Genomic DNA, 114,317 nt, shown 5'->3' on the forward strand with positions numbered 1-114,317 from the left:
GTAAGCCTGCGGCGCGGGCGGCCCCATCAATCCGCGCGACGGTATCTGCGGACCGGTCTTTTCGTCGTCGTCATCGCGAGGGCCGATCAGTTCGCCCTTCGGCGCCGCAGTCGCCGACGCGAGAACCTCGGGCGTCATTTCCACCGGAACAGCGGGCGATGCCTCGACCGGAATCGCGTCCTCCTCCGGCATGGCTGTCTGCGCGGTGACGGGACGCGAAGGGGTGGCCGCGGCCGCCAGTTTCGGCAGGGGCGCTGCGAGGGAGGGCGGCTTTCCGTCAGCCGTGTCCGGCACGGCCGGGGCGAACGCCATCGGAGCGCCGCCTCCGCTCGCTGGAATACCCTGCGGATCGGCACCCATCCCTATCATCGCCACGGCCGCTATTCCGGCAGCCAGCGCTCCGATGCCGCCGCCAGCCGCCAACCGCCGCCAGACAGGGTGGCGTGGCCGCTGGGACGGAACCGACGCCGCCACCTGCGCCGCCACCGGCCGCGCCGTCACGCCAGTGGCTGCCGCCCGCGGCGCGGCAGCCTGAGGCAGCAGCGGCACTTCCCGCACGATCCGCGCGATCAGGTCAGCGGGAACAGCCGGCGCGGATAGCTGGTCCAGCGCGCGGTCCAGCGCCGCTTCGCGCGCGGCGGGCGCGATCGGGATCACCCGCCTCATGCCCGCAGTTCCATGCCATAGGCCACGACCGGTTCGCGCGCGCGCAGATCGGCAACGCCCACGTCGCGCGCTTCCAGCAGTTCACGCAAGTGACGCCGAGCCCTGAACAGAAGCGATTCCATGGCCTTTATGTTAAGTTCCAGAACTTCGGCGGCAAGCGCGTTTGTGAAGCCCTCGTAATAGCACAGCACAAGCGCGGCCCGATACCGTTCGGGCAGGTCCGCCAGGGCCCCTGCAACCGCCGCCCGCGCCTGATCCGCCTCGATCGTGGCGTCGGCCAGCGGCATGGGATCGGCGCGTTCGGGCAGATCGGGCGTGATCACCACGCGAAAACGGCGCTTCCGGTCGAAGCACAGGTTCATCGCGACGCGATGGAGCCAGCCCACCAGCCCCGCCCCGCTCGATTGCCACCGCGGGGCCTGCTGCCACAGACGCGCGAAGCATTCCTGCACCACGTCTTCGGCTTCGTGCCCATCGCCCAGCATACGCATCGCCACGCGGTAAAGCGCGGGGGTATGCCGTTCGACCAGCACGGAAAACGCGGCGATCACGCCACGTCCCACCTCACCCATCAACGACAGGTCATCGAACGCCGACCACAGCATGGGAGCGTCGGGCGCAAGCGAGGCATGGTCGGTCGCGAATGCCCCGTCCGCTCCGGAATCGCCTAGGAAAGTCACACCGACTGTCGCCTCCACGCGCCGTTCCGTCATCGGGAACTCACGGCCCGGCTCTTGCTGGCTGTCCAACCCTGAACGGCGAATTTACCGACGTTGCGCAACGAAATATTTCATCGCCCCCGGCGCGAAGGGTTTGAGAGGCTGGGCCGTTTTAATCACCGGAACCACCGTGGCCCCTTACCCTCGAAGTTCGATGTCGCGTTGTTTCCGCCCTGTCGAGAACACCGCCGGCATCAGTCGAGCTTGCGGGTCGCACCACAAAACCGGGCCTGCGATTCGATCGCAGGCCCCATTTCACGGATCACGTCCCCCCATGCATCGTCACCGCACGCCCCGTTTCTTCGCTGCCGTTTCGCTCGGTTCGCTGACCTTCGCGCTCGGCGCACAGGTTGCCCTGGCCGACACCACGGTCGGCGGCAACAGCACCACCCCCGTTCTCACCTCGACAGGCGGCAATGTAACAGTCGCCAGCGGCGGCACGATCACGCTGGTCAACGGCAGCGCCGTGACGGTCGATTCCTCCAACACCGCTACCGTCGCTTCAGGTGGCACGATCGCCATGGGCGCGGGCAACGGCGCGACCGGGATCACCGTCAACCCCGGCACCACCACCACGATATCGAACGCCGGGGCGATCAACGTCACCGAGAATTACACCGCCCCCTTCATCACCAACAACGGCGTCAACATCGCCGATGGCCCCATCGCCGCCGCATCGAACCGGTACGGCATCCACGTGCTATCGGGCGGCACGGTGACCGGATCGGTCACCAACTCCGGCACGATCTCCGTCGAGGGACTCAATTCCGCCGGCATCGCGCTCGATTCGACGCTCAACGGCAATCTCGGCAATACCGGCACGATCTCGGTAAAGGGCGATAACAGCGCCGGCATCCGCACTTCCGCGGTAACCGGCAATGTCACCGTGGGCGGAACCGTCACGGCGATCGGCCAGGGCGCGCAAGCGCTGGTCACCAGCGGCGATATCGGCGGCACGCTGAAGATCAACGGCACCCTGGGGCAAGCCACCACCTACACCGCCGACGACGGCACCTCGCAGGTTCTTTCTCGCACCGCGCTGCAAAGCGGGGCAGCCGCGGTGGAAGTGGACGGAAACGTCGCGGGCGGGGTCCTGATCGCGGCTCCCAATTCCAGCACGTCGACCGAGACCACCGGTTCGATCCAGTCCTATGGTAGCAGCCCCGGGCTCCAGATCGGCGGCGCGAACAACATCGCGATCGGCACCGTGGCCAGCAACGATGGCACCTATTCGGTGGCGGTGGACGGCAGCGTGACCGCCAATGCCTATTACAGCTCGACCAACGCCTATGGCATCGTGATCGGGGGCAAGGGCGGCAACGTGAACCTGGCCGGCGGCATCGGCATCAACGGCAACGTCACCGCGACGACCAACGATGCCAACGCCACCGCCATTCTCATCAACCAGGGCTCCACGGTTCCCACGCTTTACGTCAGCGGCACGGTCAAGGCCGCCAGCACATCGCTGGGCATCAGCGCCTACGCGGTCCGCGACCTGTCGGGCACGCTGACGACGGTGAACAACACCGGCTTCATCACCTCCAACCAGGGCAGCCAGTCCGGGGCGATCGATCTTTCCGCCAACACCAGCGGCGTCACCGTCAAGCAGTACCTCAACGCGACCGATGCGGCCTCGCAAAAGACCGACAAGGCCGCGGCGGGCTACAACGTCGATACCGCCACGGTCTATGCGGCGATCACCGGCAACATCTACACCGGCAGCGGCAACGACACGCTGGACGTCGAAACCGGCAAGATCACCGGCAACACGTTCCTTGGCGCCGGCAACGACACCGTGATCATGGCCGACGATTCGAAGTATATCGGCAATATCGATTTCGGCACGGGCACCGCCACGATGACGATGGGCGGCAATTCGCGCTTCACCGGCACGCTGATCTTCAACGACCAGCCGGCCACGCTGACGCTCAACGACAGCTCGATCTGGCGGGGCACCGTCACGGGCGGTTCGCAGGCAACGGTCAACGTCAACTCGGGCCTGTTCGCCGCCAACGCGACCGGCAACATCGCGGTCAACTCGCTCAACGTGGGCGCGAACGGCACGCTGGGCGTCTATGTCGATGGCACCACCGGCACGAGTTCAACCTTCGTCACCAATACCGCGACGTTCGCCAGCGGATCTAAGATCACCGCCTCGCTCACGTCCATCGCCAAGGCGGAAGGCACGTATACGGTGCTGACGTCCAACGGCCTTACGGGCGCTTCGAACCTGAGCGCCAGCAATCTGGCCCTGCCGGTCCTCTACGCCGGCACGCTGGCCACGCAGGGCAACAACCTGCAACTCACCATCGCCCGCAAGACCGCCGCGCAACTGGGGCTGACCGCCGCGCAAGGCGCCATCTACAACCCGATCATCGCGCAGGCCCAGGCGCTGACGGCCGCCGGCGGCACCCCTTCCGCTCTCGAAACCGACCTGCTGCAGGTGGCCGACACGCCCACGCTGCAAGCGCAGTTCAACCAGTTGATGCCCGATTATGCCGGGGGCGTGTTCGATTTCGTGACACGCGGCTCCCGCCTTGCCGCGCAGCACGTGCAGGACGATTCATCGCTGTTCACGATCAGCAACGTGGGCGGCTGGTTCGAGCCGATCTATTTCCACGGCGGCAAGCAGACGACCGGCACCGCGGGCTTCTCCGACCACGGCTTCGGCCTTTCCGGCGGGCTTGAACGCGTGACGGGCATCGGCAACGTCGGCCTTTCGCTTACCTGGATCAGCGGCAAGGTGAACACCAGCAGCTACCAGTCGGTGAAGACCAGCAACCTCGAGGTCGGCGCCTTCTGGCGCATGGCCAAGGGGCCGTTCTATGCCTTCGCCCGCGTGGGGGGGAGCCGCCTTTCGGCAACCTCCGCGCGCACGTTCACGGGGGCCGTCAGCGGCACCAGCTTCAATTATACCGCTGCGGGCAAGTGGAAGGGCTGGATGATCACCGGATCGGGCGGCGCGTCCTATGGCTTCGACGTGGGCGGCAACTTCCAGCTGCGCCCCAAGGCGATCGTCGAATACTATCGCCTGCACGAAAACGCCTATGACGAGACCGGCAGCGCGCCGATCATCCTGGAGGTGGCCGGCCGCAACAGCAGCGCGCTGACCGGCACGACCACGCTGGTCGCCAGCTGGAGCAGCGGCCCCAGCTCCTATGAAGGCCGCCCGTTCACCGTCGAAGTCGAAGGCGGCCGGCGCAACCAGCTTTCGGGCCATCTCGGCACCACGCTGGCCAACTTCACCGACGGCAACCAGTTCGCGCTGACGCCGGACAGCCTGAAGTCGGCCTGGCTGGGCAAGGTCAGCATCCTGCAGGGCGGCCTGGACTACACCTGGCGCCTGACCGGCGGGGCTGAACGGGCGCAGGGCGTGGTCGACTATTCGATCCGCGCTTCGCTCAGCATCGCGCTCTGACGCGGGCGTAGAGCCATCGGGCAGGGGTCTGGGGCCACGTGCTCCAGGCCCCTGCCCTTTTGCGTCGGCAACGCTTCAGCCCGCCGCGAAGAGATGGCGATACTGGTGCGGCTGGCAGCGAAGATACTGGTCCGCCGCATGGACCGAGGCGCCAAGATGGGCCGCCGCGTGCCAGGGCCAGCGCGGGTCGTAGAGGATGGTGCGCGCCAGCGCGACGAGGTCCGCATCGCCCGAAGCGACGATCTGTTCAGCCTGCTCGAACCCGGTGATGAGCCCGACCGCGATCACAGGAATGGAGACCGCCTGCTTGACCGCGCGCGCCAGCGGCACCTGATATCCGGGAGCCACGGGAATGGCCTGACGCGGATCGAGGCCGCCGCTGGAGACGTGGATCGCGGCCGCGCCCCGGCGCTCCAGTTCGCGCGCGAAGGCGACGGTCTGCTCCGCATCCCAGCCGCCGTCCACCCAGTCGGTGCCGGATACGCGGACCGTCACCGGGCGCTCCGCCGGAAAGGCGGCGCGCACCGCGTCGAACACTTCCAGCGGAAACCGCATCCGGTTCTCCAGGCTGCCGCCATAGGCATCGTCCCGCCGGTTCGAAAGCGGCGACAGGAACTCGTGCAGCAGATAGCCGTGCGCGCCGTGAATCTGCACGGCATCGATACCGATCCGCGCCGCGCGCCGCGCCGCTTCGGCAAAGGCATCGCGGATGCGGTCCATCCCGGCGCGGTCGAGCGCCAGCGGCGGGTTCTCTCCGGCGGCGAACGGAACGGCGGAAGGCGCCTCGGTCTGCCAGCCGTTGTCCGCGTCCGGCGCGATCTGGCCCTTGCCCAGCCACGGCTTGTCGGTCGAAGCCTTGCGCCCGGCATGCCCCAGCTGGATGGCGATGGGCATCGGCGAATAGCGGCGCAGGCTTTCCACCACACGGGCCATCGCCGCCTCGGTCCGGTCATCCCACAGGCCAACGTCGGCATAGCTGATCCGCCCTTCCGGCAGCACCGCGGTCGCCTCGATCGTCAGCACGCCCGCGCCCGATTGGGCAAGATTGCCGAGGTGCATGAGGTGCCAGTCGGTCATCTCGCCATCGACGGCAGAATACTGGCACATCGGCGCGATCACGATGCGGTTGGAAAGCGAAAGCCCGCCGATATCAAGCGGTTCGAACAACGTGGGGTGCGCCATGCGCCTGTCTCCTGTTCCGGGCAGCATGGCCCGATCGCGCGAAGATAGGAAGCTGCTCCGGGATTGCACCCGCTGCCTGCGCGCAATTCCGCTTGCCGGCGCAAAAGGTTTACTCTCCCGCTGGATCGGCCCCGCGCCCACCCCGTTCAATCGACCGGAACAACGTCCACGGCAACAGTCATGTTCTGGCTTCCGCCGCCCAGAAACACGCCGTCGATCGGGGCGACGTCGGCATAGTCGCGCCCCATCGCGGTGAAGATGTGATCGGTGCCCGCGAAGATCGCGTTGGTGGGATCGAAGCCGACCCAGCCCAATTCGTCCCCGCACCACAGGTTGACCCAGGCGTGCATGGCGTCGGCGCCAACCAGCCTCGGTTTGCCGGGCGGCGGCAGCGTGCGGAGATAACCGCTGACATAGGCCGCGGGAATGCCGTGCGCGCGCGCCGCCACGATCATGATGTGGGCGAAGTCCTGGCAGACGCCGCGGCGCAGGCGGAACGCCACGTCGGGCGGCGTATCCGCTACCGTGGCGCTGCCATCGTACTTGAACTCGCCATGGATCGCTTCCATCAGCGCCCGCCCGGCGGCCAGCGTGGGCGTTCCGGGGGTGAAGAACCGGGTTGCCCAGCCCGCGATCTCGGGCGAAATCTGCGCCACCGTGGAACCGTAGAGATAACCGGCGGGGCTGGTGGACGACAGATCGCGCCGCACCAGCGTGCGTTCGCGCACTTGCGCCACGGTGGGGCTGACCGCCATGTCGAGCGAAAAGCACGGCGGCGCCACTTCCACGCGGAACCGGGCCTCGATCGACAGCTTCTTCAGCGGCGCATCGATCGATAGGCGCGCGCGGTTGACCACCCAAGGCCCGCTTTCCTGCTGGATCGCGGACGGCGCCGGATCGATGTTCAGCGCATAATCGCGCAGGATCTGTCCCGGCCACGACGCCGGCTTCAGGCGCAGGTTGAAGCGCGCCAGACGCACGCCGCCCGCGTATTGCACGGTGGTGAGATGCCGGACATCGTAGATCATCGCCAGACCATCATACCAGCAGATTGCTGCGCACCACGGGTTCGGACCGTTCGAACTGCAGGAAGTATCGCGCGGAAATCGCTTCGGACAGAGTCAGCAGGCGCCGTTCCGTCTCGCCCAGCAGGCTGTCATCGACGGCATCGATCGTCAGGCTGAGGAACGGCGCAAGCGCGGCGCGCGTTTCGCGCAAGGGCGCTTCGGGCAGGTTGTCCTCGCCAAGCGCCGGCAAGGCAGTGACATGCGCGGCCAGCGTCTGCAACTGGAACACCAGCGACCGCGGATTTTCCGCATCGAGCAGCAACAGGTCCAGCACCGGATCGCGCAACGGCACGCTGAGATAGCGCGACCGGTAGGTGATCTGGCTGTCGCACAGGTCCAGCAGCGCGCCCAGCGCATCGGCTTCCGGCAGCACGCCCAGCTGGCGCGTCATCCGGCAGACCGCGAGCGCGCGTTCCAGCCGCCGGCCGATGTCGAGGAAGCGCCAGGCCGGCCCGCGCACCATGTCCTCCGCGCCCAGCCCGGCGAGCGCGCCGAACCGTTCCACCAGTTCCCGCGCCACGCGCAACAGGGCGCCGGGGCGGTGCGAATCCAGCTTGGGCATCGGCCGGCTGGCGATGCGCCAGAAATCGGGCGCGAACCGGTCGCGCAACGACAGGCCGACGCTGCGGATATTCCCCAGCAGCGTGCTGACGCTGCCCGGCAGCCCGCCGTCGCCCAGCGCGATGCGGCAGGCCTCGTGCGCGGACAGCTTCTGGTCCTTCGCCCGGATCGCGCCCCACAGGAACAGCAGCTCCACGAGCTTTTCGCGCACGGCGGGGTTGATGCCCCCGCCCGCATCGACCTCGATCGAACTGCCCAGGATCGAACGGACGATCCGCACCGTCATTTCCGCGCGCTCACAATAGCGGCCGAACCAGAACAGGTTGTCGGCCGCCTGGCTGGCGAGGATGCCGCCGCCACGCCGGATCGCCGGGGCATCACCCAGGGTGGTCGAGCCATAGTCCGGCACCGCCGCCGCATCGACCACGCAGACGTCGGCCGAGAGATCGCCTTCGCCCATGAGCGAGGTGAGCAGCCCGCCCGATGAGGCCAGCCGCGCGAATCCGCCGGGCATGACGGTCCATTCGCCATCCGGCCCGCGCGCCACGAACGCGCGCAGCGTGAACGGGCGCGGCTCGAACCGATCCCCCACCAGCGCAGGCGTGGTGGAAAGGTGGACGATTTCCTGCCCGCAGTAGTCCATCGGACGCCGCTGCATCGCATCGAACAGCAGGTCGCGTGCGGAAGGGGAAAGGCTTGCCCCGGCCACGCCGCGCACGTCCTCCAGTCCCTCGACCGGCTGGCCGAACGCCGGCGTGATGACGAACTCGTCGAACCGGGCGCGCACGATATCGGCTTCCACCGGTTGCCCGCACCACCAGGTCGCGATGTTCGGCAGCAGCGGTTCCTCGCCCAGAAGGGTGCGGCACAGGCGCGGCATGAACGCGGCGAAGGCCGGCGCCTCCAGCAATTCCACGCCCGGCCAGTTGGTCATTTCCAGCCCGCCCGAAGCCCAGGCATCGAACATGTCGGGCACGCCGATGGTGGACCGCGCATCGAAGCTCAGCGGATCGAGCGCGTTGGTGTCGATCCAGCGCCACACCGCGTCGATCCGCTTCGGCCCGGCGATCGTGCGGATGTAGAGCCGGTCGTCGATCACCGTCAGATCGCGCCCTTCCACCAGCGGAAAGCCCAGATAGCGCGCGAGATGGGCCTGTTCCGGATAGCTCTGGTTGAACCGGCCGGGCGTGAGCAGCGCGATGCGCGGGCTTTCGCGTTGGCAATCGCGGGCAATTCCCGCGCGCAGATCGCCGAAGAAGCGCGCGACACGCCGGGCGTTGATGTCCGACAGCAGCGTGCCGGTGCCGCGTGACAGGGCCAGGCGGTTCTCCAGCGCATAGCCGATGCCGTTGGCCAGCCGCAGCCGATCCCCCAGCACGCGCCACTGGCCGCGCGGCCCCCGCGCCAGATCGACCGCGTAGACATGGAGGTAATGATCCGCGCGCGGCTTCAGCCCGACCATGTTGCGCGCGAAATAACGGCTGCCAGCGATCACGGCGGCGGGCAGGAAACCATCGTCCACCAGCCGCTGTGGGCCGTAAATGTCCGCCACAAGCTGTTCGAGCAGCCGCGCGCGCTGGATCAGCCCGCGTTCCACGTCCGCCCATTCCTGCGCGCCGATCAGCAGCGGCATCGGCGTCAGCGGCCATTCGCGCTCGTCGTCATCGCCGGCGATGCGGAAGCTCATGCCCATGTCCTGGATCTGGCGCGCGACCAGTTCCTGCACCGAAAGGCCCGATTCCGCCGCCAGCGAGGACAGGCCGTTGGCCATGGCCACCCACTTTTCCGCGACATCGCCCGAGGCATGGCGAAACAGGTCGCCCGCATCGACGTCGACCGGATAGTCCTGCAACCGGTTGGTGGCCGGGGCGGGCGGCGCTGCGTTCTCGACCAGCGCCATCAGATCAGATGCGCGGGACGCCTGAGATCGAGCGACATCGGAAACTCCCCTGCTGCTTCCTCGGCCGGAATGGCCTGACTGCCCGGCGAATGGCCGTGATCCTGGAAGCGCGCCTTGCGCCGGGCTTCCGCCTCATAACCGTTGACCGGCACGGTATCATAGTTGCGCCCGCCCGGATGCGCCACATGATAGACGCATCCCCCCAGCGAACGGCCGTTCCACGTATCGAGGATGTCGAACGTCAGCGGCGCGTGGGCCGGCATCATCGGGTGCAGGCAGTTGGCGGGGAACCACGCCTTGTAGCGCACCCCGGCCACGGCCTCGCCCGGAACGCCGGTCGGCTGCAAGGGCAGCCGCCGCCCGTTGCAGGCGATCACGTGGCGGCCCGGCACCAGCCCGCTGGCGCGGATCTGCAAGCGTTCGGTGGAGCTGTCGACATAGCGCACCGTGCCGCCGATCGCGCCGGTTTCGCCCAGCACGTTCCACGGCTCCAGCGCGTGCGCCACTTCAAGCTGCACGCCGCCGCCCTCGACCGCGCCGTGCACCGGGAAGCGGAACTGGCGCTGCGCCTCGAACCACACCGGATCGAAATCGTACCCGGCACCGCGCAGATCGGCCAGCACGTCGAGGAAATCGGCCCAGACGTAGTGCGGCAGCATGAAGCGGTCATGCAACTGCGTGCCCCAGCGCACCAGCGGCCCGTCCTGCGGCTGCTTCCAGAACCACGCGGCCAGCGCCCGCAACAGCAATTGCTGCGCCAGGCTCATGCGGGCGTCGGGCGGCATCTCGAACCCGCGGAACTCGACCAGGCCCAGCCGGCCGGTGGGGCCATCGGGCGAAAACAGCTTGTCGATGCAGATTTCGGTGCGGTGGGTATTGCCCGTCACGTCGACCAGCAGGTTGCGGAACAGGCGGTCTACCACCCAGGCGGGCGGTGGCGGCTGGTCCGGCCCGTGATTCGGGTTGGGCACCTGCGCCAGCGCGATCTCCAGTTCATAGAGCGCATCGTGCCGCGCTTCGTCGATGCGCGGGGCCTGGCAGGTCGGGCCGATGAACATGCCCGAAAACAGGTAGCTGAGCGCGGGATGGCGCTGCCAGTAGAGCACGAAGCTCTTGAGCAGGTCCGGCCGGCGGATGAACGGCGAATCGAGCAGGGTCGGCCCGCCCAGCACGATGTGGTTGCCGCCGCCGGTGCCGACGGAGCGGCCATCGACCATGAACTTGTCCGCCGTCAGCCCCACCTCGCGCGCGCATTCGTACAGCGTCTCGGTGATGTCCACCGCTTCGCGCCACGATTTTGCCGGCTGGATGTTCACTTCGATCACGCCGGGATCGGGGGTAATCTTCAGCACCGTCAGGCGCGGATCGGGTGGCGGGGGATAGCCCTCGATCCGGATCGGCACGCGCGTTTCCTCGGCGACCTGCTCCACCGCCGCGATCAGGTCGAGATAGTCGTCCAGCGATTCCACGGGCGGCAGGAACACGGACAAGTAGCCGTCCTTCGGCTCCACCGTCAGCGCGGTGCGGACCGCGCCTTCGATCGCAACCTGTTCGATCCGGCGCTGCGCCGTCCCCGCCGGACCTTCCACGGCGATGCTGGCCTGTTCGACGGCGGCTTCTGGCGGTGTCGCCGCGTCGCGCACCTGGTGCCCGCGCTCCGCCACTTGCGCGCGGAAATCGGCGAGCGGTTCGCGCGGCTCGGCGGTGTCGCGCGGGTGGATATAGGGATAGTCGGACGGCGGCACGAACGGCAGCGATCCCAGCGGCAGGCGATAGCCCAGCGCGCTATCGCCCGGCACCGCATAGAGCGCGCCGCGCCGCACTTTCCAGCGTTCGCTCTGCCAGCGCGTCACCCGCGATGGCGCGGCATGCCAGCGCTGCACCGGCAGGACATAGCCCACGGGCTTGGTCAGTCCGCGCTGGAACGTGCGCATGAAGCGCTGCCGGGCTTCCGGATCGTCCAGCTGCGGATCGGTGGGGCTGGTGTTGGCGGGTAGCTCCGCCTCTTTCACGATCCATTCGACCGCGTCTTCATAGACCGGCTGGACGAACTCCTCCTCCACCCCCAGATTGCGCGCGGCTGTGGTCAGGAACACCTGAGCCATCGCGGCATCGGGTTGCGGCGCCCCGGCCTCGGCCTCCGCAGTAGCCGGATGCTCCTGCGGCGGTCTTTCCCCGGCGATCAGCGACGGATCGCGCCAGATCGGCACGCCATCGGCGCGCCAGTAGATCGCATAGCCCCAGCGCGGCAGGCTTTCGCCAGGATACCACTTGCCTTGCCCGTGGTGGAGCAGCGATCCCGGCGCGAACCGTTCGCGCAGCAGGCGGATCAGCCGGTCGGCATAGGCGGCCTTGGTCGGGCCGACCGCCGCGCTGTTCCATTCGGGCGCCTCGAAATCGTCGTCGGCGATGAAGGTCGGCTCGCCGCCGATCGTGAGCCGCACGTCGCCAGCCGCCAGATCGGCATCCACCTTGTCGCCCAGCGCGAGCAGGGCATCCCAGCGCGCGTCGGTGAAGGGCTTGGTGATCCGCACCGCTTCCTGGATGCGCGAGACTTCCATTTCGAACCGGAAGTCCGAATGAACCGGCTCCATCACCACGCCTTCGATCGGCGCGGCGGAGCGGTAGTGCGGCGTGGCGCAGAGCGGGATGTGGCCTTCGCCGGCGAAGAGGCCCCAGGTGGCGTCCAGCCCGATCCAGCCCGCGCCGGGAACATAGACTTCCGCCCAGGCGTGCAGGTCGCAGATGTCCTGCGACACGCCCTTCGGCCCGTCGACCGCGACCACATCGGGCGTCAGCTGGATCGAATAGCCCGAGACGAACCGCGCGGCGAAACCCAGCGTGCGCAGCAATTGCACCAGCAACCACGCCGAATCGCGGCACGATCCGGTGCCGATCTCCAGCGTTTCCTCGGGCGCCTGCACGCCCGGCTCCATGCGGATCACATAGCCGACGGTCTGGTTGACCGCCTGGTTGATTTCCACGAGGAAATCGATCGTGCGGCCCTGATGGCCCCGGAACCGATCGGCCAGCGCCGCGAACAACGCGCCTTGCGGCTCGGTCTCGAAATAGGCGGCAAGGTCCGACGCCAGCGCCGGAGCATAGGCGAACGGATATTCCTCGGCGTATTCCTCGACGAAGAAGTCGAACGGGTTGATCACCGCCAGTTCGGCCAGCAGGTCCACCTCGATCTGGAAATGGTCCACCGGCTCGGGAAACACGATCCGCGCCTGCCAGTTGCCCAGCGGGTCCTGCTGCCAGTTCAGGAAGTGGTTGGGCGGGCTGATCTTCAGCGAATAGTTGGGCACCGCCGTGCGGCTGTGCGGAGCCGGTCGCAGGCGGATGACCTGCGGCCCCAGCATGACCGGCTTGTTGTAGGAATAGCGCGTGAGGTGATGGAGACCCGCCTTGATCATGGTTGGGGACAGTGCGCCAAACAATGCTGCACCGCAACACGTAATGCCGCCGTCACGGGCAAAAATCGGGGCTTGTCGGTTTTGCGAACGTAGGAGCGCAGAAGGCCCACCCCGCTGCGACTAACGCCGCCTGCGGCGACGCAAGTCTCGCTCCCCTCCCGCTTGCGGGAGGGGCTATCCCTTCTTCTCCCCTCCCGCTTGCGGGAGGGGCTGGGGGTGGGAAACCTGCCCCCTCAGGCCGAGACGGCGCGCGCTTCCGCCGTGCGCGCCGCGAACCACGGTCGCATCCGCTCGATCGCGTCGATCACCCGGTCGGTCGATACCGCGAAGCTGATGCGGATAAACCGGTGCCCCTCCACCGGATCGAAATCGATACCCGGCGCGGTGGCGACGCCGGTTTCCTCCAGCAGGCGGATGCAGAAGGCCAGGCTGTCGTCGGTCAGGTGGCCGATATCGGCATAGATGTAGAACGCGCCATCGGGCGGGGCGATGCGGCCCAGCCCCATGCCCGGCAGCGCCGCCAGCAACAGATCGCGGTTGCGCGCATAAGTGGCGACATGGCCTTCGAGTTCGTCGCGACAATCGAACGCGATCAGCCCGGCGTGCTGCGCCAGCACCGGCGGCGTCAGGAACAGGTTGCCCATCCGCGCCCGCGCCTGGTCCACCAGCGCGGCGGGCACCACCACCCAGCCCAGCCGCCAGCCGGCCATGCTGAAATACTTGGAGAAGCTGTTGACCACGATCGCCTGGCGGTCTTCGGCCAGCATCGACACCGCCGGCGCGCCATAGGTGATGCCGTGGTAGATCTCGTCCGAGATCACGCGGATGCCCTTGCGGCGGCAGACCTCGGCGATCGCGGCCAGTTCGGCGGGTTCGATCACCGTGCCGGTGGGATTGGCGGGGCTGGCCAGGATCAGCCCGTCGGGGACCGGGTCCAGCGCGTCGAGCGCGGCGGCGGTCACCTGGTAGCGCTCCGCCTCGCCACAGGGCAGTTCCACCGGTTCCATGTGCAGCGCGCGCAGGTTGTTGCGATAGGCGACATAGCCGGGCCGCGCGATGGCGACGCGCGCGCCGGGATCGAACAGCAGCGACAGCGCCAGCACCAGCCCCGGCGATGCCCCGCAGGTCAACACGATCTGTTCGGGATCGATCACCGCGCCGCAGGTTTCCTGATAGTGCCGGGCGATCCGCGCTTTCAGCTTCGGGCTTTCCCAGTAGCCCATGGGATCGGTATCGAGCACATGGTGCGCGGCGGCGATCGCTTCGGCGGGCGCGCCGGTGGAAGGCTGGCCGAACTCCATGTGGATGATCGAACGCCCCTCCGTGCCCAGGCGATGGGCGATGCGGCTGACGGCAATGGCGTGAAATGGCTCTAGGCGGGCGGTCATGCCCTGCCGACTAGCACGGCCCCCCGCATCACAGAAGGCCGGACCGCAAAAGACTCTGGGCGCGCGCCAGGTCTTCGGGCCGGTCCACGTCCAGTTCCGCCCCCGGTGGCAGCGGCAGGCAAGGCGCGTCCGCCAGCAGCGCGCCCGCGCCCCGGTCCCCGGACAGGGCCTCCAGCGCGCCGAAGTGCCTCGCGCCGAACAGAGCCGGCGGCATGCGTTGCCCCCCCGCGCCGCTGGCGATGCGGTCCCCGTCGAACGCCGAAACCAGCGCCGCGGCATGGGCGGCCGGCACCAGCGGCATATCCGCCAGCGCAATCAGCACACCGCGTGCGCCCGCTGCCCGCGCCGCCGCCACGCCGATCGCCAGCGAGCGGGATTGCGGCGCGTGGGGAGAATCGAGCGGCAGGGTCGTCCAGCCGAGCGGAGCAAGGGCGGGCGTATCCTCGCGCACGACGGCAAAATGCTGGGCGAAGGGCAAGCCGGCCAACATGGCGGCCGCATGGAAGGCTACAGGCCGTCCCTCCAGATCCGCGTCCAGCTTGGCTCCACCGAACCGCGTGCCCCGTCCTGCCGCCAGCAGGATGACCGCGATGCCCGCAAAATCCGGATCAGCCACGCAGCGTGGCGGTCGGGTCGGCGGCGGCTGGTTGCGCCCTGGCGGTCGTCCATTCGACACCGCCGGCGCAGGCCTGATAATCCTGCACCACCTCGCCCAGGATCGACAGCGCCAGAGTGGCCGGATCGCGCGTGGACGGAATCAGGCCGATCGAGCCGCGCAAGGCATCGATCCGCGATTCCGGCACGCCTGCCGCGCGCAGCATGTCCACCCGCGCGCGGTGTGTCCGCCGGCTGCCGATCGCGCCGTGGTAGAAGGCCGGCGCGGCCAGCGCGCGCGGCAGCAGAGCCTCTTCCCAATCGTGGTCGTGGAACAGAAAGACGATCGCCGTCCACGCATCGCTTTCGAAAGCGACTTCCGCCGTGCGCGACGCCATCGGATGGACCGCCATCGCCCCGGCGGCTTCCCGCATCAACGGATCGCGTTCGGGCGCATGCGCGATGACCTCGATGCCGAACGCCATGGCCAGCCGGGCGAGCGCAGCAAGGTCTTCGCCCTGCCCCACCGCCACCAGCCGCAGTGGCGGCACGTAGTGCTGCACAAACGCGTCCGCACTCCATCCTGCCGGGGCATCGGCCACGGCAGGCGCGGCCCCCGCGACGCCGAGCGCGAGCGCCATCGGTTCGCGTCGGGCCAGCGCCCCCAGCACGGCCACGATCGATCGCGAATCGCGGCAGGGCGTGAACAACAGGTCGATGCCCCCGCCGCAAGGCAGGCGGATATCGATATAGGGCGATCCGGAACCATAGCGGATGACCCGCCCCTCGCCGCGCGCCAGCACGTCCAGCGCCTCGGCGATCACCGCGGCCTCGATGCAACCGCCCGAGAACGAACCGGCGTGGCGGCCATCGGCCAGCACCGCCATCTGCGTGCCGATCGCGCGCGAAGACGTGCCCTCGATGCCCGCCAGCGTCACCAGCACGCCATCGATTCCGTCGGCCGCGCCGCGCACCAGCAGGCGCAGGATGTCGATGGGGGTGGGCGCGATCATCGGCGCCGCTTACCACATTCCCGAGCCTGGGTCACTTGGTCTCGCCCGGATAGAGCAGGCCGAGCGAGGCCGGCGCGCGGCACTTGCGGATCGCGTCGGCGGCATGGCGGGCGCGTTCGGCGGTCAGCGAGGCCGAATCCATCACCAGCGGCCGTTCGCGCGTCACTTCCGCGCCCGTGAACGGCCTGGTCCCCGGCGGCACGCTGCCCGCGCCGATCACGAAGACCACGTAGTTCATCATGTCCGCCAGTTCCGCGTTATCCTTGATCCGGCTGTGCGCGATATTGGGCAGGCGCAGCAGATAGGCGCGCGATTGCGGCGTGCACATGAACCAGCCGACGCGGCCGAACAGTTCGGGCAGCGGCGCGGGCGCGGATTTGCCCTGCACCCCATGGCAGCCGGCGCAGTGCTCGACATAGTCCGACCGCGCCAGTTCCGGATCGACCATCACCTCCGCCGGCGTGAGCTGGGCCGGCGTCGCGCGCACGTCCGCGCGCCCGACGGCACAGGCCAGCGCCAACAGCGCCAGGCAGAAAACGGGCCAGGAACGAAACGCCATGCCGCCAATATCCCTCTGCGCGGTCCGTTCGCGCAATCGCCCGGTCAGGCCGGGCCGACAAGCACAGCGGTGGAGCAGTGGTATTCCATGCTGCTCGTGCCGAAGCACCAGATCACGTCGTTGTTGAGCTGCGGCACGTAGAGCTGCGTCTCGCGGTCGGTATTGTTGCAATCGCACTGCATGCAGTACGCCTTGCCGCAGCAATCGCGATAGGCGATCAGGTAGGACTTGCCGTCATCGGGATTGACGCAGGTGCCCACCCACGAAACCGGCGAAGGTTCCGCGCCGGGCGGGCAGGTGTGGATGCCGCCGCCGCAGCAGGTGCAGAGCGAACCGTCGATCGCGCAATAGCGCCAGTAATCGCACTTGGTGTTGTCCTTGCTCTGCGCCACGCGGGCGAAAGCGGTCTTGCCTTCGCCCGACCGGTCAGGCTTGGCCGCCTCGGCCCGGCTGACCGGCAGCAGCGGAAACACCGGGGCGGCCACCAGCGCCGCGCCCAGCCGTGCCAGGATGCCACGGCGCGAGGTGCCGCCCGCGAAACGGCGAAGCAGCGTTTCGCCCATGGCGTCCGCATCGAACTTCTTCATGACCATGCCCCCTTGAAATTGTCCGCGCGGGCAAGCCGCGCCACAGCCATCACGCCACTTCCGCCTTCAGGCTTCCGATATAGTCCTGCACCGAACGGACGCCCATCTCGTGCGCGATCACCAGGCTCTCCAGGTGTTCGCGGCTGTTGACCAGCCCCTTGGACAGCACCGTGCCATCGGCGTCGAGCAGCACCGCGTAAGGCAGCTTGCCCACCTCGAACGCCTGCCCCACGTCCGGCCCGTTGATGAACTGGTACGATCCCAGGCCGTGCTGTTCGATCATCCCGCGCTGCACCGCCGGATCGTCGTCCCCCACGAAGATCAGCTGCACGCGCTCGTCGCGCGCGAACGACTTGGCCATCGGAATCAGCCCCTTGCACAGCGGGCAGGCGGCCGACACGAACATCAGCAGGCGCAGCGCCGATCCGGGCGCGGCGCCACCGACGGTCACCGCCGCGCCTTCGAGCGTCCGCGCCGGAATGGCGGCCGATCGCGCGCCCACCGAAGGTCCGCCCGCCGTGGTCAAGGCCCCGGCCGGCGCCACGCGCATGTGCAGCACGCCCACCTGCCGCGCCAGCGCCAGCACGGCGACGACGAGCGCGAGGACCACGCCCCACGAAATGACCTGCGAAACGATAAGCGCCGTCAGCATGGGCTCACCTCCGTTTGATTCCAGCGTTGACTCTGGCCGCGACGGGCGAGACAGCCAGCGCGGCGATGGCGTTGAACAGCAGATAGAGAACGAACAGGCTGAGGCCGCCCGCCAGGGCGGTGGCCAGCTCGAAGCCGGTGGACGGCAGCGCGGCGGGCAGGCGCAAGGCCGCCAGTGCCATCAGCACGATATTGCGCGCCACCAGCGGCCAGCCCAGCGTCTGGCGCAATTGCGACCGCCCGCAGCCGCAGTCGATCGAGCGCCGCCCGCGCCCGATGTTCACCGCCATCGCCGCTGCGAACAGCCCGAGCAGGAGCAGCGCCGGCACCACGGCCAGGCGCGGCCCGCCCGCCAGCAACGCCACCCCCAGCGCCAGTTCCGCCCACGGCAGCACCGCCGCCACGGGTGCGACCAGCACATCGGGCAGCAGCCGGTAATTGGCGATCACACCGGGCAGCACATCGCGATGGAGCAGCTTCGACAGGCCCGCATGCACGAAGACCAGACCAGTGCCGAACGCGCCGGCCAGCCCCGCGACGCGCAGGCCCGATACCGCAAGATCGGCGGCGACAGCGCTCACCGCGCGTCCGTAACCGTGATCACGCCGCTGCCGGCACGGTCGAGCTTGAGCGTTTCGTCCCAGGTCTTCAGGTCAATCACATGGACCGTGCCACCCTCGCCGCCGGAATACATCAGCTTGGGCGCAGCCTCCTGCGTCACCTCGATCGTGGTAGCCGGATCGGTGATCGGCACGCGCTTCACCACTTTCTTCGCCGCGAGATCGACGTCCCAGATTTCGGTGCCGCCGGCCTTGTGCGTCCAGTATTCGCCCGGGTGCATCAGCACGAAGAGGTGGCCGGACGCGCGGTGGAGCGCCATCGGCTGCCCCCCGCCGGGATACCAGTTGACGTCGAGCGGCTTGGTGTCGCCCGCGCGCAGCCCGGCCGCCACCTGGATCGAGAAGGGCTCGGAAACCGTCGGCGCCGCCGCCATCTTCGCGGTATAGATCTTGCCGGTGTAGGACAGGAAAACCGCTTGCTGCTTCGTCTTGTCGTAGATCAGGTTGTCGAAGATCGGATCGTCGGTCGCCGAAAAGAACGGAGCCGAATGGGTGATCGCGGGCTTCGCGGCACCCGCCGTGACCGTTGCCAGCGAACCATCGGCGCAGAGCGCGGAGAAGCCGGCGCCGGGATTGGGGATAAGGCTAGCGCAACCCGGCAGCTCGATCGCGCGCAGGAACTTGCGCTTTTCCAGATCGACCACGCTGACCGACGACGCGGGGCTGAAGTTATAGACGAAACCCAGCTTGCCGTCGTCGCTCAGGATGAAGTCCTGCTTGCGGCCGCCGATCAGCAGCCGGCCGGGAATCGGGATTTCGGCCTGCAGCTTGAGATTGGTCGAATCATAGACCGTGACCATGTCCTGCCGCGTGCCGCGATTGCCCTTGCTCCAGATCGTTTCGGCCACGTAGTAGAACTTGCCCGCCGGATCGATCGCCATGTCCGCCAGAAGCGCCGTCTGCACCAAACCCAGCATCTTGCCGTTGCCGGTGTCGTAGATCGCGGTGCCGGGGAACACGAAACCCCGGTTCACGAAAATCCAGCCCGGCTTGGGCGGCGTGATCGCGGCGACGTCCGACTCTTCGGGCTCCGTGGGATTGGCGGTGTCGGCCAAGGCCTGCGGCGCGTCGATCACCGACAGCGCGAGGCAGGCGGCAAGCGTCGGGATGGCGGAAAGCATGCGGCTGGCAATGGATTTCATCTGACCTTGACCCCCTTCGGTTGCGACGGCCGATGCGGCGCCTTCACCATGCGCCTTGCCCCCGCAAGATAGCATGGCGCTGCGTCGTCGGATGAAGGTTTGACGCCCGTCCAGTTTTAGTCAAGCGCCTATAGGGGCTGGCGCGCCACCCTTTTGAGGACTCGCGCCGGTCGCACCCGCAAATCCGGCGCGGACCGCCCAGCCGACCGAGACCAGCCCTCCCGTCAGGGCCAGCGCCACGCCGATCAGCAACCCCTCGCGCCCGAACAGCGCCATCATCGCCGTTCCCAGCAACGGCCCGGCGATCAGCCCAAGACTGTGCGTGCAGGCCACGAACACGCGAAAGCGCGAATCCCGGCTCGACGCCGTCGCCAGCCCGGAGCAGCGGATGATGATCGCGGTGGAACCGATGTTGAGCAGCACGATCGACGCGACATAGGCGCCGTCCGCCCCCGGCACCGTCAGCACCACCGGCGAAGCGAGCGCTAGCCCGGACAGCAGGGCGGTGACCGGCAGCGGCACCAGCAGCCGTTCGCGCATCACCGCCACCGCGGTCAGCGCGCCGACGACGGAGCCGATCGCCACGGCCTGCCCGATCGTGCGATCGGCGATACCCGCGCGCGTGGCCAGCGCGGCCGAGAAGCTCCACACCAGCATCGTCGAACAGATGAACCAGAAGGTTGCCGCGGCCAGCGCCCAGCCGGCGACCGGCACCGCGCTCCTTCCCGCGGCGATGCCGGACGGGCTATCGATCATCGATGCCGACCGCACGAACGGCACCAGCACCACCAGCGCGAGTGCCGGCACCAGCGCCATCGCCATCAGCGCGGTTTTTGCGCCGGCCGCCAGCATCAGCTCGGGCAAGGCCAGCGAAACCAGCGTCGAGAGAATGAGCTGGGTCAGATAGACCGCGCCATAGGCCTTGCTGGGGCGGTGCGCGGCATAGGCCGCCATGGTGGTGGCATAGACCACCCCCATCGCCAGGCCATAGCCGGCGCGGCACGCGAGAACGGTCGCCAGGCTGCCGGCCAGCGCCGTCGCCACGCTGCACAGGAATGCCAACACGGCCGCCGCCACAACGCTTCCTCGGGGCAGGACCGGCCCCAGCCACCAGACCGTCAGCGCGCCCAGCGCGGAGCCGGCCTGGGTAAAGCCCACGACCAGCCCGTGCGCCTCCAGCGGCACGGGCCGCGCATCGCTCAACACCGTCAGGTAGATCGGATCGATTCCGGGTTGCAGGCATCCCAGCGCGGCCGCCATCGAGGCCGCCCCGACACCCCTCCCGATGATCGCCCTGTTCCGCATCCGGCACACTCACAGCCCTGGGGTCAGGACCCTTCTGTGCCGCGTGCTGCTTCGCGCGCCTTACCGAAGGCCGGAAATCTGTTCCGGCGTTATCGTTCTGGCGAGATCGACCAGCGCGCGGGCGGCTATGGTCCGAAACGCCATCATCTTCGCGGCCCACGGTTTTTCATATCCGAGGAATGGCGTAGTGCCTTCCATCGACGCGCTGATATAAAGCGCCACCGTGTGCACCTGATCGGGCGACAGCCGGGGATTGAGCAGCGCTACGTATTCCCCGATGAAATCGTGGACCCCCTGGTAAAAGGCCCGGACTCGATCCGCGATGAATTCGTTCTGGTTGGCCAACGCCCACAGTTCGGTGAACAGCCGCGTGGTGCGCTTGCCGGCGATATCATCCAGGCAAATCTCGATCAGCAGCCGCAGCCTTTCCTCCGCCGGCAGGTCGGGCTGGCGGACGCGGTTCTCCAGCAGCTTGTCATAGCTTTCCAGCAACTCGTCGAGCAGGATCTGGATCAGCATTTCCTTGCGCGGGAAATGGTAGCTGACGTTGCCCACCTTCATCCCGCATTCGGCGGCGATACGGCGGATCGTGAACGCGCCCGCGCCTTCGTCGATCAGCACGGTCAACGCGGCCTTGAGAATGGCGTCGACCGTCTCGGTCCCGCGCGTATAGGTTCCCGGCCGCGTGGCTATCATGTGGGCGACATCGCTTGCCATTGCACCCGGCCTAACACTCCTGAACGTGGGTCGCCAGCCCGACTGCCCCGCCCAACCCTTTTTATCCCGCGCGCGCAACGGTGCTTGACGGATACTTGATGCCTGTCCAATATTTAAGGCGTTTTCAAGCCAATTTCTTGAAACCGGACAACAAAGGTTTCCATCCCGCCAGCGTTCCGCGTTACGGAACATCTGTTTGGCAATGGTGCATCCCGTGCGCCCGGCTTAACAGGTGCGCGGGATGAGAATATCCGCGCGATCAAGCATGAAGGACTGCCGATGGCCATTTCGCTGACCGTCAACCGCAAGAAGCGCGTCGTCGACGCCGAAGCCGACAAGCCGCTGCTGTGGGTCTTGCGGGAAGACCTGAACCTGCCCGGCACCAAGTTCGGCTGCGGTGCGGGCCTGTGCGGCGCCTGCACGGTGCTGTTGGACGGCAACGCGGTGCGATCGTGCCAGACGCCGATCGCCGATGCGGCGGGCAAGCAGATCACCACGATCGAGGACGTGGCCTCGCTGCCGGTGGGCAAGAAGGTGGTCGATGCGTGGGTCGACCTCGATGTCCCGCAATGCGGCTATTGCCAGGCCGGACAGATCATGTCGGCCACGGCGCTGCTGACGCAGACGCCCAGGCCCACGGCCGAGGACATCGAAGGCGGCATGAGCGGCAACATCTGCCGTTGCGCCACCTACCTGCGCATCCAGAAGGCGATCCGCAAGGCGGCGGGAGTGGCGGCATGAGCATCGTGAAGGATCGAGAAGCCGCCGGCGCGGCACTGAGCCGCCGGTCGTTGAACCGCCGCTCGTTCCTCGCCGCGTCGCTCGCGGGCGGGGCGGTGCTGACCTTCGACGCCCGGATCGCGCTGGCGCAGGCGACTGGCGCCGCGGGCGAACCCGTCCTGCTCACCGCGTTCATCCGCATCAACGCGGACAACAGCGTGACCATCGGCGCCAAGAATCCCGAGATCGGCCAGGGCGTGAAGACCATGCTGCCGATGCTGATCGCCGAGGAACTCGACGTGGCGTGGAACCAGGTCCGCATCGAGCAGACCGACGCCGACGACAAGCGCTATGGCCTTCAGGTCGCCGGCGGCAGCACCGCGACGCCGAACAACTGGCTTCCCATGCGCCAGGCCGGCGCCGCCGCGCGCGCCATGCTGGTGGCGGCGGCGGCCAAGCAGTGGGGCGTCGCCCCGGCGTCGCTTTCGACCGAAGCCGGCAAGGTGATCGACAAGGCCGGCGGGCGCAGCGTGCCCTATGCCGCGCTGGCGCGCGAGGCGGCCGGCATGCCCGTGCCCGATCTCGCCACGGTGCCGCTCAAGCCGGCGGATGCATTCCATATCATCGGCCAGCCGATGCAGGGCGTGGACACGCCCAAGATCGTCAAGGGCACGCCGCTGTTCGGGATCGATACGCACCTGCCCGGCATGCTCCACGCCGCGCTGGTCAAGTGCCCGGCGTTCGGCGGCACCATCGCCCGGATCGACGATGCGGCCGTGCGCGGGATTCCGGGCGTCGTCGCCGTGGTGCCGGTCAACAGCGGCCTTGTCCCGCCGGGGCAGCAGGATGCCGTCGCGATCGTCGCCGACAGCTGGTGGAAAGCCAGCAAGGCGCGCGAAAAGCTGGTGGTGGCGTGGGACGATGCCGCGCAGAAGCAATTCTCGACCGCCGGCTATGCGAAGCAGGCCGCCGATGCGCTGGGCGCCGCGCCGCAGGCCGATCTGTTCAAGGCTGGCGACGCCGACAAGGCCCTGGCCGGCGCGGCAAAGACCGTGACCGCCGACTATTCCTATCCCTTCCTGGCCCACGCCACGCTGGAACCCCAGAACTGCACCGCGCTGTGGACGGCGGACGGCAAGCTGGAACTGTGGGCGCCGACGCAGAACCCGGGCGCCGGGCGCAAGGAAGTGGCCGCCATGCTCGGCATCGCGCCCGAAGCGATGACCATCCACATGACGCGCATCGGCGGCGGTTTCGGCCGCCGGCTGATGAGCGACTACATGGTGCTGGCGGCGCAGGTGGCGAAGGGCGTGCCCGGCCGGCCGGTCAAGCTGCTGTGGGACCGCACGGACGACCTGCGGCACGATTACTATCGTCCCGCCGGCTGGCACCGCTTCACCGCCGGCCTCGATGCCAAGGGCGCGCTGATCGCGTTCAAGGACCACTTCATCACCTTCGGCGCGGACGGGAAGCCGATCCGCGCGGCGGAAATGAGCTCGACCGAATTTCCCGCTCCGGTCGTGCCTGATGCCCATCTGGGCGCGACCTATCTCAAGACCAACCTGCCGACGGGCTGGCTGCGCGCGCCGACCTCCAATGCCATGGCCTTCGTGTACCAGGGTTTTCTCGACGAGGTGGCCGAGGCCGCTGGCATCGACCTGCCCGAGCTGATGCGCCGCACGCTGGGCGAACCGCGCGAACTGCCGACCGAGCGCAAGGGGCTGGTGTTCCACACCGGCCGCGCCCGCAGTGTGATCGACGCGGTGTGCAAGGCCGCAAACTGGACCGGGCGCACAGGCCCCGCCAAGGGCGCGGGCGATGCGGTCAAGGGGCGCGGCTTCGGCTTCTATTTCAGCCATCGCGGCTATTTCGCGGAAGTCGTCGACGTCACCGTTTCGGGCGGAACGTCGGTGAAGGTCGACAAGATCTGGATGGCGGGCGACATCGGCAGCCAGGTCATCAACCCGCTCAATGCCGAGCACCAGTCGCAGGGTGCGGCGATCGACGGTATCGCGCAGGCGCTGGTGTGGCAGCCGGTGGTGCAGGAGGCGGGCGCGATCACGGCCGACAACTTCGGCGATTTCCCGCTGCTGCGCATCGATGCCGTGCCGCGCGATGTAGCGATCACCTGGGTGAAGAGCGATTTCCCGCCCACCGGACTGGGCGAACCGGCCCTGCCGCCGGTCATTCCGGCGATTGCCAACGCCATCCGCGCCGCCACCGGCAAACGGCTGCGATCCCTGCCGTTGCAGCTGACCTGATCGCGGCCCGAACGCCGCCCGTCAGGACAGTTTCCAACATCCAAAAGGCGTGTGATTCCAACCGGATCACACGCCTTTTTTCGCATCTGCAAAAAAGATGGGCGGCGCTGCAACAAAGGCGTTGACCAATCTTGGACAAGCGTCAAGCTTGCTCTCGTGACCCGCGCTCGAATCGCGCCGCTTCCGGTCCAATCAGGGGGATTTCGCGAGCATGGCCTACCCGGATACCGAGTCCCGTCCACACGACGCGCAGGATGCCGCCGCCAGCCCATCCTGGCGGGCCGCGCTGGCGACGCGCCTGTCGCTGCGCCCGCTGCTGCTGGCGGGCCTGTGCACCGCCACCGCCGTTGTCGCGCAGGCCGGGGGCATGACCGGCGGCATGGCTGGCGGGGCGGACAAGCCCGAAAGCGAGGAAGGCATCCCGGTCACCGATAGCCTGACCAAGGAAAAGTGCGGCGCCTGCCACACCGCCGACGCGAAGGGCAATCTTTCGCGCATTTCCTGGCTGCGCACCACGCCGGAAGGCTGGGCGCAGGCGATCAAGCGCATGGTCAAGCTGAACGGCTTGCAGATCACGCCCGAGGAATCGCGGCAGGTGGTCCGCTATCTTTCTAGCAGCCACGGGCTTGCCCCGGAGGAAGCAAGGCCGGTGATGTACCTCGTGGAGCATCGCATCCAGGACGAGACCAACATCCCCAGCGAATCCCTGCGCGGAGCCTGCGCCACGTGCCACGCCTTTGCCCAGCCGCTTTCCTGGCGACGGTCGGGCAGCGAATGGAAGCTGCTGCAGGATTTCCACGTCGCGCTCTATTCGCAGGCCGACGTCCAGTATCGCCGCCCCGCCACGGACGAACCCGGCGCGGTCTTCGGCCAGCCCACGCCGATCGTGAGCAAGCCCGGCGCCACGCCGGTCACGCAGGGCCAGATCGCGCTGGACTATACGCGCAAGGTCGCCCCGCTGCACACGCCCGAATGGACGCAGTGGAAGTCCCGGATGCAGGATCCGCGCCTGGCCGGCAAATGGCTGGTCAGCGCCTCCGCCCCGGGCAAGGGCCGGTTCATCGGCACGATGACCATCGGTGCCACGGCCGACAGCGACGAATTCAAGACCGGCATCGCGCTGCGATCGCTGACCGACGGATCGACGCTGAGCCGGACCGGCAACGGCATCGTCTATGCCGGCTACAGCTGGCGCGGCCGCTCCGCGCCATCCGCGCAGCCTTCCGCGCCCGATGCGCTCGACAATCCGACGCGCGAGACCATGTGGTTCTCGCCCGATCGCAAGAACGCCGAAGGTCGCTGGTTCTGGGGGGAATATCAGGAATTCGGTTTCGACGTGAAGCTGGTTCGCGCAGACGGCAGCCCGACGATCGGCGCTGTCTGGCCCAACGCGATCAAGGCCGGCACCAGGGGGGTGGACGTCCACATTTTCGGCGATAGCCTGCCGGCTGCGCCGACTGCGAAGGATATCGACCTTGGCGCCGGGCTAGCGGTGACCAGGGTCGTCACCGCGAGCCCCACCGAAATCGTCGTATCGGTCGATGCCGCCCCCGGCGCTGTCGCCGGCGTGCATGATGTTTCGGTGGGGAGCGCGGTGCTCGCTTCGGCCCTGCCGGTCTATCGCAAGGTCGATTACCTGAAGGTCACGCCCGACACCAACCTGTCGCGGCTGGGCGGCGCGCACTTCGCCAAGGGATACGCCCAGTTCGATGCCGTGGGCTTCGACAACGGCCCCGATGGCAAGCCCAACACCGCCGACGACGTGAACATCGGCCCCGTCGCCGCCGACTGGAGCATCCAGGAGTTCCAGTCGGTCTGGTACGATGACGACAAGGCCTATGTCGGTTCGATCAGCCAGAAGGCGCTGTTCACGCCGAACGTGGACGGACCGAACCCACAGCGCAGCGGCAATCGCAACAACTATGGCGAGGTCTGGGTGGTCGCCACGGCCAAGGCCGAAAAGGACGCCCAGGGCAAGCCGCTGACGGCCAAGTCCTACCTCGTCGTCACCGTTCCCGCCTACAAGCGCTGGGATCAGCCGGAGGTTTCGCAATGACGACCATGCTGGCCCACCGCTACCGGCGCGGCGAACTTCACGAATTCCGCTCGTCCGACACGGACTTCATGTACCTGGTTTCGGCGGGCGCGATCTTCGCGCTCGACGAAGGCACCCGCGCCGTGCTCGATCTGCTCGACGAGGGCGAGATGAGCCACGCGGAACTGGCCACGGCGCTGGCCGGCGCGGGCCATTCCCCGGCGGACGCGGAGGACCTGATCCGCGAATTGCGGCAGGTCCGCGCGATCCATTCGGAACAGGTCACCACCGCGCCCGCGCCGTCCGCCCCGCCGGCGGACTATCCCCTGCAGGCGCTGGTGCTCAACGTCACCAACCAGTGCAACCTGGCCTGCACCTATTGCTACGAATTCGGCGCGGACAAGATCGCCACGCCCGCCGGCAAGCCGAAGTACATGGCGCTGGAAACCGCGAAGTCCTCGGTCGATTTCCTGCTGGCCGGATCGGGCAACCGCGAAGCGGTGCACATCACCTTCTTCGGCGGCGAAACGCTGATGAACTTCCGCCTGCTGCGCGATGTGGTGGGCTATGCCAACGAGCAGGCGGCGGCGCAGGGGCGCAAGATCACCTTCAGCCTGACCACCAACGCCACGCTGCTGACCGACGAGATCATCGATTTCCTGTCGGACAACGCGATCGGCGTCACCGTCAGCATGGACGGCCCGGCGGAAATGCAGGACGCCCGCCGCGTCTACAAGAGCGGCAAGGGCAGCTATGCGGTGATCGAGCCGCGCCTGCGCAAGCTGATCGCCCGTCACAAGACCCGCGCGATCACAGCGCGCGTCACCCTGACGGCGGGGGTCACCGACGTGATCCGCATCTACCGCCATCTCAAGGACGACATCGGCTTCCACGAAGTGGGCTTCGCGCCGGTGACGACCGCGGGCGAGGAGCGCGAATATTCGCTCAACGGCGATGACATGACCGGCGTCCTCGCCGGTTTCCATGCCCTCGCCGACGAATGGCTGGACTATGCGCTGCAAGGGCGGATGCACGGCTTCACCAACGTCAGCGAAACGATCGGCGAACTGATCCAGGGCACCAACAAGTCGCACCCGTGCGGCGCGGGCCTCGGCCTGCTGGGGGTGAGCCCCTCGGGCGACCTTTCGCCCTGCCACCGCTTCACCGATGCCGATACGCACACCCTGGGCCACATCTCCACCGGGATCGACCAGGGCAAGCGCGAGGACTTCCTTGCGCGCGGGCACGTCCAGGCCAAGTACGAATGCCAATCGTGCTGGGCGCGCCCGCTCTGCGCCGGCGGCTGCCATCACGAGGCCTTCGTCCGCTATGGCGATACCGGCCACGCCAACCTGCATTATTGCGACTGGATCCGCCAATGGACCGACACGTGCCTGAAGATCTACGGCACGCTGGCCGTGCGCAACCCCGGCTTCCTCGAACGCTTCGCTGAACGAAAGGGCTTGTCATGAAGCATCTCAAGCCGATCAATAAGAAGGCCCAGAAGATCGAAGAGACCATCACTTCGGTTGATGAAGACGTCGTCGCGCTGCAGCAGCAGCCGCGCCCACACGTACCGATGGGGTGCACCCTGTCGTTCTCGCCGGGGTGGGAAGTCGATGCCGGGGGCGGCACGGCGGGCCTGTGCCAGCCGGTCGAGCGCGACATCTACGATTGCTATGTCACCTGCTTCTGGCCGGTGCAGGTGCCCGACCACGTCAATTATTCGCCGGACTGGGCGAGCAATTGCGCGGCGGCAACGAAGGACTGGCGCAATCTCGATCTCGTCTTCCCGTGAGCGGGCGCGCCCGCGCCTGCCACGCCGAACCCTGACCATCCGGGGCGGACCTGCCGCGTTCCTGCGGCGCGCCCCTTCGAGGAAGAGAAGCACGATGAAGCAGCTTCGTTCCCTGCCCCGCCTGAAAGCCCTGATAGCGAAAGCACGGGTGGCGCCGGCACTCGTTACGGCGCTGGCCGCCGCGGCGCCCGCCCATGCCGGCACGATGATGATCGGCACGTATCCGGACAAGCTGTTCACGATCGACGACACCAACGGCGCGATCACAGACCGTATCCAGCTGCAGGCGGGCCTGCCCACCTCGCTGCGCCTGTCCAACGACAAGGCGAAGATCTACGTCACGACGATCACCACCAGCGGGATCGTGGTGCTGGACAGCGCCACGCGGCGCATCCTCAACCAGTTCAGCCTGAACACGCCCACCACCAAATACCGCTTCATGGGCGGCGTTCCCGATCCGACGGGCCGCTGGTACTACACCCAGCTCATCCGCTTCGACAAGGAACCGGACCGCTACAAGGTTAGCAAGCCGCTCTACGCGGTGATCGATCTTCAGCAGAAGAAGGTCGCGCGGACCGTGGAAATCGATCCGCAGGACGATACGCTCGGCGGCTTCCGCCCCACCTTCGCGCTCTCGCCCGACGGCAAGACGCTGTACAAGTTCGGCGACAAGGTGCTGGTGATCGATACGGCGACCCTGAAGGTCAGCGACCGGCTGGACCTTGCCAAGCCGGAAACCACCGGCATGGAGAACGTGGCGTTCGGCGGCGGCGTGGAAGCGTTGCAGAATCCCAACGAGTTTGTCTCGCTGTTCAACGCTTCCGACCCCTATGTCCACGCCAAGATGTTCGGCATCGGGCGCTTCAACCTGACCAACCGCACGTTCGATTTCACCCCGATCGGCCCGGTGCCCACCGGCATGGCCGGGCTGGAAGTGACGCCCGACGGGAAGGATGGCTATACCGTCGTCACCAACGGCACGCTGGGCAACAAGCGCTGCGAATTCTGGCACTTCGACATGGCCACCAACAAGGTGATGGAGAAGGCGGAATTCCACTGCCGTTCGCGCTTCTCGTTCGGCATCTCGGCCGACGGGCAGAAGCTGTACATCCACGGCGCCAGCTATGACATCGAGGTGTACGACGCCAAGACGCTCAAGTACGAACGCACCTGGGATCTCGGTGCCGATGCCACCATGGCCGGCCTGCTCCACCTGAAATAGCGGGACGACGATGACAGGACGCCCATGACCGGACCACAGCCAGCGGTGCGATTGCGGGGCGGCGGCGTTTCCGTCGCGACCTGCGCCCACCTGCTGGCGCAAGACGGGTTTTGCCTGGCGGGGGCGGCGGTCGAACCGCGCGCCCCCGTTCCCGTGATCATGCTGAGCGATCCGGCGCTGGCGCTGCTGCGCGATATCTTCGGCCAGCCGGGCCTGTTCGCCGCCCTGCCCCGCATCGAACGACGCGTGGTTTCGTGGGGCGGCAGCGTGTCCGCGCCGCTGCCCCATGGCGCGGCGGTGGTGTCCGGCGCCCAGATCGAGGCCGAACTGGGCCTGCCGGCGCTGCCCGCCGACATGCTCCAGGAGGCACCCGCGCCGTTCACCATCCACGGCGCGCCGCCGTTTCCCGAACCCGCGCTGCACCGTTTCGGCACGCGCGAGGCCGTGGCTGTGCCGGTCACGCTGCGCGCGGGGGCCGATCGCGCGACCTGCCATGTCGAAGCCACGCCGGAAGGGTGGCTGTTCCTGATTCCGCAAGGGGCAGACGCCGCCTGGCTGCTGGGCGTGGGCAACGCGCCGGAAGCCTTGCTGGCGCAAAGCCGCCTGGTCGCGCCGCTGGTCGACACGCTGGGGCCGGCAGGCGCCCGGTTCGAAACCGCGCCGCGCCTGCTCGACCGGCTCGCCGGGCCGGACTGGATCGCCTGCGGCACGGCCGCCATCGCGTTCGATCCGATCTGCGGCGACGGCACCGCGCAGGCCGCGCGCGAGGCCATCCTGGCAGCGGCGGTGCTGGCCGCGATCCGCGACGGCGGTGACCGCGAGGCGCTGCTCGCGCACTACCGGGCGATGCTGATCGCCTCGATGCGACGGCACCTGCAGGTCAGCCTGCCGTTCTACCGCTCAGGGGGCGACACGCCCTGGTGGCGCGAACAGGCGGAGGCGCTGGCGCAGGGCCATGCCTGGTGCACCGGCCAGCTGGCGCGCGTGCCCGAACCGCGCTTCGTGCTGCGTGGCAACCGCCTGTTCGCGCGGGAGGCAGCCGCCTGAACCCGCCCCCCGCCCCGATGCCAGCCGCCCCGATGCCAGCGGCACCACCGCCGCCCGTGGCCGACTGGGGCACCTATCGCCGGCTGCTGCCCTATGTGCGCCCCTATCTGCGGCCGTTGCTGGGCGTGCTGCTGGTCAGCCTGCTTTCGACCGGGGTGGGCCTGGCGCAGCCCTATCTTTCCAAGCTGATGATCGACGAGGCGCTGCTGCGCCGGAACATGGACGCGCTGCTGGCCGTGTCGGGCGCGATGATCGTGGTCACGCTGGCGGGCTTCGCGCTGAACATCCTCGCCAGCTATCGCTACGTCGGGCTGTCGGCGGCGATGCTCTACGACATCCGCGTGGCGCTGCTCCGCCACCTGCAAACGCTCAGCCCGCGCTTCTACGGCGGCTTCCGGCTGGGCGACCTGATGTCGCGCATCAACAGCGATGTCAGCGATGTGCAGCGGGCGGCGGGCGACACGCTGCTTTCGGTGCTGAGCAACGTGCTGTTCTTCATCGGCTGCGTGGCGATGATGGTGTGGCTGGACTGGCGGCTGTTCCTGGTCGGCACGGTGCTGGTTCCGGTAGCGGTCATGGTCTTCCTCCACTTCCAGAAGAAGGTCACCGCGCTTACGCGCGAAATGCGCGAACGCGGGGCGGATCTCGGCAGCCTGCTGGTCGATACCGTCATGGGCATGCGCGTGGTCGCCGCACTCGGCGCGGAAGCGCACGAGGTCGACCGCTTCGGCGCCCGCAACAGCGCCTTCGTGCGCGCCATGCTGAAGATGCAGGTCGCCTCGTTCATGACCGGCGCGCTACCCGGCACGCTGCTGACCGCCTCGACCTCGGTGGTGATCCTCTATGGCGGCACGCGGATCATCCACGGTGAGATGACGATCGGCGCGCTCGTCGCCTTCATGGCCTATCATATGCGGCTGTTCGGGCCGATCCAGGCGCTACTGGGGCTGTCTTCGGGCCTGGCCTCCACCCGCGTCTCGCTGGCGCGGATCTTCGAGCTGTTCGATACCCCGGCGGAAGTGACCGAGCAGACCGATGCGCGCCCGCTCGGCCCCGTGCGGCAAGGCATCCGGTTCGAGCGCGTCTCATTCCGCCACGATCGTGAACCGGTGCTGGCGGGCGTGGACCTGTTCATTCCCGCCGGCAGCTTCTGCGCGATCCTGGGCGAAAGCGGCGCGGGCAAATCGACCATGGCCGACCTGATGGTCCGCTTCCTCGATCCGCAACAGGGCCGCATCCTGGTGGACGGGCACGACCTGCGGCAGACGTGCCTGGCCGATCTGCGGCGCGAGGTGCTGCTGGTCGATCAGGCGCCGTACCTGTTCAACGACACCATCGCCGGCAACATCGCCTTCGCCATGGACGGCGTGCCCCGCGCGCGTATTGCCCAAGCCGCTGCGGCCGCCGGGCTGGAGCCGTTGCTGCGCCGCCTGCCGCAGGGGCTGGATACCCGCACCGGCGAGCGTGGCCTGGCGCTGTCGGCCGGCGAGCGCCAGCGCATCGCGCTGGCCCGCGCGCTGCTGCGCGAGCCATCGGTGCTGATCCTAGACGAACCGACCGCCGCGCTGGACGAGGGCACCGAGCAGCGCGTGGCCGACGGGCTGCGCGCGGCGCTGCCGCAGGCGACGATCGTGGTCATCACGCACAAGCCTGCGCTGGCCCGGCGCGCGGACCTGATCGTCACGCTGAACCATGGCCACGCCACCGTGGCCTCCAACGAGCCGGCTTTTGCCTGAAAGCCCTGCCCCGCCCGCTGGAAGCGGACGCAGCGTGCGCGTCGCCGTAATCGACAGCGGCGTCCACCCCGATCATCCGCATATCGACGGCGCGAGGCTGCTGCCGGGCGCGGCCATCGCTTCGGACGGCACCCTGTCAGAAGAAGCCGACGCCACGCTGGACCGGCTCGGCCACGGCACGGCCGTGACCGCCGCCATCCAGGAAAAGGCGCCGGACGCGCTGATCCTGCCGGTGCGCGTGTTCCACGACGCGCTGAAGACCAGCGCCCGCGCGCTGGCGCTGGCGATCGGCTGGAGCATCGAACAGGGCGCGGACGTGATCAACCTCAGCCTCGGCACGACCAATGCCGCGCATCGCGAAGGATTCGCGGCCGTGGCGGCCCGCGCGGCAGAGGCCGGCGCGCTGATCGTTGCCGCGCGCGAGGCCGATGGTACCCCCTGCTGGCCGGGCGCGCTCGATGCGGACAACGTGCTGGGCGTGGGGCTGGACTGGGACTGTCCGCGCGAGACATGGCGCGTGCAGGACGGCGTGCTGTTCGCTTCGGGCTATCCGCGCCCGATCCCCGGCGTTCCACCCCGGCGCAATCTTTACGGCATCAGCTTCGCCACCGCGCAGGCGAGCGGCTTCGCGGCGCGGACGGGCGCCGGCTTGCCGCCCGATGGCAATCGCGCCGAACGGTTGCGCGCGCTGCTGTTGTCCGGAGCGGAACTTCCCGCCTGACCAGCGCATCGCGCCACCTGCCCCACATCGCACGCCCATGAAAAATCCCCCCGCGACCGAAGTCGCGGAGGGATCATCCTGCGCTGCTATGCTGCGATCAGTATTTCACGCCGGCGCGCAAACCGAAGAACTGCGGCCGGATCGTGAAGTTACGCGACGATCCGGAGCAGAACGTGATCGAACAGAAGGTGTTCGTCGTCAACGTGCCGCGCTTGTCGAACGCGTTCTGGATGAACACGTCGAAGCTCCAGTTGTTGATCTTGAGACCACCGGAGAAATCGAAGCTGACGAACCCCGGAGTGCTGCAGGATTTTCCGGCAGCGGTCCGCGAAGCGGCAAGCGCCAAGGTGCCGCAGGTCAGAAGGTTGTTCTGCTCGACGTTCAGGTCCTGCGTCGCCGAGGTCTGATACAACGCCGCGCCCTGCAGATAGACCGCATAGTCACCGACTGTGGTGTCATAGCGGATCGAGGTCGTCCCCTTGAACTGCGGCTGACGCGGCAGCCGGGTACCGTCTGCGGCAGCGACCGCGGAGGTCGAGGTGCCGTTCACGACGACCCTCGAACCGGTCGGACAAGAGGCCAGCTGCACGATCGACAACGCGGCACGGTCCGCCACGAAGTTGCAGAAGTTACCGGTCAGCTTGCCGTCGTTGTAAGCACCCGAGGTCGAGATGGTCACCTTGCCGAGCTTGAGATCGGCATCGTATTCCACGCCCTTGACCTGGGCCGTGCCGGCGTTGCCGGTGTAACCCGCGCCCTGCGCGCCGGCGACAACCACGCCGTACTGGATATTATCCCAGTTTTCGAGGTAGATGGAGGCATTGAAGCGGAAGATGTTGTTCCACGTCGTCTTGATGCCCAGTTCGAAGTTGGTGAGCGTTTCCGACTTGAACGCCGGCGCGGCAACCGTCACCTGCGGCAGCCCGCCCGAAGCGCGGATGCGCAGCGGCCGGTTGTAGCCGCCCGGCCGGAAGCCGGTGGAATAGTTGAAATAGATCATCTTGGTTGGCGTGACCTGCCAGTCGAGCGCCACCTTGTGCGTTTCTCCCTGCTCCTTGTACCGGCCGTAGCCGTCCGCCGCGAGCGGGTTCTGGTTGGAACAGGCGAGCCGCTCGGCCGGCAGGGGCACGGTACAACCCACACCGAGCGCCGAAGCGGTAACGCCGGAGAAGCCCTTGATCTTGTAGTCGGTCCAGAAGTAGCGGATGCCGCCGGTCAGCTTCAGGTTCTCGAAGATCTTGTAGTGACCCTCGGCGAAGATCGCCTCGTCGTGGTAGCTCTGGTTGTTCTCGGTGATGTAGAAGCCATCGCCCTTCACCGCGGCGGACGGGCTGACGACCATCGTGCCGCCGGCCGCGGTCGGGATGCCGAAGCCCGCCAGAGACGTGGTATTGCCGCTGCCGGAGCTGTACGCGCCAGCCTTGGTATAGCCCGCGATCTGGTCAAGGCCGTGGATCGCGTAGTAGTTGTTGTTTTCCTGCTGTTGCGACTGGTAGAAACCGCCGATCGTCAGATCAAAGGGCCAGCTCTTCGGCGTCGAGATGCGCAGTTCCTGCGTGAACTTGTTACGGTTGTTATCCTGGTGATAGTACTGCGTCGGGTTGATCAGCGTCGAACACTTGAGCGTCAAGCCCGATCCGGTACAGCCCGCCTTGTCGAAGAACTGCAGATAGTTTTCATATCCGCCGCCGAAACCGTCATAAGTCACGGTGTAGTAGGTGTAATCGTTACGCAGCTTGGTGTTGCGGCGGAAGATGCCCGTCGCCGAGACGACGTCGAAGTCGCCGATGTGGCCGTGGATGCTCAACTGGGCCTGCACCCATTTGTCGTCCTGCCGCGTGAGATCGTAATCGTGGACCTGCAAATCGCCGACGCGCGGATCGTAACCGAAATAGCCGTAGGCGATCTGCCTTTGCGCCGTGACCTGCGGATTGACTTCCCAGCCGGGCGCCGGTTCCCACAGCAGCGACAGGCGGCCGCCATATTCGTAGATCGGATTATAGTCCTTCTTGGCGATCGCGGCGTTGTTGAGCGTGTAGCTGGTGAGCGAATTATTGTCCCCCAGTTCCAGCGTCGAAGACCGCCCGTCGTTGAACTTTCCATTGTTAGGCGTGTTGTCGACATAGCCGCCATCGCGCCGGTAGTAGGCCATCGCGCGCACCGCCACCGTTTCGGTGACGGGCAGGTTGACGTAGCCCTGGATCTGGCCGCCAAAGGCACCCTTGCCGTATTTGTTGACTTCGGATTCCGCGCCGAACTCGAACTTGCCCAGCTTGGGCTTGTTGGTGATGATGCGGATCGTGCCGGCCAGCGATCCCGCACCATACAAGGTACCCTGCGGACCGGACAGCGCCTCGACGCGTTCCAGATCGTAGGCATGGATATCGGGCGAGCCGGTGCCCGTGATCGGAATATCGTCAATGTAATAGCCGGCCGATGCGTAGTTGCCGCCGGCGGGGACGATCCCGCGGAAATAGATGGTCTGACGGCCAGGCCCAAGGCCCGCGAACGAGACCGACGGCAGCAGCGTGGCGAAGTCGCTCAGGCCCTTGACCTGCCGCTGCCCCAGCGTGTCGGCGCTGAGCGCCTGCATGGAGATCGGCACCTTCTGGATGCTCTGCGCGCTGCGCGTGGCGGTCACGATGATTTCGCCAAGGCCCTCGCCAGCCGCGGGCGCGGCATCCGCCGGCTGTTCGGCGGGGGCGGCCTGATCTTCCGCGAAGGCGGTGCCCGGCAGCGCCAGTCCGGTCAGGAATGTCGACGCGCCCAGCATTCCCATGATCTTGAGCGAGCGCGACTTGCATGCAGTTTTCATAAGCCCCCCTTTTGACGTTCGCGCCTTTCATCCTCTCCCAAGGATCGTGCGGCCCGGTTCCCGGGTCTCGCCACCAGTGCCTGCCGCCTTGCCGAGCGGAAATTGTGCAATCGCGAACAACCAAGGGCTCGCACACGCACAACCCCTCCGCCCCCGCGAAGCAGATGCCTCGCGGATCGCCGCCACGGCGTGGCGACGGCAGGTTCAAAATCTCAAATGCCCCGGACTTTCGCGCCCCAAACCGAAGTTAGTACGCCTGTCCGAAATCGATAGTGCCAGCGATTGGACAGGTGTCAACTTCCTTGTTGCAAAAGCACGGAGGTGCATATTGACTCGACAAATATCCTTTCCGTCGGCACAAATTTCGCAGTTGCAAACACGGGATCGACACATGGCGGGCAGCATGACGGCCAGTCGCGAAGAGACGGCGAACGAGGCGCTGGAGCGTGCCGTACGGCTGCTCGACGCCGAACCGGAAGCAGCGCTGACGCTGGCCGACGCGGTGCTGAAGAATGCGCCGGGGTTGCCGCCGGCGGAAATGATCGCGTGCCAGGCCCTGCGCCGGCTGGGTAACGCCGGGGCGGCCCTGCCGCGACTCGCCGCGCTGGCCCGCAGGCACCCCGGGGCGCCCCCGGTGCTGTGGGAATGGGCACAGGCGGCCAGCGAAGCGGGGGATGTCCATCAGGCAATCGCCGCGCTCGAAAGTCTCACCCGGCAGCAGCCCGGCGTGGCGAGCGGCTGGTTCCTGCTGGCGGGGGAATTGCGCAAGGACGGCCGCCACGAAGACGGCTGGCGCGCCGACCTTTCCGGCATTCACGCCGCTTCGCGCGATCCCGAACTGGTCCAGGCGGCGATGGCGATGAACGAAGGGCAGCTCGAGGACGCCGCAGCCACCCTGAAGGCACGACTGGAACGGTTGCCCGACGATCCCGTGGGCACCCGCCTGCTGGGCGAGGTTGCCTGGCGGCGCGCGGACATGGCCGAAGCGATGACGCTCGTCCGGCGCGCGCTGGACCTTGCCCCCGGCTTCGATCTGGCCCGCGATTTCCTGATCCGCCTGCTGCTGCAGACCAACCGCCTGCCCGAAGCGCTCGAGCACGCCGAAGTGCTGGCACGCTCGCCGGTGAACAATCCGGGGCACGACCTGATCATGGCCTCCGTGCTGGTGCGGTTGGGCGATCAGGAGCGGGCACGGGTACTTTACGAAAAGCTGCTGGCGCAGAAGGCGGACCAGCCGCAGGTCTGGCAAAACCTGGGCCATGTGCTGAAAACGCTGGGCGAACAGCCCGAAGCGGTGCACGCCTACCGCCAGGCGGTGGCGCACCTGCCAACGATGGGCGAGGCATGGTGGAGCCTTGCCAACCTCAAGACCGTCAAGTTCGGCACGGACGACATCACGGCGATGGAGCAGGCGCTGGCCACCCTGGAGCCGGAGGCGGCGGACCGGCAGGAAGACGTGTTCCACCTGCACTTCTCGCTGGGGAAGGCCTACGAGGACGCGAAGGACTATCCCGCCTCGTTCCGCCACTATGACCGGGGCAACCACCTGCGCCGCACGATGGTGCGGCATGACGCGGACCAGTTTTCAGCGGAAGTGGCCGCGACGCGCGAGACGTTTACCAGCGCCTTCATCGCCGCGATGGGCGAAGGCGGCTGTCCCGCGCCCGATCCGATCTTCGTTGTCGGCCTGCCGCGCTCCGGCTCGACGCTGGTGGAGCAGATCCTTTCCAGCCACAGCCAGGTGGAAGGGACGATGGAACTGGCGGAAATGATGATCATCGCCAGCCGCCTGCAAGCGCGTGTGGACGAAGGCGAGTTTCCTGATTTCCGCGCGATGGTCTCCTCGCTGACGCCGGCGGACCGGCTGCGGCTGGGCGAGGAATATATCGAGCGCACCCGCGTCCACCGCCAGACCGACAAGCCGCTGTTCATCGACAAGATGCCCAACAACTGGCAGCATATCGGCCTGATCCGGCTAATCCTTCCCAACGCCAAGATCGTCGATGCGCGCCGCCATCCGATGGCCTGCTGCTTTTCCGGCTGGAAGCAGCATTTCGCGCGCGGGCAGACGTTCACGTATGATCTTGGCGACATCGGCCGGTACTATGCCGATTACGTCGCGCTGATGGCCGCGTTCGACCGCCAGGCGCCCGGCGCGGTGCACCGCGTGATCTACGAGAGGATGGTGGCCGATACCGAGGCCGAAGTCCGCCGCCTGCTCGGCCACCTGGGGCTGCCGTTCGAGGAGGCCTGCCTCTCGTTCTGGGAAACCCGGCGGGCGGTGCGCACGGCGAGTTCCGAACAGGTGCGCCAGCCGATCTTCACCGACGCGGTAGAGCACTGGGCTAACTACGCGGAATGGCTGGACCCGCTGCGCGCCGCGCTCGGACCGGTAATCGACGCCTATCCGGACGCTCCTGCCAGCTAACCCACGGGCATGTTGTCGATCAGCCGCGCCTTGCCGATCCGCGCGGCCACCAGCAGACGGGCGGGCCGTCCGGTCAGGGCCGCCACCTCCTCCAGCGTCGCCGCATCGCGCAGGTCGGCGTAATCGATCGAGGCGAAGCCGAAAGCGAGAATTTCGGCACGCAGCATCGCGAGCGTACCGGCCACCCCGGCGCCGCCTTCGATCGCGGCGATCGCCTTGCGCATCGCCTGCGAAAGGCCCGCCGCCTGAGCCCGTTCCGTGGGCGTGAGATACTGGTTGCGGCTGCTCATGGCGAGGCCATCGTCCTCGCGCACCGTGGGCACGCCGATGATCGCGTCGGCACAGGGCTGCGTCAGATCGAGATCGCGCGCCATGCGGCGGATGATGGCCAGCTGCTGCCAGTCCTTCTCGCCGAACAGCGCGATATCCGGCCGCACCTGGTTGAACAGCTTGCACACCACCGTCGCCACGCCATCGAAATGCCCCGGCCGCGCCGCGCCGCACAGCACCGCGTCCAGCCCGGAAACCGAGACATTGGTGGCATAGCCATCGGGATAGACCTGATCGACCGTCGGCGCCCACAGCAGGGCCACGCCTTCGGCCTCCAGCAGCGCCGCATCCTGGGCCATGCGGCGCGGATAGGCATCGAGATCCTCGTTCGGGCCGAACTGGCGCGGATTGACGAAGATCGAAACGGCCACATGGTCGGCGCGGCGCCGCGCCTCGCGCACCAGCGTCAGGTGCCCCTCGTGCAATGCCCCCATGGTGGGGACGATCGCGAGGGTTTTTCCCCCGTTTTTGAGCAGGTCCACCGCTTCGCGCAGGGTATCGAGCCTAGAGATGGTTTGCACCGGGCCTGCCTCTCCTTTAATTCACGACAAGGGACGAAGCGGGGTTCCTACCCCCCGTCCCCCTCCGGCGGCAAGCACTGCCGGACCTGTCGGCAACACAAGCAGCGAGTTCATTCCTTGTCCATCGGAGCACCGCCACCCGCACCGCAGCAGCCCGCAGGTCCGCACCGGATCGTCTTTGCCAACGAAAAGGGCGGCACCGGCAAGTCCACCACCGCCGTGCACGTGGCGGTCGCGCTCGCCTATCAGGGCGCGCGCGTGGCGGCGATCGACCTCGATGCGCGGCAGCGCACGCTGCACCGCTATCTGGAAAATCGCGCGGAAACGCAGAAGCGCCGGCAGATCGATCTGCCGACGGCGACGTTCGCGGTCTATGGCGGTGACAATGTTGACGAGCTTGAAGCGCTGACCGAACAGCTTTCCGCCGGGCACGATTTCATCGTGTTCGATACCCCGGGGCGTGACGATCCGCTGGCCCGCCACGTCGCCACCCGTGCCGATACGCTGGTCACGCCGCTGAACGACAGCTTCGTGGACTTCGACCTGATCGGGCAGGTGGACGCGGAAACCTTCAAGGTCCGCCGCCTTTCGTTCTACGCCGAACTGATCTGGGAAGCCCGCAAGAAGCGCGCGATGACCACGATTCGCGAAGCGCGGCGCGAGATGGACTGGGTTGTCGTGCGCAACCGCACCCAGCATATCGAGGCGCGCAACCAGCGCCGCATCGATCAGGCGCTGGTCGAACTGTCCAAGCGCGTCGGCTTCCGCATCGCCAGCGGCCTGTCCGAACGCGTGATCTATCGCGAACTGTTCCCGTCGGGCCTGACACTGCTCGACAAGGGTCATCTCGGCGAACTCGGCACCAGCCACCTTGTGGCGCGGCAGGAGCTGCGCTCGCTGGTCGCGGGCCTCAACCTGCCGATGCCCACCGGCGCGCTCGGCGCTCATGCGGGGACGCTGGAAAGCGCCGCATGATCAAGCTGATCTGGCTTGCGGTCCTGGCCAGTGTCGCCGTGCGATTGCTTGCCGGGCGCTGGCCATGGGAACTGTGGCGCGACAGCGAGCGCGCCGGCGCCGAAAGCCGTGCGCGCACGCTGCTGGGCGTGCCCCCGCAAGCCTCGCGGGATGACATCGTGGAGGCTCATCGCCGCCGGATCGCGCAGGTCCATCCGGATCGTGGCGGCTCGTCGGAAGCGGTCCACGAAGCCAATGCCGCACGCGATCTCCTGCTCGGGCGGCTGGCGGAGCGGCGGTGACATCGCCCGGGCGGCGGCCGCATCGACGGGGCGGCGGATCGTGACGCACCGTTTTCATCCCTCCATCCTGCGCGAATACGACATCCGCGGCGTGGTCGGGCAAACGCTGGGCGAAGCCGACGCCCGCGCGATCGGGCAGACGTTCGGAACCCGGGCCCGGGCGCAAGCCGAAGTGCCGCGCATCGTGGTGGGCCGCGATGGCCGGCTGAGTTCGCCCGCGCTGGAGCAGGCGCTGGTTGAAGGGTTGCTCTCCGCCGGCGTCGATGTCGTGCGGATCGGGCTGTGCCCCACCCCGATGCTCTACTTCGCCGAAGCGACGCTGGACGGCGTTACCGGCGGCATCCAGGTCACGGGCAGCCACAATCCGGCCGACCAGAACGGCTTCAAGTTCGTGCTGCGGGGCCGCCCGTTCTTTGGCGAAGCCATCGCGGAACTCGCTTCCATGGCGCAGGCGGGGAACCATGCCACGGGCACGGGGCAGGTCACCGACGCCGCGGTGATCGACAGCTACGTCGCCACGCTGCTCGCGGCCCTCGACGGGATCGAAACCGCCGTGCTCGGCGGGTTGCGGATCGGCTGGGATGCCGGCAACGGCGCCGCCGGCCCGGTGGTCGACAGGCTGGTGGAGCGGATGCCCGGCTTTCATGTCCGCCTGCATACCGCGGTGGACGGCCGCTTCCCCAACCACCATCCCGACCCGACGGTGGAAGCCAATCTAGACGACCTGCGCGATACCGTGGCCGCGCACGCGTTGCAGTTCGGCGTCGCGTTCGACGGGGACGGCGACCGGATCGGCGTGGTCGACAGTGTGGGCCGCGTGATCTGGGGCGATCAGCTGATGATGATTTTCGCCGAGGACGTGCTGCAAGCGCGCCCCGGCGCCGCGATCGTGGCCGACGTGAAAGCCAGCAACCATCTGTTCGCGCGCATCCGCGCGCTGGGCGGACAGGCCCATATGTGGAAGACCGGCCACAGCCTGATCAAATCCCGCATGGCCGAAATCGGCGCGCCGCTGGGCGGCGAGATGACGGGGCATATCTGCTTTGCCGATAGCTACTTCGGCTTCGACGACGCGCTCTATGCCGCGATCCGGCTGATCGTCGCCACCGTGCGGCTGGGCCGGTCGGTCACGGCGCTCCGCGGCGCGATGCCCGAATCGGTCAACACGCCCGAACTGCGCTTTCCCGTGGCGGAGGAGCGCAAGTTCGCGGTGATAGCGGACGTGATGGAGCGCCTGCGCCAGAGCGGCGCCGCGGTCGAGACCATCGACGGGGCGCGCGTGACCACGCCCGACGGCTGGTGGCTGCTGCGCGCATCCAACACGCAGGCCGCGCTGACCGCGCGCGCCGAAAGCGACGATGCGGATGGCCTGGCGCGGTTGCTGGACGCGATTGACGCGCAACTTGCCGCATCGGGCGTCGCGCGCGAAGCGGGGCTCCCTTGATCGAAACACGTCCGGAAAGGGGCGCCTCCGCGGGCGGAAGCGCCCCACCGGGGCCAACACCAGGATGGAGGCTCGGCTCCGGCAATACCGCGCAGACCCGTATTGTTCCAATTCAGGACACTATAGAGCTTTCCCGCGCGCAGGTCAGTCCCGAAATTTCAGCGGGCTACGCCTTTTTGGCCCGTTCCGGACAAATTGTGCGATATTTCAACGATGAATAGAGGCGCAATTCCCCCCGAAATCAGCGCTTGGTTCGCCACGCGAAACTGGCGCGTCCGGCGGCACCAGTGCGACATGCTCTCCGCCGACGACTCGCGGCGGCACGCCCTGCTCGTGGCCGATACTGGCGCGGGCAAGACCCTGGCGGGTTTCCTTCCGACGCTCGCGGCATTCGCGCCATCGCGGCTGGGTGGAATGCCTCCTCCCGACGGCCTCCACACGCTCTACGTTTCGCCGCTCAAGGCGTTGGCGCACGACGTTCAGCGCAATCTCATGGCGCCGGTGGAAGCGATCGGCCTGCCGATCCGCATTGAAACGCGCAGCGGCGATACCCCATCGGACCGCAAGGCCCGTCAGCGCGCCCGTCCGCCGCACGTGCTGCTGACCACGCCCGAATCGCTATCGCTGCTGCTGAGCTATCCCGAAGCGCAGACGATGTTCGCCGACCTGCAGCGCATCGTCATCGACGAGGTCCATGCCTTCGCCTCGGGCAAGCGGGGCGATCTGCTGGCGCTGGCGATGACCAGGTTGCAGGCGATCGCCCCGCAACTGCGCCGCAGCGCGCTGTCGGCAACCGTGGCCGATCCGGACGCCTACCGGCGGTGGCTGGCGCCAGGTGGAGATGCGGCGGCGGTTACGCTAGTCGAGGGGGAGCCCGGCGCGCCGCCGGAAGTCGATATCCTGCTGCCGGTGGAACAGCGCGTCCCCTGGGGCGGGCACGCCGCCGCGTGGGCGGTGCCACAGCTTATGGACGCGATCCGCGCCAACCGGACGACGCTGGTCTTCACCAACACGCGGTTCCTGGCCGAATTCATCTTCGAAAAGCTGTGGGACGCGAACGAGGATCACCTGCCGATCGGCATTCACCACGGCTCGCTGTCGAAAGAGGCGCGGCGCAAGGTGGAAGGCGCGATGGCACGGGGGGAACTGCGCGCGCTGGTCGCCACCGCCAGCCTCGATCTTGGCGTCGACTGGGGCGATGTCGATCTCGTCGTGCAAATGGGCGCCCCCAAGGGGTCGTCGCGGCTGATGCAGCGGATCGGGCGCGCCAACCATCGGCTCGACCAACCGAGCCGCGCGCTGCTGGCGCCCGGCAACCGCTTCGAATTCCTGGAAGCCACGGCGGCGCAGGACGCGGTTCGCGAAGGCCAGCGCGATGGCGAGGAGTTCCGCGCGGGCGGCCTCGACGTGCTGGCGCAGCATGTCATGGCCTGCGCCTGCGCCGGGCCGTTCGACGAGGCCGCGCTGCTGGCCGAAGTGCGCTCGTCCGATGCCTATGCCTGGATCGACGATGCGATCTGGAAGCGCGTGCTCGCGTTCGTGGCCACCGGCGGCTACGCCTTGCGCGCCTACGACCGGTTCCGGAGAATCGTGCCCGGGAACGACGGAACGTGGCGCCTCGCGCATCCCGAACACGCCGCGCGGTTCCGCATCAACGCCGGGATCATCATCGATTCCGAAATGCTGGAGGTTCGATTCCGCAACGGGCGTTCGCTGGGGCGGGTGGAGGAAGGCTTCGGCGCCGCGCTCAGCCCCGGCGACACGTTTCGCTTTGCCGGGATGGACCTGGAAGTGGAAAGCGTGCGCGATCTGGATCTGATCGTGCGCGCGGCAAAGGCATCGGGCCGCATCCCCAGCTACATGGGCGCTCGGATGCCGCTCACCACCCACCTTTCGGACCGGGTGCGCGCGATGATCGTCGATCGGGCAGGATGGGCGCGCTTCCCGGATGACGTCCGCGAATGGCTGGAAATGCAGGACTGGCGCAGCCGCCTGCCCGGCCCGGGCGACCTGCTGGTCGAAAGCTTCCCCCACGCCGGCCGCCACTACACCACCTATTACACGTTCGAAGGCTGGAACGCGAACCAGTCGCTGGGCATGCTGATCACGCGGCGCATGGAGGACCAGGGGCTCGGACCGATGGGCTTCGTCGCCAACGACTATTCGCTGGCAGTCTGGGGCCTGCGGCCAGTGGACGATCCGGCCAGCCTGCTTTCGCCCGACATCCTCTCGCACGAGTTCGTCGAATGGGTGCAGAATTCCTACATGCTGCGGCGCGCGTTCCGCGAAGTGGCGGTGATTTCAGGGCTGGTCGAGCGACAGCAGCCCGGTCAAGGGCGATCGGGGCGCAAGAGCGGCCGGCAGGTCACCTTCTCGACCGATCTGATCTACGACGTGCTGTGCAAGTACGAGCCGGACCACGTGCTGATCCAGGCCGCCTGGGCCGACGCACGGGCGCGGCTGACCGACGTGGGCCGGCTTGCCGATCTGCTGGAACGCGCCTCCGGGCAGCTCGTCCACGTTCGGCTGGATCGGGTCAGCCCGATGGCGGTGCCGGTGATGGTGATGATCGGCCGCGAGAGCCTGCCCGCCGGCGCGGCCGACGACGAATTGCTGATCGAAGCCGAAACGCTGGCCGCCGCCGCGATGCGTCCGGCTTGATACGCCGCGAACGTAGAGATTTCCCACCCCCACCCCCTCCCGCAAGCGGGAGGGGAGCGAGACGTGAGCTGCCGCAGGCGGCGCTGGTCGCAGCGGGGTGGGCCAGCCAAGCTTCACGCGTTCAAACTGCGCAACCCCCAAAAGCAAAGGGGGACGGATTGCTCCGTCCCCCCTCGTTCGTTCCCGCAAGGGGCGCGATGCTTATTCGCCGGCCTTCTGGAAGGTGGCGAAGTTCTCGTTGCCGACGAAGCCGAACTTCGTGACCTTCGAATCCGTGATGATCTTCAGGATCCGGTTCGCGGTCTCGTAGCTGGCGTATTCTTCCGGCTGGAACTGCAGTTCCGGTTCCGGATTCATCGCCTTGGTGGCCGACAGCAGCGAAACGAGCTGGCCTTCCGTCGTCGGCGCGCCGTTCCAGAGGATCTGGCCGGCGGTCGTGAGAACAAGCTTGTTCTTGACCGGATCGACCTTCTGGTCCGGGTTCGGCGGGCTTGCCTGCGGGAGGTTGATGTTGACCGCGTGGGTGGCCACGGGGATGGTGATGATGAACATGATGAGGAGAACGAGCATGACGTCGATCAACGGCGTCGTGTTCATTTCCATCATCGGCGAGCCATCATCCTTGCCGCCGCTCATTGCCATAAGGAGTTACTCCTGTTCGCTCTCTGGCCTGGTGTAACCGTTCGGTGACGAACGTCAGCCGTTCGGATCGACCGGGGTCGAGATGAAGCCGACCTTGGGGTAGCCCGCAGCCTGCACGTTGTAGATCGCACCGGCGATGCACTTCCACGGAACGTTGACGTCGCCGCGAATGTGCACTTCGGGGATCTTTTCCGGGTCCATGTTGGCGGCGCCGCCTTCACGCTTCACGATCGCGTCGAGACGATCGAAAGCCTGCTTGTACAGCTCCTGGTTGTCCACCGGCGTGATATTGTTGAAATAGACGCGGCACTGGCCGTTACGCGTCGAACCCTCGTAGCCAGGCTCCTTGGGGCTGCGCCCCGAGGCATCCGTGGAAACGACCGAGAGCATCAGGTTTTCGACCTTGTTCTGCGATTCCTCGGAGACAAGGATCGGAACCTTCAGCTTTTCGACCGTCTGGATCGCGACTGGCACCGCGATGAGGAAGATGATCAGCAGCACGAGCATCACGTCCACGAGCGGCGTGGTGTTGATGTCCGACATCGGGCGCTCTTCGCCGCCGCCACCTACAGACATTGCCATTGGTTACATCCTATCCGATTTGAGCCACGGGAGGGCCGGAGGTTCGGTTCGCGGTTCCCCGCCAACCTGGGCCTCCGGCAAGACCCGTGTTCCGGACAGGACCGGCGGCGAACCGCCGGTCCCGGCTTTCGATTACTTCTTGACCGGAGCCGCGGCGGCCGGAGCAGCCGGCTTGGCAGCGGGAGCGGCCGGAAGAGCCGGCTTCACCACGCCCTTCGAGGCGAGGTTCGCGAGAACGTCGGTGCTGAAGCCGGTCAGCAGTTCGGCAACGCGCTTGTTGCGGCTCTGCAGGTAGTTGTAGGCAAGCACGGCCGGAACGGCGACGAGCAGACCCAGCGCGGTCATGATCAGAGCTTCACCGACCGGACCCGCGACCTTGTCGATCGAGGCCGAACCGGCGAGACCGATCGCGATCAGGGCGCGATAGATGCCGACGACGGTACCGAACAGACCGATGAACGGCGCGGTAGCACCCACGGTCGCGAGGAACGGCAGGCCGCCAGCGAGCTTGGCGTTGATCGTGGCTTCCGAACGGGCGAGCGAACCGTGCAGCCAGTCGTGGGCTTCGGTGGCGTCCATCTTCGAAACCTGTTCGTCGGCGGCGATACCGTCGTCGACGACCTGGCGCCAGGCCGAGTTCTTCTCGAGCTTGGTGGCGCCTTCCTTCAGCGAGGCGGCGCGCCAGAAACCGGCGATGCTCTTGTACTGGCCCAGGATCTTCTGCTGTTCGAAGAACTTGGTGAACAGGATGAAGAACGAACCGAACGACATGATGCCGAGGATCACGACGGTGGCGTAGGAAATGAAACCGCCGGCCTGAAGGGCTTCGACGAAGCCGAACTTGTTCTGCGGCGCGGCATCGGTGGCCGCAGCGGCGAGAGTCTGGATAAACATTCGGGTCTTCCTCTCAAAATCAAGTCAAAGTGCGAAAAGCTGATGATCGCGGAGAACGCTATTTCAAAACATCCCCGGGGTCTGCCGGATCAATCCTTCGGGATGACCCAGCGGATCGAGCTTGCGTAGCTACCCGTGGTCGGATTGCCCTCGCCATCGGTGGCCGGAGTGAAGCGCGCGCGACGACGGACGTTCGCGCAGGTCGCATCGTCCAGATCAGGGCTGCCGCTCGACTTGGTGATCTGACAATCGACCACCTTGCCGTCGGTACCGATGGAGACACGGAAGCCCGTAACGCCTTCGCGTTCTTCACGCAGCGCACGCGAAGGATAGTCGTTCGACGTCGCCCAGTTTGCCGGGCTGCCCTTCGGCGAAGCGCCCTTGGGCTGGAACCGGGGAGGCGGCGGCGGCGGCGGCGCGGCGGGAGCCGGCGGCAGCACGACAGGCGCAGGCGCAACGACCGGCGGCGGCGTGGTAACGGCCTGAACCTGCGGAGCCGGCGCGTTAAAGCTGATCGGCGGCGGCGGAGCCACGATCGGCGGCGGCGGCGTATCCTGCTTCGGCGGCGGAGGCGGCGGTTCCTCCGGCGGCTTGTCTTCCTCGATCTTGACCGCCGAGGTCACCTCTTTCACCTTCTTGAACGCCGAGTACGCCAGCCCGCTCACCAGCGCATAGCCAACGACGACATGAAGGATCGCGACGATGATGAGCGCGGTGATCTTGTTACCGCTCATCTGTTGGTCAGCGTATGCCATTCAGCTCCAATACTCCATGATCGTCCACTCCGGTCCCGAACCGACGCACCCCCCGGTGCACCGATTCCGGCCAAAGCAGAGCCTTCGGACAGAATCACCGTTCCATCCGACTGGCCAAACCAATAGAATTCAATCCACCCTGCCGGCAACCCGGTTACCGCCGACATCGGGCGCAAGGAGCCCGGCGGCGGCATCTCGGACTTGTGTTTTCAGCATTGCCCGAACGGGGCGAGCTTTAACTCCGAAGGCAAAGGCGCGCAAATGCTTTTCCGGTTAAGGTTCGATTCACGGTTGCACTGTCTGAAAATCCGGAAAAAACCGACGTACCCGATCACAGCGGAAGGACCGCCCATGCCCCCTATCCCGTTCCGCGTCCCAGCGCTCGCCGCGGCCCTCGCGCTGGCCGGCCTGACCAGCCCTGCCGGGTCGCAAACCCCGGCTCAACCCGCGATTCGCACCGCCTTTCCGGTCACGGCAACGTATGCGGACCTCGCCGATCTGGCGGTGCCGGCGCGCATCGTCGCGCGCGCGGAGGTGACGAAGATGGCGCCTCTTAAACCCGAACAGGCGCCCGACGTGGCGCCCGGCCACATCCGCGTCTATCTCGAAGCCCGCACCACCGCCGTCCTGATTGGGTCCGATCTGGGCGAATCGCTGCGGTTTCTGGCCGACGTGCCGCTCGATGCGCTGGGGAAAGCGCCCAAGCTCCGGAAAACGCAGGTTCTGCTCTTCGCGCAGGCAGTGCCGGGCCGGCCCGGCGAGCTACGGCTTGTCGCGCCCGATGCGATCATCCCGGCCACGCCCGAGGTCGAGGCCACCACCCGGTCGATCCTGACCGCGCTCGTCGCGCCCGACGCCCCGCCGACGATCACCCGCCTGCGCGAGGCGCTGCACGTATCCGGCAATCTCGTGGGCGAAGGCGAAACGCAGCTTTTCCTCGCCACGGCGAACGGCGCGCCGGTTTCCATCTCGATCCTGCGCCGCCCGGGTGAACCGACGCGCTGGGGCGTCAGCTTCACCGAAATTGTGGACCAGGCCGCGCGCGCGCCGGCGAAGGATACCCTGGCCTGGTATCGGCTCGCCTGCTTCCTGCCCCCTGCCCTGCCGCCACAGGCCAACCTTTCCGGATCGCCGGCAGACCGGCGCGCGGCCGCAGAGGACTATGCGCTGGTGCTGACGGACCTTGGCCCCTGCACGCGCAGCCGCCAACCCGCCGGTTAAGGCCCGGGTGAGGGCTTGCCGGCACCGTCGGCGCGGCTACAAGGCGGCCATGCCTTACGATCGCGACACGCCGTTCCGCCACACCTTCCGCGTCCGCTATGCCGAGTGCGATCCGCAGGGCGTCGTCTTCAATTCGCGCTATCTTGAATACGCGGATGTCCTGATCAGCGAATTCTGGCGGGCGCTGGGCGTCAAGAGCGTCGGCGAAGGGTCGTTCGAAGTGCATGTGGCGCGCGCGATCGTCGATTACCGCGCGCCGATCCGCCCCGACGAGTTGATCGAAGGGCGCATCTGGCCCGGGCGTTTCGGCAACAGCAGCATGGTCACGCATATCGAACTGCACGGCGCCGGCGATGACGCCAGCCTGCGTTCGGCGATCGAGCTCGTGCAGGTCCACGTCGATCTCGAAACCGGCCAGTCGCAGCGCATTCCGGACGTAGTCCGCGCCCTGTTCGGCGTTGCGGAATTTGTCCACCCCGCCTAGGGCGCGAGCCGAAACCTGACGATGGGGATACCATGAGCGAACCCTTGCGCATCGCGCTTGCCGGACTGGGCACTGTCGGCGGCGGGGTGATCCGGCTGATCGAGACCAATGCGGAGATCATCGCGCGCCGCGCCGGGCGCCCCATCGTGATCACCGCCGTCAGCGCGCGCAACCGTGGCAAGGACCGGGGCGTCGATCTTTCCGGTTACCACTGGGAAGACGACATGGTTATCCTGGGCGAACGACCCGATGTGGACGTGGTGGTCGAACTGGTCGGCGGCGCGGATGGCCCGGCGCTGGCGCTGGCGCGCACCACGTTCGAAGCGGGCAAGGCGCTGGTCACCGCGAACAAGGCGATGATCGCGCACCACGGCATCGAACTGGCGACACGCGCCGAAGCCGCGAAAGCCGCGCTGAAGTTCGAGGCGGCCGTCGCCGGCGGCATCCCGGTGATCAAGGGCTTGAAGGAAGGCGCCGCCGCCAACGCGATCCAGCGCGTCTATGGCATTCTCAACGGCACCTGCAACTACATCCTCTCGACCATGGAGGACACCGGGCGCGACTTTGCCGACGTGCTCGCCGAAGCGCAGGCCAAGGGCTATGCCGAAGCCGATCCCACGTTTGATATCGATGGCATCGACGCCGCGCACAAGCTGTCCATCCTGGCCAGCGTCGCGTTCGGTACCGCGACCGATTTCCAGTCGGTCATCGCCACCGGCATCCGTCGGGTGCTGGCCGCCGACATCGCGCAGGCCGACGCGCTGGGGTACTACATCCGCCTGATCGGCATGGCCGAAACAGACGTGGATGCCCATGGCAACCGCCGCCTGTTCCAGCGCGTGCACCCCCACCTTGTCCACCGCGATCATCCGCTGGCCCATGTCGATGGCGCGACCAATGCGGTCGTGGTCGAAGGCAACTTTGCCGGGCCACTGCTGTTCCAGGGCGCGGGCGCGGGCGATGGCCCGACGGCCAGCGCCGTCGTCGCCGATCTGATCGACATCGCGCGCGGAGACATCGGCGCGCCGTTCTCGATTCCCGTGGCCGAACTGGACCCCGCCACGCCGGCCGCCAGCGGCCATCGTAGCGGCCGCGCCTATCTGCGCTTCACCGTGGCCGACCGGCCCGGCGTGCTCGCGGAAATCACCGCGGCGATGCGCGATGCCGGCGTCTCCATCGAGAGCATGATCCAGAAGGGGCGCGGCGTGGCCGGCGATGCGCCGGGCGCCGGGCAGGTCCTCGTCGCGATGGTCACCCACGAAGGGCCGGAAAGCGGGATTGCCGAAGCGCTGCGCCTGCTCGAAGGTTCGCCCAGCCTGGCCGAAGCCCCGCTGGTCATGCACATTCTCGGCGAATAACCGCCTCAGGCCAGCACTTTCAGGGCGCCGGGATCTCGCCGTTGGCGATCTTCTCGGCGTCGGACCCCTTCGGCGGTTCGGGCAACGCCGTGATGTCGAAGTAATAGACCGGCGCGGGCACCTTGCCGACGCGGATGCACCCGCGCGAGCAATCCGGCAATCCGCTGACGTTGGGCGCGCGCGGCAGGCCATCGTTGGTGGAACGCGCGGTGTCGGTCTGGTCGCGGTTGGGCAGGCGCTCCTTCTCGTTGCGCTCGGCATCGCCGCACACAACGATCTGGCCCGGAATGCGCGAGCGGGGGCGACACTCGGGACGGCGCAGATCAACCTGCTCCTTCTGCGTATCGATCGCCTGTTGAACCCGCCTGTCGGCTTCGGAAGCAACGTTCTGCGCAAGAACCGGCGAAGAAAAAGCAATCGGCAGTGCCAATATGGGCAGGAACAGCAAAGCTATTCTCGACAAGACCTGTCCCTCGCGTCTAGGGCCATCGCATTCGCCTGCGCAGCCTGAATCAGGAGTTAACGTGAGCAGCCAATCTACCGCAAAGCCCGCCCCCTCCAAGGTACTAGATCGCGTTCTCGTCCTGGAAATGGTCCGCGTGACCGAAGCCGCCGCGATCGGCGCCGCCAAACTGATCGGCCGGGGCGATGAAAAGGCTGCCGACGCCGCCGCCGTGGAAGCGATGCGCATCGCGTTCAACGAACTCTACATGGACGGCACCGTCGTGATCGGCGAGGGCGAGCGCGACGAGGCACCGATGCTCTATATCGGCGAAAAGGTTGGCGCCGCGCCCGACAAGGGGCCGAAGATCGACATCGCGCTCGATCCGCTGGAAGGCACGACGATCACCGCCAAGGCCGGCCCCAATGCGCTGGCCGTGCTGGCCGCCGCCGAGGAAGGCGGCCTGCTCAACGCGCCCGACGTTTACATGGAAAAGCTGGCCGTGGGGCCGGGCTATGCCGAAGGCATCATCGATCTGGCCAAGAGCGTGAGCGAAAACGTGAAGGCGGTGGCCGACGCCAAGGGCGTGGCGCCGTGCGACATCACGGTCTGCGTGCTCGATCGCCCGCGCCATGCCGATATCATCGCCGAACTGCGCGGTCTGGGCTGCGGCATCCACCTGATTCCCGATGGGGACGTGGCCGGGGTGATCGCGGTGACCAACGAGGACACCGGCATCGACCTCTACATGGGCACCGGCGGCGCGCCTGAAGGCGTGCTGGCGGCAGCCGCGCTGCGCTGCGTCGGCGGCCAGTTCAAGGGCCGCCTGCTGTTCCGCAACGAGGACGAGAAGGCCCGCGCCCGCAAGTGGGGCATCGAGGATCTGAACAAGATCTACGATCTCAAGGAACTGGCCAAGGGCGATTGCATCTTCGCGGCAACCGGCGTGACCGACGGATCGTTGCTGAAGGGCGTGAAGGTCCGCAAGGACGGCGTGATGACCACCGACAGCGTGGTGATGCGCGCCGCGTCGGGCACCGTGCGCTGGGTGCGCGGCGAGCACCGCAACAAGCACTGATCGCCGCTTTCATCGGTTCTTGCACCCTTTGTCCGTCTGGGCCACCGTGACGGGCAAAGGGAGAGGACCTGCATGAACGGCGCGATGGAATTCGAGGCGGCGCTCGCCGCCGCAAACCTGCCCGGCGCGGTGGCGCTGGTCACCGACAGCACTGGAACCCGGTACCTGCGCGCCTTCGGCATGGCCGACGCGGTGGCCGGCGTGCCGATGCGGGAAGACACGCTCTTCCAGATCGCCTCGATGACCAAGGCGCTCACCTCCACCGCCGCGCTGCAACTGGTCGAACGCGGCCAGCTAGACCTCGATGCGCCGATCGGCGCGATCCTGCCCGATCTGGCCGATCTGCCCGTGCTGGAAGGGTTCGATGAGGCCGGCCAGCCCATGCTGCGCGCGGCTCGCACACCGGTCACGCTGCGCCACCTGCTGCTCCACACCGCCGGCTGCGGCTATACCTTCATGGACGAAACCCTGCTGCGTTGCGCCAAGGCCGGCCCGAAGACCGCGCCCGGCAGTCGCGAAAGCCTGCGCCTGCCGCTGCTGTTCGATCCGGGCACGCAATGGCAGTACGGCACCGGCACCGACTGGGTGGGCCTCGCCGTCGAGGCGGTTTCAGGCCTGTCCTTGCAGGACTGGTTCGATCGCGAACTGACCGGCCCGCTGGGCATGACGGCAACGCGCTTTCACGCCGATCTTCCCGCCAACGCATCGCAGGTCCATGCCCGCGACGCCGACCGCGGGTTCGTGACGGTGCCAATGGTGCTGGGCGTCGGCAGCTATCAAAGCGGCGGCGGCGGCCTTTCCTCCACCGCAACCGACTATGCGCGGTTCCTGCGCATGGTGCTGCGCGGCGGCGAGCTGGACGGCGTGCGCGTGGTCTCGCCGGAAACGGCACGGCTGATGCGGGCGGACGCGCTGCCCGCGTCGCTCTCGGCCGGGGTGCTGACCAGCGCCCTGCCCCAGCTCGCCACGCCGTTCGATCCGCTGCCGGGGCAGCGCGGCGGCTGGACGCTGGGCGGCTTCCTGGTGAACACCGAGACGGGGCCGGCGGGCCGCTCGCCCGGCAGCCTGCACTGGGCCGGCATCCTCAACTGCTATTACTGGATCGATCCCGCGCGCGACATGGCCGGCGTGATCCTGGCCCAGCTGGCGCCGTTCGCCGATCCCGGCGCGCTCTCCGCCTTTGCCGCGCTGGAACGGCTGGCCTGCGCGCAATAGGCGCCACGAGACCGCGCGCGCACGTCCCGCACGAAAAAGCCCCGCCGGATCGCTCCGGCGGGGCTTTTCTGGTCGGGCCTGCAAAGGCGCGAAGGCTTACGCCTCGTCGCCTTCGATCAGGTATTCGCCGGCGTCCGCGTCGGTGCCGTGGGTTTCACCCTCGACCGCCGCCAGCGGATCGTTACCGATCGCCGCTTCGGGACCCTGCGCCAGTTCGGCGGCATGTTCCTCGGCCGCCGTTTCCGGCGCGATCAGCGATTCCTGCAGCTTGCGATAGGACGCGCGGAGCGCGGCATCGCGGCTGGAAGCGGCCACGCGCAGTCGGTTCATGCCCGCACCGGTACCGGCGGGGATGAGACGGCCGACGATGACGTTTTCCTTCAGACCGATCAGGCTGTCGCGCTTTCCTTCGACCGCCGCCTGCGTCAGCACGCGGGTGGTTTCCTGGAACGACGCGGCGGAGATGAACGAACGCGTCTGCAGGCTGGCCTTGGTGATGCCCAGCAGCACCGGCTTGCCTTCGGCCGGGCGCAGGCCCGCTTCCAGCTTGCCGTTGACTTCGTTCATCTCTTCGAGATCGACCTGCTCGCCCGGCAGCAGGGTGGTATCGCCGCCATCGGTGATTTCCACCTTCTGCAGCATCTGGCGAACGATCACCTCGATGTGCTTGTCGTTGATCTTCACGCCCTGCAAGCGGTAGACTTCCTGGATTTCCGCGACGAGGTATTCCGCCAGCGCCTCGACACCGAGGACTTCGAGAATGTCGTGCGGGTCCGGCGAGCCGGAGATCAGGTTGTCGCCCTTCTTGACGTAGTCGCCTTCCTGAACGTCGATCACGCGGCTCTTGGGCACCAGGTACTCGACCGGTTCACCCTCTTCCGGGATAATCGCGATCTTGCGCTTGGCCTTGTAGTCGCGGACGAATTCGATCCGGCCCGCGATCTTGGCGATGATCGAGTTGTCCTTGGGCTTGCGCGCCTCGAACAGCTCGGCCACACGCGGCAGACCGCCGGTGATGTCGCGGGTCTTGGCGGCTTCGCGGCTGGCGCGGGCGAGAATGTCGCCGGCGTTGACCTCCTGGCCGTCCTCCACCGAGAGCGTCGTGCCCACCGCGAGCATGTAGCGCGCGGTTTCGCCCGAGTTCTCGTCCAGCAGGGTCAGGCGCGGACGGAGATCATCCTTCTTGGCCCGCCCGCCGGCGCGGTTCTCGGTGACGACGCGCTGCGCGATACCGGTCGCTTCGTCGACCTGTTCGGTCAGCGTGCGGCCGTCGATCAGGTCCTGATAGCGCACGATACCCGGCTTTTCGGTGATGACCGGGGTGGTGAACGGGTCCCATTCGGCCAGGCGATCGCCCTGGCTGATGATCGCGCCGTTCTCGTGCAGCAGGTGCGTACCATAGGGCACGCGGTGCATCGCGCGTTCGCGGCCTTCGGTATCCATCACCACGATTTCGCCGTTGCGGGCCAGCGACAGGCGGCGGCCACGGCTGTCCGTGATCGTCGGGATGTCGCGGTACTGCACGGTACCGTCGCAGAGCGATTCGAGGTGCGACTGCTCGTTGAGCTGCGCCGCACCACCGATGTGGAAGGTACGCATGGTCAGCTGCGTGCCCGGCTCGCCGATCGACTGCGCGGCGATGACGCCCACCGCCTCGCCGATGTTGACCGGCGTACCGCGCGCGAGGTCACGGCCATAGCACTTGCCGCACACACCCTGCTGCGCTTCGCAGATCAGCGGCGAACGGATGCGCGCGGACTGGACGCCCGCCGCCTCGATCTTCGCCACCGCCGGCTCGTCCAGCAGCGTGCCCTTCTCGACGATGACAGCTCCGGTCTTCGCCTCGATCAGGTCTTCGGCCAGCGTGCGGCCGAGGATGCGTTCGCCCAGCGAGGCGATCGTCGTACCGCCCTGCACGATCGCGCGCATTTCGAGCGCCCGTTCGGTGCCGCAATCGTCGATGATCACCACGCAGTCCTGCGACACGTCGACCAGACGGCGGGTCAGGTAGCCCGAGTTCGCCGTCTTGAGCGCGGTGTCGGCCAGACCCTTGCGGGCGCCGTGCGTCGAGTTGAAGTATTCAAGGACGGTCAGGCCTTCCTTGAAGTTCGAGATGATCGGCGTTTCGATGATCTCGCCCGAAGGCTTGGCCATCAGGCCGCGCATGCCCGCAAGCTGCTTCATCTGCGTCGGCGAACCACGCGCGCCGGAGTGCGACATCATGTAGATCGAGTTGACCGGCTTTTCGCGGCCGTGCTCGTCCACCGGGGTCGCGCGGATTTCGTCCATCATGGCGTTCGCCACCTGGTCGCCGCAACGGCTCCAGGCGTCGATGACCTTGTTGTACTTTTCCTGCTGCGTGATCAGGCCGTCCTGGTACTGCTGCTCGTAATCGGCCACCAGTTCCTTGGTTTCGTTGACCAGCGCATCCTTGCTGTCGGGGATGATCATGTCGTCCTTGCCGAACGAGATGCCCGCCTTGAACGCGTTGCGGAAGCCGAGGCTCATGATCGCGTCGGCGAACAGCACGGTCTCCTTCTGGCCGGTGTGGCGATAGACCTGGTCGATGACGTCCGCGATTTCCTTCTTGGTGAGCAGGCGGTTGACCAGCTCGAAGGGAACCGTGTGGCTCTTGGGCAGACATTCGCCGATCAGCATGCGGCCCGGCGTGGTCTCGTACCGCTTGAGGTACTGCTGACCGCTCTCGTCCGTCTGCGGCACGCGCGCGATGATCTTGGAGTGCATGGTCACGGCACCGGCGTGCAGCGCCTGATGCACTTCGGCCATGTCGGCCAGCATCATGCCTTCGCCGGGCTCGCCCTTGCGATCCATCGACAGGTAGTAAAGCCCCAGCACCATGTCCTGCGACGGCACGATGATCGGCTTGCCGTTGGCGGGGCTGAGGATGTTGTTGGTCGACATCATCAGCACGCGCGCTTCGAGCTGGGCTTCCAGCGAAAGCGGCACGTGGACGGCCATCTGGTCACCGTCGAAGTCGGCGTTGAAGGCCGAGCAGACCAGCGGGTGCAGCTGGATCGCCTTGCCCTCGATCAGCACCGGCTCGAACGCCTGGATGCCAAGGCGGTGCAGCGTCGGCGCGCGGTTCAGCATCACCGGGTGTTCGCGGATCACCTCGTCCAGGATGTCCCAGACTTCCTTGCGTTCCTTCTCGACCCACTTCTTCGCCTGCTTCAGGGTCATCGAGAGACCCTTGGCGTCGAGGCGGGCGTAGATGAACGGCTTGAACAGTTCGAGCGCCATCTTCTTGGGCAGGCCGCACTGGTGCAGCTTCAGTTCCGGACCGGTCACGATGACCGAACGGCCCGAATAGTCGACGCGCTTGCCGAGCAGGTTCTGGCGGAAGCGGCCCTGCTTGCCCTTGAGCATGTCGGAGAGCGACTTCAGCGGACGCTTGTTGGCGCCAGTGATCACGCGGCCGCGGCGGCCGTTGTCGAACAGCGCGTCCACCGCTTCCTGCAGCATGCGCTTTTCGTTGCGCACGATGATGTCGGGCGCGCGCAGCTCGATCAGGCGCTTCAGGCGGTTGTTGCGGTTGATGACGCGGCGGTACAGGTCGTTGAGGTCCGACGTGGCGAAGCGGCCGCCGTCCAGCGGCACCAGCGGGCGCAGTTCCGGCGGAATGACCGGCACCACGTCGAGGATCATCCATTCCGGGCGGTTGCCCGAATCGATGAACGATTCCACGACCTTGAGGCGCTTGATGATCTTCTTGGGCTTCAGCTCGCTCTTGGTGGTGGCGAGCTCCTCCATCAGGTCCTTGCGTTCCTGTTCGAGGTCGAGGTCGATCAGCATCTGCTTGACCGCTTCGGCGCCGATGCCGGCGCTGAACGCGTCTTCGCCGTATTCGTCCTGCGCGTCGAGCAGTTCGTCCTCGGTCAGCAGCTGGTAGCGTTCGAGCGGGGTGATGCCCGGCTCGATCACGACATAGCTTTCGAAGTAGAGGATGCGCTCAAGCTGCTTGAGCTGCATGTCCAGCAGCAGGCCGATGCGCGAGGGCAGCGACTTCAGGAACCAGATATGCGCGACCGGGGCGGCCAGCTCGATGTGGCCCATGCGCTCGCGGCGCACCTTGGTGACGGTGACTTCGACGCCGCACTTTTCGCAGACGACGCCCTTGTACTTCATGCGCTTGTACTTGCCGCACAGGCATTCGTAGTCCTTCACCGGACCGAAGATGCGCGCGCAGAACAGGCCGTCGCGCTCGGGCTTGAACGTGCGGTAGTTGATCGTTTCCGGCTTCTTGATCTCACCGAAGGACCAGGAGCGGATGCGCTCGGGCGAGGCCAGACCGATCTGGATCTGGTCGAACGTCTCGGGCTTGGCGAGCTGGTTGGTGAATTTGGTCAGGTCGTTCATCGGTTTCTTCCTTTATCCCCCTCCCGATCGCGGGAGGGGTTAGGGGTGGGTCTGGTGCCGGGGTGGCGCCTGGTCGGCCCACCCCGATCCCCTCCCGCAAGCGGGAGGGGCGATGCGAAGTCCCTTTACTCCGCCGCCTCTGCAAGGCCGTCGTCGTCTTCCTGATCGTCCAGCGACGACAGTTCGACGTTGAGGCCCAGCGAGCGCATTTCCTTGACGAGCACGTTGAAGCTTTCGGGAATGCCGGCCTCGAAGGTGTCGTCGCCCTTGACGATCGCTTCGTAGACCTTGGTGCGGCCGACCACGTCGTCCGACTTCACCGTCAGCATTTCCTGCAGCGTATAGGCCGCGCCGTAGGCCTGGAGCGCCCAGACCTCCATTTCCCCGAAGCGCTGGCCACCGAACTGGGCCTTGCCGCCCAGCGGCTGCTGGGTGACGAGGCTGTACGGCCCGATCGAACGCGCGTGGATCTTGTCGTCGACCAGGTGGTGCAGCTTCAGCATGTAGATGATGCCCACCGTGACCTTGCGGTCGAAGGCTTCGCCCGTGCGCCCGTCATAGAGCGTGGACTGGCCCGAGGTGTCGAGACCGGCCTTGGTCAGCATCGCCGAGATGTCGGATTCGCGCGCGCCGTCGAACACCGGGGTGCCCATGGGTACGCCGGCCTTCAGGTTCTCGGCCAGCTCGACGATCTCGGCCGTGTTCCGGCTGTCGATATCGGCGTGATACTGCTCGCCGTACACGTCCTTGAGCTTGTCGATCAGCACGCTCGGCGGCGCGGCCGCTTCCGGATTGGGATTGGCATAGCGCCAGTCCTCAAGCGCGTGCTTGATCTGCTGGCCCAGGCCGCGCGCGGCCCAGCCCAGGTGGGTCTCGAAGATCTGCCCGACGTTCATGCGCGAAGGGACGCCCAGCGGGTTCAGCACGATGTCGACGTGGGTGCCATCTTCCAGGAACGGCATGTCCTCGATCGGCAGGATGCGGCTGATGACGCCCTTGTTGCCGTGACGGCCGGCCATCTTGTCGCCCGGCTGCAGCTTGCGCTTCACCGCGACGAAGACCTTGACCATCTTGAGCACGCCCGGAGCGAGTTCGTCGCCGCGTTCGAGCTTTTCCTTGCGGTCCTCGAACTTCTCCTGGATCGCCTTGACGGTCTCGTCGTACTGCGCCTTGACCGCTTCAAGCTGCGCCTGGCGCGCATCGTCGGCCACCGCGAACTTCCACCATTCGTGGCGTTCGACATCGGCAAGCACCTGCTCGTCGATCTCGATGCCCTTCTTCAGGCCCTTCGGCGCGGCCGCGGCCACCTGGCCGAGCAGCATGTCGCGCAGACGGTTGAAGGTGGCGCGGTTGAGGATCGCGCGTTCGTCCTCGCGGTCCTTGGCGAGGCGTTCGATTTCCTCGTTCTGGATGGCGCGGGTACGGTCGTCGATCTCGATGCCGTGGCGGTTGAACACGCGCACTTCGACGATCGTGCCCGAAACGCCCGGTGGCAGGCGGAGCGAGGTGTCGCGCACGTCGCTGGCCTTTTCGCCGAAGATCGCGCGCAGCAGCTTTTCTTCCGGGGTCATCGGCGATTCACCCTTGGGGGTGATCTTGCCGACCAGAATGTCGCCCGGATGCACTTCGGCGCCGATGTAGACGATGCCCGCCTCGTCGAGGTTGCGCAGCGCTTCCTCGCCGACGTTGGGGATGTCGCGCGTGATGTCTTCCGGCCCCAGCTTGGTGTCGCGGGCCATGACCTCGAACTCCTCGATGTGGATCGAGGTGAACACGTCGTCCTTCACGATCCGTTCGGAGATCAGGATCGAGTCTTCGTAGTTGTAGCCGTTCCAGGGCATGAACGCGACGAGCGTGTTCCGGCCGAGCGCCAGCTCGCCGAGATCGGTCGAGGGACCGTCGGCCAGCACGTCGCCCTTTTCGACCACGTCGCCCACCTTCACCAGCGGACGCTGGTTGATGCAGGTGTTCTGGTTCGAACGCTGGAACTTCTGCAGCGTGTAGATGTCCACGCCCGACTGGCCGGGTTCGACATCGCCCGAAGCGCGGATGACGATACGCGTCGCGTCGACCTGGTCGACGATGCCGCCGCGCAGCGCCGCGATCGCGGCGCCCGAATCGCGCGCCACGGTCTCTTCCATGCCGGTGCCCACGAACGGCGCGTCAGCCTTGACCAGCGGCACCGCCTGGCGCTGCATGTTCGAGCCCATCAGCGCGCGGTTGGCGTCGTCGTTTTCCAGGAACGGAATGAGCGAGGCGGCCACCGAAACGAGCTGCTTGGGGCTGACGTCCATCAGCGTGATCGTGTCGCGCGGAGCCATCACGAATTCGCCGTTCTGGCGCGCCGAGACGAGTTCCTCGACGAACGAGCCGTCGGCCGTGGTTTCGGCCGAAGCCTGCGCCACGGTGTGCTTCTGCTCTTCCATGGCCGAGAGGTACACGACCTCCTTGGTCACCTTGCCGTCCACGACCTTGCGGTACGGCGTTTCGATGAAGCCGTACTTGTTCACGCGGGCGAAGGTGGACAGCGAGTTGATCAGACCGATGTTCGGGCCTTCCGGCGTTTCGATCGGGCAGATGCGGCCATAGTGGGTCGGGTGAACGTCGCGGACTTCGAAGCCCGCGCGTTCGCGGGTAAGACCGCCCGGCCCAAGCGCCGAAACGCGGCGCTTGTGCGTCACTTCGGACAGCGGGTTGGTCTGGTCCATGAACTGCGAGAGCTGCGACGAGCCGAAGAACTCGCGCACCGCAGCCACAGCGGGCTTGGCGTTGATCAGGTCGTTCGGCATCACGGTCGAGACGTCGACCGACGACATGCGCTCCTTCACCGCGCGTTCCATGCGCAGCAGGCCGACGCGGTACTGGTTCTCCAGCAGCTCGCCCACCGAACGCACGCGGCGGTTGCCGAGGTTGTCGATGTCGTCGACTTCGCCCTTGCCGTCCTTCAGGTTCACCAGTTCCTTGACCACCGCGAGGATATCGTCGGTGCGCAGGGTGGTGACCGTGTCGGGGCAGTCGAGGCCAAGGCGCATGTTGAGCTTGACGCGGCCCACGGCCGAAAGGTCATAGCGGTCGGCGTCGAAGAACAGGCCATCGAACAGCGCTTCGGCGGTTTCGCGCGTCGGCGGCTCGCCGGGGCGCATCACGCGGTAGATGTCGGCCAGCGCCTGGTCGCGGTCCTCGGCCTTGTCGGCCTTCATCGTGTTGCGGATCCACGGACCGGTGTTGACGTGGTCGATGTCGAGCAGCTCGAGCCGGTCGACGCCCGCCTTGTCGAGCACTTCGAGGTTCTCGGGGCTGACTTCGTCGCCCGCCTCGATCCAGATGCGGCCAGTCGATTCGTCGATCAGGTCCTTGGCCGAATAGCGGCCGAAGATTTCCTCGGTCGGGATCAGCAGTTCCTCAAGCCCGTCCTTGGCCGCCTTGTTGGCCGCGCGCGGGCTGATCTTCTGGCCGGCGGGGAAGATCACCTCGCCCGACTTGGCGTCGACGATGTCGAACGCCGGCTTCGCGCCGCGCCACTGCTCCAGCACGAACGGCACGCGCCAGCCGCCTTCGCCGCGCGCCCAGGTGACCTTGTCGTAGAAATAGTCGAGGATCTGCTCGCCGTTGAGGCCCAGCGCATAGAGCAGCGCCGTGACCGGCAGCTTGCGCTTACGGTCGATGCGGACGTTGACGATGTCCTTGGCGTCGAACTCGAAATCGAGCCACGAACCGCGATAGGGGATCACACGGGCGGCGAAGAGGTACTTGCCCGACGAGTGCGTCTTGCCGCGGTCATGGTCGAACAGGACGCCCGGCGAACGGTGCATCTGCGACACGATGACGCGCTCGGTCCCGTTGATGAAGAAGGTGCCGTTGTCGGTCATGAGCGGGATATCGCCCATGTAGACGTCCTGCTCCTTGATATCGATGAGCGACTTGGTTTCGGTCTCGGCGTCGACCTCGAAGGTCGCCAGCTTGAGCGTCACCTTCATCGGCGCGGCATAGGTGATGCCGCGCTGGCGGCATTCGTTGACGTCGTACTTCGGCGCCTCGAGCACGTAGCCGTCGCGCTCCTTGATATCGAGGCTGGCGGTGCCGGCGAAGTCCTGGATCGGGAACACCGACCGCAGCGTCTTTTCCAGGCCCGAGACATAGCCCGTGGCCGGATCGGAGCGCAGGAACTGCTCGTAGGATTCGCGCTGAACCTCGATCAGGTTCGGCATCTGCACGACTTCGTGGATGTCGCCGAAGATCTTGCGGATGCGCTTCTTCACGCCGGGGCGTGCGGGAGCCTTGGTCGCCATGGAGGAGTTCTGCCTCTTCGCTCTATCAAAGGCCGGGCGAACCCGGCGAAACGGTGCCAAACGCGGCGTTGGCGCATCAAACGCGAAAAGGCCGCACGGCACGGCACCCGATTCGGGAACCCGGCCAGCAGCCTTCGCGTCAGATAAACCCGCGCGCTTCCTTCCTTGTGCCGTCCCCCGCGTATGGGAAAGCCTTGCTCGAAGCGCCGGTTGTGAAAGGCCATATAGGGAGGCGATCGCGCGCTGTCAAAGGGGTGGCCGCAGTTCGACGCGACCTACATATCGATTTTCGATATTATTGATTGACGATAAGAATAGATACTCTTATTGAATATCGATATCGACCACCTGGAGAAGTCCCCATGCCCAGCCCTCGCCTTGCAGGATCGCGCACCGCCATCGTGCCGCTCGCCTGCGCGCTGCTGCTGCTCCTTCCAGCGCTTGCCACCGCCACCGCATCGGGACCGCGCCAGGCGCTTGCCCCCACGTTGCCGCTGCCGACGCTCGCCTGACCCTATCAACGAGGAAACCACCACCATGTCTCTTCGCCCCCGCGACCCCCTGCTGACGGCGGGGCGCCTGATCGTCACCGCCGGCCTCGGCCTCGCAGCCCTGATCGGCGTGACCAGCCTGCTCGGCGCCCCGGCCATCGTCCTGTTCCGAGCCGACGTGCTCGCCGGCATCGCCTCGGAAACCGGCCACGCCGCCAGCACCCAGACCATTCTAGGCCTCGCCGTGATCCTGCTGCTGATCGCCGCAATGGCCGGCGCAGCCTTCCTGTTCCTGCTCGACCTGCGGCGCATCATCGACAGCGTGGGCGCCGGCGATCCCTTCATCCCCGCCAACGCCCGGCGCTTGACCCGCATGGGCTGGCTGACGCTGGCGGTGGAAGGTATGTCGTGGCCCGTCGGCGCGATGGGCGTGTGGCTGGCCGGCATGATCGGCAACGCCACGGCGGACTTCGATATCTCGCCGGGATCGTTCCTGCTGGCGATCGTGCTGTTCATTCTCGCCCGCGTCTTTCGCGAAGGGGCGCGGATGCGCGACGATCTGAAAGGAACCGTGTGATGCCGGTCGTGGTCAAGCTCGACGAACTGCTCCAGGCCAGGGGTATGACGCTCACCCAACTGGCCGAGCGGGTCGACATGACGCTCGCCAACCTGTCCATCCTCAAAACCGGCAAGGCCAAGGCGATCCGCTTCTCGACGCTGGAAGCCATCTGCCAGGAACTGGGATGCCAGCCGGGCGATCTGCTGGGCTACCGGGGCGAGGCGGAGTGACCGCACCGCGCGGCCTCCGGCCCTTGCCACGGGGACTCCAGCCTTGACTCGGCGCCCCGTCCTGCTATTGGCCCGCCCCTGATCGAAGGGCGCAAGTCCCGACATCATCCGTCCGAGACAGCTGGTGCGGGCTTCCCGCTTAATCTCCAGCCTAGGCGGGGAAAAGAGTTTCCGGGGCCGCGTGCCCCTTGGCCCGGCGTTCCGCCCCGCGGATCGTGGTGCCAGCCGCGCTTTCGGGCGCACCTCCTTCCCTTGTCAACGGACTCGCCGGTGCTCCTCTGTGGGGCATCGACCCCTGCATCCGCAGGGGCAAGCAAACGTAGCCGGCCGTTCCGGGCCTGTCCCGGGCGGCCATTGTGAAGGAGTAAGGCATGGATCGTTCGCAGAAAGCCGAATCGGTCGCGTTCCTGAACTCGGTCTTCTCCGAGGCCGGCGCGGTGGTCATCACCCGCAACCTCGGCATGACGGTGGCCCAGTCCACCGCCCTGCGCACGAAGATCCGGGAAGCGGGCGCGACTTACAAGGTTGCGAAGAACCGTCTTGCCAAGCTTGCCGTCGCGGGCACCGATTACGAAGGCATTGGTGATTTCCTCACCGGTCCGACGGCGATCGCTGCCTCGGCCGATCCGGTTGCCGCCGCCAAGGCGGTGATCGAATTCGCCAAGACCACCGACAAGATCGAAATTGTCGGCGGCGCGATGGGTGGCCAGATTCTCGATGCGGAAGGGGTCAAGGCGCTCGCCTCGATGCCGTCGCTCGACGAACTGCGCGCCAAGCTTATCGGCCTCATCCAGGCTCCGGCCACGAAGATCGCCCAGCTCACCACCGCTCCGGCGGCGAAGCTGGCCCGTGTCTTCGGCGCCTACGCCAAAGAAGCCGCGTAAGACGTATCGAAACGATTTTCGTCCGGCGCGCCGCGCCGGGCGCCACGAAATCAGGAGTGAAATATCATGGCCGATATCGCCAAGCTTGTTGAAGAACTGTCGAAGCTGACCGTCCTCGAGGCCGCTGACCTCGCCAAGGCCCTGGAAGAAGCATGGGGCGTTTCCGCCGCTGCCGCCGTTGCCGTTGCCGCCGCTCCGGCTGCCGGTGGCGAAGCTGCCGCCGCTGAAGAAAAGACCGAATTCGACGTCATCCTGACGGGCGACGGTGGCAAGAAGATCCAGGTCATCAAGGAAGTCCGCGCGATCACCAACCTGGGCCTGACCGAAGCCAAGGCGCTGGTCGAAGGCGCGCCGAAGGCCGTCAAGGAAGGCGTTTCGAAGGCGGAAGCCGAAGAAATCAAGAAGAAGATCGAGGAAGCCGGCGGCACCGTCGAGCTCAAGTAATCTTCTTCCGGTCTTCCGGACAGAAACAGCAAAGGGCGGTCCTTCGGGGCCGCCCTTTTCGTTTGCGGTTGCGGAGGCGGCGTGCCGCCTGCAGCGCGTCATCCCGTGGATCGTCATTGCGAGGGGCGAAGCCCCGCGGCAATCCAGAGCCCCACGTGGTGCCCTGGATTGCTTCGCTAACGCTCGCAATGACGAAGCAGGTCAACCTGAAGCCGTCACGCTCTACCCGTCCAGCTCCGCCTTTTCGGGATGCGCGGCCTTGATCCGGCTCACCAGCACCTTGTCGATCTTGCGGCCGTCCATGTCGACGATCTCGAAGCGCCAGCCCTGCTCGGCGAAATGTTCGCCCTCCGTCGGCAGGTGCTTGAGCACCGACAACACATAGCCCGCGGCGGTGGCGTAATCGCGGTCTTCGGGCAGGTCGATCGCCAGCCGGTCGCCCAGCGCGTCGGCGGGCAGCGCCCCGGCGATCAGCAGCGAACCGTCGTCGCGCTCCACGATCATCGGCGCATCGCCCTCGTCGCCGTGGCCCACGAAATTGCCGGCGATCGCCGCCAGCAGGTCCGCCGGGGTGACGATGCCTTCCAGATGGCCGTATTCGTCATGCACCAGCGCCAGCGCGACTTCGGCCTGCTGGATCACGCGCAACGCATCCATGGTGTCGAGCTGGTCGGGCACGATCGCCGGCTTCTTCATCAGCCGCGTCAGCATGATCTTGCGCCCGCGCAGCAGCACCGACAGCACGTCGCGCACCTTGGCCACGCCCACGATCCGGTCGACCGAACCGTCTGCCACCAGCAGCAGCGAATGCGGGCTGTCCTCAATCGCGGCGCGGATTTCCGCCTCGCTCGCCTTGCGCTCGATCCAGTGCAGTTCGGTGCGCGGCGTCATCACCTCGCGCACCGGGCGCTCGGCCAGCCGCATCACGCTGGTCATCAGCGCGCGCTCGTCCTCCTCGATCACGCCGGAGCGGGTGGCCTCGGCGAAGATCATCTGGAGTTCCTCCGCCGTGACTTCCTGCTCGGCGCCCTTGTTCAACCGCAGCAGGCGCAGCAGCAGGCCGGACGAGCGGTCCAGCGCCCACACGAACGGCGCGTTGATGCGGGCGATCAGCACCATCGGGCGCGCGGCGACGATGGCGATCGGTTCCGCCGCGCGTAGCGCCAGCTGCTTGGGCACCAGTTCCCCGACGACGAGGCTGAGGTAGGTGGTGATCGCGATGACCAGGATGAAGCCCGCCTCGCCGGCATAGCGCGCGGGCACGCCCGCCGCCGCCAGTCGCTCGCCCACCGGGCCGCCCAGGCTCGCGCCCGAATAGGCGCCGGCAACGATGCCGACGAGGGTGATGCCGATCTGCACGGTCGAAAGGAACTTGCCGGGATCGGCCGCCAGCTCCAGCGCGGTGCGCGCGCCCCGGCTGCCGGCCTCGGCCGCAACCTTCAGACGCGCCGGACGCGCGGAAACGATCGCCAGTTCCGACATGGAAAACAGGCCATTGAGCACGACGAGGCCCACGATGACGAAGACGTCAGGCCAGGGAAAAGGTGTCACGCCCTGTCCGCTAGCAGATTCATCGCCATTCGCGAAGTCCCACCGTTCGGGAACAGTTCAGACTGGCGGTGCGTAATCAGGTCGATGTAGGTTAATCACGCCGGTTCACCGCCGCGGGAGAGAGCGGCCGGGGCGAAGCGTCGCAAGAAGGGGAATACAACATGAAGATTCGTCGGGTCCTCGTTTCGAGCCTGTGCGCGGTGTCGCTCGTCAGCCTCTCGGCCTGCGTCACCGATCCCAACACGGGCGAGAAGAAGGTATCGCGCACCGCCATCGGCGGCGTCGGGGGCGCGCTGGGCGGCATGCTGCTGGGCGGCCTGATCGGCGGCAAGACCGGCCGCATCCTGGGCGCGGGCATCGGCGGCATCGCCGGCGCCGCGGTGGGCTATTCGATGGACAAGCAGATCAAGCAGCTGCGCGAATCCACCGCCGGCAGCGGCGTGGACGTGACGCCGACCGACAACGGCTCGGCCATTCTCGTCAACCTGCCCAACGGCGTGACGTTCGATACCGACAGTTCGGCGATCAAGCCCACGTTCCGCGATACGCTGGACAAGGTGGCGCAATCGCTCAACCAGTATCCGGACAGCCTGATCGACGTGTACGGCCACACGGATTCGACCGGATCGGACGCCTACAACCAGGCCCTTTCGGAACGCCGCGCCCGCGCGGTGGCCGATTACCTGACCTCGCGCGGGGTGTCCTATTCGCGCATCCGCAGCCAGGGCTTCGGCGAGACGCAGCCGGTCGCCTCGAACGATACCGAGGCGGGCCGTTCGGCCAACCGCCGCGTCGAGATCAAGATCGTGCCGATCTCGCAGGATGACGTGGCGCGCGCCCGCTCGGGACAATGATGCGACCCTGATGGCATGATTCCGAACCAGCCGGGTTGACGTTCCGCGCGCCCGGCTGGCATCGGCGTGGCAAAGGAGATTCTGCCATGCCGATCCAACGCCGCTCCATCGCCGGACGCCCGACCAACCCCGTGGGGCTCGGCTGCATGTCGCTGAGTTGGGCCTATGGCGGCCGCCCGAGCGACGAGGACGGGCTGCGCCTGCTCGATCGCGCGATAGAGGTAGGCTACGATCATTTCGACACCGCCCGCCTCTATGGCCTGGGCCACAACGAAACGCAGGTCGGCAAGGCGCTGAAGGGCAAGCGCGACAAGGTGTTCCTCGCCTCCAAGATGGGCATCTTCGCCAGCGGGGAGAAGCGCGGGATCGATTGCCATCCCGATACGATCCGCAGCGAACTCGAAGTCTCGCTGCGCCTGCTCCAGACCGACCACATCGATCTCTACTATATGCACCGGCGCGATTTCAGCGTGCCGATCGAGGAATCGGTCGGCGCGATGGCGGACCTTGTGCGCGAGGGCAAGATCGGCGCGATCGGCCTGTCCGAAATGTCGGCCGAGACGCTGCGCAAGGCCGCCGCCGTCCACCCCATCGCCGCGATGCAGACCGAATATTCGCCGTGGACGCGCCAGGCGGAAATCGCCGTACTCGAAGCCTGCCGCGAACTGGGCACGACCTTTGTCGCCTTCTCGCCCGTCGCGCGCGGCGTTCTCGCCAACGGCGTGGCGGACCCGGCGGCGCTGGAGGAAAAGGACATCCGCCGCGCCATGCCACGCTTCCAGGGCGATAACTGGACGCACAACTACGGCCTGGTGCAACAGTTCAACGCCATCGCCACCCGCGCGGGCGTGACACCGGCGCAATTGTCGCTCGCCTGGGTGCTGTCGCGCGGGGAGCATGTCGTCGCCATCCCTGGCACCGGCAAGATCGCGCATCTCGAGGAGAACATCGCCCGCTGGGACTGGGTCCTTCCCGCCGATGTGGCCGCCGAAGTGGACGCGCTGATCAACCAGCAGACGGTCGCCGGCCACCGTTACGCCGGGGCGATGCTGCCGACGATCGACACCGAGGATTTTGCAGAAGCCTGAGAAGTGGCCCGGAAAGGGCGCGTCAGGCGAGCCTGGCCGCCCGTTCCGCCAGCCGGTCCACCGCCGCCGCGTGAATCGCGGGGGCGGTCACCAGCAGCCCGAACGCGCGCGGATCGCGCTTGTTGAAGACCAGCGGCTGCCCGAAGGCGTCGGTGGTGGTGGCGCCCGCCTCGCGCGCGATCAGCGCGGCGGCGGCCACATCCCATTCGAAGCCCCAGCGCAGCGTGGCCAGCAGGTCCGCTTCATCGGCGGCGACCATCGCGATACGCAGCGCGATCGAATTGGGCTTGTCCACCAGCACCAGGTCGCCATCGACTCCCGCCAGCGCATCGGCCGGCACGCGCGATCCGGTCAGCTCGGTCCGGCTGCTCGCATGAAGCGCCACGCCATTGCGGGTGGCGCCCTTGCCGGCAGTGGCCCGCCAGAACTCGTCGCGCGCCGGGGCGCTCATCATGCCGATCAGTGGACGGCCGCCGCTGACGAGTGCCACGGAAACCGCCCACCCCGGACGCCCGCGCACGAAATCGCGCGTGCCGTCGATCGGATCGACCAGCCAGCACAGCCCGCGCTCCAGCCGCTCGGGGTGATCGACCGTTTCCTCCGACAGCCAGCCGGCGGAAGGCAGCAGTGCGTGCAGTTCGCGCTTCAGATAGGTATCGACGGCGATGTCCGCCTCGCACACCGGATTGCCCGGCGTCTTGTCCCACACTTCCAGCGCGTGTCCGTGGCCGGGCCAGCGCGAAAGCGCCATCTGTCCGGCCTGGTGGACAATTGCTTCAAGGCGATCGAAGTCGATCATGGGCATCGCGTTTTCCGCCCTGCTGGACTTGGGCAGCCAACGCAAGCATCGTGCGTGTATTATTCCACCAAGGTCGCAAGGACGCGGCAGCGCCGCCACCAAGCCTTGCATGGGATCATTCCTGTTTCGGGGGGTGCTCAGCCAGGATGCACCCGGTAAGGTCCGGCTCCGCGAATGCTGCGTTTGCCATCGGCCGATCGATTTTCTTTCCACGCTTGCGGCAGATAGATTGACGTTTGCGTAAACGCAAATTATGCCGCCACCATATCCAACTGGGAAAGGCTTTGAAGCGATGAAAGCCCTGGTCTGCGTGAAGCGGGTGATTGATTACAACGTGAAGCCGCGAGTGAAGGGTGATGGAACGGGTGTTGATCTTGCGAACGTGAAGATGAGCATGAACCCGTTTGACGAGATAGCGGTTGAGGAAGCGATCCGCCTGAAGGAGAAGGGCGTGGTATCGGAGATCGTGGCGGTGTCGGTGGGGCCTGCGAAGGCGCAGGAGACGCTGCGCACGGCCTTGGCGATGGGCGCGGACCGGGCGATCCTGGTGCAGTCGGACGACGAGGTGGAGCCGCTGGCGGTGGCGAAGATCGTCAAGGGGATCGCGGACGAGGAAGCGCCGGGTCTGATCATCACGGGCAAGCAGGCGATCGACGACGATTCGAACCAGGTGGGCCAGATGGTGGCGGCGCTGCTGGGCCGTCCGCAGGGCACCTTCGCCAACGAGGTGACGGTCGAGGGCGACGCCGTGGTGGTGAAGCGCGAGATCGACGGCGGTCTGGAGACGGTGCGCCTGGCGCTGCCGGCGGTGGTGACGACGGACCTGCGGCTGAACGAGCCGCGCTATGCCAGCCTGCCGAACATCATGAAGGCGAAGAGCAAGCCGCTCGCGAACAAGACGCCGGCGGACTACGGCGTGGACACGAGCCCGCGCCTGAAGACGCTGAAGGTATCGGAGCCGCCGGTGCGGTCGGCGGGGATCAAGGTGGCCGATGTGGACGCGCTGGTGGCCAAGCTCAAGGAACTGGGAGTAGCCTGAGATGACCAAGGCACTGGTATGGGTCGAACACGATGGTTCGGCGGTGAAGGATGCGACGCTGTCGGCGGTGAGCGCGGCGGCGCAGCTGGGCGAGGTGACGCTGCTGGTGGCGGGCGCGGGCGTGGACGGCGTGGCCCAGGCGGCGGCGCGGATCGCGGGCGTGGCCAAGGTGGTCACGGCCGATGACGCGAGCCTGGCCCACGCGCTGGCGGAGAACGTGGCGCCGCTGGTGGCGGGTCTGATGGCGGACTACGACGCGTTCGTGGCGCCGGCGACGACGACGGGCAAGAACGTGGCGCCGCGCGTGGCGGCGCTGCTCGACGTGATGCAGATCTCGGACATTCTCTCGGTGGAAGGGCCGAAGACGTTCACGCGGCCGATCTACGCGGGCAACGCCATTGCCACGGTGGAGAGCGGCGACGCCAAGCTGGTGATCACGGTGCGCGGCACGGCCTTTGCCAAGGCGGCGGCGGACGGCGGCAGCGCGGCCATCGCGGCCGTGGGCGGCGCGGCCGATGCCGGGACGAGCAGCTTCGTGGGCTCGGAGATCGCCAAGAGCGAACGGCCCGAACTGACCTCGGCCAAGATCATCGTCTCGGGCGGGCGCGCGCTGAAGGACGCAGAGACGTTCGCGGCGACGATCGTGCCGCTGGCGGACAAGCTGGGCGCGGGCGTGGGCGCGAGCCGCGCGGCGGTGGACGCGGGCTATGTGCCCAACGACTACCAGGTGGGCCAGACGGGCAAGATCGTCGCCCCCGAAGTCTACATCGCCGTCGGCATCTCCGGCGCCATCCAGCACCTTGCCGGCATGAAGGATTCCAAGACCATCATCGCCATCAACAAGGACGAGGACGCCCCCATCTTCCAGGTCGCCGATATCGGCCTCGTGGGCGACCTGTTCACGCTGGTGCCGGAACTGACCGGCAAGCTCTGAACGCCGCTCCGTTTCAAGGAGACACGAAGGCCCCGCGCGCTGCGCGGGGCCTTTTGCGTTGGGCGCCCACCCCAGCCCCTCCCGCTGGCGGGAGGGGAGCGATGCTTGCGCCGCCGCGGGTGGCGTTAGCCGCAGCGGGGTGGGCTTTGTGCCGGCCGATGCCCCCCGACCCAATCGCCCAAGGAAAAGGGCCAGGAAGGTTTCCCCTCCCGGCCCCGATCCTGTGTTCGGACTGAACGGTATCGGACTTAGAAGTCCATGCCGCCCATGCCGCCCATGCCACCGCCCATCGGCGGCATCGCGGGCTTGTCGTCCGGCTTTTCGCTGATCGCCGCTTCGGTGGTGATCAGCAGGCCGGCGACCGACGCGGCATCCTGCAGCGCGGTGCGGACGACCTTGGTCGGGTCGATCACGCCAGCGGCCTTCAGGTTTTCATAGACGTCGGTCGCGGCGTTGAAGCCGATGCCTTCGTCCGTCTGGTCGAGCAGCTTGCCGGCGACGACGGCGCCATCGTGGCCCGCGTTTTCAGCGATCTGCTTGACCGGGGCGGTGATCGCCTTGCGGACGATGTCCACGCCACGGGTCTGGTCTTCGTTGGCACCGGTCAGGCCGTCGAGCGCGCGGGTGGCGTAAAGCAGCGCCGTGCCACCGCCCGTGACGATGCCTTCTTCCACCGCAGCGCGGGTGGCGTGCAGGGCGTCGTCAACGCGGTCCTTGCGTTCCTTCACCTCGACTTCGGTCGCACCGCCGACCTTGATCACGGCCACGCCGCCAGCAAGCTTGGCCAGGCGTTCCTGCAGCTTCTCGCGGTCGTAGTCGCTGGTGGTGACTTCGATCTGGGCGCGGATCTGTTCGACGCGGGCCTTGATCTCGTCTGCCGAACCGGCGCCGTCGACGATCGTGGTGTTGTCCTTGTCGATGGTGACCTTCTTGGCCTGGCCGAGCATGGCGAGCGTGACGCTTTCCAGCTTGATGCCGAGGTCTTCCGAGATCATCTCGCCGGCGGTCAGCGTGGCGATGTCGCCCAGCATGGCCTTGCGACGGTCACCGAAGCCCGGCGCCTTGACGGCGGCGATCTTGAGGCCACCGCGCAGCTTGTTGACCACGAGGGTCGCCAGCGCTTCGCCTTCGATGTCTTCGGCGATGATCAGCAGCGGACGGCCCGACTGCACCACCGCTTCGAGGATCGGCAGCATCGCCTGCAGCGACGACAGCTTCTTCTCGTGGATCAGGATGTACGGGTTTTCGAGTTCGACCGTCATCTTGTCCGGGTTGGTGATGAAGTAGGGCGAGAGATAGCCGCGGTCGAACTGCATGCCTTCGACGACATCGAGTTCGAATTCGAGGCCCTTGGCCTCTTCCACGGTGATCACGCCTTCCTTGCCGACCTTTTCCATCGCTTCCGCGATCTTCTGGCCGACTTCGACGTCGCCGTTGGCCGAGATGATGCCGACCTGCGCGATTTCAGCCGAACCGGCGACCGGGGTCGAACGGGCCTTCAGGTCTTCGACGACCTTGGTCACGGCGATGTCGATGCCGCGCTTCAGATCCATCGGGTTGATGCCGGCGGCAACCGACTTCATGCCTTCGCGCACGATAGACTGGGCAAGCACGGTCGCGGTGGTGGTGCCGTCACCGGCCTTGTCGTTGGCCTTGCTGGCCACTTCGCGCAGCATCTGCGCGCCCATGTTCTCGAACTTGTCCTTGAGTTCGATTTCCTTGGCGACCGACACACCGTCCTTGGTGATGCGCGGCGCGCCGAAGCTCTTGTCGATCACGACGTTGCGGCCCTTGGGGCCGAGCGTGACCTTCACCGCGTCGGCGAGGATATCGACGCCCTTGAGGATGCGTTCGCGCGCGTCGCGCGAAAAGCGTACTTCCTTGGCAGCCATTTCGGTTTCCTTTGAATATCTGGACGGGAAAGAGGACTATCTTCAGCCGATGACGCCGAGGATGTCCGATTCCTTCATGATGAGGAGGTCTTCACCGGCGACCTTGACTTCGGTGCCGGACCACTTGCCGAACAGCACGCGATCGCCAACCTTGACGTCAAGCGGCGTGATCGTGCCGTTTTCAGCGCGGGCGCCGGTGCCGGTGGCGACGATTTCGCCTTCAGCAGGCTTTTCCTTGGCGCTGTCGGGGATGATGATCCCGCCGGCGGTCTTTTCCTCGGCTTCGACGCGGCGCACCAGCACGCGATCGTGCAGCGGACGGAAACTCATGGGTTGCTCCCTCTTCCAAAAATACGAACCTCGCTTGGCACTCTCGCGGGGAGAGTGCCAGCGGGCGGGATATGGGTGAGGGGCGGTGGAGCGTCAACAGGGGGCGGGCAGATTTTTTTGCGTCCCCTGCCCCTGCACGGCACACCCATGCGGCGGCATCAGCCGGGCGTGAGCAGACCCAGCCGTTCGCGCCGGTGCCAGCGCCAGAGCATCAGCGCCGCGACGACGATCAGTCCGATCATCAGGCCAAGCCACACGCCCACCCCGCGCAGCGGGGTGAACAGGCCCAGTCCGATCGCCGTGCCCAACCCCGGCACCCAGTAGCCGAACAGCGCGATGCCCATGGGCACGCGCGTATCCTGGATGCCGCGCAGCAGCGCCGCGCCCACCGCCTGCGCGCCATCGAACAGCTGGAAGGCGGCGCAGACCACCATGTACTGCACTGCCAGCGCGACCAGCGCGGCGTTGGCCGGGGCATCGGGATCGATGTAGAGCCGCATGATCGCGCGCGGGGCCAGCAGCATGGTGCCGGCGGAGAGCAGCATGAACCCCATGCCCAGCGCGATCGCCACGCGCCCGGCCACGCCCACCGCGTGCCGGTCTCCCGCCCCGAACGCCAGGCCGACCCGGATCGTCGCCGCCTGCGACACGCCGAACGGCACCTGGAAGGCGATCGCGGCCAGCTGGAGCGCCACGGTATGCGCCGCGAGTTCGGTCTCACCGATCCGCCCCATCAGGAAGGCCGCGCCGTTGAACATGCCCGCTTCGGCCAGAATCGTGCCGCAGATCGGCAGGCCGACGCGCAGCACGCCGCCGAAACGCTTCCATTCCGGCCGCCACCAGCGGCCCAGCAGGCGATAGCGGTGCAGGCGCCGGTCGAACCGGATCACAGCCGCGTAGGCCAGCAGCATGGCGACGGCGGTGACCACGCTGGACACGGCGGAGCCCGTCAGGCCCAGCGCCGGCATACCGAAGTGGCCGAACACGAAGATCCAGTTGCCCGTGGCGTTGACCACCACGGCAAGGCCGGTGATCGCAGTGCCGATGCCCGGCCGGCCCAGCGTGGCGACCACAGTGCGCAGCAGCGCCGCCAGGACCATCGGCAGCGCCGCCCACATCAGCACGCGCAGGAACGGTTCGGCCAGCGCGATAACCGCTTCCTGCTGCCCGGTCAGCCGCATCAGCGGCCCGCCCAGCAGGCACACGCCCATCGCGCAGATTGCCGCGAGAATGCCGACCCATGCGGCCATGCGCGTGGTCCGGCGCACTTCGCGCACGGCGTGTTTGCGCTGCCCCAGCTCGGCCGCGATCAGCGGCGATGCCGCGCCGACGAGGCCCGTCAGGCTCCACATCAGCAAGCCGAACAGCGCGACCGACAGCGACGACGCCGCCAGCGCTTCCGGCCCCAGCCGCGCGACGAACACCACGTCGACCGCGAACACTGCCATCTGCAGCAGGTTCGCGCCCACGAGTGGCGCGGCGAGCTTCAGCGTCGCGCGCAATTCGTCGATCCAGTGCAAAGGCGGCTTTTCAAACATGGAACACGGGCGCATAGGCGCGGCGCGGTCCCAAGGAAAGGCAAAGCTGCCTGTCCCGAACGCGGCTTTGCCCTGATGGAAAGGGTAGTTTGACATGAGAATGGTGGTGAAAAGCGCATGCGCGGCCGGACTGGCCCTGGCGCTTTCGGCCTGTGGCGGCGCGAAGCAGGAGGAGACGCCGGCTGGCGGCAGCGCCCCGGCGGATACGGCCGCTCCGGCCACGGCGGAAACCACGCCGGCAACCGCCGCCGATGGCGCGCCGATCGCCTTCGGCATCTGCAAGTCCTGCCATTCGGTCGAAAAGGGCAAGAACATGATCGGGCCGAGCCTGGCCGGGATCGTGGGCACCAAGGCCGGCGACGTCGCGGGCTTCAGCTTCAGCCCGGCGCTCAAGGGATCGGGCCTGACCTGGGATGACGCCACGCTCGACAAGTGGCTGGAAAACCCGATGAAGCTCGTGCCCGGCACGCGGATGACCTATTCCGGCCAGACCGATCCGGCCAAGCGCAAGGCCATCATCGCCTATCTCAAGACGCTGAAATAGGCGGCTCGCGCTGCCGGAGGGCCGTCGCGGGAAGGCGCGGCGGCTCCCCCCTTCACAGGGCCTCCGCCCAGACGACGAAGCGCAGCGGCCCGTGCTCGGTCGCGCCGAAGGGATAGCACGTCACCAGCGCCAGCAGCGGCCGCGCGGGATTGCGGGGCGCGGCAAAGCCGTCCCAGCGCACCACCTGGAAGCTGATGACGCGATAGCGCCGGTGCGCGCCGCCGATCGCCTGCACGTCGATTGCGTCACCTGCCCGCGCGCTCCGCAGGAAGGCGAAGTGCGTATCGCGGTGCGCGGCCACGATCGTCACATCCGCGCCGGCCCCGCTACCGCCGCCACCGTCGCGCCGGTTCGGCACCACGGTCGGCCCGAACGCCAGCGCCTGTCCCGATCCGCCCGAGAGCACAACGTCGCTCGCACCCAGCCGGGGCAGCGTGAGCCGCGCCACCGGCATCGTGTCCGCCCACGGCCACGGCCTGACCGGATGTCCTTCGACCAGGCTCCGCGCAAAGGCCCGGTCGAGCAGGACTTGCGCTACGCGCGCCTTGACCGGCACCGCCAGACCCTGCGCCATCACCGCGAGACCGAGTGCGCAAAGCAGCGCGCCGCCGCCACGCAACAGGACGCGCGCCATGGCGCGCGTCCCTTTCGTCATCCGCCCGGCGGCGGTCATGCGCGGGCCTTCCGGCGCGTGCCCGCCAGCAGCAGCGCCGCGCCCAGCAGCAGCGCCAGACTGCCCTTTTCCACCAGCGTCATATAGCCGGTGGCGGTGCGCGGCAGGGTAATCGCGTCGGCTTCGCCCGCTTCCGCGCCCGCCGCAGGAGGTGTAGCGTGGGCGGCCGCGCCGTTGAACAGCGTATCGAAATCCCAACCGGCCGGCAGCAGGAGCGGCAGCTCCTCCCGCGTCAGCCGCGCGCCGGCCGGCCGGGTCGGCGTTTCATCGACCGCGACCAGGCTCGTCTGCGAGGTGACGAGGCTGTAGGCGAGGCCGAGATCGGCGATCTGCCCGTCCGCCTGATTGTCCTCGGTCTCCCCGGCGGCGCGCGCGGCCTCGATCTCCGCGACGCGGCGGTTGGCCCACAGCCTGGCAACGGCGGGGCTGTCCACGGCGGCGGACAGGTCCACCGCGTGTGACCACGGCTTGTCGCCGATCATGCCGCTGACCGTCAGGCGGCCGGACAGGTTCTGCCCCTGCCCCAGCAGCACCAGCGGTTCGCCGGCATAAAGATCGGGCAGGCGGCGCGGCGTGAAATCGAGCGGGGCGCCGTCGACCGTGACCGTGAGATCGCGCGCCACCGGCGCCTTCAGGCGATCGAGCAGCGCGGTCATCTTCGCGTTCACTTCGCTGCCGTCACCGATGTTGGTGTAAGTGCCGCGCCCGGCTTCGGCCATGCGGCGCATCAGGAAAGTGTTGGGGGCGGACCCGATGCCGACCATGAACACCCGGCTGCGTCCGCCGTGCGCGGCGATTTCCGCCATCATGTCCTTCTCGTTGGACAAGTCGCCATCGGTCAGGAAGATCACCTGCCGCACGCCCTTTACGTCGTCCGGCGTGGCGTCGACCAGCGCGGCCTTCAGTGCGGGCAGCATCTCGGTGCCGCCGTTGGCTTCCAGCCCTTCGGTAAAGCGGCGCGCGGTGGCGATCTGTTCGGGCGTGGCCGGCACGCTCTGTTCGAACAGCTGCGTCATCGTGTCGTCGAAGCGGATCACGTTGAAGCGATCCTCGGGCCGCAGCGTATCGAGCGCGTGGAGCAGGCTTTCCTTGGCCGCGTCCATCGATTGCCCGCCCATCGAGCCGCTGTTGTCGATCACGAAGACCATCTCGCGCGGGGGAGCCTTGCCCTGCGGCAGGCGGGCCGGCGGCACGATCGAGGCCATCACGTAGTCCTTTCCATCGAGCGCCTGGCGGAAGAGGCTGAGCGTGGGATCGGCGCTAGCCGATCGCCAGCGCAGTTCGAAATCGCGGTCGGCCGGAACCGTGCCGTCGGCCAGCCGGATCGTGCGCGCCTGCGCGCCATCGTCGCTCACCGCGATGCGGTGATAGGGGCTGATGAGATTGGCGGGGACGAAGCCGGGCGCGAGATGGACCGTGATCGAGACCGGGTTGAGCGCCTTGCCCAGCGCGGGTACGGCCAGCGGCGCGGTGACTTCGTCGATATCCTTCGCCACGGCCGTTTCGGTGCGGGCGGGGTTTTCGGCGGTGGCCTGGGCTGGCACGTAGCGCGGCCCCACCACCAGCGGCAGGCGCAGCGCGAACTCGCCCGCCACCTGGCGGACCGGGGCCTGGTATTCGATCTGGATCAGCACCGTTTCGCCGGGGCCGACATTGGCCACGCTGTTGCGGAACATGTTGGGCCGCTCGGCTTCGACCAGCCCCGCCTTCTGCCCGCGTTCGCGCGCCTTTTCATAGATTTCGCGGGCTTCGGCGCGGCGCTTGATATGGCCGACGATCACACGGTCGCCCACCACCATCTTCAGGCTGTCGACCGCGCCGTCCTCGGGCAGGGGATAGAGGTAGGTCGCTTCCATCCAGCGGTCGCTGGTGTTGCGGAACGCCTGCGTCACGCGGACGCGGGCGATGGGGCCGCTGACCGTCACGTCCATGTCGGTGCCCAGCCGCACGGCGGGCAGGCTTTCCGCCACGCCCTTGCCGGACAGCAGCAGCGTGCCGCTGCCGATCGCATCTGCGTCGGCCGGGGCGTCTTCGGCCTGCAACCGGCCAGCCAGCAGCGTGCCGCCAACGACTGCCAGTAACAACGCCAGCGCCAGCGCGATCCGGCAGCGGGATCGGCCCGAAAGGAAAGATATGCGCGAGAGGACCATGACACGCTCCATCATCAAGGGGAGCCTTCCCGTTAGGCGGCAGCGGCGCCGCACAGCCACGGGCAGTCCCCGCCAGTTTCGTCCGGTCGATCCGCACCGGTGCGGATCGTGGCGGGATCGCTTGACGGACTGTGCGGATATGTGCGCAGATGTCCGCAGTTTGACGCAAAGGACATGCCGTGGCCGAACCCGATGAAATGCGTGCCGCCGAAGGACACGCTATCGCCGCGCGGCTGCGCGAGGAGCTGGCGCGGCGGCGCATCTCGCGCCAGGCGCTGGCGGACATGGCGCGGATCAGCCTGTCCACGCTGGAAAAGGCGCTGTCGGGCAGCCGCCAGTTCACGCTGGCCACCGTGATCCGGCTGGAAGAGGCGCTGGGCACGCGCCTGCGCGATGGCGCGGCCGCGCCCGCAGCGATGCCCGCGCCGGATACCGCGCCCGAGCACATGGGCGCCTACAGCCGCGCCGCCGTGCACTGGATCGAGGCGGACTACCTCACGCTGCGCGCCAGCTTCGGCGAACCGGGGGCGATCTATGCCTATGTCACGCGCATCTTCTGGGACGATGCGGCAGGCCATCTGCGCTTTACCGAGGCCGAACGGATCGATGGCGCCTTCGCGCAGAAGGGCCACGTCTCGATGCCCAACCTCTCCGGCCACACCTACCTCGCCACCTGCGAGGCGGGGCAGCACCGGCTGATCACGCTGGGCCGGCCGACGCGCGATGGCTGCATGTTCGGCCTGCTGGCCACGCTGCACGCGGGCACCGGATCGCAGCTGATTCCCATCGCCAGCCCGGTGGCCTTCGTGCCGCGCGGGCAAACGAAAGAGTCCGGAACGGGTCTTGTTCGGCCCGGCGACCCCGCCTTCGCGGCGTTCCGCACCATCCTCGATCGCGCGATAAACGACGATTTCTGCCGCTTTCGGCAGTAGTCGGCACCGGTTCCGCCGCGAGTCAGCCATCCCTTTGCGGCCGGGGGCCCGCGGCTTGCACCGATCCGGCGGGAAGGCTAGTCCGATCTGGAGCAACCCGGTATTTCCGGGCCTGGGACGGGATCATGGACATCGACGCAACCCCGGCACGACCCGGCCGTATCGCGCGGCTGGGGCGGCTGACCATCACGCGCAAATTCGTGGGGCTGAGCGTGACGCTGCTGGCGATCATGCTGGCGGCGGCGGTCTATGCCTTCGTGCAGTCCGCCAAGGTCAACCGCGAAACGGCGCTGCTGGTGGAAGTGCTGGAACCGCTCAAGCGCGAAGTGGCCACGATCGAGGAATTCGCCGCCGAGGAGGAGCTCGCCAGCGAGCGGGCGCTGCGGTACGGCGGACCGCAAGTGCGCGATGCCGCGTTGCACGAAAACTATCTCGAACGCTTCCGCGCGCTGAACACCCGGGTCGACAGCCAGCTCGCCCAGCTTGATACCCATATCAGCCGGTTCGAAACGATGCCGGTCTCCAACGATGTCGCCGTGTTCCTGGGCCGCCTGCAGCTAGAAAGCGAGGCCGTGCGGCGCGAACACGCCGCCTATCGCGCGGCGATGGACGCCTTTCTCGATCCCAAGGCCCCGGCGATGGTGGATGGCGTGCGCCTGCGCCAGAACACCGCAATGGACGCCGAACGGCGCGTGCTGGCCGCGATGGAGCGCATGTCGCGCGAGGCCTCCGTGCTTAGCGGCAAGGACGAACGCCAGCTGGAGGCGCTGGAGCGGCGCGGCTTTTTGGTGACGGTCGAGAACCTCATCCTTGCCGTCTTCGCCTTTCTGGCCGGCGCGGTCATCTCGGTGCTGCTGACCCGCCGGATGCTGACGCCGGTGCGCAGCCTGATCGCCGGTGCGGAGGAAGTGGGGCGCGGCAATCTGGAAGTCTCGCTGCCGGCCACGACGCACGACGAGCTGGGCCAATTGACCACGGCCTTTTCGGCAATGGTGGAGGAACTGCGGCAGAAGGTGGCGCTGAAAAACACCTTCTCCAGCTATATGGACCCGCGCGTGGTCGATCGCCTGCTGGGCGCCAACCGCGCGGAGCTGGAAGCCGGCGAAAAGCGCGAGATGACCGTGTACTTCTCCGACGTGCAGGGCTTCAGCGCGATTTCGGAAACGCTCACCCCCACCGCGCTGGTGCGGCTGGTCAACCGCTACCTGACGCTGGCCGCCGAACCGATCCACCGCCACCACGGCGTGATCGACAAGTACATCGGCGATGCCGTCATGGCCTATTGGGGGCCGCCGTTCGCGCTGGAGGAACCGGCGCTGTCGGCGGTCATCGCCGCGCTGGAACAGCGCGAACAGATCGCGCGGCTGCAGCGGGAACTGCCCGAACTGCTCGGCCTGCGCCGGGGTGCGCCCAGCGTTTCGGCGCGGATCGGCCTCGCCACGGGCGACGTGGTGGTCGGCTCGATCGGTTCGGCCGCCTCGCGCAATTTCACGATCATGGGCGATGCGGTCAATGTCGCCTCGCGCCTCGAAAGCGCCAACAAGACCTATGGCACGCTGATCCTGGCCGACGAGGCGACCATGCTCAAGGTGCGCCACCGCATCGAGGCGCGCGAGATCGACCTGCTGGCCGCGCCAGGCAAGAGCGAGGCGGTGCGCATCTACGAGCTGCTGGGCGAGATTGGCGAGGTCGAGCCGGACCTGCTTTCCGCGCGCGATGCCCATGCCCACGCGCTCGCGCTCTACCGCGCGCGGGAGTGGGACAAGGCCGAAGCCGCCTTCGCCGAAACGCTGCGCATCTTGCCGCAAGATGGCCCGGCGCGCGTGTTCCTCACCCGCATCGCCGCCTTCCGCTCCGCCCCGCCGCCGGCGGACTGGGCCGGCATCTGGCTCAGCCCGGAAAAGTAGGCGACACGATCCTTTGCCAACGCGGCGCGTTTCCCACCCCCAACCCCTCCCGCAAGCGGGAGGGGAGCGAGACTTGCGCCGCCGCAGGTGGCGTTAGTCGCAGCGGGGTGGGCTTTCCACGCCCCGCGCTCGCGAAAAATATAATCGCCAAAATGAAAACCCCCGCGCGCGGCGGGGGTTTCTGAGTCCGACAGGGACTGTGCCCGGATCAGCCGGGAATATTGGCCTGCGCTTCGGCGCCGTCGCCCTGCGGCGCGGCCAGGATGTCGCGCAGCCCGCTGCCCTTGGCAACCGTCTTGGTATCCGGATCGCCCACCGAGCTGCGGATGCCGGCGGCCGAAGCGCCCGAACGGTTGATCACGTCGGTTTCCACCGCGCTGCGCGGGGCCGGGCCACCGAACAGCGCTTCCAGCGCCTGCTTGCCGGAATCGACGTCCTGCGGGCGCGGCGCGCCGGGGTTGGGCGGGGTCAGCGCGAAATCGGGCGGCACCACCAGCGGCGCCTGGCGCGTCACCGCGAATTCATCGGGACGCACGCGATTGAACAGCGAGCCGCCCGCGCCGCAGGCGGACAGCAGGCCCGCGCCCGAGACGAGAAGGCAAAGAGTGGCGGCTTTACGCATATCAGGCATTCTCCGTGGCGGCGGCATCAGCTTCGGCATCCGCGCCATTGGCGGGCTTTTCGCGCGAAAGCAGCGACCGGGCAAGCAGTATCAGCACGCCGAAGGTGATGGCGGCATCGGCGATGTTGAAAATCAGGAACGGGCGCCATTCCCCGAAATGGAGGTCGGCGTAATCGATCACGTAACCGCGCGAGGCGCGGTCGTAGATATTGCCCAGCGCCCCGCCCAGTACCAGCGCAAGGCCGACGATATCGCCCAGCACCTTTTCGCGCAGCATCCACACGGCCACGCCCAGCGCGATCACGGCGGTCACCAGGATCAGGCCGTAGCGCATCTCGGCCGAGGTTGCCGTGAACATGCCCAGCGAAACGCCGTAGTTCTCGGTCCAGCGCAAGTCGAAGAACGGCAGCAGCGGAATTGCGCCCACGTCCGCCAGCGCGAGCCGGCCGGTCATCAGCGCCTTGACGCCGCGATCCACCGCGAACGTAAGCAGCGCCAGCGCGAAGCCGGCAAGGCGGCGGCCGGAAACGGTCACGCGGCCTGCCCGTCCAGTTCCGCGACCACCGTTTCGCAGCGCGCGCACAGCGCGCCGTCTTCGGCCACTTCGGGCAGATGGCGCCAGCAACGGCCGCATTTGTGGTCGTGGGTTCGGGTGACGGTCACGCCGTCATCCTGCCCGCGCACGACTGTCCCGGTGATGAACAGTTCGGCCAGATTGGCCTCCGGCGCGCCTTCGGGCACCAGCACTTGCGCTTCCAGCCCCGACCCCAGCACCTTTTCGCGGCGCAGCGGCTCGATCGCCTCGTTCACCGTGGTCCGCAGCGCGCGCAGTTCGGCCCAGCGGTCCTCTTCCACCACCGAGACCGGCACCACCGGCCATTCGAGCAGGTGCACGCTGTCGCTGCCGGGGAAGCGCGTCTGCCACACTTCCTCCGCGGTGAAGACCAGCACCGGCGCGGCATAGCGCACCAGCGCGTGGAACAGCACGTCGAGCACGGTGCGATAGGCGCGGCGCTTGGGATCGCCCGGCGCGTCGCAATAGAGCGAATCCTTGCGGATATCGAAGAAAAACGCGGAGAGGTCCTCGTTGCAGAACTCGCTCAGCGCGCGGACATAGGTGTTGTAGTCATAGTCCGCCACCGCCTGCCGCAGCGTGCCGTCCAGCCGTTCGAGCAGGACGAGCATGTAGCGCTCCAGCTCGGGCATCTCGCCCACCGGCAGCTTCTCGCCCTCGCCGAACCCGTCGAGCGCGCCCAGCAGGTAGCGGAAGGTGTTGCGCAGCTTGCGGTACTGGTCGGCCACGCCGGCCAGGATTTCCTTGCCGATGCGGTGGTCCTCGGTGAAATCCACCGACAGCGCCCATAGCCGCAGGATGTCCGCACCGTAATCGCGCATTAGGTCGATCGGGCTGATGGTGTTGCCCAGCGACTTGGACATCTTCAGGCCCTTGGCGTCCATGGTGAAGCCATGGGTCAGCACGCCCTTGTACGGCGCGTGGCCGCGCGTGGCGCAGGCTTCCAGAAGCGAGGACTGGAACCAGCCGCGGTGCTGGTCCGATCCTTCCAGATAGAGGTCGGCGTGCGGCCCCTGATAGCCTTCGGGCCGCAGCAGATCGGGCCAGCGGCCCGATTCCAGCACGAAGGCATGGGTGCTGCCCGAATCGAACCACACGTCCAGGATGTCGGCCACGCGCTCGTAGTCTTCGGCCTTGTAGTCCGGCCCCAGCAGGTCCTGCGCCGCCTCGTCCGACCAGGCATCGACGCCTTCGGCGCGGATGGCGTTGACGATGCGGTCGTTCACCGCCGGATCGACAAGATACTGGCCGGTCTTGCGCTCGACGAACAGCGTGATCGGCACGCCCCACGCGCGCTGGCGGCTCAGCACCCAGTCGGGCCGGCCTTCCACCATCGCGCCGATGCGGTTGCGGCCCTTTTCGGGCACGAAGCGCGTTTCGGCGATGGCCGCCATCGCCGCCTGCCGCAGCGTGGGCGCGGCGCACAGCGCTTCCTCGGCCGGGTTGATCGCGCCGCCTTCGGTTTCCCAGCGGTTCTCGCCCGGCGTCTTGGGCGAGATATGCGTCATCACCCGGTCCATCGGCACGAACCACTGCGGTGTGCAGCGGAAGATCACCTTGGCCTTGGAGCGCCACGAATGCGGGTAGGAGTGCTTGTAGTCCGCGCTCGCCGCCAGCAGCCCGCCCGCCTCGCGCAGCGCGGTGCAGATCGGCCCGTCGGGTGCGTTGAACTTCGGGTTGATGACCGAGCCTTCACCGCCCAGCCACGCCCAGTCCGCGCGGTACTTGCCATCGCCCTCGACCGCGAACACCGGATCGATCCCGTGCGCCTTGCACAGCAGGAAGTCGTCCTCGCCGTGGTCGGGCGCCATGTGGACAAGGCCCGTGCCGCTGTCGGTGGTGACGAAATCGCCGGCGAGCAACGGGCGCGGTTTGGCGAAGAACCCGCCAAGGTGGTGCATCGGATGGCGAGCGACGGTACCAGCTAGGGCCGAACCCAAATACCGCCCCGCCGGACCGCTCTTGTAGGTCTCGATTTCGCAATCGGCTCGATCGAGAAATGCCCCGGCGAGATCCCGAGCCACAAGGTAGCGGCGGCGATCGACCTCAACAATCGTATATTGAACATCCGGCCCATACGCGAGCGCCTGGTTCACCGGAATCGTCCACGGCGTCGTTGTCCAGATCACCGCGTAAGCGCCGACCAGTTCCGCGATCGGCGATTCCGTGATCTCGAACGCCACGTCCACCTGGGTCGAGACGATGTCCTCGTATTCGACTTCCGCCTCGGCCAGCGCGGTCTTTTCCACCGGGCTCCACATAACCGGCTTGGCGCCGCGATAGAGCATCTGGTTCTCGGCGAACTTGAGCAGTTCGCCGACGATGGTGGCCTCCGCCTGGAAATCCATCGTCAGGTACGGATGGTCCCAGTCGCCGTTGATGCCGAGCCGCTTCAACTGTTCGCGCTGCACGTCCACCCACTTCTGGGCATAGGCGCGGCATTCGGCGCGGAATTCGCGCGGGGGAACCTCGTCCTTGTTCTTCTTCTTCTTGCGGTATTCCTCCTCGACCTTCCATTCGATGGGAAGGCCGTGGCAGTCCCAGCCGGGCACATAGGGCGCGTCCTTGCCCAGCAGGCTCTGCGTGCGGCAGACCATGTCCTTGAGGATATGGTTCAGCGCATGGCCGATGTGCATGTCGCCATTGGCATAGGGCGGGCCATCGTGGAGGATGAACTTCTCGCGCCCGGCGCGGGCATCGCGCAAGCGGCTGTAGAGGTCCTGTTCCTGCCAGCGCGCGAGAATGCCCGGCTCCTTCTGCGGGAGTCCGGCCTTCATCGGGAAATCGGTCTTCGGCAGGAAGACGGTGCTTCGGTAGTCGCGCTGTTCGGTCATGATCGGCGGGCCTTAGCGGCGCGCGGGGATTCCTGCAATTGCGCGATGGTTTGGCATAGAAGGCATCAGCCAGCCCGCTGCGCGTTCCCTCCCCTCCCGCTTGCGGGAGGGGGTGTGTCGCGCATTTCCTCCCCTCCCGCTTGCGGGAGGGGCCGGGGGTGGGCCGTGGCGCCCGAACCTACCCCGCCGCCAGCAGCCGCCGCGCCTCGTCGCAATCGCGGTTCATCTGTTCGACCAGCGCATCGAGCGAATCGAACTTCGCTTCGGACCGCAGGAAGTGGTGGAAGGCCACCTCGATCTCCTGGCCGTAAAGATCGCCGGACCAGTCGAAGAAAGTGGGTTCCAGCAGTTCCTTGGGCGGATCGAAGGTGGGGCGGATGCCGATGTTGGCCGCGCCCTGCACCACGCGCCCGTCGGGCATGCGGCCAGTGACGGCATAGATGCCATAGCGCGGGCGCAGGTAAGTGCCGAGCGGCAGGTTGGCGGTGGGAAAGCCGATCGTGCGCCCCAGCTTGTCGCCGTGCTGCACCACGCCCCGGATCGCGAAGGGCCGCGTCAGCAGCCGCGTGGCGGTGGCGCAATCGCCCGCCTGCAGCGCGGCGCGGATGCGGCTGGAGGAGACGACTTCGCCGCTTTCCACCACGGGGCCGACCGCGCGCGCCGTCAGCCCGCTTTCCGCGCCCAGTTCCGCCAGCACGCGCACGTTGCCACCGCGCCCCTTGCCGAAGGTGAAATCCTCGCCCGTGACCACGCCCGCCGCACCCAGCCGATCGACCAGCAGCCCGCGCACGAAGTCCTCCGCCGTGGTGGCGGCCAGCGTTCCATCGAAGGCGAAGACCAGCATGGCATCGGCCCCGGCGGCGGCGAACAGTTCCTCGCGCTGGTCCAGCGTGGTCAGCCGGAATGGCGGCGCATCGGGCTGGAAATGGCGCACCGGGTGCGGATCGAACGTGGCGACGATCGCCGGGCGGCCTTGCGCCCGCGCCTGGCGCACCGCCTCGCCCACCACCGCCTGATGGCCGAGATGGAACCCGTCGAAATTGCCGAGCGCGATCACCGCCCCGCGCAGATGATCCGGCGCGCGATCGCGCGCGTCGATTCGCGTCATCGATGCGCCTCTGCCGTGACCCCGGCCGACGCGGAGGCCATCGGCCGCAAGCCGGCGCGAATCACGCGCAGGGCATTGCCGCCCATCGCCGCGCGAATCTCGTCCTCGCTGAAACCTTCGTCGATCAGGGCCTGGGTTACCTGTTCCAGTTGCGCGGTATCGAACCGGGTCGTGGTCGCCCCGTCGAAATCGCTGCCTAGCGCGACATGGTCGATCCCGACAAGATCGCGCACGTGGCGCATCGCCTTGGCCGTCGCGCGGGGGCTGGTATCGCAGACCGCCGCGTCCCAATAGCCGATGCCGATCAGCCCGCCGGTGCGCGCCACCCCACGAATCTCGTCGTCGGTCAGGTTGCGGTTGACCTTGCAGGTCGCCTGCACTCCGCCGTGGCTGGAAACCACCGGCCGCCGCGCCATCGCCAGCACGTCCGCCACGCCGGCGTGGCTGAGATGCGCGATATCCACGATCATGCCCTTGTCTTCCATTCGCCGCACGATCTGCCGGCCGAACGGAGTCAGCCCGCCCTTCTTCAGCCCGTGCATCGATCCGGCCAGTCCATCGTCGAAGAAATGCGTCAGGCTCGCCATGCGGAAGCCGGCGGCATAGAACCGGTCGAGGTTCTCCGCCTTGCCTTCCAGATCGTGCAGTCCCTCGATCGAGAGCATCGCGCCCACCGGCTGCGCCTTGTTCCCGCGCCGGGCCAGCAGCAGATCGAGCGAGGCATCGTCGCTGACTTTCAGCAGCATCCCGCCCGACGCCGCGACCGCGCGGTCCAGCTTCTGCCCGTGCCACAGCGTGCGTTCGGCCAGCGAATTCCACGTCCGCACCGGCTGCAATTGCGCCACCGCCAGCGCGCCCAGCGTGTCGCTGTCCGCCGGGTTGGCATCGTAATTGAGGCCGCGCGGCGATTTCGACACCGACGAGAACACCTGCAGCGCGACATTGCCTTCTTCCAGCCGCGGCAGATCGACATGCCCGCGCCGCGCCCGGTCGCGCAGATTACGCCGCCACATCAGCGTATCGGCATGCAGATCGACGATCCGCAGCGATCGGTGCAGTTCCCGCGCCCGGTCACTGACCGCGATCAGCGGCTGCCCATCGATCCGGTTCATCTGCGATTCGACGAAGGCCGGCAGCGGCCCGAAGAACGCCGCCGCCGCCAATCCGGTCACGCCCAGTGCAATCGCCACCCAACGACGCATGGTTCAGCCCCCCTCCCTTTCCAGCGTCACGAAAGCGAACGCCGGGCGTCCCTTTTCGGCCGGGTGCGTCTCGCGCGCAAGCTCCCGCCATTCGGGGCCAAGGGGGGGCATCACCGTGTCGCCCGCGACATCGGCATGGACTTCGGTCAGTTCCACCCGCGCGGCCAGCGGCAGGAACAGGCGGTAGATCTCCGCGCCGCCGACCACGGCCACTTCGCCATCGCCGGCCAGCGCCAGCGCGGCCGGTACATCGTGGACCACTTCGGCCCCTTCCGCCTGCCAGCCGGCATCGCGCGTCAGCACGATATGGCGGCGGCCGGGCAGCGGCGCGGGAAAGCTCTCGAACGTCTTGCGGCCCATGATCATCGGCTTGCCCATGGTCAGCGCCTTGAACCGCCGCAGGTCCGCCGGAAGGTGCCAGGGCAGCGCGTTGTCCCGACCGATCGTGCCGTTGGCGGCGCGCGCGTAGATCAGGACCAGGGCCTGCGCCATTACAGGATCAGCCGGGTGACGTGGCCCATCTTGCGTCCGGGACGGACCGCCGCCTTGCCATAGAGGTGAAGGTGGTTGGCGGGATCGGACAGGATCTGCGCCCAGTCGCGCGCGGCATCGCCGATCAGGTTGTCCATCACCGCGCCCTTCGCCGCCAGCGCCGTGCTGCCCAGCGGCAGAGCGCAGATCGCGCGGATATGGTTCTCGAACTGGCTGACCAGCGCGCCCTCGATCGTCCAGTGCCCGGAATTGTGGACGCGCGGGGCCATCTCGTTGAACACCGGGCCGTCCGCCGTGGCGAAGAATTCCAGCGTCAACACGCCCACATAGTCCAAGGCGTCGGCCACTTTTGCCGCCAGCGCGCGCGCCGCGTCCACCTGCGCCGTGATGAACGTGGGCGCGGGCACGGTCGAACGGGCCAGGATGCCACTGTCGTGCTCGTTTTGCGCCGAATCCCAGAAGCGCACGTCGCCGGCCGCGTCGCGCACCATTATCACCGAGAATTCGCCCGCGAAGCGCACGAAGCCTTCGTAGATCAGCGGCACCGCGGGCAGGTCCAGCCCGGCGGCGTCGGCCGGGTCCATGATCCGCCACTGGCCCTTACCGTCATAGCCGTCGCGCCGCGTCTTGAGGATGCCGGGCGCGCCGATCCGGGCGATGGCGGCGGCCAGGTCGGCGGCGGAATCGACTTGCGCCCACGGCGCGGGGCGGCCGCCCAGCGCCTCGACGAAGCTCTTCTCGTTCACCCGGTCCTGCGCCACTTCCAGCGCGCGGACCGGCGGATGCAGCGGCGCATGTTCGCCGATCGCAGCCAGCGGCCCGGCGGCGACGTTCTCGAACTCGTACGTCACCACCGCGCATTGCGCGGCGAAGGCGGCCAACGCGGCCTCGTCGTCATAGCGCCCTTGCGTGAACGCGGCGCTGACATCGGCCGCGACCGAATCCGCTTCCGGCGCATAGACATGGCAGCGATAGCCGAGGTTCGCCGCCGCCAGCGCCAGCATCCGGCCCAGCTGGCCGCCGCCGAGAATGCCGATGGTTTCGCCGGGGGCGATCATGCGCGGCTCCCGCGCGGGGTGTGGCGCACCACCATCTCCCTCAGGACGGCCGTTCCGCGACCGAATCGGTCTGCGCGGCACGGAAGGCGATCAGCCGTTCGGCCAGCGCGGGATCGGACGTGGCGAGGATCGACGCGGCCAGCAGGCCGGCATTGGTCGCGCCCGGCACGCCGATGGCCAGCGTACCCACGGGAATGCCGCCGGGCATCTGGACGATCGACAGCAGGCTGTCCATGCCCTTCAGCGCCTTGGATTCGACCGGCACGCCCAGCACGGGCAGGTGCGTCATCGAAGCGACCATGCCCGGCAGGTGCGCCGCGCCGCCGGCCCCGGCGATGATCACCCGGAAGCCTTCCCGGTGCGCGCCCTTGGCGAAGGCGACGAGCCGGTCGGGCGTGCGGTGCGCGGAAACGATGCGGCATTCGTGCGCCACGCCCAGCTTGTCGAGCGCGGCGGCCGCGTTCTTCATCGTCTCCCAGTCGGACTGGCTGCCCATGACGATGGCCACGGCCGGCGCCTGCGGCGAGGTATCACTCATGCCCTGCCCCCTCTCAGGCCGGAACGCGCCTCAGCGTTCCGACAGGTAGTACCGCTCGATCTCGGCGAGGTTGTCGTCCAGTTCATAGACGATCGGCTGGCCGGTCGGAATCTCGAGGCCGGTGATGTCGGCGTCCGAAATGCCCGAAAGGTGCTTCACCAGCGCGCGCAGCGAATTGCCGTGGGCCGAAACGATCACCGTTTCGCCGGCCTTCAGCGCCGGGGCGATCTTCTGTTCGAAGCACGGCAGCACGCGGGCGATCGTGTCCTTGAGGCTTTCGGTGGCCGGCACGGCGATGCCGGCATAGCGCGGGTCGGCCGCCAGGTCGAAAGCGCTGCCCGCTTCCAGCGGCGGCGGCGGAATGTCGAAGCTGCGGCGCCAGACCTTGACCTGCTCGTCCCCGTGCTTCGCGGCGGTCTCGGCCTTGTCCAGCCCGGTCAGGCCGCCATAGTGCCGTTCGTTGAGCCGCCAGTCCTTGTCTTCGGGAATCCACAGCCGCCCGGCCGCTTCCAGCGCGAAATGCAGCGTCTTGATCGCGCGCGTCTGCAGCGAGGTGAACGCCACCGTCGGCAGCACGCCCTTGTCCTTCAGCAGCGTGCCGGCGGCGAGCGCTTCGGCCGCGCCCTTTTCGGTCACATCCACGTCCCACCAGCCGGTGAAACGGTTTTCGAGATTCCATTGCGATTGACCGTGACGGATCAGGATCAGGCGGGGCATCGTGGCTCCTGCTGCTCTACTGCGGGAAACGGCCCCCTAGCGCTCCCCTTGCGGTTTGGAAAGGCCGCCGGTGCCGGATTCGCCGTTGCCCGCCTCGCGCGCGCGAAGTTCGCGCGTCCCAAGTTCTCTGGCCCCAAGTTCTCTGGCCCCAAGTTCCCTGGCCTGCGCCTTGCGCCGCTTCAGGTTCTCGCGCAGGCGCGCGGCCAGCCGTTCCTCGCGCGTCATTCTTGCCGGATCGTCGCTCATGCCGTGCGATGTGCCTTGCCGGCGCGCGCACCGCAAGGGCACGCCTCTGATACCGCGGCACGTCATACCACGCTTGACAAAGCCGGCCCTCGCAGCCAATAGCGCGCCCCTGCCCGCCGCCGGTTCTTGCCGGCGCGCCGGAGCGCGGAAATGGTGTGCTGCTGTAGCTCAGTGGTAGAGCGCATCCTTGGTAAGGCTGAGGTCGGGAGTTCAATCCTCCCCAGCAGCACCATTTCCCGCCCCGCTTCCAACAAGCAGTGTCAGGCCATCAGTATCAGGTCAGCAGGTCCGCCCATTCGGGATGGCGCTGGAACGCGGCGGCGACATAGCTGCAATCGGGCGCGATCTTCCAGCCTTCGGCCCGCGCATCCGCGATCAGCGCCTCCACCAGCTTGCCCGCCACACCGCGCCCGCCGATTTCGGGCGGGACCAGCGTGTGTTCGGCCGCGACCACATCGCCCCGGCGGCGCCAGGTCAGCCGGCCCACCGCGTCGCTTCCCGCGACCGCCGCGCGGTATTCGCCCTCGGCGCCACCGCCGACGCGCGTGATCGTGACCTGTTCCATTGCTTGCTCCCGCTTGACCGCTTGTGTCGGTGCCTTAGATGCCTTGGCGCATGAAGTTCTTCTCCGATAACGCCGCCGGCGTCCACCCCCGCGTCTGGGACGCGATGCGCGCGGCCGACCAGCCCGACGCCGCCTATGACGGCGACCGCCTGAGCGCGCGGCTGGACGAGGCCTTTTCGGCCTTGTTCGGCACCGAATGCGCCGCATTGTGGGTGGCGACGGGCACCGCTGCAAACTGCCTGGCGCTGGCCGCGCTGGCCCAGCCGCACGGCGGGATCGTATGCCATCGCGAGGCGCATATCGAAGTGGACGAAGGCGGTGCGCCCGGCTTCTTCACCCACGGCGCCAAGCTGCTGCTGGCCGACGGCGAAGGCGCGAAGCTGACGCCCGAGACGATCCGCGCGACGATCGACCCGATCCGGCGCGACGTGCACCAGGTGCAGCCGCACGCCATCTCGATCACGCAGGCGACCGAATACGGGCGCGTCTATACGCCCGGCGAGGTCGCCGCGATCGGCGCGCTGGCCAGGCAGCGCTCGCTGGGCCTGCACATGGACGGCGCGCGCTTTGCCAACGCGGTGGCCCATCTCGGTTGCGATCCGGCCGCGCTGACGGTGAACGCCGGCGTCGACGCGCTGACGTTCGGCTGCGTCAAGAACGGCGGCATGAGCGCCGAGGCGCTGGTGTTCTTCGATCCCGCGCTGGCCGACGTGGTACGCTATCGCCGCAAGCGCGCGGGGCATCTCCAGTCCAAGGGGCGCTATCTGGCGGCGCAGGTACTGGCGATGATCGAAGACGGCCTGTGGCTTGAAAACGCGCGCGCCGCCAATGCCGCCGCCGCCACGATCGGCGCGGCCTGCGGCGAGCGCCTGCTCCACCCGGTCGAGGCCAACGAGGTCTTCGCCGTGCTTTCGCCCACCGAACAGGCCGCGCTCCACGCGCAAGGGTTCGACTTCTACGATTGGCCCGCCCCCGAAGGCGCGCCCGGCGCGGCGCGGCTGGTTACCGCGTGGAACAGCGATCCGGCGCATGTCGAGGCGCTGGCCCGCGCCATTGCCGCGCTGTGACATCGCCCGCCGGCGGGCCGGCTTCGTTCTGGAGCCCGCGCATCCTGGGGCCGTTCGCGCTGGTGGCGCTGATCTGGGGCTCCACCTGGCTGGTCATCAAGGATCAGATCGGGTCCGTGCCGGCCAGCTGGTCGGTCACCTGGCGCTTTGTCGTGGCCGCGGTCGGCGTGCTGCTGCTGGCGCTGGCGCGCCGCGAGAGCCTGCGGCTGGACCGGCGCGGACACCAGCTCGCCGTGCTGATGGGGCTGCTCCAGTTCGTCTGCAATTTCCAGTTCGTCTACCGCGCCGAGCAGCATATCACCTCGGGCATCGTCGCCGTGCTGTTCGCGCTGCTGCTGGTGCCCAACGCCCTTTTCGCGCGGCTGTTCCTGGGGCAGCCGCTGACGCGCGGCTTCCTCGCCGGATCGGCCATCGCCATCGCCGGCATCGCCCTGTTGCTGCTGCACGAGGTGCGCACGGCGCCGGTCGGCAACGCGGCGCTGCTGGGCGTGCTGTTCACGTTCTGCGGCATCCTGTCCGCGTCCAGCGCCAACGTGCTGCAGGCGAGCGAGGCCGCGCGGACGCGCCCGATGCTGGCCCTGCTGTTCTGGGCGATGGTCTGGGGCGTCGCGATCGACGCGCTGTTCGCGTGGATGGTCTATGGCCCCCCGCAAATCGACATGCGGCCCGGTTATCTGCTTGGCATCGCCTATCTGGGTGTGATGGGGTCGGTGGTGACCTTTCCGCTCTATTTCCAGCTGGTGCGCGAACTCGGCCCCGGCCGCGCGGCCTATAACGGGGTGGTCGTGCCCGTGGTGGCGATGCTGCTGTCGACGCTGTTCGAAGGTTATCGCTGGTCGTCGCTGGCCGTCGCCGGCGCGGTGCTGGCGATGGCGGGGCTGATCGTGGCGCTGAGAGCGCGCAACCCTTCGCGATAGGTCGGATAGCGCGGGCGCCAGTTCAACAGGCGCCGCGCCCGCCCGTTCGCGACGCGGCGGTTCTCCGCGTAGAACGCACGCGCGGCCGGGGAAAGGCCGGCCGCCTCCAGCGTGAGCAGCGGCGGCGGCGCGCATCCCGCCAGCCGCGCCGCTTCCTCGATCACCGCGTTCTGGCTGCACGGCAGATCGTCGGACAGGTTGTACACGCCCGCCGGCCCGCCGAACGAGGCGATGATTCCGCCGGCGATGTCCTCCACGTGGACGCGGCTGAACACTTGCCCGGGCAGGTCGATGCGGTGCGCTGTCCCCGCGCGCACCCGTTCCAGCGCACTGCGGCCGGGGCCATAGATGCCCGGCAGGCGGAACACGCGCACGCGGGGATCGAGCACCTGCCAGGCCAGGTCCGCATCGGCCCGGGCGGTCCGGCGGCCTCGCCCCACCGGCGCGCTTTCGTCCACCCAGGCGCCGGCTGCATCGCCATAAACGCCGGTGGAGGAGAGATAGCCGATCCAGCCCGCGCCGCATTGCCGGATGCGCGCGCCATGGCGCAGCAGGACCGGATCGCCACCCGCCTCCGCCCCCTTGCCCACTGCCGACGGCGGCACCGACGAGAGGACATGCGTGGCGTGCGTCAGTTCCGCCGCGATGCCGGCGTCGTCATCGAAGGCCAGCGTGCCTGCGCGGCCGGTTCCGCTGACGCGCCAGCCCTGCCGCCGCAACCGCTCCGCCAGTATCCCCGCGCTGTAACCCAGCCCGAAGACGAACAGGCGGCCCGTCAATGCTGTGCGTCCATCGGCTCCAGCACGATCGGCGTCGGCTTTGCCATCGGCGCGCCGGGCATGTGGATCTGCTTCCACCGCATCGCCAGCCGCACGCGCGTGGCGCCCGAGGGATGATCGTAGAACAGCGCTTCCTCGACCGGGCCAGGATCGATCTTGCGGTATTCGGAAAGCTTCATCGACAACGAGGCGAACCCGTCCGGCTCGTGCGCGGCGTCCAGCCCGAAGACATCGGCGTCCCGCTCGGTCACGCGGACCAGCGTGTTGGTGATCGGCGTGACCATCAGCGAAAAGACCACGAAAACGCCGGCAAGGAGAGGCATCGAGGCGGGATCGGCCACGTCGCGAATGTTCCACCGGGCTCCGTACCGGGCCAGGATCAGCGGCATGGCCCAGGCCGCCAGGAACAGCATCAGCCCGTAGAGCGCCGTCAGCCAGATCCACGAGCGCCAGACATGGCCCAGCACGTAATGCCCCATCTCGTGCCCCACCGCGGCGAGGATTTCCGGCTCGGTCGCGCGGTGCAGCAGGTTGTCGTTGAGGCTGATCCGCACGCTCGGCCCGATGCCCGAGACATTGGCCGAAATGCGCTTGGTCTGCTTGGACGCGTCATAGACGTAGATATGTTCGGCCGGCACGTCATAGGCCTTGGCCATGGCGACGATGCGATCGCGCACCGGCCCCTGGGGCAGTTCGGAATAGGTATTGAACAGCGGGAGGATATAGACCGGCGCGAACAGCATCGCCAGCGCGAGGAAGACCGAGACGACCCCCGTCGATACCATCCACCAGTTCTTCGGCATCCGCCGGATCACGGCATAGATCACCACGAACAGCAGGCTGCCGATCACCAGCGTCACGAACAGGCCGATCACCTGTTCGCCCAGCCAGCCGGCGAAGGACTGGTTCAGCAGGCCATAGCGCGCCTCGCGCACGAACCCTGTGTAGATGGTCCACGGCAGCAGCAGCAGCGTGCTGGCCATCAGGAACACGGCAGCCACTTCGAACACCACCAGCGCGCGCCCGCGGCCCTTCCCTTCGGCCGCATCGCGCACACGGGGCAGGATGCGCAGCCGCAGCATGATCCAGTAGGCGGCCACCGAAACCAGCGTGCCAATAAGCGCGATCCAGTAACCGCCCTCGAAATAGGCGTCCGACTTCACCCGCGCGGATCCCTGCAGCGTATCGAGGTAGGCGCGCGTGGCGGCATCGGCGTTGAAGCCAGCCGCATGGCCGACGCCCGGCACAGCAAGGAGGGCAAGGAGCGACAGAACGGCATATGTGAAAGGGAAGAAAAAGCCCCGGCGCATTCACAGTCCTCAAACGGTCGTTCAACAAGGCCTGCGCGGCGAAACCGTCTGGAGTCAAGAGCGTTTGGCGATTGCCCTTGGCCGGCTTCGCCCTACATTGGGACCATGAACGACCTCGCCAATCCGCCGTCCGCCTCCCAGACCGTCGCCACGCCCGCCTCCCCGGCCGACGCCCCGGCGCCCGCGCACCCCGCCGTGATCCATCGCGCCGACTACCAGCCGCCGGCCTGGCTGGTGCCGGAAATCGCCCTCGATTTCGCCCTGTCGCTCACCGAAACCCGCGTGCAGGCGACGCTTTCGGTCGAACGCAACCCGGCGGGCGACGGCGCGCGCAGGCTCCGTCTCGACGGGGATGGCCTGCGTCCCGCAAGCGTGTCCGTGGACGGCCTGCCGCACAACGACTGGCGCCTGGAAGGCGACGCGCTGCTGATCGACCTGCCGGGCGGAAAGCACCAAATCGGCATCGAAACTCTGGTCGATCCCACTGCGAACACACAGCTTTCCGGTCTCTACGCGTCCGGCGGGATGCTCTGCACCCAGTGCGAGGCGGAGGGATTCCGGCGGATCACCTTCTTCCCCGACCGGCCCGACGTGCTGAGCCGCTACACGGTGCGGATGGCGGGCGACAAGGCGCGCTTTCCGGTGCTGCTGTCGAACGGCAATCCGGTGGCGCAAGGCGAGGGGCCGGACGGCACGCACTGGGCCGAATGGCACGATCCCTGGCCCAAGCCGTCCTATCTCTTCGCGCTGGTGGCGGGCGATCTGGTGCCCACGCGCGACAGCTTCACCACCCGGTCCGGCCGCAAGGTCGATCTGGCAATCTGGGTCCGTGCGGGCGACGAGACGCGCACCGGCCACGCCATGCGCTCGCTGATCGCCTCGATGAAATGGGACGAGGAGGTCTACGGCCGCGAATACGATCTCGACCTGTTCAACATCGTCGCCGTCTCGGACTTCAACGCCGGCGCGATGGAGAACAAGGGCCTCAACGTCTTCAACACGCGCTACATCCTGGCCGATCCGGAAACCGCGACCGATGCGGACTACGACGCGATCGAGGGCGTGGTCGCGCACGAATACTTCCACAACTGGTCGGGCAACCGCGTGACCTGCCGCGACTGGTTCCAGCTCAGCCTCAAGGAAGGCTTCACCGTGCTGCGCGACCAGCAGTTCAGCGCCGATCGCGGATCGCCGCCGGTCAAGCGGATCGAGGACGTGCGCGTGCTGCGCGCGGCCCAGTTCCCCGAGGATTCGGGGCCGCTCGCCCACCCGATCCGGCCCGACAGCTACGCCGAAATCTCGAACTTCTATACCGCCACGGTCTATAACAAGGGCGCCGAAGTCATCCGCATGATGACGGTGCTGGCCGGGCCGGAACGCTTCCGCAAGGGCACTGACCTCTATTTCGCGCGCCACGATGGCGAGGCGGCGACCTGCGAGGATTTCGTCAAGGCGATCGAGGACGGGGCAGGGCTGGACCTCACGAAATTCCGCCGCTGGTACGAACAGGCCGGCACGCCCAGGGTGGACGCCGCGCTGGCGCACGACGCGGCATACGGCACGGTCACGCTCACGCTCCGCCAGACCGTGCCGCCCACGCCCGGCCAGCCGGTCAAGCAGCCGATGCCGATCCCGCTGCGCACCGCGCTGTTCGACCGCGCCACCGGCACGCACCGGGGCGAACACCTGCTGGTGCTGGAAGAGGCGGAACAGGCCTTCACGTTCGAAGGCCATGCCGAGGCACCGGTGCTGTCGATCAACCGGTGCTTTTCCGCGCCCGTGGCGATCACCAGCCCGGCGACGACGGCCGACCTCGTGTTCCTGGCCGAACACGACGACGATCCCTTCGCCCGGTACGAGGCGATGCAGCAGCTGGTCGTCCAGCACCTTGTCGCGGCCGTCACGGGCACGCTCGACGATGCCGCGCGCGCGGCCGGCGAAGCGGCGATTACCGAAGCCTTCGGCACGATCCTGGCCGACGCCAAACTCGACGACCTGATGCGCGGCGAACTGGTGATCCTGCCCGGCGAGGCCTATCTCGCCGAACAGATCGCCGGGGTCGATCCCTCGCGCGTCCATGCCGAACGCGAAGCGCTGAAGCAGCACCTCGGCACGCGGTTGCGGGCGGAGATCGTCGCGCTTCACGATCGCTGCTCCGCCGTGCCCTACAGCCTCGACGCCGCCGCGCGCGGCGCGCGCAAGCTGAAGACGCAGGCGCTGGTCTATCTGGCCGCGGCCGAGCCCGCCGAAGCCGCCCGGCGCGCCAAGGCGCAATATGACGCGGCCGACAACATGACCGACCGGCAGGGCGCGCTGATGGTGCTGTGCGGCCTGTCCGCACCCGAGCGCGAGGCGGCGCTGGCCGATTTCCACCAGCGCTTCGCGGGCAACATGCTGGTGATCGACAAATGGTTTTCGCTCCAGGCGGGATCGCTCCACCCGCAGGCGATCGCGCACGTGAAGGCGCTGGCCAGCCATCCCGACTTCACCATGACCAACCCCAACCGGGTGCGCTCGCTCTACATGGCGTTCGCGGCCAATCCGCAGGCGTTCCACAAGCCGGACGGCGAAGGCTATCGCCTGATCGCGGACCTGATCCTGGCGCTCGATCCGATCAACGCCAACACCGCCGCGCGCTTCGTGCCGCCGCTGGGCCGCTGGCGCAAGGTGGAGCCGGGCCGCGCCGCGCTGATGCGCGCGGAGCTGGAACGCATCGCGGCCTGCGCCACGCTGTCGCGCGACGTGCGCGAGCAAGTCACGCGCAGCCTGGACAGCTGACGTGGTGGAGGTTGCGGGCATTACCGGCGTGGACGTGCTCACCCACCCGGCGTTGGGCGGCGTGCCCCACGGCTTCCTGGGCCGGCGCGGCGGAGTGAGCGAAGGCGTTCTCGCCGGCCTCAACGTCGGCTGGGGCAGCGAGGACGATCCCGCCGCCACGGCCGAGAACCGCCGCCGCGCGACCGAGGCCGTCCTTCCCGGCGGCCGGCTCGTCTGTGCCTATCAGATCCATTCGCCCGACGTGGTGACGGTGACCGAGCCGTGGCCCGAGAGCGACCGCCCGAAGGCCGATGCGCTCGTCACCCGCCTGCCCGGCGTGGTGCTGGGCATTCTCACCGCCGATTGCGCCCCCGTGCTGTTCCACGACGCAAAAGCCGGGGTGATCGGCGCGGCGCACGCCGGCTGGAAAGGCGCGTTCGGCGGAGTGACCGACAATACCATCGCGGCGATGGAAGCGCTGGGGGCCAGCCGCGCGGACATCACCGCCGTGGTCGGCCCGTGCATCGCGCAGAAAAGCTACGAGGTGGACGCCGCCTTCGAGGACCGTTTCCTGGCCACCGACCCGGCCAACGCGCGCTTCTTCCGCGCCGGCAAGGCGGGGCACGCCTGGTTCGATCTGGAAGGCTACGTCGCGGCGCGGCTCCACGCCGCGGGCGTCGGCACGGTCGCCATGGTGGGCGAGGATACCTACAGCCAGCCGGACCGCTTCTATTCGTTCCGCCGCGCCACGCACCGGGGCGAGCCCGACTATGGCCGCGAGATCTCGCTGATCGCGCTGCCGCAAAACCGGACGGCATAGCCTTTGATCGTCATTGCGAGGGGCAAAGCCCCGCGGCAATCCAGAGCCGCGCGCGGGACTCTGGATTGCGGCGCGTGCCGCTCGCAATGACGAAGCGTGTCAACCCGGCGTCATGCTTCAGGCGATTCGCGATGTCTTTCGCGTATCGGGCATCAGCAGGTAGACCACGAACGATACCGCGATGCAGCCGGCCACGTACCAGAAATAGCCGTCTTCCCAGCCTTCGGTCTTGAACCACAGCGCGATGTATTCGGCCGATCCGCCGAACACCGACACCGTGACCGCATAGGGCAGGCCCACGCCCAGCGCGCGGATGCCGGCGGGGAACAGTTCGGCCTTCACCACCGCGTTGATCGCGGTATAGCCGCTGACCACGACCAGCGCCGCCATCAGCAGGGCGAACCCGGTCCAGAAATCGTGCGCCACCGCCAGCGCGCGCATCAGCGGCACGGTGATGACCGCGCCCACCAGCCCGAAGGCCAGCAGCAGCGGCCGCCGCCCGATCCGGTCCGACAGCGCGCCGACCAGCGGTTGCAGCACCATGAAGCCCGCCAGCACCAGCGCGGAGACCAGCGTCGCGTCCTCCTTCGACCAGCCGGCGGTGTTGACCATGAACTTCTGCGCATAGGTGGTGAAGGTATAGAACGCGACCGTGCCGCCCATGGTCAGGCCCACCACCGTCAGCACCTCGCGCGGGTGGGCGAGCAGGCGGCGCAGCGAAGGCTGGTGTTCGCGCTCCTGCTCGAACGCGGCGGTTTCGTGCATGGTCCGGCGCAGCCACAGCGCGGCGACGGCGCACGCGGCGCCGATCAGGAACGGGACGCGCCAGCCCCAGGCGTGAAGCTGCTCCTCCGTCAGCACCTGTTGCAGCACGATCAGCACGCCCAGCGCCAGCAACTGCCCCATGATCAGGGTAACGTACTGGAAACTGGACCAGAAGCCGCGCCGCTCGGCCGATGCCACTTCGGAAAGGTAGGTCGCACTCGCGCCGTATTCGCCGCCGACGCTGAGGCCCTGCAACAGCCGCGCGATCACCAGCAGCACCGGCGCGGCCACGCCGATCCGGTCATAGCCCGGCGTCAGCCCGACGATCAGCGAACCCAGGCACATCAGCAGCACGGACGCGGTCAGCGCCGTCTTGCGCCCCGCCCGATCGGCGTAGAGCCCCATCAGCCAGCCGCCGACAGGGCGCATCAGGAAGCCCACCGCGAAGACCGCGGCGGTGTTCAGCAGCTGCGCGGTGGGATCGCCCTTGGGAAAGAACGCCGAGGCAAAATAGAGCGAGAACGCGGCATAGACGTACCAGTCATACCATTCGATGAGATTGCCCACCGATCCGCTGAAAATCGAACGCAACCGGCCCGGCGCCTCCTTCGATCCGTGATGCGCGCCCGATGCCATAGCTCTCCCCGCCGATGTCAGGAAGCGACGCTAGGCGGCGGCGGGGGCAAAGATCAAGCGACCGCTGCCGCAAGGGTGCGGGTTCAGAGCAGGCCCCGCGCCTCGAGATCGGCGCGCAGCGCGGCGGCGTCGTCGCGGAAATGGTGGGTGTGCCAGCCGAGCGCGTCCGCCGCCGCGATATTGGCGGCGTTGTCGTCGATGAACAGCATCCGCGCAGGCTCATGACCGAAACGGCGGGCCGCCAGCGCGAAGATCGCCGCATCGGGCTTGATCAGCTTTTCCACGCCGGAGACGACGATATCGCGGAAATGGTCAAGCACCGGGAAGGTCGGGCGGAACATCGCCCAGGTATCGGCGCCGAAATTGGTGATCGAAAACTGCGGTATCCCGCGCGCATCCAGCGCCCGGACCAGTTCGTGCGTGCCCGTGACCGGCCCCGGCACCGCATCCAGCCAGTTGGGCGCATAGGCTTCGATCAACGGGCGATAGGCGGGAAATTCGGCAGAGCGCGCGGCGATCATCTCCGCCAGCGGAACGCCCGCGTCGTGCTGCGCGTGCCATTCCTCGGTCACCACGTTGGCCAGGAACCAGTCCAGTTCGCGCGGGTCGGCGATCAGCTTTTCGTAAAGCGAGGCGATTCGCCACTGCACCAGCACGCGGCCGATATCCCAGACGACCGCGTCGATCGCGCCATCAACGGGCGCATCGACCGGGGCATCGTCCTGCTGGCTCACGCTGCGTTCCCGCAAACAAATGCGCCCCCGCGCAGGCGGGGGCAGCCTTGCCTCTGCAAGAGGCGTCGATCAGGACGGAAGCGTTCCGGCAGGTGCGGGAACGCTTCCGCCAGAGCCGGATCAGCCCTGGCGCGCCTTGAAACGACGGTTGGTCTTGTTGATGACGTAGGTCCGGCCACGGCGGCGGATCACGCGGTTGTCCCGGTGGCGGTCCTTGAGCGACTTCAGGCTGTTGCGAATCTTCATGACGAATCCCTTTGCCCGAAGCGACCGGGCTTGAAACTGAAGGCGCGCCGATAAGGGCGGGCCGGTGTAAAGTCAACCTTCGCCGAGGATCTCGGTCAGCTTGCGCTCCCACGCCAGCGCGTGCGTGACGATGGTTTCGAGATCGGCGTATTTCGGCACCCACGGTACCGTCGCCCGGATCCGGTTGTTGTCGGAAATCAGCGAATCGGGATCGCCGGCACGGCGATCCTCCAGCTTGCGGACGATGGTGCGGTTGGTGACGCGGTCCACCGCGTCCAGCACTTCCAGCACCGAGAACCCGCGCCCATAGCCGCAGTTCATCGTCAGCGACCGTTCCGGCTGTTCGATCAGCGCGCCCAGCGCCAGCACGTGCGCCTCGGCCAGGTCCGACACATGGATATAGTCGCGCACGCCGGTGCCATCGGGGGTGGCATAGTCGGTGCCGAACACCGCCACATGCCCGCGCTTGCCCAGCGCCGCCTCGACCGCGACCTTGATCAGGTGCGTCGCGCCGGCGGTGGACTGGCCGGTGCGCGCCTGCGGATCGGCGCCCGCCACGTTGAAATAGCGCAGCGCGCAGAAGTTCAGCGGATGCGCCCGGGCGGTGTCGGCCAGCATGATCTCGGTCATCAGCTTGGACATGCCATAGGGATTGATCGGCAGCTTCGGGCTGTCCTCGTTCACCGGCGAAACCTCGGGCACGCCATAGGTCGCCGCGGTCGAGCTGAAGATGAAGTGGCGCACGCCGCCCTTCACCGCCGATTCGATCAGCGCGCGGCTCTTGGCGGTGTTGTTGTGGTAGTATTTCAGCGGGTTCTCGACCGATTCGGGCACCACGACCGATCCGGCGAAGTGCATCACCGCCCCGATCCCTTGTTCCGCGATGATCCGCGCCAGCAGATCGCCGTCCTCGATATCCCCCTGATAGAACGGCACGCCATCGGGAATGGCGAAGCGGAAACCCGTGGTCAGGTTGTCGATCACGCTGACGGGCCACCCCGCGTCCTTCAGCGCCAGCACGGCATGACTGCCGATATAGCCTGCGCCGCCGGTGACGAGGACGGGTACTGCGGTCATGTACGAATCACTCCGGAATGCAACGGACACCCTGCCCTAGCAGCAAGATTCGCAGGGAATCATTAAGTAGCGCGTTCAGTCAGGTGAAAGCGCCGGCGTGGCATCGCGCCGGCGGGATCGCCTTGGAAGCCCTTCACCGAAAGAACACACGCCATGCCCCGGGTTCGCACAACCTCCGCCCTTTCACCCCTCCTGATCGCGGCCGCGCTGCTGGCCGGCGCGCCGGCGGCGCTGCACGCCCAACCCTATGGCGGCTGGGGCGGCGGGGGCTGGGGGCGCGGCGGCTGGGGCGGCGATCCGTTCGGGCCATACGGTGCGGACAGTCGCAACAGCCGGACGGGCAGCGAACCCACCAAGAAGGTCGAGGTCACCACGTTCCGCGCGGCCGATGCCGGCAGCGCACTGGCGCAGGGGCCGATCGTGATCGCCGCCGTAGCACCCGATGGCTACGACGGCAGCGAGGACAACGTCGAGCCCGACGCCAAGCTGCCGGTCTATGAGGCGGCGGTGGTCGATCAGCTTGCCGGACACGGCTACAACACCGCCACCTCGGGCGCGGACGGCGGACAGGTGGCCGAAGTGGCGGTCAGCCATTCGGTGGTGCAGCCGGAGGAAGCCCCGCACAAGCCCGTGAGCGGCGCGATGAGCACCACGATCAGCAACCGCGGCAGCGGCGTCGGTCTGGCGCTGGCGGTCGATCTTTCCAAGCCAAAGAAGGCGATCATCGGCACGCGGCTGGAAGTGCGCATTCGCGACAAGGCGACGCGCCGCGTGCTGTGGGAAGGCCATGCCGAAGGCGTCGCGCGCGAGGGCGAGGCCGGGCTGGACAACACCGCCGTCGCCACGCGCCTGGCCACCGCGCTGTTCGCGAAGTTCCCCGAAGGCACCGAAGTGGCCGCGCTCCAGCCCTGATCGGAGCAACCTGCGGTTGCACGGGCACGTATCACGCCCATATCGGTTACCGGGACAACGATTGAGGATACGCCGATGCGCCGCCTGCTGATTGCTTCCGCCCTTGTGCTGGCCGCCTTGCCGGCCGCGCCCGGCGTGGCGTTCGCCGCCCCGGTCGAAGTCACGCGGTTCCACACCGCCGAATCGCTGGCGAAGCTGGTGCCGGGCGCCGCGCTGGCGCTGGCACCCGCGCCGGGCGAAGACCCCGCCGGTCTCGAAACCGCGCTGTGGAACGATGCGGTCATGCGCGAAGTGGCTGCCCGTGGCTTCGGCACGGCGACCGCCGGCGCGGCGGACGCGCTGGTCGAAGTGCGGGTGGAACGGCGCACCGAACGGCAGGAACGGCAGCGCGGGCCGGTCAGCGTCGGCGTGGGCGGCTCCACCGGCGGCTGGAACAGCGGCGTGGGCCTGGGCGTCGGATTCAGCCTGGGCGGCGGATCGCGCGAATGGACCGAAACCCGCCTGTCCGTGACGATCCGCGACCGCGCGACGGGGCAGGCGCTGTGGGAAGGCCGCGCCGAATCGCGCGACAACGCGAAGAAGAAGGAAGCCGATGCGGCCAATGTCGCGCCGCGCCTGGCCCATGCGCTGTTCACGGACTTCCCCGGCAAGTCCGGACAGACTATCCAGGTCAAATGACGCAAACCCCCATCCGGATCGACGCCGCGTTCGACAGCGGCAACATTGACGTTCTCTCCATCGACGGAACCGCCGCCCGGCTGGCGATCCGGCGCGATCACCAGTCCGAATTCGCCCAGTGGTTCCACTTCCGTGTGGCCGGTGCGGCGGGCCGCGAACTGACGCTGGCGATCACCGGGCTTGGCCAGTCCGCCTATCCCGGCGGGTGGCCCGATTACAACGCCTGCGTCTCCGAAGACCGCGAATACTGGGGCCGCGCCGCATCGAGCTATGACCCGGCGACCGATGGCGGCACCCTGACGATCCGCCACACCCCTGCCGCCGACATCGCCTGGTTCGCCTATTTCGCGCCCTATTCGATGGAGCGGCATCACGATCTCGTCGCCGCGGCCGCGGCCAGCGAGGGCGTATCCCACCGCACGCTGGGCACCACGCTGGACGGCCAACCGATAGACCTGCTGGAGCTGGGCGAGGGCGAAACCCAAGTCTGGCTCTATGCCCGCCAGCATCCGGGCGAGAGCATGGCCGAATGGTGGATGGAAGGCGCGCTCGATCTGCTGACCGATCCCGCCGATCCGCACGGGCGCAAGCTGCGCCAGCTCTGCCGCTTCCACATCGTGCCCAACATGAATCCCGACGGATCGCGGCGCGGCCACCTGCGCACCAACGCGGCGGGCGTGAACCTGAACCGCGAATGGGATACGCCCTCGGACGAACGCTCGCCCGAAGTGCTGTGCGTGCGTGACGCGATGGACGAAACCGGCGTCCACTTCGCGATCGACGTCCACGGCGACGAGGCGATTCCGGCGGTATTCCTGGCCGGGTTCGAGGGCATCCCTTCCTGGACCGAACAGCAGGGCGCGGAATACCGGCGCTATCGCGCGATCCTCGAACGGCGAACGCCCGATTTCCAGACGCGGCGCGGCTATCCGGTGGCCCCGGCGGGCAAGGCCAACCTGTCGATGTCAACCAACCAGCTCGCCGAGCGCTTCGGCGCGAGCCACGGCTGCGTCTCGATGACGCTGGAAATGCCGTTCAAGGACAATGCCGACCTGCCCGATCCGGCGCAGGGCTGGAGCCCGGAACGCAGCAAGCTGCTGGGCCGCGAATGCCTGGCGGCATTGCTGGAACTGCTGCTGACGCGCCCGTAACAGAGCTTAGGGCCGCGTTTACGACCCGTTAACCCGGCACGGGGCATGAACGGGCGATGTCCCGCGCGATTGCCTCGATCAAGGCTGCCTCGATCACGGCCGCCCCGCTTGCCGAAGGGCTGCGCGCCGTGATCGTGCTCGGCTGCGCGCTGGCGCTGATTCTCGCCGGACGCGCCCTGCCCTTCTGACGCGCGTTCTAAGGCGGCTCAGAGGATTTCCTGGACCTTTTCCTTGGGCCGACACAGCCGCACGCCCTTGTCGGTTTCCACCAGCGGCCGTTCGATCAGCTTCGGGTCCGCCACCATCGCCGCCAGCACGGTGGCGTCATCGGCAGCGGGCAGGCCGCGTTCCTCGGCATCGGTGCCTCTCAGGCGCAGGCCCTGCTGCGGGGTGATTCCGGCATCGCGATAGAGCTGCGCCAGCTTGTCGGCGCTCGGCGGCGTCTTGAGGTATTCGACCACGGTCACGTCCGCGCCCGCTTCCTGCAACAGCGCCAGCGTGTTGCGCGATGTGCCGCAGTTGGGATTGTGCCAGATCATCGCCTTCATCGCCGGGTCTCCTGTGATGCCGTTCCGCTAGCGCAGCCCGCGCGCGAGGGGAAGATCAAAGCCCCGGCGCGGTGGCGGTCGCCGGCACGGGCAGCGGCGGCAGCGTTTCGGCATGCCGCAGGACGCGGCCGGCGCGCTGGATCGCGCGGACCAGGCGCGGATAGACGCCGCAGCGGCAGATATTGGTGATCGCGGTGGTGATGTCCTGCTCGGTCGGATCGCCGTTGTGCGCCAGCAGGGCGGCGGCGGCCATGACCAGGCCCGGCGTGCAAAACCCGCACTGGATCGCCTGTTCGGCCACCAGCGCCTGCTGCACGGGATGGTTGCGATCGGGAGCCAGCCCCTCGATCGTCGTCACGCTGCGGCCCTCCGCCTCCCCCAGCGACAGCGTGCACGAGGGCATCGCCTGCCCATCGACGATCACCATGCAGGCGCCGCATTCGCCGGTGCCGCAGCCGTATTTGGTGCCGGTCAGGTTCGCGGCGTCGCGCAGCGCCCACAGCAGCGGGGTATCCGGTTCCAGCCGGAATTCCATCGGCTGGTTGTTGACGGTCAGACGGGCCATGCGCGTGCCCTAGCCCACCTTTCCGCCGCGCTTCAATCCCGCCAGGACCGGTCGATCTTGTCGATCCGCCGCACCCAGGCGTTGAAATCACCCACGCCGGCCCCGCCGCCCGGCGGCGTCGCCTCGCGCAAGTCGCGCTGGTGGACGGCGATGACATCGTCGGGCACCAGGATCGGCTTGCGCCCCATCGACAGCGTGGCCATCTGGATTTCGCAAGCGCGCTGTAGGCTCCATTGCTGGATGAACATCGCCTGGAGCGTGGGCGCCAGCACCACCGGGCCGTGGTTGCGCAGCATCAGGATGTTCTTGTCGGCCAGGTTCGCCAGCAGGCGCTCGCCCTCTTCGGCGCGCACGGTGATGCCTTCGAAATCGTGGTAGGCGAGCCGACCGGCGAAGTTGCAGGCGTAGAAGTTGATCGGCATCAGCCCTTCCTCAAGGCTGCACACCGCCATCGTCGCCGTGGTGTGGACGTGGCAGATGGCGTGCGCCCAGTTCAGATGCCGATGAAAATAGCCGTGCTGGGTGAAGCCCGCCTTGTTCACCGCGTGCGGGCTGCCGTCCAGCTTGTTGCCGTCGATGTCGATCTTGACGAGGTTGGACGCGCAGACTTCCGAATAGAGCAGGCCGAAGGGGTTGATGAGGAACGCGTTGTCCTCCCCCGGCACGCGCACGGAAATGTGGTTGTAGACCGATTCCGACCAGCCGAGCAGATCGAAGATGCGGTAGCACGCCGCCAGTTCCTGCCGGGCCTGCCATTCGGCGTCGCTGCATTCGATATTCGGGCGCATCTGCGTGGCCATGGTCATCGCTCTCCGATCAGTTTCTTGTCGCAACCTTATCGCACGATTCGGAGGCGGGCAATCGCACGCGGCCTCATTCCCGCCTTGGTGGCGCGCTAGGGCGCGGAGCCGGCCGCCGGCGGGGTAGGCATCCTGCCCAAGGGTTCCCATATCGCGGCCGTACCCAAGGAAGGGCCATGGACGCGACATCGCCAGTCTGCACGCTCGCCGAAGAACGGCCGGAAACCGGTGGCCTGATGCCGCTGGAGAGCGCGCTGGCGCACAAGGGCTATGCGATCGCGCGCGGGGCGCCGTTACCGCCCGATTTCGCGGACTTCTGGAACGACCTGCCGCTCGATACCTTCATGGCCGATGGCGGCCAATACCGCCGGCGGCGCTATGCGACCTTCGCACTGGAAAGTGGCGAAATCGCGCCCCGCCCCGCCGAACCGCATTACCAGAGCCTGTCGTACAACCCGCTCAACGGCGGAATCGCCCGCCATTTCGCGCCCTTCGCCCCGGAAGCCAGCACGCACCCGTGCCTGCTGGGCCTGCTGCGCGATGCCGAGGCGCTGTTCGCGCGGTCCGCGCCGGGCGCGCGCTGGCATGTCGAGGCGCACCAGTTCCGCATCCTGGCGGGAAGCGAGAACGCCGGCCTGCCTACGCCCGAGGGGCTGCACCGCGACGGCGTGGACCGGGTGCTGGTGCAACTGGTGGCGCGGCACAATGTGATCGGCGGCGTCACCCGCATCACCGATCCGGCGGGCAGGACGCTGGACCGGACCACGCTGACCGTACCCGGTGATCTCTACCTGCTCGACGACCGGCGCGTGATGCACGAGGTTTCGCCGGTGCGGCCCGAAGATCCAGCCCGGCCGGGCTGGCGCGACGTGCTGGTGGTCACGTTCCGTCGGCGGGATTGACCGCGCCGGCGAAGCCCAGCGGCAACGCGGTGGTGCTTTTCACGTCCTCCAGGATGATGCTGGAACGCGCGGTCGCCACTTCGGGAGACCCGAGAATCTGGCGCGTCAGCAAATGGTTGAACGAGGCGAGATCGCGCGTGGCGACCTTCAGGATCATGTCGGCCTCACCCGTCAGCTTCTGGCATTCCAGCACTTCGTCCAGTTCCAGCACCCGCGCGCGGAACGCCTCGGCCGCCGCGATCCCGTGGCTGTTCATGGTGAGCAGGATATAGGCAGAAATGCCCACCCCCAGCCGCCCGGCATCGAGCGCGGCGTGGACCCCGCGAATGTAGCCCGCCTTGCGCAACTGCTGCATCCGGCGCGAGCATTGCGACGCGGAGAGATGGACGGCCTGGCTCATCTCCACCGGGCCGATATCCCCCTTCTGCTGGAGGATCGCGAGAATCTTGAGATCGAAACGGTCGAGCACGGGCAAGTTCCTGTTGGCACGGACGGTGCCTCAAATCGCCCTATAACGCATCATGTGTGCATTTCACTCCCGAAATCGCGCAAGAATGCACGCCCTTTGAGCACGATCAGCGCTAGACTGTGCGCCACATTCTCAATGCATGCTGGGGAGAGCCATGGCTGACCTGTTCGAAAACCCGCTGGGCCTCGACGGTTTCGAGTTCATCGAATTTTCCGCGCCCGAAAAGGGCGTGCTGGAACCCGTTTTCGCCGCGATGGGCTTCATCCGCGTCGCGCGGCACCGGTCCAAGGACGTGCAACTGTGGCGGCAGGGCGATATCAACCTGATCGCCAATTACGAACCGCGCAGCCCCGCCGCCTACTTTGCCGCCGAACACGGTCCTTCGGCCTGCGGCATGGGCTGGCGCGTGCGCGATGCGGCGAAAGCCTATGCCGAGGCGCTCGAACGCGGCGCGGAACCGGTCGAGGTGCGCACCGGCCCGATGGAACTGCGCCTGCCGGCGTTCCGCGGCATCGGCGGCTCGATCGTCTACCTGATCGACCGCTATGGCGATGCCCTGTCGATCTACGACATCGACTTCGTCTACGAGGAGGGCGTGGATCGCCATCCGGCCGGCGCGGGCCTGAAGCTGATCGATCACCTGACGCACAACGTCTATGGCGGGCGCATGGCGCACTGGGCAGCGTTCTACGAGCGCATCGCCGGTTTCCGCGAGATCCGCTATTTCGACATCAAGGGCGAATATACCGGCCTCACCAGCAAGGCGATGACCGCGCCCGACGGCAAGATCCGCATCCCGCTGAACGAGGAAGGGAAGGCCGGCGGCGGCCAGATCGAGGAATTCCTGCGCGCCTACAACGGCGAGGGCATACAGCACATCGCCTTTGCCTGCGACGATCTGCTGGCGACGTGGGACAGGCTCAAGGCCAGCGGCACCCCGTTCATGACCGCCCCGCCCGCCACCTACTACGAGATGCTGGCCGAGCGCCTGCCCGGCCATGGCGAGCCGGTGGACCAGCTCCAGGCACGCGGCATCCTGCTCGACGGGTCGACCGTGAACGGCGATCCCCGCCTGCTCCTGCAGATCTTCTCGGAAACGATGATCGGCCCGGTGTTCTTCGAATTCATCCAGCGCAAGCGCGACGAAGGCTTTGGCGAAGGCAACTTCACCGCGCTGTTCGAATCGATGGAACGCGACCAGATGCGCCGGGGCGCGCTGCAGGCGGAGCCGGCGCAATGACCGCGCCGCGCCTCAGCCGCATCCACCACGTCGCCTACCGCTGCAACGATGCCAAAGCGACCGTGGAATGGTACGAGCGCGTGCTCGGCATGACCTACACCACCGCCTTCGCGGAAGACCATGTGCCATCGACCGGGGCCTACGATCCCTACATGCACGTGTTCCTCGATTGCGGTGGCGGCAACGTGGTGGCCTTCTTCGAACTGCCCGAACAGCCCGCGATGGGCCGCGATCCCCACACGCCGGCCTGGGTGCAGCACCTGGCCTTCGAGGTGGAGGACGAAGCCGCGCTGCTGGCGGCCAAGGCGCATATCGAGGCGCAGGGCATCGACGTGCTGGGGCCGACCTGGCACGGCATCTTCAAGTCGATCTATTTCTTCGATCCCAACGGGCACCGGCTGGAACTGGCGTGCAACATCGGCACGCCCGAACAGTACGCCGAACTAAAGACGCTGGCCCCGGTCATGCTTGAGGAATGGAGCCGGACGAAGCGCGCCCCGCGCCATGCCGCCTGGCTGCATGCGGAGCCGAAGGACGCATGAGCATCGACCACACGCACAATCCGCAGGCATCGAGCTGGGTGCCGGGGGCGGACGACCATGCCGAATTCCCGGTCCAGAACCTGCCGCTGGGCATCTTCTCGACCGGCGGCGGCCCCGCGCGTGCCGGCACCGCCATCGGCGATTGCGTGCTGGACCTTGCCGCCATGGCGGAACAGGGCCTGCTGCCGCCGGCCGTGGTGCCGGCACTGGGACAGGCCACGCTCAACGCGCTGTTTGCCCTGCCCGCCGCCGACCGGCTGGCGCTGCGCCACGCGCTGTTCGCGTGCCTGACCTCCGACCGGTTCCGCGTGCGGCTGGCCCCGCTGCTGCACCGCGCGGAAGACTGCGCGTTGCACCTGCCGTTCCACATCGGCGACTACACCGATTTCTACGTCGGCATTCATCACGCCACCAACATCGGCAAGCTGTTCCGGCCGGACAACCCGCTGCTGCCCAACTATCGCCACGTGCCGATCGGCTATCACGGACGTGCCTCGTCCGTGCGGGTCTCGGGCACCACGCTGCTGCGCCCCAAGGGCCAGCTCAAGGCGCCCGATGCCGAAGCGCCGGTGTTCGCGCCATCGCGGCGGCTCGACTACGAGCTGGAGCTGGGCGTGTGGATCGCGGGCGACAACGCGCTGGGCGAACCGGTGCCCATCGCCGATGCGTGGAGCCGGATCGGCGGGCTGACCCTGCTCAACGACTGGTCGGCGCGCGATCTCCAGGCGTGGGAGTACCAGCCGCTCGGACCGTTCCTCGCCAAGAACTTCCTCACCACGGTATCCCCGTGGGTGGTGACGGCCGAGGCGCTAGCCCCGTTCCGCGTGGCCCAGCAACCCCGGCCGGAAGGTGATCCGCAGCCGCTGCCCTACCTGGTCGATGCCGCGGACGCCGAAGCCGGCGCGCTTGCACTGGACCTCGAAGTCACGCTCGCCAGCGCGGCGATGCGCGATGCCGGCCTGTCGCCGCTCCGCCTGAGCCACGGCCCTGCGACGAACATGTACTGGACCGTGGCGCAGATGGTGGCGCACCATACCTCCAACGGCTGCGACCTCCATGCGGGCGACCTGCTGGGCACCGGCACGATTTCCGGCCCGGCGCGCGATAGCTTCGGCAGCCTGATGGAACTGTCGAACGGCGGGCGCGAACCGGTCACGCTGCCGGGCGGCGAAACCCGCTGCTTCCTGGAGGATGGCGACCAGCTCACCCTGTCCGCGCGGACGGTGCGCGACGGGTTCCGCACGATCGGCTTCGGTCCCTGCACCGGCACCGTCCAGCCGGCGCGATGACGCTGCGACTCCACGGTTACTGGCGCTCCACCGCCAGCTACCGCGTGCGGATCGCGCTGGCGCTGAAAGGCGTGGGCCACGAACAGGTGACGCACGACTTGCGCACTGGCGCGCAACGCGCGCGCGCATTCCTCGCGCTCAACTCGCAAGGGCTGGTGCCCGCGCTGGAGATCGGCGCCGAGGGTGAGGGCGAAGCCGCGGTCCTCACCCAGTCGCCCGCCATTCTCGAATGGCTGGACGAGGTCTATCCGCAAACCCCGCTGCTGCCCGGCGATGCCCTGGGCCGCGCCACGGTGCGGGCGATGGCTGGGCTGGTCTGCTGCGACATCCATCCGCTGAACAACCTGCGCGTGCTGCAAGCGCTGCGGCGGGACTTTCAGGCCAGCGACGCGCAAGTCTCGGCGTGGATCGCGCGCTGGATCGGCACGGGCTTCGACGCGCTGGAGGCGCTGATCGCGCGCCACGGCGGCGATTTCGCCTTCGGCGATGCCGCGACCATGGCCGATTGCTGCCTGATCCCGCAGGTCTATTCCGCTCAACGGTTTGGTATCGACCTTGCGTCGTGGCCGGCCATCGCGCGGATTGCCGCGCGTTGCGAGGCCCTGGAGCCTTTCCGACGCGCCCACCCTGCGCAGCAACCCGACGCGGATTGAGCAAGTTTGATAGATATATTCTATTGAATCTCCAATTTCAATCAGTTGGAGTTGTTCGATTGAAAAGCCCATCTTCGGTGCATGACAGCTTTTCTTTCCGCCCGCACCCACGCGCCCGGCCTTCTGGTCTGCGGAGCGGTGGCGCTGGGCGCGCTCGCTCTGGAGCGGCTTGAAGTCCGCCTTGCCGGCCATGCCTGGGTGGAAGCGCTGGTCCTGGCGATTCTGGCCGGCACCGCCGTCCGCACGCTGTGGACGCCGCCCGCGCGGTTCGCATGCGGAATCCAGTGGGCCGCCAAGGGCCTGCTCGAATGCGCGGTGGCACTGATGGGCGTGACGATCAGCTTCGCCACGATCGCCGCCGCCGGGCTGCCGTTGCTCGCCGGTATCGTCGCTATCGTGTTTGGCGCGATCGCTGCCAGCTTCCTGCTCGGCCGCGCGTTCGGACTGCCGCCCAAGATGGCGGTGCTCGTCGCCTGCGGTAACGCGATCTGTGGCAATTCCGCCATCGCCGCCGTCGCGCCGGTAATTGATGCCGAAAGCGACGACGTGGCCACGGCGATCGCCTTCACCGCCGTGCTGGGCGTGGCCGTGGTGATCGCGCTGCCGATCGTGGCGCACGCGCTGCACCTGAGCGCCGCCGCCGGGGGAACGCTGGCCGGCCTGACGGTCTATGCCGTGCCGCAGGTGCTGGCCGCCGCAGGCCCGCTCGGCCCCTCCGCCGTGCAGACCGGCACCCTGGTCAAGCTGGTGCGCGTGCTGATGCTGGGGCCGGTCGTCGCCTGCCTGTCGGTGCTCAAGGCGCATCAGGCCGAAGAAGCGGAAGCCGCCGCGGTCCGGACTCCGGGGCTCCGCCATGGCCTGCTGCATTTCCTGCCGCCGTTCATCCTCGCGTTCCTGGCGCTGGCGGCGCTCCGTTCGCTGGGCCTCGTCCCCGTGGCGATGATCGCCCCGGCGCACGAGGCCAGCGTGTTCCTAACGATCCTCGCCATGGCGGCGCTGGGCCTTGGCGTCGACCTGCGGAGCGTTACCGCCGCCGGCCCGCGCGTGGTAACGGTGGTTACGCTGTCGCTGCTGCTGCTCGGCCTGGCCGCGCTGGCGGTGCTGCGGCTGACCGGCCTGGCCTGAATCAGAAAACCTGAACGGGGGCCGGAAGGAGAAGAAACGATGAACCAGTTCGATTCGATGCTGGCCACGCGGCTCGGCCGGCGACGGCTGCTGCAAGGCGGCGCGGCGCTGGGCGCGGGCGCACTGGCCGCCCCGGTGTTCGCGGCCGACGGCGCGGTCGACCTCCACCTGCCGGGCGGCCCGTCCACGCGGCCGACGACCACGGCGTTCCCCGGCAAGGGGCCGATGATCCTGCAGCGGATGCGGCCGCCGCTGCTCGAAACCCCGCTCTCGGTATTCGATGGCGATGTTTTCACCCCCAACGACCGGTTCTTCGTGCGCTGGCACTGGGCGGACATTCCCACGACGGTGGACGTCAACGCCTTCCGCCTTGCCGTGCGGGGGGAAGTGGCGAAACCGCTTTCGCTGACGCTGGCGGACATCCTGCGCCTGCCGCGCTTCGAGATCGCCGCGATCAACCAGTGTTCTGGCAATTCGCGCGGGCTGTTCCAACCGCGCGTGCCCGGCGCGCAATGGGCGCACGGGGCCATGGGCAACGCGCTGTGGACCGGCGTCCGCCTGCGCGACGTGCTCGATCTCGCCGGCGTGCGCCCCGGCGCGGTGGCGGTGCGCTTCGGCGCCATGGACCAGCCGCTGGTGCCCGAAGCCCCGGATTTCTCCAAATCGCTCGACCTCGACCACGCGCGCGATGGTGAAGTGATGATCGCCTTTGCCATGAACGGGGAGCAGTTGCCGCTGCTCAACGGCTTCCCGCTGCGGCTGGTGGTGCCGGGCTGGTATTCGACCTACTGGGTCAAGATGCTCAACGACATCGAGGTGCTGGCCACGCCTGATACCGGGTACTGGATGGCCAAGGCCTACAAGATTCCCGACACGCCCGGCGCCAATGTCGCCCCCGGCAGTTCCGGCTTCCCGACAACGCCGATCAACCGCATGGTCGCTCGCAGCTGGATCACCAGCCTGGCAGAGGGGCAAAAGGTACCGTGGGCGCCGACGATCGCGGTGGGCGGCATCGCCATGGGCGGCGATTGCGGCGTCGCCCGCGTCGATGTCTCGGCCGATGGGGGCAAGACCTGGCTGCCCGCCATGCTGGGGCCGGACAAGGGCAAGTACGGCTTCCGCCGTTGGGATGCGCGGGTGCCGGTGGGCGCGCCGGGCATGGTCGCGCTCATGGCCCGCTGCACCAGCGACAAGGGCGAGACACAACCGATGCAGCCGATCTGGAACCCCGGCGGCTTCATGCGCGCCAATGTCGAAACGACCACGATCATGGTGACCGCATGATGCGCCGCCTGCCCCCGTTCGCGCTTCTCGCCGCGCTCGCCTCCGCCACGCTTGCCGTGTCCGCCGCCGCCGGCGCGCGCAAGCCGGAGCCGACGCCAGCCCGCGTCACCGCCAACGGCTTCACGCTGACCTCCAGCGCCATCGAACTGCCGGTGGACGAACCGTTCTTTCCGGACAGCCCGGATGGCGGGCCGAAAGCGGACACGATCAACGCCGATTGCACCGCCTGCCATTCGGCCAGCATGACGCTGACCCAACCCGCGCTCTCGCCCGAAGCCTGGGCCGGCGTGGTCCACAAGATGCGCGACGTCTATCACGCGCCGGTGCCGGAGGAGGACGTGCCCGCGATCCTCGCCTATCTGGCGCACCTGCCCCCGAAAGCGGCGCCGGCCAGAGAATGACGTCAGGGAATGACGATC

The 114,317-nt window shown here is 67.6% G+C and carries 102 protein-coding genes and 1 tRNA gene (2 of these 103 running past the window's edge); 49 read left to right on the forward strand and 54 right to left on the reverse strand.

All coding sequences use genetic code 11. The features are described from left to right. Together F1640_RS08890 and F1640_RS08895 are read right to left on the reverse strand one after the other, a co-directional pair. Positions 1-666, reverse strand: the 5' portion of a protein-coding gene (locus F1640_RS08890) for a hypothetical protein (protein ID WP_194918792.1). 144 nt of this gene lie to the left of the window's left edge; only the first 666 of its 810 coding nucleotides appear in the window; the start codon lies at positions 664-666; the stop codon falls past the left edge of the window. Next, entirely contained in the window at positions 663-1,379 is a 717-nt protein-coding gene (locus tag F1640_RS08895) for an RNA polymerase sigma factor (protein ID WP_124808108.1), read from the reverse strand. The genes F1640_RS08890 and F1640_RS08895 overlap by 4 nt, the downstream gene beginning before the upstream one ends. 280 nt (positions 1,380-1,659) lie before the next feature. Between F1640_RS08895 and F1640_RS08900 the strand changes: the two genes are divergently transcribed. Next, a complete protein-coding gene (locus F1640_RS08900; protein ID WP_125954069.1) occupies positions 1,660-4,803 on the forward strand; it encodes an S-layer family protein in 3,144 nt (1,047 codons plus the stop codon). Positions 4,804-4,878: 75 nt separating this feature from the next. Here the strand turns inward: F1640_RS08900 and F1640_RS08905 are convergent, their stop codons facing one another. The 14 genes from F1640_RS08905 to F1640_RS08970 all read right to left on the reverse strand — a co-directional run bounded on the left by F1640_RS08905 (position 4,879) and on the right by F1640_RS08970 (position 21,505). Continuing rightward, complete coding sequence (locus F1640_RS08905) at positions 4,879-5,985, reverse strand: NADH:flavin oxidoreductase/NADH oxidase (protein ID WP_194918793.1); 1,107 nt, start codon at positions 5,983-5,985, stop codon at positions 4,879-4,881. A gap of 146 nt (positions 5,986-6,131) precedes the next feature. Further along, on the reverse strand, positions 6,132-7,013 hold the full coding sequence (locus tag F1640_RS08910; RefSeq protein WP_194918794.1) for a transglutaminase family protein: 882 nt from the start codon (positions 7,011-7,013) through the stop codon (positions 6,132-6,134). A 10-nt stretch (positions 7,014-7,023) separates the two neighbouring features. Further along, entirely contained in the window at positions 7,024-9,513 is a 2,490-nt protein-coding gene (locus tag F1640_RS08915; RefSeq protein WP_194918795.1) for a circularly permuted type 2 ATP-grasp protein, read from the reverse strand. Beyond that, complete coding sequence (locus F1640_RS08920; protein ID WP_194918796.1) at positions 9,513-12,929, reverse strand: DUF2126 domain-containing protein; 3,417 nt, start codon at positions 12,927-12,929, stop codon at positions 9,513-9,515. Before F1640_RS08920 ends, F1640_RS08915 begins: the two co-directional genes overlap by 1 nt. A gap of 233 nt (positions 12,930-13,162) precedes the next feature. After that, the gene (locus tag F1640_RS08925; protein WP_125954073.1) at positions 13,163-14,317 is read right to left on the reverse strand and encodes a pyridoxal phosphate-dependent aminotransferase; all 1,155 of its coding nucleotides are present in this window, start codon (positions 14,315-14,317) and stop codon (positions 13,163-13,165) included. Between the two features lie 28 nt (positions 14,318-14,345). After that, the gene (locus F1640_RS08930; RefSeq protein ID WP_190287128.1) at positions 14,346-14,933 is read right to left on the reverse strand and encodes an NTP transferase domain-containing protein; all 588 of its coding nucleotides are present in this window, start codon (positions 14,931-14,933) and stop codon (positions 14,346-14,348) included. Further along, positions 14,926-15,924, reverse strand: coding sequence for an XdhC family protein (locus tag F1640_RS08935; protein ID WP_194918797.1), 999 nt, complete (start codon positions 15,922-15,924; stop codon positions 14,926-14,928). Before F1640_RS08935 ends, F1640_RS08930 begins: the two co-directional genes overlap by 8 nt. Positions 15,925-15,955: 31 nt before the next feature. Beyond that, complete coding sequence (locus tag F1640_RS08940) at positions 15,956-16,483, reverse strand: cytochrome C (protein WP_194918798.1); 528 nt, start codon at positions 16,481-16,483, stop codon at positions 15,956-15,958. A gap of 44 nt (positions 16,484-16,527) precedes the next feature. Next, positions 16,528-17,070, reverse strand: a complete 543-nt coding sequence (locus F1640_RS08945) for a methylamine dehydrogenase light chain (protein WP_124808098.1) — start codon at positions 17,068-17,070, stop codon at positions 16,528-16,530. A gap of 49 nt (positions 17,071-17,119) precedes the next feature. Then, a complete protein-coding gene (locus tag F1640_RS08950) occupies positions 17,120-17,722 on the reverse strand; it encodes a methylamine utilization protein MauD (RefSeq protein WP_124808097.1) in 603 nt (200 codons plus the stop codon). Positions 17,723-17,726: 4 nt separating this feature from the next. Next, positions 17,727-18,302, reverse strand: a complete 576-nt coding sequence (locus tag F1640_RS08955; protein WP_194918799.1) for a MauE/DoxX family redox-associated membrane protein — start codon at positions 18,300-18,302, stop codon at positions 17,727-17,729. After that, entirely contained in the window at positions 18,299-19,483 is a 1,185-nt protein-coding gene (locus F1640_RS08960; protein WP_124808095.1) for an amine dehydrogenase large subunit, read from the reverse strand. The genes F1640_RS08955 and F1640_RS08960 overlap by 4 nt, the downstream gene beginning before the upstream one ends. A gap of 120 nt (positions 19,484-19,603) precedes the next feature. Further along, the gene (locus tag F1640_RS08965; RefSeq protein WP_194918801.1) at positions 19,604-20,743 is read right to left on the reverse strand and encodes an MFS transporter; all 1,140 of its coding nucleotides are present in this window, start codon (positions 20,741-20,743) and stop codon (positions 19,604-19,606) included. 105 nt (positions 20,744-20,848) lie between these two features. Beyond that, positions 20,849-21,505 carry a TetR/AcrR family transcriptional regulator gene (locus F1640_RS08970; protein WP_233497378.1) on the reverse strand — a complete coding sequence of 219 codons (657 nt, stop codon included), beginning with the start codon at positions 21,503-21,505 and terminating at the stop codon, positions 20,849-20,851. 279 nt (positions 21,506-21,784) lie between these two features. Here F1640_RS08970 and F1640_RS08975 point away from each other — a divergent pair, with 279 nt between their 5' ends. From F1640_RS08975 to F1640_RS09015, 9 genes are all read left to right on the forward strand, one after another. Further along, positions 21,785-22,246, forward strand: a complete 462-nt coding sequence (locus tag F1640_RS08975) for a (2Fe-2S)-binding protein (RefSeq protein ID WP_194918803.1) — start codon at positions 21,785-21,787, stop codon at positions 22,244-22,246. Next, the gene (locus tag F1640_RS08980; RefSeq protein ID WP_255530319.1) at positions 22,243-24,486 is read left to right on the forward strand and encodes a molybdopterin cofactor-binding domain-containing protein; all 2,244 of its coding nucleotides are present in this window, start codon (positions 22,243-22,245) and stop codon (positions 24,484-24,486) included. The genes F1640_RS08975 and F1640_RS08980 overlap by 4 nt, the downstream gene beginning before the upstream one ends. A gap of 211 nt (positions 24,487-24,697) precedes the next feature. Continuing rightward, positions 24,698-26,542, forward strand: coding sequence for a quinohemoprotein amine dehydrogenase subunit alpha (peaA, locus tag F1640_RS08985; protein WP_255530320.1), 1,845 nt, complete (start codon positions 24,698-24,700; stop codon positions 26,540-26,542). Then, positions 26,539-27,993, forward strand: coding sequence for a quinohemoprotein amine dehydrogenase maturation protein (peaB, locus tag F1640_RS08990; RefSeq protein ID WP_124808089.1), 1,455 nt, complete (start codon positions 26,539-26,541; stop codon positions 27,991-27,993). The genes peaA and peaB overlap by 4 nt, the downstream gene beginning before the upstream one ends. Next, a complete protein-coding gene (qhpC, locus tag F1640_RS08995; RefSeq protein ID WP_124808088.1) occupies positions 27,990-28,319 on the forward strand; it encodes a quinohemoprotein amine dehydrogenase subunit gamma in 330 nt (109 codons plus the stop codon). The genes peaB and qhpC overlap by 4 nt, the downstream gene beginning before the upstream one ends. Before the next feature lie 94 nt (positions 28,320-28,413). Further along, on the forward strand, positions 28,414-29,541 hold the full coding sequence (locus F1640_RS09000) for a hypothetical protein (RefSeq protein ID WP_233497381.1): 1,128 nt from the start codon (positions 28,414-28,416) through the stop codon (positions 29,539-29,541). A 24-nt stretch (positions 29,542-29,565) separates the two neighbouring features. After that, entirely contained in the window at positions 29,566-30,588 is a 1,023-nt protein-coding gene (locus tag F1640_RS09005; protein ID WP_124808087.1) for a hypothetical protein, read from the forward strand. Positions 30,589-30,620: 32 nt separating this feature from the next. Next, positions 30,621-32,324 carry an ABC transporter ATP-binding protein gene (locus tag F1640_RS09010; protein WP_194918805.1) on the forward strand — a complete coding sequence of 568 codons (1,704 nt, stop codon included), beginning with the start codon at positions 30,621-30,623 and terminating at the stop codon, positions 32,322-32,324. 34 nt (positions 32,325-32,358) lie between these two features. Then, entirely contained in the window at positions 32,359-33,045 is a 687-nt protein-coding gene (locus F1640_RS09015) for a S8 family serine peptidase (protein ID WP_309229229.1), read from the forward strand. 97 nt (positions 33,046-33,142) lie between these two features. On the opposite strand, the gene F1640_RS09020 is transcribed toward F1640_RS09015, so the two are convergent. Beyond that, entirely contained in the window at positions 33,143-35,860 is a 2,718-nt protein-coding gene (locus F1640_RS09020) for a TonB-dependent receptor (RefSeq protein WP_255530321.1), read from the reverse strand. Positions 35,861-36,263: 403 nt separating this feature from the next. Between F1640_RS09020 and F1640_RS09025 the strand changes: the two genes are divergently transcribed. Next, positions 36,264-38,288 (forward strand): tetratricopeptide repeat-containing sulfotransferase family protein, encoded by a 2,025-nt coding sequence (locus tag F1640_RS09025; protein ID WP_194918808.1) that lies wholly within the window; start codon positions 36,264-36,266, stop codon positions 38,286-38,288. On the opposite strand, the gene panC is transcribed toward F1640_RS09025, so the two are convergent. Beyond that, positions 38,285-39,139, reverse strand: a complete 855-nt coding sequence (gene panC / locus F1640_RS09030; protein ID WP_194918810.1) for a pantoate--beta-alanine ligase — start codon at positions 39,137-39,139, stop codon at positions 38,285-38,287. The genes F1640_RS09025 and panC overlap by 4 nt on opposite strands. 123 nt (positions 39,140-39,262) lie before the next feature. On the opposite strand from panC, the gene F1640_RS09035 reads away from it, so the two are divergent. The 4 genes from F1640_RS09035 (at position 39,263) to F1640_RS09050 (ending at position 44,500) form a co-directional block, all read left to right on the forward strand. Next, positions 39,263-40,114, forward strand: coding sequence for a division plane positioning ATPase MipZ (locus F1640_RS09035; RefSeq protein ID WP_124808236.1), 852 nt, complete (start codon positions 39,263-39,265; stop codon positions 40,112-40,114). Further along, the gene (locus F1640_RS09040) at positions 40,111-40,395 is read left to right on the forward strand and encodes a molecular chaperone DnaJ (RefSeq protein ID WP_124808082.1); all 285 of its coding nucleotides are present in this window, start codon (positions 40,111-40,113) and stop codon (positions 40,393-40,395) included. Before F1640_RS09035 ends, F1640_RS09040 begins: the two co-directional genes overlap by 4 nt. A 40-nt stretch (positions 40,396-40,435) precedes the next feature. Next, the gene (gene pgmG, locus F1640_RS09045; protein ID WP_194921292.1) at positions 40,436-41,839 is read left to right on the forward strand and encodes a phosphoglucomutase/phosphomannomutase PgmG; all 1,404 of its coding nucleotides are present in this window, start codon (positions 40,436-40,438) and stop codon (positions 41,837-41,839) included. A 213-nt stretch (positions 41,840-42,052) separates the two neighbouring features. Beyond that, positions 42,053-44,500, forward strand: a complete 2,448-nt coding sequence (locus F1640_RS09050; protein ID WP_194918812.1) for a ligase-associated DNA damage response DEXH box helicase — start codon at positions 42,053-42,055, stop codon at positions 44,498-44,500. 201 nt (positions 44,501-44,701) lie between these two features. Here F1640_RS09050 and F1640_RS09055 read toward each other — a convergent pair whose 3' ends face one another. The 4 genes from F1640_RS09055 to F1640_RS09070 all read right to left on the reverse strand — a co-directional run bounded on the left by F1640_RS09055 (position 44,702) and on the right by F1640_RS09070 (position 47,373). Next, on the reverse strand, positions 44,702-45,142 hold the full coding sequence (locus F1640_RS09055) for a biopolymer transporter ExbD (RefSeq protein WP_124808079.1): 441 nt from the start codon (positions 45,140-45,142) through the stop codon (positions 44,702-44,704). Between the two features lie 54 nt (positions 45,143-45,196). Beyond that, complete coding sequence (locus tag F1640_RS09060; protein WP_124808078.1) at positions 45,197-45,724, reverse strand: biopolymer transporter ExbD; 528 nt, start codon at positions 45,722-45,724, stop codon at positions 45,197-45,199. Positions 45,725-45,856: 132 nt separating this feature from the next. Next, positions 45,857-46,618 carry a MotA/TolQ/ExbB proton channel family protein gene (locus F1640_RS09065; RefSeq protein ID WP_124808077.1) on the reverse strand — a complete coding sequence of 254 codons (762 nt, stop codon included), beginning with the start codon at positions 46,616-46,618 and terminating at the stop codon, positions 45,857-45,859. An 89-nt stretch (positions 46,619-46,707) separates the two neighbouring features. Further along, entirely contained in the window at positions 46,708-47,373 is a 666-nt protein-coding gene (locus F1640_RS09070; protein ID WP_124808076.1) for an energy transducer TonB, read from the reverse strand. Positions 47,374-47,724: 351 nt separating this feature from the next. On the opposite strand from F1640_RS09070, the gene F1640_RS09075 reads away from it, so the two are divergent. From F1640_RS09075 to F1640_RS09085, 3 genes are read left to right on the forward strand one after another with little or no spacing between them, the layout of a single operon-like run. Further along, on the forward strand, positions 47,725-48,594 hold the full coding sequence (locus F1640_RS09075; protein ID WP_194918814.1) for a hypothetical protein: 870 nt from the start codon (positions 47,725-47,727) through the stop codon (positions 48,592-48,594). 49 nt (positions 48,595-48,643) lie between these two features. Beyond that, the gene (locus tag F1640_RS09080) at positions 48,644-49,078 is read left to right on the forward strand and encodes a thioesterase family protein (protein WP_125954086.1); all 435 of its coding nucleotides are present in this window, start codon (positions 48,644-48,646) and stop codon (positions 49,076-49,078) included. Positions 49,079-49,110: 32 nt separating this feature from the next. After that, positions 49,111-50,436: a homoserine dehydrogenase gene (locus tag F1640_RS09085; RefSeq protein WP_194918816.1), complete on the forward strand. Its 1,326-nt coding sequence runs from the start codon at positions 49,111-49,113 to the stop codon at positions 50,434-50,436. Positions 50,437-50,455: 19 nt separating this feature from the next. Here F1640_RS09085 and F1640_RS09090 read toward each other — a convergent pair whose 3' ends face one another. Further along, positions 50,456-50,899 (reverse strand): hypothetical protein, encoded by a 444-nt coding sequence (locus F1640_RS09090; RefSeq protein WP_124808072.1) that lies wholly within the window; start codon positions 50,897-50,899, stop codon positions 50,456-50,458. 61 nt (positions 50,900-50,960) lie between these two features. Between F1640_RS09090 and glpX the strand changes: the two genes are divergently transcribed. Together glpX and F1640_RS09100 are read left to right on the forward strand one after the other, a co-directional pair. Further along, positions 50,961-51,956, forward strand: a complete 996-nt coding sequence (glpX, locus tag F1640_RS09095; protein ID WP_223806470.1) for a class II fructose-bisphosphatase — start codon at positions 50,961-50,963, stop codon at positions 51,954-51,956. 72 nt (positions 51,957-52,028) lie between these two features. After that, positions 52,029-53,171: a serine hydrolase gene (locus tag F1640_RS09100; RefSeq protein ID WP_194918818.1), complete on the forward strand. Its 1,143-nt coding sequence runs from the start codon at positions 52,029-52,031 to the stop codon at positions 53,169-53,171. Positions 53,172-53,267: 96 nt separating this feature from the next. Here F1640_RS09100 and rpoC read toward each other — a convergent pair whose 3' ends face one another. Continuing rightward, a complete protein-coding gene (gene rpoC / locus F1640_RS09105) occupies positions 53,268-57,548 on the reverse strand; it encodes a DNA-directed RNA polymerase subunit beta' (RefSeq protein ID WP_125954088.1) in 4,281 nt (1,426 codons plus the stop codon). A gap of 125 nt (positions 57,549-57,673) precedes the next feature. Continuing rightward, positions 57,674-61,837, reverse strand: coding sequence for a DNA-directed RNA polymerase subunit beta (gene rpoB / locus F1640_RS09110; protein WP_124808068.1), 4,164 nt, complete (start codon positions 61,835-61,837; stop codon positions 57,674-57,676). Positions 61,838-62,199: 362 nt separating this feature from the next. Here rpoB and F1640_RS09115 point away from each other — a divergent pair, with 362 nt between their 5' ends. The 5 genes from F1640_RS09115 to rplL all read left to right on the forward strand — a co-directional run bounded on the left by F1640_RS09115 (position 62,200) and on the right by rplL (position 64,445). Next, a complete protein-coding gene (locus F1640_RS09115) occupies positions 62,200-62,349 on the forward strand; it encodes a hypothetical protein (RefSeq protein WP_190287126.1) in 150 nt (49 codons plus the stop codon). Between the two features lie 25 nt (positions 62,350-62,374). After that, positions 62,375-62,905 carry a DUF2975 domain-containing protein gene (locus F1640_RS09120; protein WP_194918820.1) on the forward strand — a complete coding sequence of 177 codons (531 nt, stop codon included), beginning with the start codon at positions 62,375-62,377 and terminating at the stop codon, positions 62,903-62,905. Then, entirely contained in the window at positions 62,905-63,117 is a 213-nt protein-coding gene (locus tag F1640_RS09125) for a helix-turn-helix transcriptional regulator (protein ID WP_124808066.1), read from the forward strand. Before F1640_RS09120 ends, F1640_RS09125 begins: the two co-directional genes overlap by 1 nt. A 371-nt stretch (positions 63,118-63,488) precedes the next feature. Beyond that, a complete protein-coding gene (gene rplJ / locus F1640_RS09130) occupies positions 63,489-64,001 on the forward strand; it encodes a 50S ribosomal protein L10 (protein ID WP_194918822.1) in 513 nt (170 codons plus the stop codon). Positions 64,002-64,067: 66 nt separating this feature from the next. Then, a complete protein-coding gene (gene rplL, locus F1640_RS09135) occupies positions 64,068-64,445 on the forward strand; it encodes a 50S ribosomal protein L7/L12 (protein WP_124808064.1) in 378 nt (125 codons plus the stop codon). A gap of 222 nt (positions 64,446-64,667) precedes the next feature. Here the strand turns inward: rplL and F1640_RS09140 are convergent, their stop codons facing one another. Next, positions 64,668-65,996, reverse strand: coding sequence for a hemolysin family protein (locus F1640_RS09140; protein WP_124808063.1), 1,329 nt, complete (start codon positions 65,994-65,996; stop codon positions 64,668-64,670). 161 nt (positions 65,997-66,157) lie between these two features. On the opposite strand from F1640_RS09140, the gene F1640_RS09145 reads away from it, so the two are divergent. Then, a complete protein-coding gene (locus F1640_RS09145; RefSeq protein WP_124808062.1) occupies positions 66,158-66,850 on the forward strand; it encodes an OmpA family protein in 693 nt (230 codons plus the stop codon). An 86-nt stretch (positions 66,851-66,936) separates the two neighbouring features. Then, complete coding sequence (locus tag F1640_RS09150; RefSeq protein ID WP_194918825.1) at positions 66,937-67,938, forward strand: aldo/keto reductase; 1,002 nt, start codon at positions 66,937-66,939, stop codon at positions 67,936-67,938. Between the two features lie 22 nt (positions 67,939-67,960). Here the strand turns inward: F1640_RS09150 and F1640_RS09155 are convergent, their stop codons facing one another. Then, positions 67,961-68,737, reverse strand: a complete 777-nt coding sequence (locus F1640_RS09155; RefSeq protein WP_124808235.1) for a 3'(2'),5'-bisphosphate nucleotidase CysQ — start codon at positions 68,735-68,737, stop codon at positions 67,961-67,963. 292 nt (positions 68,738-69,029) lie between these two features. Between F1640_RS09155 and F1640_RS09160 the strand changes: the two genes are divergently transcribed. Then, the gene (locus tag F1640_RS09160) at positions 69,030-69,776 is read left to right on the forward strand and encodes an electron transfer flavoprotein subunit beta/FixA family protein (protein WP_194918827.1); all 747 of its coding nucleotides are present in this window, start codon (positions 69,030-69,032) and stop codon (positions 69,774-69,776) included. Between the two features lies 1 nt (position 69,777). Continuing rightward, positions 69,778-70,710 (forward strand): electron transfer flavoprotein subunit alpha/FixB family protein, encoded by a 933-nt coding sequence (locus tag F1640_RS09165; RefSeq protein WP_194918829.1) that lies wholly within the window; start codon positions 69,778-69,780, stop codon positions 70,708-70,710. 248 nt (positions 70,711-70,958) lie between these two features. Here F1640_RS09165 and groL read toward each other — a convergent pair whose 3' ends face one another. From groL to F1640_RS09180, 3 genes are all read right to left on the reverse strand, one after another. Then, positions 70,959-72,602, reverse strand: coding sequence for a chaperonin GroEL (gene groL, locus F1640_RS09170; protein ID WP_194918831.1), 1,644 nt, complete (start codon positions 72,600-72,602; stop codon positions 70,959-70,961). Positions 72,603-72,644: 42 nt separating this feature from the next. Further along, a complete protein-coding gene (gene groES, locus F1640_RS09175; RefSeq protein WP_124810632.1) occupies positions 72,645-72,932 on the reverse strand; it encodes a co-chaperone GroES in 288 nt (95 codons plus the stop codon). 158 nt (positions 72,933-73,090) lie between these two features. After that, on the reverse strand, positions 73,091-74,470 hold the full coding sequence (locus F1640_RS09180) for an MATE family efflux transporter (protein ID WP_124810631.1): 1,380 nt from the start codon (positions 74,468-74,470) through the stop codon (positions 73,091-73,093). Positions 74,471-74,576: 106 nt separating this feature from the next. On the opposite strand from F1640_RS09180, the gene F1640_RS09185 reads away from it, so the two are divergent. Then, positions 74,577-75,014 (forward strand): c-type cytochrome, encoded by a 438-nt coding sequence (locus F1640_RS09185; protein WP_375336187.1) that lies wholly within the window; start codon positions 74,577-74,579, stop codon positions 75,012-75,014. A gap of 52 nt (positions 75,015-75,066) precedes the next feature. On the opposite strand, the gene F1640_RS09190 is transcribed toward F1640_RS09185, so the two are convergent. Next, positions 75,067-75,687, reverse strand: a complete 621-nt coding sequence (locus F1640_RS09190) for a class GN sortase (protein ID WP_194918835.1) — start codon at positions 75,685-75,687, stop codon at positions 75,067-75,069. Next, positions 75,684-77,852 carry a marine proteobacterial sortase target protein gene (locus tag F1640_RS09195; protein ID WP_255530322.1) on the reverse strand — a complete coding sequence of 723 codons (2,169 nt, stop codon included), beginning with the start codon at positions 77,850-77,852 and terminating at the stop codon, positions 75,684-75,686. Before F1640_RS09195 ends, F1640_RS09190 begins: the two co-directional genes overlap by 4 nt. Positions 77,853-78,016: 164 nt before the next feature. Between F1640_RS09195 and F1640_RS09200 the strand changes: the two genes are divergently transcribed. Then, positions 78,017-78,769 (forward strand): helix-turn-helix transcriptional regulator, encoded by a 753-nt coding sequence (locus F1640_RS09200; protein ID WP_309229231.1) that lies wholly within the window; start codon positions 78,017-78,019, stop codon positions 78,767-78,769. Positions 78,770-78,894: 125 nt separating this feature from the next. Beyond that, complete coding sequence (locus F1640_RS09205) at positions 78,895-80,676, forward strand: adenylate/guanylate cyclase domain-containing protein (RefSeq protein ID WP_194918837.1); 1,782 nt, start codon at positions 78,895-78,897, stop codon at positions 80,674-80,676. 208 nt (positions 80,677-80,884) lie between these two features. Here F1640_RS09205 and F1640_RS09210 read toward each other — a convergent pair whose 3' ends face one another. The 10 genes from F1640_RS09210 to F1640_RS09255 all read right to left on the reverse strand — a co-directional run bounded on the left by F1640_RS09210 (position 80,885) and on the right by F1640_RS09255 (position 90,067). Continuing rightward, a complete protein-coding gene (locus F1640_RS09210; RefSeq protein WP_125954094.1) occupies positions 80,885-81,298 on the reverse strand; it encodes a DUF3035 domain-containing protein in 414 nt (137 codons plus the stop codon). Between the two features lies 1 nt (position 81,299). Then, a complete protein-coding gene (gene lspA, locus F1640_RS09215) occupies positions 81,300-81,833 on the reverse strand; it encodes a signal peptidase II (RefSeq protein ID WP_223806752.1) in 534 nt (177 codons plus the stop codon). Continuing rightward, positions 81,830-84,706, reverse strand: coding sequence for an isoleucine--tRNA ligase (gene ileS, locus F1640_RS09220; protein WP_194918839.1), 2,877 nt, complete (start codon positions 84,704-84,706; stop codon positions 81,830-81,832). The genes lspA and ileS overlap by 4 nt, the downstream gene beginning before the upstream one ends. 178 nt (positions 84,707-84,884) lie before the next feature. Then, positions 84,885-85,814, reverse strand: a complete 930-nt coding sequence (locus F1640_RS09225; RefSeq protein ID WP_194918841.1) for a bifunctional riboflavin kinase/FAD synthetase — start codon at positions 85,812-85,814, stop codon at positions 84,885-84,887. Further along, positions 85,811-87,016 carry a dipeptidase gene (locus F1640_RS09230; protein ID WP_194918843.1) on the reverse strand — a complete coding sequence of 402 codons (1,206 nt, stop codon included), beginning with the start codon at positions 87,014-87,016 and terminating at the stop codon, positions 85,811-85,813. Before F1640_RS09230 ends, F1640_RS09225 begins: the two co-directional genes overlap by 4 nt. A 3-nt stretch (positions 87,017-87,019) precedes the next feature. Continuing rightward, complete coding sequence (locus F1640_RS09235) at positions 87,020-87,508, reverse strand: dihydrofolate reductase (protein WP_194918846.1); 489 nt, start codon at positions 87,506-87,508, stop codon at positions 87,020-87,022. Further along, positions 87,508-88,566 carry a 5-(carboxyamino)imidazole ribonucleotide synthase gene (locus tag F1640_RS09240; protein WP_194918848.1) on the reverse strand — a complete coding sequence of 353 codons (1,059 nt, stop codon included), beginning with the start codon at positions 88,564-88,566 and terminating at the stop codon, positions 87,508-87,510. The genes F1640_RS09235 and F1640_RS09240 overlap by 1 nt, the downstream gene beginning before the upstream one ends. Positions 88,567-88,606: 40 nt before the next feature. Beyond that, a complete protein-coding gene (gene purE / locus F1640_RS09245; protein WP_124810619.1) occupies positions 88,607-89,104 on the reverse strand; it encodes a 5-(carboxyamino)imidazole ribonucleotide mutase in 498 nt (165 codons plus the stop codon). A 30-nt stretch (positions 89,105-89,134) separates the two neighbouring features. Next, entirely contained in the window at positions 89,135-89,821 is a 687-nt protein-coding gene (gene gpmA, locus F1640_RS09250; RefSeq protein ID WP_125954101.1) for a 2,3-diphosphoglycerate-dependent phosphoglycerate mutase, read from the reverse strand. Between the two features lie 36 nt (positions 89,822-89,857). Continuing rightward, positions 89,858-90,067 carry a hypothetical protein gene (locus tag F1640_RS09255; RefSeq protein WP_194918850.1) on the reverse strand — a complete coding sequence of 70 codons (210 nt, stop codon included), beginning with the start codon at positions 90,065-90,067 and terminating at the stop codon, positions 89,858-89,860. 157 nt (positions 90,068-90,224) lie between these two features. Between F1640_RS09255 and F1640_RS09260 the strand changes: the two genes are divergently transcribed. Beyond that, positions 90,225-90,299 (forward strand) — tRNA-Thr (locus F1640_RS09260). Between the two features lie 42 nt (positions 90,300-90,341). On the opposite strand, the gene F1640_RS09265 is transcribed toward F1640_RS09260, so the two are convergent. Then, entirely contained in the window at positions 90,342-90,632 is a 291-nt protein-coding gene (locus tag F1640_RS09265; RefSeq protein WP_194918853.1) for a GNAT family N-acetyltransferase, read from the reverse strand. 50 nt (positions 90,633-90,682) lie between these two features. Between F1640_RS09265 and F1640_RS09270 the strand changes: the two genes are divergently transcribed. Further along, complete coding sequence (locus tag F1640_RS09270; RefSeq protein ID WP_194918855.1) at positions 90,683-91,699, forward strand: low specificity L-threonine aldolase; 1,017 nt, start codon at positions 90,683-90,685, stop codon at positions 91,697-91,699. Continuing rightward, positions 91,696-92,616: an EamA family transporter gene (locus F1640_RS09275; RefSeq protein ID WP_309229232.1), complete on the forward strand. Its 921-nt coding sequence runs from the start codon at positions 91,696-91,698 to the stop codon at positions 92,614-92,616. The genes F1640_RS09270 and F1640_RS09275 overlap by 4 nt, the downstream gene beginning before the upstream one ends. On the opposite strand, the gene F1640_RS09280 is transcribed toward F1640_RS09275, so the two are convergent. Together F1640_RS09280 and F1640_RS09285 are read right to left on the reverse strand one after the other, a co-directional pair. After that, on the reverse strand, positions 92,526-93,395 hold the full coding sequence (locus F1640_RS09280; RefSeq protein WP_255530323.1) for an SDR family NAD(P)-dependent oxidoreductase: 870 nt from the start codon (positions 93,393-93,395) through the stop codon (positions 92,526-92,528). The two genes, F1640_RS09275 and F1640_RS09280, sit on opposite strands and share 91 nt — an antisense overlap. After that, positions 93,392-94,705, reverse strand: coding sequence for a M48 family metallopeptidase (locus tag F1640_RS09285; protein ID WP_194918856.1), 1,314 nt, complete (start codon positions 94,703-94,705; stop codon positions 93,392-93,394). The genes F1640_RS09280 and F1640_RS09285 overlap by 4 nt, the downstream gene beginning before the upstream one ends. A 105-nt stretch (positions 94,706-94,810) precedes the next feature. On the opposite strand from F1640_RS09285, the gene pepN reads away from it, so the two are divergent. After that, entirely contained in the window at positions 94,811-97,483 is a 2,673-nt protein-coding gene (gene pepN / locus F1640_RS09290; RefSeq protein WP_194918858.1) for an aminopeptidase N, read from the forward strand. Position 97,484: 1 nt separating this feature from the next. Beyond that, entirely contained in the window at positions 97,485-98,282 is a 798-nt protein-coding gene (gene pgeF, locus F1640_RS09295; protein WP_375336188.1) for a peptidoglycan editing factor PgeF, read from the forward strand. Positions 98,283-98,399: 117 nt separating this feature from the next. On the opposite strand, the gene F1640_RS09300 is transcribed toward pgeF, so the two are convergent. The 4 genes from F1640_RS09300 to galE all read right to left on the reverse strand — a co-directional run bounded on the left by F1640_RS09300 (position 98,400) and on the right by galE (position 101,740). Continuing rightward, complete coding sequence (locus F1640_RS09300; protein ID WP_194918860.1) at positions 98,400-99,683, reverse strand: MFS transporter; 1,284 nt, start codon at positions 99,681-99,683, stop codon at positions 98,400-98,402. A gap of 83 nt (positions 99,684-99,766) precedes the next feature. Beyond that, the gene (locus F1640_RS09305) at positions 99,767-100,417 is read right to left on the reverse strand and encodes an HAD-IA family hydrolase (RefSeq protein WP_194918862.1); all 651 of its coding nucleotides are present in this window, start codon (positions 100,415-100,417) and stop codon (positions 99,767-99,769) included. Positions 100,418-100,537: 120 nt separating this feature from the next. Next, positions 100,538-100,663: a type B 50S ribosomal protein L36 gene (gene ykgO, locus F1640_RS09310; protein WP_003046794.1), complete on the reverse strand. Its 126-nt coding sequence runs from the start codon at positions 100,661-100,663 to the stop codon at positions 100,538-100,540. 72 nt (positions 100,664-100,735) lie between these two features. Then, positions 100,736-101,740 (reverse strand): UDP-glucose 4-epimerase GalE, encoded by a 1,005-nt coding sequence (gene galE, locus F1640_RS09315; RefSeq protein ID WP_194918864.1) that lies wholly within the window; start codon positions 101,738-101,740, stop codon positions 100,736-100,738. Positions 101,741-101,893: 153 nt separating this feature from the next. Between galE and F1640_RS09320 the strand changes: the two genes are divergently transcribed. From F1640_RS09320 to F1640_RS25195, 4 genes are all read left to right on the forward strand, one after another. Next, positions 101,894-102,652, forward strand: coding sequence for a DUF4136 domain-containing protein (locus F1640_RS09320; protein WP_255530324.1), 759 nt, complete (start codon positions 101,894-101,896; stop codon positions 102,650-102,652). Positions 102,653-102,727: 75 nt separating this feature from the next. Further along, positions 102,728-103,330, forward strand: a complete 603-nt coding sequence (locus tag F1640_RS09325; protein WP_124810606.1) for a DUF4136 domain-containing protein — start codon at positions 102,728-102,730, stop codon at positions 103,328-103,330. Next, on the forward strand, positions 103,327-104,481 hold the full coding sequence (locus F1640_RS09330; protein ID WP_194918865.1) for a M14-type cytosolic carboxypeptidase: 1,155 nt from the start codon (positions 103,327-103,329) through the stop codon (positions 104,479-104,481). The genes F1640_RS09325 and F1640_RS09330 overlap by 4 nt, the downstream gene beginning before the upstream one ends. Before the next feature lie 56 nt (positions 104,482-104,537). Further along, positions 104,538-104,669, forward strand: a complete 132-nt coding sequence (locus tag F1640_RS25195) for a hypothetical protein (protein ID WP_255530325.1) — start codon at positions 104,538-104,540, stop codon at positions 104,667-104,669. An 18-nt stretch (positions 104,670-104,687) separates the two neighbouring features. Here F1640_RS25195 and arsC read toward each other — a convergent pair whose 3' ends face one another. Genes arsC through F1640_RS09345 form a run of 3 tightly spaced genes read right to left on the reverse strand, consistent with a single transcriptional unit; the run spans position 104,688 to position 106,394 of the window. Then, a complete protein-coding gene (gene arsC / locus F1640_RS09335; protein ID WP_194918867.1) occupies positions 104,688-105,029 on the reverse strand; it encodes an arsenate reductase (glutaredoxin) in 342 nt (113 codons plus the stop codon). A gap of 55 nt (positions 105,030-105,084) precedes the next feature. Continuing rightward, positions 105,085-105,594, reverse strand: a complete 510-nt coding sequence (locus F1640_RS09340; RefSeq protein WP_194918869.1) for a (2Fe-2S)-binding protein — start codon at positions 105,592-105,594, stop codon at positions 105,085-105,087. Between the two features lie 32 nt (positions 105,595-105,626). After that, entirely contained in the window at positions 105,627-106,394 is a 768-nt protein-coding gene (locus F1640_RS09345) for a class II aldolase/adducin family protein (RefSeq protein WP_124810635.1), read from the reverse strand. 176 nt (positions 106,395-106,570) lie between these two features. On the opposite strand from F1640_RS09345, the gene F1640_RS09350 reads away from it, so the two are divergent. After that, the gene (locus tag F1640_RS09350; protein WP_206694665.1) at positions 106,571-107,296 is read left to right on the forward strand and encodes a 2OG-Fe dioxygenase family protein; all 726 of its coding nucleotides are present in this window, start codon (positions 106,571-106,573) and stop codon (positions 107,294-107,296) included. Here F1640_RS09350 and F1640_RS09355 read toward each other — a convergent pair. Next, complete coding sequence (locus F1640_RS09355; protein ID WP_190287336.1) at positions 107,274-107,765, reverse strand: Lrp/AsnC family transcriptional regulator; 492 nt, start codon at positions 107,763-107,765, stop codon at positions 107,274-107,276. The genes F1640_RS09350 and F1640_RS09355 overlap by 23 nt on opposite strands. Before the next feature lie 154 nt (positions 107,766-107,919). Here F1640_RS09355 and hppD point away from each other — a divergent pair, with 154 nt between their 5' ends. The 7 genes from hppD to F1640_RS09390 all read left to right on the forward strand — a co-directional run bounded on the left by hppD (position 107,920) and on the right by F1640_RS09390 (position 114,299). Next, positions 107,920-109,005 carry a 4-hydroxyphenylpyruvate dioxygenase gene (hppD, locus tag F1640_RS09360; protein ID WP_124810600.1) on the forward strand — a complete coding sequence of 362 codons (1,086 nt, stop codon included), beginning with the start codon at positions 107,920-107,922 and terminating at the stop codon, positions 109,003-109,005. Then, complete coding sequence (locus F1640_RS09365; protein WP_124810599.1) at positions 109,002-109,547, forward strand: VOC family protein; 546 nt, start codon at positions 109,002-109,004, stop codon at positions 109,545-109,547. Before hppD ends, F1640_RS09365 begins: the two co-directional genes overlap by 4 nt. Continuing rightward, positions 109,544-110,836 carry a fumarylacetoacetase gene (gene fahA / locus F1640_RS09370; RefSeq protein ID WP_194918871.1) on the forward strand — a complete coding sequence of 431 codons (1,293 nt, stop codon included), beginning with the start codon at positions 109,544-109,546 and terminating at the stop codon, positions 110,834-110,836. Before F1640_RS09365 ends, fahA begins: the two co-directional genes overlap by 4 nt. Continuing rightward, entirely contained in the window at positions 110,833-111,489 is a 657-nt protein-coding gene (maiA, locus tag F1640_RS09375; RefSeq protein WP_194918873.1) for a maleylacetoacetate isomerase, read from the forward strand. Before fahA ends, maiA begins: the two co-directional genes overlap by 4 nt. 81 nt (positions 111,490-111,570) lie before the next feature. Further along, on the forward strand, positions 111,571-112,614 hold the full coding sequence (locus F1640_RS09380; RefSeq protein WP_124810597.1) for a YeiH family protein: 1,044 nt from the start codon (positions 111,571-111,573) through the stop codon (positions 112,612-112,614). Between the two features lie 39 nt (positions 112,615-112,653). Next, on the forward strand, positions 112,654-113,898 hold the full coding sequence (locus tag F1640_RS09385) for a molybdopterin-dependent oxidoreductase (RefSeq protein ID WP_194918875.1): 1,245 nt from the start codon (positions 112,654-112,656) through the stop codon (positions 113,896-113,898). Continuing rightward, complete coding sequence (locus tag F1640_RS09390; protein WP_194918877.1) at positions 113,895-114,299, forward strand: cytochrome c; 405 nt, start codon at positions 113,895-113,897, stop codon at positions 114,297-114,299. Before F1640_RS09385 ends, F1640_RS09390 begins: the two co-directional genes overlap by 4 nt. Before the next feature lie 16 nt (positions 114,300-114,315). Here F1640_RS09390 and F1640_RS09395 read toward each other — a convergent pair whose 3' ends face one another. Then, positions 114,316-114,317 carry a 2-nt sliver of a LysR family transcriptional regulator gene (locus F1640_RS09395; RefSeq protein ID WP_194918878.1) on the reverse strand. It continues 877 nt past the right edge of the window, so only 2 of the gene's 879 nt are visible here; the start codon falls outside the window, past its right edge — the gene reads right to left on this strand; only part of the stop codon is in view: it crosses the right edge, with 2 bases visible at positions 114,316-114,317.

Source organism: Novosphingobium sp. NBM11 (assembly GCF_015390225.1).
Taxonomy (GTDB): domain Bacteria; phylum Pseudomonadota; class Alphaproteobacteria; order Sphingomonadales; family Sphingomonadaceae; genus Novosphingobium.

Excerpts from the sequence above, each read along its gene's own strand:
- F1640_RS09225 (WP_194918841.1), bottom strand. The coding sequence starts at position 85,814 with ATGACGCGAATCGACGCGCGCGATCGCGCGCCGGATCATCTGCGCGGG.
- F1640_RS09080 (WP_125954086.1), top strand. The coding sequence starts at position 48,644 with ATGCCTTACGATCGCGACACGCCGTTCCGCCACACCTTCCGCGTCCGC.
- F1640_RS09365 (WP_124810599.1), top strand. The coding sequence starts at position 109,002 with ATGACCGCGCCGCGCCTCAGCCGCATCCACCACGTCGCCTACCGCTGC.
- F1640_RS08970 (WP_233497378.1), bottom strand. The coding sequence starts at position 21,505 with ATGGCAAGCGATGTCGCCCACATGATAGCCACGCGGCCGGGAACCTAT.
- F1640_RS08950 (WP_124808097.1), bottom strand. The coding sequence starts at position 17,722 with ATGCTGACGGCGCTTATCGTTTCGCAGGTCATTTCGTGGGGCGTGGTC.
- F1640_RS09210 (WP_125954094.1), bottom strand. The coding sequence starts at position 81,298 with ATGCGTAAAGCCGCCACTCTTTGCCTTCTCGTCTCGGGCGCGGGCCTG.
- hppD (WP_124810600.1), top strand. The coding sequence starts at position 107,920 with ATGGCTGACCTGTTCGAAAACCCGCTGGGCCTCGACGGTTTCGAGTTC.
- F1640_RS09000 (WP_233497381.1), top strand. The coding sequence starts at position 28,414 with ATGAAGCAGCTTCGTTCCCTGCCCCGCCTGAAAGCCCTGATAGCGAAA.
- F1640_RS09345 (WP_124810635.1), bottom strand. The coding sequence starts at position 106,394 with ATGGCCACGCAGATGCGCCCGAATATCGAATGCAGCGACGCCGAATGG.
- F1640_RS08940 (WP_194918798.1), bottom strand. The coding sequence starts at position 16,483 with ATGGCGTTTCGTTCCTGGCCCGTTTTCTGCCTGGCGCTGTTGGCGCTG.
- rplJ (WP_194918822.1), top strand. The coding sequence starts at position 63,489 with ATGGATCGTTCGCAGAAAGCCGAATCGGTCGCGTTCCTGAACTCGGTC.
- F1640_RS09380 (WP_124810597.1), top strand. The coding sequence starts at position 111,571 with ATGACAGCTTTTCTTTCCGCCCGCACCCACGCGCCCGGCCTTCTGGTC.
- F1640_RS09195 (WP_255530322.1), bottom strand. The coding sequence starts at position 77,852 with ATGATGGAGCGTGTCATGGTCCTCTCGCGCATATCTTTCCTTTCGGGC.
- F1640_RS08935 (WP_194918797.1), bottom strand. The coding sequence starts at position 15,924 with ATGATCGCGCCCACCCCCATCGACATCCTGCGCCTGCTGGTGCGCGGC.
- peaA (WP_255530320.1), top strand. The coding sequence starts at position 24,698 with ATGGCCTACCCGGATACCGAGTCCCGTCCACACGACGCGCAGGATGCC.
- F1640_RS09155 (WP_124808235.1), bottom strand. The coding sequence starts at position 68,737 with ATGATCGACTTCGATCGCCTTGAAGCAATTGTCCACCAGGCCGGACAG.
- F1640_RS09040 (WP_124808082.1), top strand. The coding sequence starts at position 40,111 with ATGATCAAGCTGATCTGGCTTGCGGTCCTGGCCAGTGTCGCCGTGCGA.
- F1640_RS09150 (WP_194918825.1), top strand. The coding sequence starts at position 66,937 with ATGCCGATCCAACGCCGCTCCATCGCCGGACGCCCGACCAACCCCGTG.
- F1640_RS09085 (WP_194918816.1), top strand. The coding sequence starts at position 49,111 with ATGAGCGAACCCTTGCGCATCGCGCTTGCCGGACTGGGCACTGTCGGC.
- F1640_RS09340 (WP_194918869.1), bottom strand. The coding sequence starts at position 105,594 with ATGGCCCGTCTGACCGTCAACAACCAGCCGATGGAATTCCGGCTGGAA.
- F1640_RS08900 (WP_125954069.1), top strand. The coding sequence starts at position 1,660 with ATGCATCGTCACCGCACGCCCCGTTTCTTCGCTGCCGTTTCGCTCGGT.
- arsC (WP_194918867.1), bottom strand. The coding sequence starts at position 105,029 with ATGAAGGCGATGATCTGGCACAATCCCAACTGCGGCACATCGCGCAAC.
- F1640_RS09255 (WP_194918850.1), bottom strand. The coding sequence starts at position 90,067 with ATGAGCGACGATCCGGCAAGAATGACGCGCGAGGAACGGCTGGCCGCG.
- F1640_RS08975 (WP_194918803.1), top strand. The coding sequence starts at position 21,785 with ATGGCCATTTCGCTGACCGTCAACCGCAAGAAGCGCGTCGTCGACGCC.
- F1640_RS09350 (WP_206694665.1), top strand. The coding sequence starts at position 106,571 with ATGGACGCGACATCGCCAGTCTGCACGCTCGCCGAAGAACGGCCGGAA.
- F1640_RS09115 (WP_190287126.1), top strand. The coding sequence starts at position 62,200 with ATGCCCAGCCCTCGCCTTGCAGGATCGCGCACCGCCATCGTGCCGCTC.
- F1640_RS08925 (WP_125954073.1), bottom strand. The coding sequence starts at position 14,317 with ATGACCGCCCGCCTAGAGCCATTTCACGCCATTGCCGTCAGCCGCATC.
- ileS (WP_194918839.1), bottom strand. The coding sequence starts at position 84,706 with ATGACCGAACAGCGCGACTACCGAAGCACCGTCTTCCTGCCGAAGACC.
- F1640_RS09205 (WP_194918837.1), top strand. The coding sequence starts at position 78,895 with ATGGACATCGACGCAACCCCGGCACGACCCGGCCGTATCGCGCGGCTG.
- F1640_RS09145 (WP_124808062.1), top strand. The coding sequence starts at position 66,158 with ATGAAGATTCGTCGGGTCCTCGTTTCGAGCCTGTGCGCGGTGTCGCTC.
- rpoB (WP_124808068.1), bottom strand. The coding sequence starts at position 61,837 with ATGGCGACCAAGGCTCCCGCACGCCCCGGCGTGAAGAAGCGCATCCGC.
- F1640_RS09300 (WP_194918860.1), bottom strand. The coding sequence starts at position 99,683 with ATGGCATCGGGCGCGCATCACGGATCGAAGGAGGCGCCGGGCCGGTTG.
- qhpC (WP_124808088.1), top strand. The coding sequence starts at position 27,990 with ATGAAGCATCTCAAGCCGATCAATAAGAAGGCCCAGAAGATCGAAGAG.
- F1640_RS09285 (WP_194918856.1), bottom strand. The coding sequence starts at position 94,705 with ATGCGCCGGGGCTTTTTCTTCCCTTTCACATATGCCGTTCTGTCGCTC.
- F1640_RS09385 (WP_194918875.1), top strand. The coding sequence starts at position 112,654 with ATGAACCAGTTCGATTCGATGCTGGCCACGCGGCTCGGCCGGCGACGG.
- F1640_RS09265 (WP_194918853.1), bottom strand. The coding sequence starts at position 90,632 with ATGGAACAGGTCACGATCACGCGCGTCGGCGGTGGCGCCGAGGGCGAA.
- F1640_RS08910 (WP_194918794.1), bottom strand. The coding sequence starts at position 7,013 with ATGATCTACGATGTCCGGCATCTCACCACCGTGCAATACGCGGGCGGC.
- F1640_RS09165 (WP_194918829.1), top strand. The coding sequence starts at position 69,778 with ATGACCAAGGCACTGGTATGGGTCGAACACGATGGTTCGGCGGTGAAG.
- pepN (WP_194918858.1), top strand. The coding sequence starts at position 94,811 with ATGAACGACCTCGCCAATCCGCCGTCCGCCTCCCAGACCGTCGCCACG.
- gpmA (WP_125954101.1), bottom strand. The coding sequence starts at position 89,821 with ATGCCCCGCCTGATCCTGATCCGTCACGGTCAATCGCAATGGAATCTC.
- F1640_RS09075 (WP_194918814.1), top strand. The coding sequence starts at position 47,725 with ATGCCCCCTATCCCGTTCCGCGTCCCAGCGCTCGCCGCGGCCCTCGCG.
- F1640_RS09320 (WP_255530324.1), top strand. The coding sequence starts at position 101,894 with ATGCCCCGGGTTCGCACAACCTCCGCCCTTTCACCCCTCCTGATCGCG.
- F1640_RS09160 (WP_194918827.1), top strand. The coding sequence starts at position 69,030 with ATGAAAGCCCTGGTCTGCGTGAAGCGGGTGATTGATTACAACGTGAAG.
- F1640_RS09100 (WP_194918818.1), top strand. The coding sequence starts at position 52,029 with ATGAACGGCGCGATGGAATTCGAGGCGGCGCTCGCCGCCGCAAACCTG.
- F1640_RS25195 (WP_255530325.1), top strand. The coding sequence starts at position 104,538 with ATGTCCCGCGCGATTGCCTCGATCAAGGCTGCCTCGATCACGGCCGCC.
- F1640_RS08905 (WP_194918793.1), bottom strand. The coding sequence starts at position 5,985 with ATGGCGCACCCCACGTTGTTCGAACCGCTTGATATCGGCGGGCTTTCG.
- F1640_RS09120 (WP_194918820.1), top strand. The coding sequence starts at position 62,375 with ATGTCTCTTCGCCCCCGCGACCCCCTGCTGACGGCGGGGCGCCTGATC.
- F1640_RS08920 (WP_194918796.1), bottom strand. The coding sequence starts at position 12,929 with ATGATCAAGGCGGGTCTCCATCACCTCACGCGCTATTCCTACAACAAG.
- F1640_RS09065 (WP_124808077.1), bottom strand. The coding sequence starts at position 46,618 with ATGTTTATCCAGACTCTCGCCGCTGCGGCCACCGATGCCGCGCCGCAG.
- F1640_RS09240 (WP_194918848.1), bottom strand. The coding sequence starts at position 88,566 with ATGATCGCCCCCGGCGAAACCATCGGCATTCTCGGCGGCGGCCAGCTG.
- F1640_RS09390 (WP_194918877.1), top strand. The coding sequence starts at position 113,895 with ATGATGCGCCGCCTGCCCCCGTTCGCGCTTCTCGCCGCGCTCGCCTCC.
- F1640_RS08960 (WP_124808095.1), bottom strand. The coding sequence starts at position 19,483 with ATGAAATCCATTGCCAGCCGCATGCTTTCCGCCATCCCGACGCTTGCC.
- rplL (WP_124808064.1), top strand. The coding sequence starts at position 64,068 with ATGGCCGATATCGCCAAGCTTGTTGAAGAACTGTCGAAGCTGACCGTC.
- ykgO (WP_003046794.1), bottom strand. The coding sequence starts at position 100,663 with ATGAAGATTCGCAACAGCCTGAAGTCGCTCAAGGACCGCCACCGGGAC.
- F1640_RS09125 (WP_124808066.1), top strand. The coding sequence starts at position 62,905 with ATGCCGGTCGTGGTCAAGCTCGACGAACTGCTCCAGGCCAGGGGTATG.
- F1640_RS09235 (WP_194918846.1), bottom strand. The coding sequence starts at position 87,508 with ATGGCGCAGGCCCTGGTCCTGATCTACGCGCGCGCCGCCAACGGCACG.
- F1640_RS09020 (WP_255530321.1), bottom strand. The coding sequence starts at position 35,860 with ATGAAAACTGCATGCAAGTCGCGCTCGCTCAAGATCATGGGAATGCTG.
- F1640_RS09070 (WP_124808076.1), bottom strand. The coding sequence starts at position 47,373 with ATGGCATACGCTGACCAACAGATGAGCGGTAACAAGATCACCGCGCTC.
- F1640_RS09330 (WP_194918865.1), top strand. The coding sequence starts at position 103,327 with ATGACGCAAACCCCCATCCGGATCGACGCCGCGTTCGACAGCGGCAAC.
- F1640_RS09325 (WP_124810606.1), top strand. The coding sequence starts at position 102,728 with ATGCGCCGCCTGCTGATTGCTTCCGCCCTTGTGCTGGCCGCCTTGCCG.
- rpoC (WP_125954088.1), bottom strand. The coding sequence starts at position 57,548 with ATGAACGACCTGACCAAATTCACCAACCAGCTCGCCAAGCCCGAGACG.
- groES (WP_124810632.1), bottom strand. The coding sequence starts at position 72,932 with ATGAGTTTCCGTCCGCTGCACGATCGCGTGCTGGTGCGCCGCGTCGAA.
- F1640_RS08965 (WP_194918801.1), bottom strand. The coding sequence starts at position 20,743 with ATGGCGGCCGCGCTGGGATGCCTGCAACCCGGAATCGATCCGATCTAC.
- F1640_RS09005 (WP_124808087.1), top strand. The coding sequence starts at position 29,566 with ATGACCGGACCACAGCCAGCGGTGCGATTGCGGGGCGGCGGCGTTTCC.
- fahA (WP_194918871.1), top strand. The coding sequence starts at position 109,544 with ATGAGCATCGACCACACGCACAATCCGCAGGCATCGAGCTGGGTGCCG.
- F1640_RS08945 (WP_124808098.1), bottom strand. The coding sequence starts at position 17,070 with ATGAAGAAGTTCGATGCGGACGCCATGGGCGAAACGCTGCTTCGCCGT.
- maiA (WP_194918873.1), top strand. The coding sequence starts at position 110,833 with ATGACGCTGCGACTCCACGGTTACTGGCGCTCCACCGCCAGCTACCGC.
- F1640_RS09270 (WP_194918855.1), top strand. The coding sequence starts at position 90,683 with ATGAAGTTCTTCTCCGATAACGCCGCCGGCGTCCACCCCCGCGTCTGG.
- F1640_RS08915 (WP_194918795.1), bottom strand. The coding sequence starts at position 9,513 with ATGGCGCTGGTCGAGAACGCAGCGCCGCCCGCCCCGGCCACCAACCGG.
- F1640_RS09050 (WP_194918812.1), top strand. The coding sequence starts at position 42,053 with ATGAATAGAGGCGCAATTCCCCCCGAAATCAGCGCTTGGTTCGCCACG.
- F1640_RS09180 (WP_124810631.1), bottom strand. The coding sequence starts at position 74,470 with ATGTTTGAAAAGCCGCCTTTGCACTGGATCGACGAATTGCGCGCGACG.
- F1640_RS09230 (WP_194918843.1), bottom strand. The coding sequence starts at position 87,016 with ATGCGTCGTTGGGTGGCGATTGCACTGGGCGTGACCGGATTGGCGGCG.
- purE (WP_124810619.1), bottom strand. The coding sequence starts at position 89,104 with ATGAGTGATACCTCGCCGCAGGCGCCGGCCGTGGCCATCGTCATGGGC.
- groL (WP_194918831.1), bottom strand. The coding sequence starts at position 72,602 with ATGGCTGCCAAGGAAGTACGCTTTTCGCGCGACGCGCGCGAACGCATC.
- F1640_RS09055 (WP_124808079.1), bottom strand. The coding sequence starts at position 45,142 with ATGGCAATGAGCGGCGGCAAGGATGATGGCTCGCCGATGATGGAAATG.
- F1640_RS09060 (WP_124808078.1), bottom strand. The coding sequence starts at position 45,724 with ATGGCAATGTCTGTAGGTGGCGGCGGCGAAGAGCGCCCGATGTCGGAC.
- F1640_RS08895 (WP_124808108.1), bottom strand. The coding sequence starts at position 1,379 with ATGACGGAACGGCGCGTGGAGGCGACAGTCGGTGTGACTTTCCTAGGC.
- F1640_RS08980 (WP_255530319.1), top strand. The coding sequence starts at position 22,243 with ATGAGCATCGTGAAGGATCGAGAAGCCGCCGGCGCGGCACTGAGCCGC.
- F1640_RS09025 (WP_194918808.1), top strand. The coding sequence starts at position 36,264 with ATGACGGCCAGTCGCGAAGAGACGGCGAACGAGGCGCTGGAGCGTGCC.
- F1640_RS09190 (WP_194918835.1), bottom strand. The coding sequence starts at position 75,687 with ATGACCGCCGCCGGGCGGATGACGAAAGGGACGCGCGCCATGGCGCGC.
- F1640_RS09010 (WP_194918805.1), top strand. The coding sequence starts at position 30,621 with ATGCCAGCGGCACCACCGCCGCCCGTGGCCGACTGGGGCACCTATCGC.
- peaB (WP_124808089.1), top strand. The coding sequence starts at position 26,539 with ATGACGACCATGCTGGCCCACCGCTACCGGCGCGGCGAACTTCACGAA.
- galE (WP_194918864.1), bottom strand. The coding sequence starts at position 101,740 with ATGACCGCAGTACCCGTCCTCGTCACCGGCGGCGCAGGCTATATCGGC.